The organism is Flavobacterium sp., assembly GCF_965284515.1.
In the GTDB taxonomy this organism is placed as follows: Bacteria; Bacteroidota; Bacteroidia; order Flavobacteriales; family Flavobacteriaceae; genus Flavobacterium.
This window is the reverse complement of sequence record NZ_OZ260089.1, coordinates 57,672-173,014: the sequence shown is the minus strand read 5'-3', so window position 1 is coordinate 173,014 and position 115,343 is coordinate 57,672. Positions and strand designations below refer to the sequence as shown.

The following is a 115,343-nucleotide window of genomic DNA, read 5'->3' as shown; positions in this document are numbered from 1 at the left end:
GACAGAAGGTTTAAAGAAAATTGGAAAAACGCAAAGCAAAGAAATTTAATTTGTGGTGCTTATCATTATTATCGTCCTAACGAAAATTCAATTGAACAAGCCAATAATTTCATTCAAACAGTACAACTTAAAAAAGGCGACTTGCCACCGGTTTTAGATATTGAAAAATTACCTAAAACACAATCCATTGCTAATTTAAAACTGGGTTTAAAAAGATGGTTAGATGTTGTTGAAAAGCATTATAAAGTAAAACCAATTATTTATTCTGGTGAAAGTTATTATAACGATTTTTTAAAAGATGAGTTCTCTGATTACCCTTTTTGGATTGCAAATTATAATTTTTGGATAAAAGAGATCAAAGACGAATGGGACTTTTGGCAATTTACCGAAAATGGTGAAGTTGATGGAATAAAAGGAAGATTGGACTTAAATGTATATAATGGTTCGGTTTTATCGCTTCAAAACAAGTGTATAAAATAAAAGCTTTACATTTCTGCAAAGCTTTTTATATCATTTAAAATTCTATTTTCTTTTTTCGTAATTCAAAATTCTGACCTAAGTACACTCTTCTTACCATTTCATCTTCTACTAATTCTTCGGGTTTACCCGCTTTTAAAATTCCACCTTCAAACATTAAATAGGTTTTGTCAGTAATAGCAAGTGTTTCCTGAACGTTATGATCGGTAATTAAAATCCCTATATTTTTATTTTTTAATTGTGCTACAATTCGTTGAATGTCTTCTACAGCAACAGGGTCGACTCCAGCGAAAGGTTCGTCTAATAAAATGAATTTAGGATCGGTTGCTAAACAACGTGCAATTTCTGTTCTTCTTCTTTCTCCTCCGGAAAGTAAATCTCCTCTATTGGTTCTAATGTGTTCCAAAGAAAATTCAGAAATTAATTCTTCCATTTTAGCTTCTTGTTCTTGCTTTGTTTTGTTTGTTAATTGAAGTACGCTTAATATATTATCCTCAATACTTAGTTTTCTAAAAACAGAAGCTTCTTGAGCTAAATAACCAATACCGTTTTGTGCTCTTTTGAACATTGGGAAATTAGTGATGTTTAAATCATCTAAATATATGTTTCCGCTATTTGGCTTAACTAGCCCTACAATCATATAAAATGAAGTTGTTTTCCCTGCTCCATTAGGTCCTAATAGACCTACAATTTCTCCTTGATTAACTTCAACAGAAATGCCTTTAACGACACTCCTTTTTTTATACGTTTTGACTAAATTTTCTGCTCTTAGTTTCATATTATGGTTATGAGTTTAAAAGTTTATGGGTTTAAAAGGGAACATTTAGCCACAAATAAACGAATAAACAATTTAACAGTTAAGCGATTTAACAATAATTTATCCTGTTACTGAACACTTTCTTCCAATGCCTCCCAAAACTCATAAGCCCTTCTTAAATGAGGGATTACAATTGTTCCTCCTACTAAAGTAGCTATTCCCATTGCTTCCATCATTTCTTCTTTGGTAATTCCGTTTTTAAATGCAGTTTCTAAATGGTATTTAATGCAATCGTCACATCTTAAAACTGAAGAAGCAACTAGCCCTAAAAGCTCTTTTGTTTTAACATCTAAAGCACCTTCTGCGTATGCATTCGTGTCTAAATTAAAAATTCTTTTTACTATTTTATTGTTGTCAGCCAAAAGTTTATCATTCATTTTAGAACGATAATCATTAAATTCTTGTACTAAATTTGACATAATTATTGGGGTTTTTCTTGTTTTTTATAAACGATAACACTTATTAAAATACTCAACTCATATAAAATCATGATTGGAATTGCTACTATGATTTGGCTAATTACATCTGGAGGCGTAATAATAGCTGAAAGAATTAATACAATTACAAGTGTGTATTTACGATAAGTTCTAAGCGAACTTGGAGTTACTATTCCTAATTTAGTTAAAAAGTAAATCACTATTGGCAATTCAAATAATAGCCCGCAAGCAACTGTTGATGATCTCAATAAACTGATGTAAGAGCTTAAATCAATATCATTAAAAATTTCTTTACTTACATTGTAATTTGCTAAAAAGTTAACAGATAAAGGAGCAATTACAAAATAACCAAATAATACACCAGTGAAAAATAAAACAGAAGCAGTAATGATAAATAATACTGCATATTTTTTTTCATTATCATATAGAGCAGGTCTTATGAATTTCCAAAATTCCCAAATAATAAATGGGAACCCTAAAATGAATCCAGCTGTTATGGAAGTCCACATGTGAGCTGAAAATTGTCCGCCCATTTCCCTACTTTGAATTCGCATAGGGATTTCGGTAACACAAAGACTTTTATCTAATCCAAATTCTTGAGATAAGTCACAAAAAAAACGATATGTAATAAAGTCTACATTTTTAGGGCCAAATAAAATTTCGTCAAATATAAAGTCGCTAAAAAAGAATGCAATTGTTGCACAAGCAAGAATGGCAATTGTGCTTCTTATTAAAAGCCATCTTAATTCTTCAAGATGATCTAAAAAAGACATTTCACTCAAATTCTTCTTTGCCATTATACAATTCCTTCTTTTAAAATATCGTGTAAATGTAAAACACCTAAATATTTATTGTCTTCTAAAACAACTAATTGTGTTATAGAATTATTTTCAAGAATATCTAAAGCCTCTGAAACTAATATTGAAGAACTAATGTTTTTAGGGTTTTTAGTCATAATATCTTGCGCTTCTAAATCTGCAAAAGTATCACGTGTGTTAAGCATTCTTCTAATATCACCATCAGTAATAATTCCTATAACGGTATTGTTTTCAACAACAGCTGTAACACCAAGTCTTTTTTCGGATATTTCCATAATCACCTTCTTAATACTGTCATTAGGTGAAACTTGTGGTTTATGTGTTGTGTCCAGCATATCTTTAACTTTCAACAACAATTTTTTTCCTAATGCTCCACCAGGATGATATATAGCAAAGTCTTCATTTTTAAAATTTCTAACTTCCATTAAAGCTACAGCTAAAGCATCACCTAAAACCAATTGAGCAGTAGTGCTGTTTGTTGGAGCTAAATTATTAGGACAGGCTTCATTGTCTACATGAGCATGTAGAATGAAATGAGATTCTTTTCCTAAAAAAGAATTTAAATCAGATGTCATTCCTATTAGTGTATTGCCAAATCTTTTTAAAAGAGGCACTAAAACTTTAATTTCAGGGCTGTTTCCGCTTTTTGAAATACATATAATTACATCTTCAGGAAGAACCATTCCTAAATCGCCATGAACTGCTTCAGACGCATGTAGGAAAATAGAAGGTGTTCCGGTTGAATTTAAAGTTGCAACTATTTTTTGAGCAATAATTGCACTTTTTCCAATACCTGTAATAACAAGTCTTCCTTTAGATTTGAAGATTATCTCTACACTTTTTGCGAAATCATCCGTTAAATAATTAACCAAATTTGCAACACTTTCGCTTTCGGCTAAAATTGTTTTTTTGGCAGATTCTAAAATTGTAGTTGTAGTATTCAAAGTAGTTGTTTTTATTGTTTTGTGTTTTTAAAGATTATTGTATCTTTATAAATGCAAATTTAGGTAAAATCATATTAATAGAGAATGAAACTAAACGAAATTGATTTACACAAAGAGTTAAAAAAATATTTTGGGTTTAACCAATTCAAAGGACTTCAAGAACAAGTAGTTAATAGTATAATATATGGTAATAACACATTTGTTATCATGCCAACAGGTGGTGGTAAGTCATTATGTTATCAATTACCTGCTTTAGTTTTAGAAGGAACAGCAATTGTTGTTTCTCCTCTAATTGCTCTTATGAAGAATCAAGTTGATGCTATTAGAAGTTTAAGTTCTGAGTTTGGAATTGCTCATGTTTTGAACTCTTCATTAACAAAAACTGAAATAAATCAAGTAAAAGCCGATATTACTTCAGGAGTTACTAAATTGTTATATGTTGCTCCAGAATCGCTTACAAAAGCTGAATATATTGAATTTTTACAAGGTGTTAAATTATCATTTGTAGCTATTGATGAGGCGCATTGTATTTCTGAATGGGGGCATGATTTTAGACCTGAATATAGAAACTTAAGAAATATCATCAAACAATTAGGCGATATTCCTATTATTGGACTTACTGCAACTGCAACTCCAAAAGTACAAGAAGACATTTTAAAGAATCTTGATATCCCAGGTGCTAATACTTTTAAAGCTTCTTTTAATAGAGCTAATTTGTATTATGAAGTAAGGCCAAAAACTAAAAATATAGAATCTGATATTATTCGATTTATCAAACAAAACAAAGGGAAATCTGGAGTTATTTATTGTTTGAGTAGAAAAAAAGTGGAAGAAATAGCACAATTGTTACAAGTAAATGGTATAAGTGCAGTTCCCTATCATGCAGGCTTAGATGCTAAGACTCGTGCCAAGCATCAAGATAATTTCTTAATGGAAGATGTAGATGTTGTTGTGGCAACCATTGCATTTGGAATGGGAATTGATAAACCCGATGTTCGTTTTGTAATTCATCATGATATTCCTAAATCATTAGAAAGTTATTATCAAGAAACTGGTCGTGCTGGTCGTGATGGAGGTGAAGGCCATTGTTTGGCTTACTACGCATACAAGGATATTGAAAAACTAGAGAAATTCATGTCTGGTAAACCAGTTGCTGAACAAGAAGTTGGTTTTGCCTTGTTGCAAGAAGTAGTTGCATATGCGGAGACTTCAATTTCTAGAAGAAAATATTTGTTGCATTATTTTGGGGAAGAATTTGATTCCGAAACAGGCGAAGGTGCTGATATGGATGACAATATGCGTAATCCAAAACAAAAAGAAGAAGCAAAAGATCAAGTTAAATTATTGCTTGAAGTAATTAGAGATACGAAACAACAATTTAAAGCAAAAGAGATAATTTTAGCGTTAGTAGGTAAAGTTAATGCGGTTATAAAAGCGCATAAAATTGATCAACAACCTTTTTTTGGTAAAGGAAATAAATTTGACGATAAGTATTGGATGGCATTAATACGTCAAGTGTTAGTAACCGGATTTATTGAAAAAGATATTGAAAGTTATGGAGTAATACGTCTTTCAAATAAAGCGCATGATTTTATTAAATCGCCTGAATCTTTTATGATGTCTTTAGATCATGAATACAGTGAATCTGACGATGATAGTATTGTAACTTCATCTAAGTCTTCTGGAGTAGCTGACGAAGTTTTAATGTCAATGCTAAAAGATTTAAGAAAGAAAGTGGCTAAAAAGTTGGGTGTTCCTCCTTTTGTTGTTTTTCAAGATCCATCTTTAGAAGATATGGCACTTAAATACCCTATCACAACTGATGAACTTGGGAATGTTCATGGAGTAAGTGAAGGAAAAGCTAAAAAATACGGAAAAGATTTTCTAGATTTAATTAACCGATATGTAGAGGATAATGATATTATTCGCCCAGATGACTTAGTTGTTAAATCTACAGGAGCAAACTCTGGACTAAAACTTTACATTATTCAGAATGTTGATAGGAAACTTGACCTAAATGATATCGCTTCTGCAAAAGGATTGTCTATGGACGATTTATTAAAGGAAATGGAACAAATTGTTTATTCTGGAACCAAATTAAATATAAGATATTGGGTTGATGATATTTTAGATGAAGATCAACAAGAAGAAATTCATGATTATTTCATGGAATCTCAATCAGATAATATTAAAGCTGCACTTGCTGAATTTGATGGCGATTACGATACCGAAGAATTACGCTTAATGCGAATTAAGTTTATTAGTGAGGTGGCGAATTAAAGTTTTTTAAATTTTTTGAACATTCATAAATCCTTAACTTGTGTTGAGGATTTTAAATATATAGTTATGAAGTACTTTTTTTTACTATTATTTATTACGATTTTTAGTTGTAAGTCAACTCAAGAAAAAATACAAGTTGATAATGTGTTTTTAGAAGCAGATAAAGTTGAAATCTGGTCTTATGCAAATAGGGAAATTTGGCATATAGAGAATGTAGAAGATAGTGATAGTAAGAGAATGGCGAATTTAGAGATTGAAAATGGAAAGCTAAATATAGACTTAATCAATGTAAAAGAGAAAATAAAATTAACTAAAAAAGAAGTTGCTGAAATTTATAAAATATTGTTTAGTAGTAAAATATGTAAGTATGAATCAGTTGCAGCTTGTTATCAGCCAAGACATTTAATAGTTTTTTTTGATTCTGAAGAAAAAGTTATTAATGCTTTGGAAATCTGTTTAAGTTGTATACAGATTCAATCAATTAATAATTTTAATTACCCTGATTTGTGTGAGCAGAAAATGGATAAATTAGAAAAATTATTTAAATCATTTGGAATAAACTATTATGATGAAAAATAATAAATTTCAATAATTGCAATCTACTCATAAACCTCACCACGATGAGGTTTCAGTGCATCTCTAAACGTAATCATGTCTTTTTCTTTCACCACTAAAAAAGCAATAGCGTACATTTCGTTTACAACTTCAAAACCAGTAATTTTTAGTGGATATTTTTCTATTTCTAAGAATTCTTTCAAATGAATTTCATGATGCTCAGCTGTTTTTGCAGCCGCTTGACCTCTAAAATCCCAAATCAGTTTAATTTTTCTCATAATTTTTCGTTTCAAAGAGGCAAAGTTACAAAGTCAGTTGTCAAATTACTACTTTTGTACTCAATTAAACAGTCTAGTTATCTAAAAGTCTAGAAATCTAAATATCTATTTTAATGCCTCGCGAATTTCAATTTCAAGTTTCACCAGAAGTAGCTGCTAATGAAGTATTGCTTAATCAGTTTGTTGCAAAACTTTTTAATGTTTCTCCAAAAGAGATTCGAAAAACAGTTGTTGTAAAGCGTTCTATTGATGCAAGACAAAAAGCAATAAAAGTCAATATAAAAGCCAATGTTTTTCTAGTAGGCGAAGAGTTTGTTGAATCAAAAATTGAGTTACCAAATTATCATAATGTAGCTAATGAAAAAGAAGTAATTGTTGTAGGGGCTGGTCCTGCTGGATTATTTGCAGCACTTCAATTAATTGAGTTAGGCTTAAAACCCATTGTTTTAGAAAGAGGGAAAGATGTAAGAGGAAGAAGACGTGATTTAAAAGCAATTAACGTAGATCATATTGTAAACGAAGATTCTAATTATTGTTTTGGTGAAGGTGGAGCAGGAACCTATTCTGATGGAAAGCTATATACACGTTCCAAAAAACGTGGCGATGTAGATAGAATTTTGGAACTTTTAGTTGGTTTTGGAGCTTCAACGGAAATACTAGTAGAAGCACATCCGCATATTGGAACCAATAAATTACCACAAATTATTCAAGATATTCGAGAAAAAATCATTGAATGTGGCGGAGAAGTTTTATTTGAAAAAAGAGTAACTGATATTATAATAAAGAACAATGAAGTTGATGGAGTTATGCTTCAAGACGGTGCAACAATACATGCGAACAAACTAATTTTAGCGACAGGTCATTCGGCTCGTGATATTTTTGAATTATTAGATGAAAAGCAAGTTTATATTGAAGCAAAACCATTTGCTTTAGGTGTTCGTGCCGAACATCCACAAAATTTAATTGATAGCATTCAATATTCGTGTGATTTTAGAGGCGAATATTTGCCGCCAGCTCCCTATTCAATAGTAAAACAAGTTGGAGGTAGAGGAATGTATTCTTTTTGCATGTGTCCGGGAGGAGTTATCGCGCCTTGTGCAACAGCTCCCGGTGAAGTGGTTACCAACGGTTGGTCGCCTTCAAAAAGAGATCAAGCTACTGCCAATTCAGGAATTGTTGTAGAATTGAGATTAGAAGATTTTAAACCTTTTGAAAAGTTTGGCGCTTTAGCAGGAATGGAATTTCAAAAAGAAATAGAACAAAAAGCTTGGCAAGTTGCGGGGAAGACACAAAAAGTTCCTGCACAAAGAATGATTGATTTTACACAGAAAAAAATATCTGATTCAATTCCTAAAACGTCATATGTCCCAGGTACAACTTCGATAGAATTAGGAGATGTTTTTCCAAGTTTTTTAACACAGACAATGCGAGAAGGTTTTGTGCAGTTTGGTAAATCAATGAAAGGATATTTTACCAATGAAGCTATATTACATGCTCCAGAAAGCAGGACTTCTTCGCCTGTGCGTATTCCAAGAGATAATCAAACATTAGAACACGTTCAAATAAAAGGATTATATCCATGTGGTGAAGGCGCGGGTTATGCTGGTGGAATTATTTCTGCTGCTATAGATGGAGAAAAATGTGCATTAAAAATTAAAGAAAGTTTATAAATAAAAAAAAGCCGCTATTGTAGCGGCTTTTTATATATAAAAAAGGGTGATTATATTTTTTTTACTCTTACAGCATTCATTCCTTTAGGACCTTTTTCAAGTTCATAAGTAACTAAGTTGCCTTCTTTTACTTCATCTATTAAACTACTAACGTGGAAGAAGAATTTATCGTTTGAATCTACTTCTTTAATAAATCCAAAACCTTTTGAAGTATCAAAATAATCAACAGTTCCTTTTCTATCTGTTGGAACTTCTTCAATATCTTCTTTCTTAGGTATTCCTATTTCAATGTCTTCTGCCTCAATAACAATTTTCTTTGATGGATCTGGAGGAGTACTTGTTAAATGTCCATTTTCATCAACATACACAAACATGTCGTCAGTTTTTCCACTAGCTTTACGAGCATCTTTCTTAAGTTGCTTCTCTTGCTTTTTCTTTAATTTAAGTTTTTCTTTTTCTTTTTTGTTAAAAGTTTCTTGAGGTCTAGCCATTAAATAATAAAATAATTTAGGTTAAAAATAATAAGGTGATAAAATGTTGAGTAAAAACAAGAACAATTAAGGAAAAGAATAATTGAAAAAATAGTTAATTCTGTAGCATTTTGACAAAGATACAATAAAATTGAATAGTAATTAAATAATTGTAAGGTATTGAAAGTGAATTAATTTGTTTTTATGTTGTCTCTTTTTTAAAAACCATATAGTGGTATAGGTTTTTCTTATAAAAAGCGAATAGTTTTAAATCTTCTTTTTTTGTACTTTTGAAGTGAATAAAAAATATGGAAGAAGAAAAAGTAATTTTAGTTGATGTTAATGATGAGCCAATTGGTTTAATGAATAAAATGGAAGCTCATGAAAAAGCATTGCTTCACAGGGCTTTTTCTGTTTTTGTTTTAAATAGCAATAATGAAATAATGTTGCAACAAAGAGCTTCTCATAAATATCATTCACCTTTGTTATGGACAAATACTTGTTGCAGTCATCAACGAGCTGGAGAAACTAATCTTCAAGCTGGTACTAGACGATTAGAAGAAGAAATGGGTTTTGTTGTTCCTCTAAAAGAACTGTTTTCTTTTATATACAAAGCGCCTTTTGATAATGGTTTAACAGAGCATGAGTTAGATCATGTTATGATAGGTTATTCTAACGAAGAACCAGTTATTAATCCTGATGAAGTTGAAAGTTGGAAATGGATGAAGATTGAAGATGTGAAAAATGATATTGAAAATCAGCCAGAAGTTTATACGGTTTGGTTTAAAATTATTTTTGACAAGTTTTATCATTATTTAGAAGACCATAAAGTTTAAAAAAAATCAATAAAATGAAAGTAACTGTTTCTAGGAAAGCACATTTTAATTCAGCTCACAGATTGTATCGTAAAGATTGGACCGATGAAAAAAACGATTTGATTTTTGGTAAATGTAACAATCCAAATTTTCATGGTCATAATTATGATTTAATAGTTAGTGTAACGGGTGAGATAGATAAAGAGACAGGATTTGTTATTGATGTTAAAATTTTATCTGATTTAATAAAACTGCATATTGAAGATGCGTTTGACCACAAAAATTTAAATTTAGATGTTCCTGATTTTGAAAAGTTGAATCCTACTGCAGAGAATATAGCTGTTGTAATTTGGAACAAACTAAGGAATCATATTTCAAGTGAAAATGAATTGGAAATTACTTTATACGAAACACCTCGAAATTTTGTTACTTATAAAGGAGAGTAGTCTTACTTCTATATTTCTAAACTTTTCACATCTTTACAGTAGTTAATATACATATGAAATTATATCCATTAACATTTAAGCCTATTATTAAAGAAAGAATTTGGGGAGGTTCCAAACTAAATACTTTTTTAAATAAAGAGTTAACAATAAAAAATGCTGGCGAAAGTTGGGAATTGTCTTCGGTTCCTAATGATGTTAGTGTTGTTGATAATGGAGGCTTAAAAGGTAGAAGTTTAAATGAAATTATTGCTTTAGATCCAGAAGCTCTTTTAGGTAAAGAAGTTGTTGAAAAATTTGGATATGAACTACCATTGCTTTTTAAGTTTTTGGATGCTAATAAAGATTTGTCGATACAATTACATCCTAATGATGAATTAGCTAAGCTAAGACATAATTCATTTGGCAAAACAGAAATGTGGTATGTGATTCAGGCCGATGAAGGGGCAAGAATAATTGTAGGCTTTAAAGAGAATTCAAGTCAAGAGGAATATTTAGCTCATTTGGAAAACAAATCGATTGTGTCTTTGTTAAATGAAATTCCTGTAAAAGAAGGAGATGTTTTTTTATTAGAAACCGGTACAATTCATGCAATAGGAAGTGGTGTTGTAATTGCCGAAATTCAGCAAACTAGCGATGTTACATATAGAGTTTACGATTGGGATAGAGTAGATGCTGATGGAAAAGGTAGAGAGTTACACACAGAATTAGCTTTAGAGGCAATAAATTATAATGTAGTTAATTCTAAAATTAATTATACATTGAAAAGTAATGAAAGAAATGCATGTGTAAAGAATTTTTATTTTACTACAAATATTCTTTTAATATCTTCTCATTTTAAATGGGAAAAGAGAAAGGAAGCTTTTACAGTATTGATGTGTACAGAAGGTAATTTTTCAATTCATTTTAACAATGAGGTGTTTCATCATAAAAAAGGTGAAACGGTTTTAATTCCTGCCGAAATTAGTGCTTTCAATCTAGAAGGGAGTGCTACTATATTAGAAATTTCTATCTAAAACAATTGTACTACGAAAATATTATGTAATTTTGCAAAGAATTTTAAAATAAGATCAAAATGGCAAGCGTTAAAAACTTGAAAAAAGAAATCAACTACGTTTTAGGAGATTTAGTAAACATTGTTTACATCTGGGAAATGACAAATGGAGGAAAACCAACTGAAGCTACTGATGTATTGGTTGATGAAATCTATGATAACTACGATAATTTTGTTTCTAGAATTAGAGATAGAAAAGTTGAGAACAAAAAAGCTCACTATAAACAAATTCGTTCTGAATATGAAGCTGCTGCTAATCAAATAGTTGCAAAAATCAACGAATTAAAATAAAAAAATCAATAAAAAAAGTGCAAAAAATATTTGGAAATTAAAAATTCACCCTTATATTTGCACTCGAAATTTGAGTTGCCAGCGTAGCTCAGCTGGCTAGAGCAGCTGATTTGTAATCAGCAGGTCGTGGGTTCGAGTCCCTCCGCCGGCTCAAATTAAAACCATCACTTAACAGTGATGGTTTTTTCGTTTTATAAAGTAATAAAAATAAAAAAAGCGGTTAATTTACTAACCGCTTTTTTATTCTGTTACGCTTTTTTATTCAGAAGCCTTTCTTGTTTTTATGTGCTCATCTAACATTTTCCCGTATTTTGATTTTGCAACATTAGGAGTTAAATGTTTTTGAATAGTATCTAAATAAGCAATATTAATATCGGCGATTTCAGAAACAGCTAAATAAGGTGCAATTTCATATTCGCCATGTGTTGAGGCAAAGTTTGCAGTATATCTATATTTTCTAATTTTTAATTTATCAAATGCAGTATTAATACTATCAGCATTTGATACATTTTTTGTCATTTGATTTTTAATTCTTTTTTCAGTCAAAACTAGATTTTCATCGTTAAATTTTGAATTAAACGAATTGAACTCTTCAAATAATTCTTGATTTTTTGAACCAGTTATTTTTGCAGCAGTATAAAACGTTTTCAATTTAGAAGTGATATTCATTTTTCCTTTTTCAGCGAAAAACTGTAAACTATTGTCAATTGAATTGCTCTGACCTCTATCTAAGGTTAAAAACAACATTTCAGGCTCTTCAAGCGGTATTATTACTTCAAAGTTTGAATCTCCTTTTATTTCAATACTATCTAATACTATAAATGAATTATCTTGTATTTTTTGAATGTAAATTTTACCTTGACTTAAACCTTCAATGTTTCCAGTAAGATGTAAATCATTTCCTTCTTCATTTTTATTACAAGCAATTAATGTAATTAAGCTTATTCCTACAATTAATATTTTTTTCATTATTTCTTTTAATATATTTATTTTGGTGCTACAGTTTCCATTAAATAGGTACATAAAATTGCTCCATATGTACCGGCTACATAACCAAATATAGCCAATAAAACACCGACACTAGCTAATGATGAGTGAAATGCAGAAGCTACTACAGGTGCAGAAGCTGCCCCGCCAACATTTGCTTGGCTTCCTACGGCTACAAAAAAGTAAGGAGCTTTTATTAATTTTGCAACGCCAAAAATAACGATAAAATGAATAAGCATCCAAATTATTCCTACAGCAATTAAGCCTGGATTTTCTAATACTGATCCTAAATCCATTTTCATTCCAATTGAGGCAACTAAAATGTATATAAAAACACTTCCTATTTTACTTGCTCCAGCACCTTCGTATTTTTTTAATGGTGAAAAAGACAATGTAATTCCTAAGAATGTTGCAATAGTTACCATCCAAAAGAAAGTTCCGCCAAATGTGGAAGCAAAGCTTTTAGGGTCGTTTACAACTTCAAATGTATTAGAGAAAAATGATGCGCATAATTGTGAACCCCAGTGAGATAATCCAACTGAACCAAACGCAATGGCTGTAATGATTATATAATCGTTTAATGATGGTGTTCTTTTTACGCTTTCTTGATAATCTGAAACTTTATCTTGTAATTCTTGTATTGATGAATTATCTGCTTTCAGCCATTTATTGATGGCTTCTTTTTTTCCAATTCCGAATAATAAAAAGGCCATCCCTATGTTTGCAACAACAATATCTACTAATACCATTGCTCCATATTTTTCTTGATTGTATTTAAAAATCTCTAACATTGCTGCCTGATTTGCTCCTCCGCCAATCCAACTTCCGGCAAGTGTTGAAAGTCCTCTCCAAACCGCATCAAATCCATTTCCACCCACGGTTTCAGGAGAAAAGATAGATACAATTAAGATAGCTATTGGTCCGCCTAAAATAATCCCTACTGTTCCTGCTAGAAATACAATTAAGGCTTTTGGTCCTAAATTGAACAATGCCTTAAGATCTATACTTATAGTCATTAATACTAAAGCGGCAGGTAATAAGTATCTGCTGGCTATAAAGTAAACAGATGATTCTTTTGTTATCTCTTCACCATTAGAACCTATTTCAACCCATTCAGGGGAAATGATGTTCAAAGAACTAAGAATTGCGGGTAATAAATAACACATTAATAAGGCAGGAACAACTCCATAGAATTTTTTCCAAAAGCCTTCTTCTTTTGAAGATGTATGAAATACAAAACCTAATAATATCATTAAAAGACCAAATACAATAGTATCGTCTGTAAAAAAAGGTGCATTGCTCATGTTTTTTTATTTGGATGCAAAATAATGAAAAAAATCCTCAAAACTACTATGAGTTTTGAGGATTTAATATTATTAATTATTAATTATTAACCTTTTAACCAAGCTTCTTTAATTGCTTTTTTAGCTTCGTTTGTAGACTGGTAGCCTTCACGAATTTCTTTTGGCATTTTTACTTTACCTTTTAATTCTTGTTCTTTACCATCACGTTTAATTTTAACGGTCATGTCTTCACCATCTTTCCAATTCATAGAACCTAATACTAAGTCATAAATATTGTCTAAGTTATAATTGGTTCCATTAACTGCAAGAATTTTATCTCCGTTTTTCAATCCCATTGAAGTCATAAATTCATTAAGTTCAATGCTTGGTAAAATCATGATTTCTTTTGTAGTAGGATCAACAGTAATATATGGAGTTTGACCTTTTAAGAATGGGTTACCTGCAACTTCAATTTTAGCTTCAGTAACACCCATTTTTGCAAAATAATCTGCATAAGGAATTGGAGTTTCTCCAGCAACATAAGTCTTTAAGAACTCCCCAACTGATGGGTATGTTAATTCAGTAATCTTAGCAAATAACTCTTCATCTTTAAATGCTTTTTTACTTCCATATTCATTAGATAAATCTTGCATTAAAGTTAAGATTCCTTTTTGTCCTTTACTTTCCTCTCTAATGATAATATCCATACACATTGCAATTAATGCACCTTTTTGGTAAACATTGATGTACTGCTCTTTATATGGAGCGTTTAAAACGTTTTTACTCATTTTAGTAAAACTCATTTTATCATTCATTTGGCTTGCTTGAGAAATTTTTTGAGCCATTCTTTCAAAGAACTCTGTTTCATCAATTAAACCTTGATTTACTTGAAATAAGTTTGCAAAGTATTCGGTTACACCTTCATACATCCATAAATGTTCAGACATTTGAGGATTGTTAAAGTCAAAATATTGTATCTCGTTTGAGTGAACTGTTAAAGGAGTTACAATATGGAAAAATTCATGAGAAACAACATCTTTTAGTTGTTCTTGTAACATTTCTAACCCCATCATTTCTGGCATAACTACCGTAGTTGAAGTTGGGTGCTCTAAAGCTCCAAATCCTTTAGCGTCTTTAGCTTGCATATCAGAAAGATATAACAAAATTGCATATTTTTTAGTTGAATCGAAAGCTCCCAAGAACTTCTTTTGAGCTCTCATCATAGTTTCCATATTAGGAGTAATATCTTTGGCAGTATATTTTCCTGTTGGAGAATAAACACTAATGATAATTTCCATATCATCAACCATGAAAGAAGTGAAATCTGGCTTTGAATACATTAATGGCATTTCAACTAAAGTTGCATATTTCGAACTGTTAAAAACATCTATAGTATCAGAATTATCTAAATCAACCATTGCAGATACACCTAATAAGTTTGCAGGGTGAGTAACTGTCATTTTATATGGAGTTTCAGTTTTTCCAGCAAAATAACCTACAAATCCATGTGTGTTTAGCATAAAGTTTTCGCCGGCTTTAATATTTGTTCCTGCAGGAGAAAATACATCTTCACTATTGCCAAATCCACCTCCGCCTTCAGTATCGAAAGTATCGTTTACTAAATAAGTAACTTTTGATAATTTAGAAGCGTCTGAAATAGTGTATGAGTTTTCATCAATTTTAGTAACACGTAAACCATTTCCCTTAGCGTCAAATGCTTTGAAATTCTCTATGAAACGACCGTAATCATCTTCAGAGTATGTTCCTGGAACTGTTTTTGGAATGTGAAAAGTAGTTGTTTCAGATGTAAAAATAGGTGTTGCTATAGACACCATTACTTTGTCATCCTTTACATTTACTAAATCGATCGATACATCTACTACGTCCATTTTTGGAGTAGTTTTTGCTGTTTTACAACTCCAGAAGAATGTTGCAACAGCAAGACTTAAAATTATTTTTTTCATTTTTTAACTATTGATTAATGATAAGTAGAATAATTTGGAAATTTGTTACATGATAAATAAAAAAATGCTCTTGAAAATCAAGAGCATTTTTTTAATCAAATTTATTTTTAAAATAATATTTACTGTCTAAATCATCATCTTCAATAGGATTGAATTTTAAAGGTTTTGGTTTTGGTTTATTTGCAGCAACCTTTTTTTTCCAAAGTTCAAAATTATCTTTGTTCAATCTCATTCTCATTAATTCGGTTACTTCTTTTTCAGAAATGCCAAACTCTTTTTTAATCACTTCAAAAGGTTTTTTTTCCTCTTGGGCCAAAGTAACAATCTTCTCTAATGATTTGTTATCTAATTCTGCTTTTATTTTCTTTTCCATCAGATGAAAAAATTATTTGTTTTTAGTTGATGGTTCAATATTATAAAAAAAAACAAAAAAATAAAAATGTATAAATATATTTTTTACAAAATACGCCTAAAGGTTAAGTTTATTCTTTCTTTTTTTGTCTTTGTTGCCTTTGGAATTTGATGCTTATAATGAATTTGACTTCCTTCTTTCATCAATAATAAACTTCCATGTTTTAAAGTTAGAGATAATTTAGCATCTTTGTTTGTGTTGTGTTTTAATTGAAATATACGTTCTTCACCAAAACTAACAGAAGCAATAATTGGGTTTCTTCCTAATTCTTTTTCATTATCAGCATGCCATCCGTTTGAGTCTTTTTCATTTCTGTAACGATTAATTAAAACGGTTGTAAATGAATGATTACAAGTTTCTTCTATTTTTTCTTTAATAAAAGTAAGTAATGAATTCCATTGATGTGGATGCATTACGATATTTGAATAGGAGTAAGGTTTATCTTCGTTTCCATATAATGCAGTTAGTCGTGGCTGTAAATGGGTTTTTCCAAAAATAGAAATATTGTCTTGTTGCCAATGAGTTTCTTCTATTAGTTTTTTGAATAATTCATCTGCTTTTTCTGTATTGAAGAAATTAGGATAATACACAAAAACAGCATCTGGAAGATTTAAAACTATTTTTTCGTTTGGAAATAAATTTAACATAGTATAAAAATAAAAAAAGCGATGATAATTTCATCGCTTTTTTACAATAAAGTATTATAATTATTTGTTGTCTTGAAGTAAATTTTTATAAATAAGTCCGCCAACAATAGCGCCTAATATTGGAGCTACCCAAAACAACCAAACTTGTGTTAATGGAGTTCCTCCAACAAATATAGCTTGTGAAAGTGAACGAGCTGGATTTACAGATGTATTGGTTATTGGAATACTAATTAAGTGAATTAATGTTAAGGCAAGACCAATTGCTATACCTGCAAATTTTCCGTTTGCTAATTTATCAGTAGCTCCTAGGATTATAATTAAGAAGAACATTGTTAAAATGAATTCGGTTATAAAAGCAGACATCATTGAAAAACCTTGCGGTGAAAAAGAATCAAATCCATTAGAAGCAAAAGCTCCAGCCTGAGTAGCGTCGATTGCGAATCCTTCTTTTCCTGATAAAATTAAATATAAAGTACCAGCAGCTGCTATTGCTCCAACGCATTGTGAAATAATATAAGGCGCCAATTCTTTAGAAGAGAATCTCCCGCTTACCCATAATCCAAAAGAAACAGCAGGATTAAAATGTCCTCCGGAAATGTGTCCAACAGCATATGCCATTGTTAAAACAGTTAAGCCAAATGCAAGGGCAACTCCCATGAATCCAATTCCTAATTCAGGGATTCCAGCAGCAAATAATGCACTACCACAACCTCCAAAAACAAGCCAGTACGTTCCAAAAAATTCTGCAAATAATTTTTTCATAGTTTATAAAGTATTAGTTAGTATTCTTTTTAAGTATATAGAAAAGCCCAATAAATTAATAAAAGTTGTAAAGGGAGTCTAAATAATCGTACCCATTTTGGCAAACCTAATGCAGCTTTGTCATTTTGGTACATGTATAAGTTAGCTGGAAAAACAGCTATTAATAATGTAATAATTCCCCAAGAAGCAATATTAGATGTAAATGAAAAGCAAACTAAAATGCCTAATAGTATTTCTGCTAAGCCACTTAATTTGTTTAATAAATTTGGATTTGGTAAGCACTGTGGAATAATTTTAAGATACAATCTAGGTTGTCTAAAATGATTTATACCTGCTAAAACATAAATTACCCCCATTAAATATTGATGCCATGGTAAATTCATACAAAATATTTGTAACGAATTTATCTAAAAAATATATAAAAAACTATTTTTTCTTGAAATTAATGTTCATTATTACAATTGCCATGATGATTAAAAGAATTCCGATCCATTGAGAAAAGACAACCGTTTCGTTTAATAAAAAATAAGCCATTAGTACAGAAACAGGCAATTCTAAAGAAGATACAATACTTCCAAGTCCAATTCCTGTTTTAGGAAATCCAATATTTAACAACATAGGAGGAATAATAGTTCCAAATAGAGCTAAAAAGATTCCGTAGTTACCAAAAATTGCAAAATTGAAGGGTCTATTTTGAGTATAAAGACTAAATATTAAAACAATAATCGCACCACCTAAAAGCATGAATAAACTACGTTGTGCAGAAGAAATACCTAAAGCAACTTTATTTGCAGTAAACATAGTTGTTGTAAATGAGGCTGCAGCTAACATTCCCCAAAAAACGCCAAGTACGTTTAATTCAACATCGTTAAATAAAATATTTGTTGCTAATAATGTACCAGTTAAAACAATTATCACAGCAATTGTTTTTTGTTTTGAAGGCGCTTTTTTGTCAAGAATCCATTCTAGTAAAACTCCCATCCAAACTGTTTGCATTAATAGAACAATTGCAATAGAAACGTCAATATATTTTACACATAAATAGTAGAAAACACTTGTTGCTCCCAACGATGTTCCTGCTAACATTAAATTAAAAATATTTTTTGGAGTTGCTTTTACAGTTTCTGATTTATTCTTAAATTTTTGAAATAGATTTATCAGAAGAATTCCTAAAATACCATATACAAATTGAGATGTGGTAACTTCAGCAGTTGTGAACTTTTCAGCATCTAAGTAAGCTAATTTTACAAATGTAGCTAACATTCCATAACTGGTTGCACCTAAAGCTACTAAAAACACACCTTTTACTATTTCATTTTTCGACATTACTCATTTTTTTAAGGGGCGCAAATATAAAAGAAAGGATTTATTTTTAGATACTTTTCTTTAAATAATGCCGATTTAATTTAAAAACTAATATTTTTCATACCATTTAAATTTATTCTCTATTATTTGAATTTTCTTTTCTTTAATAAAATCTAAGTATGCTTTAGCTACAGGCGATAAAGATTTTTGTTTGTGCCAAATTAAGTTCCAATTGGTTTTTAAGGGTAAGCCTTTTAAAGGAATAATTTGAAGATCGTTATTGAGTAATTCGTTTTTTAAACCAATTAGCGGCATGATAGAAACACCAAGTCCTGCTAATACTGCTTGTTTAACTGCTTCATTAGATGTTAGCTCTAATTTTTTGTTGATTTTTAAATTATGAGTTTCAAAAAAACGCTCAATTTTCCATCTTGTTCCCGAACCATTTTCTCTATAAATAATATTCAGTTCATTTAAAAATTCAGGATTGTATAATTTTTTTGTGATTTTAAAATCTTTATTTGCAATTAAAAAAAGTTTATTATCCATTAATTCTTCATTATAAATTGAAAAATTTTCTGGCAAAATTGAAACTAAAGAAAAGTCAACTTCATTTTTTTCTAAACTTTTTAAAACTTTTACTTTGTTGGTTACATCTAGAGATAATTCAACTCCAGGGTTTGATTTTAAAAAATCAGATAAAAAATAGGGAATAATGTATTTCCCTGTTGAAACAACAGAAAGAGTAAGCCTACCCGTTAACTCTCCTTTGAATGCTAAAGTCTTATTTTGAATTTCTTGAACTTCATTTATGATTCGTTGCGCAATAATTGAAATTTCTTTACCAAAATCGGTTACATATAATTGCCTTCCCACTACTTCAGTTAATGGGATTTCAAATTGGTCTTGAAAATTTTTTAATTGTATTGAAACAGCAGGCTGGGTAAGATGCAATTCTTCAGCAGCTTTTGTGATGCTGTTTGTTTCAGTTATTTTCAGGAATATCTGTAATTGATGCAATGTATAATTCATAAATATATTTTATGCAAATCATTACAAATATAAATAAAAATTTATAGAATAAAAAAACAAACTTTGCAGAGTTAATAAATAAAACTAAATACAATGAAAAAAATCACAATTGCAAAAGGAGATGGAATAGGTCCAGAAATTATGGACGCTGTCTTGGAGATTTTTAAATCTGCAAAAGTTCCTTTAGAGTATGATGAAATTCAAATTGGTGAAAAAGTTTATCTATCAGGAAACACTTCAGGGATAGCATCCTCTTCTTGGGATAGTATTAGAAGTAACAAGATTTTTCTTAAAGCACCAATTACTACTCCTCAAGGTGGTGGTTATAAAAGTTTAAATGTAACAACAAGAAAAGCTTTAGGCTTATTTGCAAATATCAGACCTTGTGTTTCTTACGCGCCTTATGTGGCAACAAAATTTCCGAAAATGAATGTTGTTATTGTAAGAGAGAATGAAGAAGATTTATATGCTGGAATTGAACATCAACAAACAGATGAAGTTGTACAATGTTTGAAGTTAATCAGTAGACCTGGTTGTGAAAAAATCATAAGATATGCATTTGAATATGCTAAAAATTATGGTAGAAAAAAAGTAACCTGCTTTTCTAAAGACAATATTATGAAGCAAACAGATGGACTGTTTCATGATGTGTTTAAAGAAATCGCTAAAGAATATCCTGAAATTGAGTCTAATCATATGATTATTGATATCGGTACTGCCTTTTTAGCAGATAACCCTGAACAATTTGATGTAATAGTAACTTCTAACTTATATGGAGATATAATTTCAGATGTAGCTGCCCAAATAGCGGGCTCAGTTGGTCTAGCGGGTTCTGTTAATATAGGATTAGAATGTTCAATGTTTGAGGCAATACATGGTTCTGCTCCAGATATTGCTGGTCAAAATAAAGCAAACCCTTCCGGGTTGTTACAAGCTGCAGTTTCAATGCTATATCATATGGGAATTAACGATAAAGCAACTCAAATTCAAAATGCTTGGTTGAAAACTATTGAAGACGGTTATCATACTGCAGATGTTTACTCAAAAGAGTATAGTAAAGCATTATTGGGAACAAAAGAGTTTGCGCAAAAAGTCATTGAAAACTTAGGTCAAATTCCAGGACAGTTACAAGCTGTTTTGCCTCCAAAAAATGCATTAATTACATTGCCAGTTTACAATAGAAAGCCACGAAAAGAGAAAAAACTTTTAGGGGTAGATGTTTTTGTTCACTGGGACGGATTTGATGCTAACGAGATAGGTAATAAGTTAAAAAGTATTGAAACGGATGAATTGCAACTTTCAATGATAACAAATAGAGGAATTAAGGTTTGGCCTAATGGATTTGATGAAACTTTTTGTACAGATCATTGGAGATGTAGATTCACAAACAATCAAAATGGGAATATACAGCCATCTGAAATTATAGGTCTATTAAACAATGCTATTTTAAATGAGGTCGAAGTTATTAAAACAGAAAACCTGTATGAATTTGAAGGAGTAAAAGCTTTTTCAATGGGTCAAGGACAATAAAAAATAACATATGAAACATAATTTAATTATTATAGGTTTATTAAGTATTATTCTAAAGTTATTATTGATTGGCAAACCTTCTATCTTTATAGAACACTCAGTAATAGGGTTACTTATTTTATTATTAATAACATTTATTTCTAAAAAATCAAATACACAACAAAAATGGAAAATGTAACAGAAATTAAGTTAGTAAAAGGAGAGTTTACACCAGATGAAGCAAAAGAAGTTTTATTTTCATTAGTAATGAGTAAAATTCGTTTCCATCAACTTGAAGTTTTCAGTAACGGTGAGCGAAACATTGGCGATATTGATTACTCTGAAAAGAGAATTACTGAATTAGAAAATTCAAAAATTGTGATAGATTCAAAAATTAACGAAGCTATTTCAAAGATGAAAAGAATTAGAATAAACGGAACTATTAAAATTGAAGTTTTAGAATAATTAAAATGTTTTTAAACAGAAAAATCTTAATTGCAACTCAGCATGGTAAAGAACAAGTCATGCAGCCTTTATTAGAGGAGGAATTGGGTTTTAAATGTTTTGTAAATCAATCTTTTGATACGGATACATTAGGTACTTTTTCAGGAGAAATAGAAAGAGAAGATGATGCGCTTCAAACACTTCGAAAGAAATGTACAATTGCTATGAAAGAGAACAATTTTAAAGTTGTAATTGCTAGCGAAGGTTCATTTGGAGCACATCCATCTCTTTTTTTTGCTCCAGCAAATGACGAATTAGTGATGTTTTTGGATAAAGAGAATGACCTTGAAGTTATAGCTCGTACTTTAAGTATTGATACAAATTATAATTCAGAAGAAATTCAATTAGAATCAGAATTATTGGATTTTGCAAGAACCTCAAAATTTCCGAGTCATGCATTGATTTTACAATCTTCATTAAAAAATGCAGAATTTTTGTATAAAGGAATTACAAGTGAAAAAGACTTGGTTGAATTTTTTAATAAAATAAAAGAAAAATATTCAACTGTTTTTGTAAGTACCGATATGCGCGCTATGTTCAATCCAACACGAATGAAAATTATAAAAGAAACTACAGAAAAGGTAATTCTTAAATTAAAATCTTTGTGTCCAAGTTGTGATTTTCCTGGTTTTGATGTGGTTGAGGTTGTATCTGGGTTGAGATGTTCGCAATGTAATCTTCCCACTAAAAGTACATTATCACATTTGTTAGTTTGTAAAAAATGCGCATATACTAAAACTAAAATGTATCCTCATTCTAAAGAGTATGAAGACCCAACTTTTTGTAATTATTGTAATCCCTAATTTATGGAATTGAGTTCATCAGTTATACGAGCAAAAAAATGGTTAGATAAAAATGAAGTAATTGCTATTCCTACTGAAACAGTTTATGGTTTAGCGGCTTCAATTTATTCTAAAAAAGCAATTGACTCTATTTATTCGATTAAAAATAGACCGACAACAAATCCATTAATTGTACATATTAAATCTGAAAAAGAATTGTATAAATATGTCCAAAATATACCTGTTAAAGCAAAACTATTAGCAAAAACATTTTGGCCAGGACCTTTAACTTTAGTTCTTCCCAGGACAGATTTAATTCCGGATTATATAACTGCAAATAGCGAATCAGTAGCTATTAGGGTCCCTAATCATCCATTAACTTTAGAGTTGTTATCTAGTTTAGATTATCCCTTAGCTGCTCCAAGTGCTAATCCATCTAATCATGTGAGTTCTACTACTGCTCAACACGTTGAAAATTATTTTAATACTATTTTGCCTTATGTTTTAGATGGTGGCGATTGTAGTAAGGGGTTAGAATCTACAATAATAGGTTTTGATAAGAATGGAGAGCCAATTGTATTTAGGCTAGGAGCTCTAACCATTGAACAAATTGAATTAGTTATAGGTGAAGTGCAAGTTAGAAAGAATTTAAAAGAAGCGGAGACTCCTATTGCGCCAGGTATGTTTAGTAAGCATTATGCTCCTAAAACACCTTTTTTTGTAGTAGATAATATAGATAGTTTTTTAGAAAGTGTAACGACTGATTCAATTGTTTATATTGGGCATCAATCAAGGATTAGTAATTCGAAAATTAAGCATCAACTACTCCTTTCTGAAACCGGAAATATTGAAGAAATGGCGTCCAATTTATATAAAAAGTTATTGGAGGCTGATAGTGTTGGATGCGATATAATTGTTACAACGTGGTTTGAAAATAAAAATTTAGGAATGAGTATTAACGATAGACTGAAGCGTGCTTCAGTAAAATAATGAAATAATGAATATAAATTTATTACTAGAAAATTTAACGAATCCAGCTTTATTGTTTTTCTTATTAGGAATACTAGCAGTTCGATTAAAAAGTGACTTGGCTATTCCAGAAAATTCTTCAAAATTTATCTCTTTGTATCTACTGTTTTCAATTGGATTCAAGGGAGGTCAAGAATTAGCGCATAGTAGTTTTTCAATGGAAATTATTTGGAGTGTTGTTTTTGGGATTATTGCGGCAGTAATCATACCTATTTATGTGTTTTTTATCTTAAAGAAAAAATTGTCAATATCTAATTCTGGAGCAATTGCAGCTGCATATGGTTCGGTTAGTGCAGTAACATTTGTAACTGCCATTTCTTTTTTAGAATTACAAAACATTAGTTTTAATGGTCATATGGTAGCAGTAATGGCATTGATGGAAGCTCCAGCAATTGTAGTTGGTGTTATTTTAATTCGAATTTATGGTAAAAAGAGCGCTATAAATGAAAACCAATCTTTAGGAGCAATAGTAAAGCATTCTTTTACAAATGGAAGTGTGTTGCTTATTTTAGGGAGTTTAATAATAGGGTTTTTAGCAAGTGATGAACAAGCCATGGGAATTAAGCCTTTTACTACCGATTTATTTAAAGGGTTTTTAGCAATTTTTTTATTAGACATGGGAATTGTATGCGGAAAAAAATTAAAGGATTTTTTAAAAAATGGTGCTTTTACAACTTTGTTTGCTATAGTTGTGCCATTAATTAATGGAGTAATTTTCGCTTATTTAAGTTCTTATGTGACTGACTCAATTGGAGATCGTTTTATACTTTCTATTTTGGCAGCAAGTGCTTCTTATATAGCTGTTCCTGCGGCTATGAAGATGGCGGTGCCAAAAGCAAATCCTGGAATTTTTATTCCAATGGCATTAGCAGTTACCTTTCCAGTAAATATTACAATAGGAATGCCTTTGTATATGATGGTGATAGTAAATAGTTAAATTAAAAGCCGTTGTAATTTACAACGGCTTTTTTTATCTTCTCCTTATTTTTGATCTTCGTTTAGTCACGTTCGTTTTATTATTCGACTTTCTAACAACTACTTTTCTTCTAGGGCTGTATATTTTTTTTGCAACTATTACACGATGTTTTGTAGTTCTATGAAAATGTGTGTTATATCTTACACAGCGTCCTTTAAAAATCATATAAGTTGTTCTTTTCCAAGGCTTCCAATATGAAGGATATTTTTTCCATCGATAAGGAGATTTCCATACCACGTATCCTGGGCGATACATGAATTTTACACATGGCCAAAACCATACATTAACAACTACTCTATATGGATTAACAATTGGTTCATTAGGTCCATAATCACTTGTTTCAATTTTGTTTTCTACTGAATAGGGTTCTACATATGTGTTTGCAGCATATAAGTTTTCATCACCTTCAATTTGAAGGACTGCTTCTTCCTTTCCTGTTTTTTCAATTCCAATAGTAGCAATATCTTGTATGTCTTTTTCATTTAGATAAGTAGAAAGAATTACAACATGAGTATCTCCATCTTTAATTGATTCAACATTAATATAATCTATTTCACCGTCTTCATTTAAATCTAAATTATTTACATTACTATCTTCGAGATTAATTAATTTTTCAAATTCTTCTAATGATTTTGATTTTTTAAACATTTCTAAAGCGCCTTCTAAACTGAAGTTATCTCCCAATTGTTCATTGTTTTCTTGCGCGTAATTTGTTGATATCCCAAATACAACTAACATTACTGTGATTAGCTTTTTCATATTAATTTATTTTTATATGAATAATGACTTTCTTTAGTAATAAGACATGTAAATTTTTAAAAGGTTTAATTGAAGGGCATAAAAAAAGCCTCTTTTCTTATAAAGAGGCTTTTCAATATTTTGTTAAGATTTATAAATTTACATTATAAACCGTACCGTCAGAGTGTGTGTAAGTAGCTTGGTTGTCACAAGTATTGTCTCCATAGTCTAAAATTCCATCTAAGAAAGATCCTTGCAAATCTAATTGACCTTGTGAAATATAATTACAAGAATACTTTTTAATTAATGTTTCAACAACCGTAACAGTTAAAGTACTACCACTTGGCTTAGTTACAGTGTGATTTCCTGATAAAATTTCATAAGTATTATCACCTAGAGTTAACGTTCCTACACCTTCCGTTTGCTGTACAGTTCTAGTTCCAAAGAAAGTATAGATTGCTCCTGTTAATGTAGTTAGTTTTCCATTGGATACCGTTCTGTTCCATTTAGGAATTGAAGTATTTGTAGTGATGTTTTCATAAACCACTGTTCCTTCAAGTTTTCTATTATTCACGTAATAATTATTTGAACGAGTAATTGTCATAGTGCTGCCATACTCGATAAAATAATTTGAAAATGTAACAGTAATAATTCCAGAACGAAGAATACCATTATGCAAACATCCTGTACCGAAATCTATTGTAAAAGTTTTAGGGAAAACACCAGGAGTGCTGTTGTCTACAGTAACTGTTGCACAAGTAGCAGAAAGAGATTCAAATGCATTAGTTGTTCTACTAGAATAACTTCCATTTTCGTTTGCTACATCAACTCCTGCATTAAAATCTAATTCATTTCCAAAATCAATTTGGGCATTAGCAGCAAGTAGTTCAGTATCTACTGCAATATCTTCATCTTTGTTACACGAGGTTAATAGTAAACTTAAAGCTAAGAAGCTTCCAAAGGCATAATTTTTTAAATTTTTCATAGTCAATAGTTTTAGTGTTATGTTTATTAGATGCAAAAAAGTTAAAAAGGTTTAAATAAAAGTTAATTTTTTAACATTTTGTTGTTTAGTGCAATAAAGATGCCATTATTTTTTTAATTCGTAAAGCCAATTTGTTTTTGGAGAAGTATCATCAGGTAATTCGCCAATTTTTATTGCCCCAAGTTTTTCAACTGCTTTTTGAGAACGATAATTTGTATCTCCCACATGAAAATGAATTCTATTTACAAATTGAAAGGCATAATCAATCATTAATTTTTTTAATGAATTATTATAATTTGTGCCCCAATATTCTCTTGAAATAAATGTATAGCCAATTATAATACTACTTTCATTTTTATTGAATTCATAAAATCGAGAGGAACCAATAATTTTATGAGTCAAATTATCAATAATCGCAAAAGCACCTTTTGATTGAATCGCATTGTCAAAAAACACTTTAAATTTTTCTTCTTTATATCGATCTTTGTTTGGATGTTGTTCCCAAAGTAATTTATCGGAAGCTACTTCAAACAAAGCATTAAAATCATCTTCTTGAAGAGGTTTTAGAGTAATTAATTCATTAGATAAAGTAGGTTGTAAGTTCATTTTATTTAAATTTCGTTGTAACAAATTTATAAGAATTAGTCTAATAACAATATTAATGTTTTGATGAGTAAGTATATAGTATTGGTTCTTGTTTTTTTTGGTACTGTTTTTAATAGTTCTGCTCAAGAAGAGACTAAAGTAGAAAAAGAAGTTGAACTTAAGGAAGTTATTGTCGTCCAAAAAAAGAAAGCCATTGAACAGAAAGCGGATAGAACTATTTTTGATTTTTCTGAACAGCCACAATTAAATTCAGGTTCTGTTTTAGAAGGTTTAAAAAAACTTCCTGGTTTAATTATTTCTGATGTTGCCGGAATGATGTATCAAGGAAAGCAGTTGGAAGTATATTTAGATGGAAGGCCTTTGAATATTTATTCAAATGAATTGAATTCTTTTCTTGAAGGAATGCCTGCAAATAGTATTGAAAAAGTAGAAGTTATTACACAGCCAGGTGCCGAATTTCCGGCAACTTCAGGCGGAGCAATTATAAATATTATAACTAGCCGAACAGCTAAAAATTATTTGAGCGCAACTTATTCTTCGGGTGTAAATTTTACCGATTATGATAAAACAAGAGCCCGATTTAATAATAGTCTATTATTAAATGCGAAAAATAAATATTTTGGTTGGCAATTAAATATCGGACAAAATTATAGAGAAAGTGCACAATTGTCTACAATAACAAATAAACCAATTTCTAGTCCAAGTGTGATTTTGTCTGATACTGATGCTGATAGAGTAGGAAGAAGTACCTATGTAAGATCTGCCTTGAAGTTTGACTTAAAAAGAGACAGGTTGTTATTGAATTATGATGTGAATTTTAATAATAACGATGCTTATACTTTAGCAAACGGATTTGGTTTTAATTCAGACGATTTTAGCAAAACAAAAAGCAATCGTCAAGATGTTTTAGCAACTTATCAAAAATATTTTGACGATGTAACAAAAAAATTAGAGTTCAGGTTTAATTTTAATAGAAATGCTTCCAATTTTAATTTAGATTCACGTCTTTCAAATGTTTCAATATTAGATAACTCAAGTTTGCAAGACTATTTTAATTTTAGAATCGATTATTCTCAAGAAGTTAATTTTTTAGACCAAACTAAAATTAGTGTTGGAACTTTGGTAGACGAGCTTTCTTTTGAAGCTGAAAACAATAATATTCAAAATTTATATTATACCAGAAGAACGGCAGCTGCTTATGCAGAATTTCAGACGGATTATAAAAATTTTAAATTTATTTTAGGAAGCAGAGCTGAAGATTACTTGATCAAAGGAAATACTGATACGGCAGACTTGACACCGTTTAAACAATTTAAATTTTTTCCAAATGCAAGTGCACAATATAATTTTGATCCACAAATTTTTGTGAGTTTAAATTATAATAAAAAAATAAGTTTGCCAAGTACATCTGCTTTAAATCCTAATAATACCAATTATCAAAATCCTAACGTTGATTATTCGGGAAACCCACAATTGCAGCCTACAATTTTCGATAATTTAGAAATGAAAATTAGTGCGTTTGATTATGCCTTTGTTGGTTATTCTGTAAGCTCAGCAAAAAACCAAGTAGTGAACAGAGTTTCTGAAACAAGTAATACTATCTTAAATACAAGTATAAATGTTCCCGAATTAAGAATTCATAACTTCAATATTGGTTTGCCAATTCCTTATATGTTGTTTACAAAAGGTTTAGCCGAAACCTTGAAATTTGACTTTAATCCTGATAAAATTAATTTCTTATATGCTTATGCTAGTTATCAAATGCATGAAATTCCTAATTTAAATACAAAAGGTTTTTGGATTTTTAATTTTATGTCACAAATTCTATTACCAAAAGATATTAGTTTTATTGCCAATTATAACTATAGTACACCAAATGGAAACTATTATTATTTTATTGCGAGAGAATCATTTAGTCATAGTTTAGATTTTACTTTTTCTAAAAAATTCTTAAATGATAATTTATCGGTCGCTATTAATTTTGATGATATTTTAAATACTAATCAGCAAGGTTTTGGCTCAGCAGGAACCGATGTTTTATTGCAATCAAAAAACGATACAAGACGATTTGGGTTTACATTGAATTATAAAATTCCAACAAAAAATAAATTAGCAAAAGTTGATCCTAGCTTGTTGAACAATGACAAGAAAGAAGAAGGCGGCTTAATTGGAAATTAATACTATAAAAATGAATTTAAAAGGAAAGAATCTAGAAGAATTTTTAAATGTTATTTCGCACGCAGCCGGAATTGTATTAGGTATTTTTGGACTTGTTTTTTTGTTGTTAAAAAATAGAGACTTAACCATTTTTAGTACGTTAAGTATTTTAATTTATAGTTTTTGTTTAATTGCTCTTTACACAGCTTCGACTGTTTATCATGCTATTTCACACGAGAAGAAAAAGCAAAAAGCACAAATTTTTGACCACATTGGTATTTTCTTATTAATAGCAGGAACGTACACGCCCATTTGCTTAATCACTTTAGAAAAAACGACAGGTTGGACACTATTTTTAGTAATTTGGTGCATTGCTGCTTTAGGACTGGTAATGAAGTTGTTTTTAACTGGGAAATTAGATAAGCTGTCTTTGTTTATTTATTTAATTATGGGTTGGTTAGCTATAGTTGAATATAAACAATTAATAAATTTATTATCTGATGATGCTTTATTTTACTTAGCACTTGGCGGAGTTTTATACACTTTAGGAACTGTTTTTTATGCAATTAAAAAAATTCCGTACGGACATTTTATTTGGCATTTGTTCGTTTTAGGCGGAAGTATTTCGCACTATTTTATGATTTATAATATTGTTTAAAATTTATAAAAAAACCTGCAAATTTTCATTTACAGGTTTAGTTTTTAGTTTTTTTTTCTTACTTCAATGTTTCAAAACTACGTTTTACAAAAGAAGTTAATTCTTCTCCTTTTAATAAACCTTGAGAAAGCTTCGCTAAGTCTAACGCTTGTTTTACTAATGTTGCTTTTGCATCATCTGCATCAGTACTTAAAATAGAAGTTGCTAATTCAGAATTTGTATTTACAACTAAATTATACATTTCTGGCATATTTCCCATTCCAAACATTCCGCCTCCGCCAGACTGACTCATTTCTTTCATTCTTCGCATGAATTCTGGTTGAGTTATCATAAATGGTGCCGAATTACTATCCATAGCTTCCATTTGTACAGAATACTTCTCTTTTGGAATAAGTGCTTCTAAAACATTTTTTAAATTTTCTGTTTCTTCTTCCGATAATTTAGAAATTTGATTTTCTTCTTTCTGAATCAACTTGTCAATATGATCAGCATCTACACGTGCAAAAGTCAAGTTTTCATTGTCGGCTTCTAATTTTTGAATTAAATGCGAAACAATTGGCGAATCTAATAATATTACTTTGTATCCTTTCTCTTTTGCAATTTCAATATAACTGTGTTGAGCATCTTTGTTTGACGCATATAGAACAACTAATTTTCCATCTTTGTCAGTTTGAGAATCTTTAGTAGCTTCTTTTAATTCTTCTAAAGTAAAGTATTTATCGTCTGTAGTTGGATACAAAGTAAATGCACCAGCTTTTTCATAGAATTTTGGTTCCGAAAGCATTCCGTATTCTAATACAATTTTAATATCGTTCCATTTTTTTTCAAAATCTTCACGATTTTCAGTAAATAAAGCTTTCAATTTATCGGCAACTTTACGAGTAATGTAGTTTGAAATTTTCTTTACATTACTATCTGATTGTAAACCAGAACGTGAAACATTTAATGGAATATCTGGAGAGTCAATAACCCCTTTTAGCATTGTTAAAAATTCAGGTACAATTCCTTCTACGTTGTCAGTAACGTAAACTTGGTTTTGGTACAACTGAATTTTATCTTTCTGCATTTGAATATCTGCAGATAATTTAGGGAAATATAAAATTCCCGTTAAATTAAATGGATAGTCAACATTTAAATGAATATTAAATAACGGTTCTTCAAACTGCATAGGATACATTTCACGATAAAATGATTTGTAATCTTCGTCAGATAAATCCGCTGGTTGTTTTGTCCAGGCAGGATTAGGATTGTTAATAATGTTGTCTACTTCAACTTCAGTAAAAATTTCGTCTTTATTCTCGCTGTCTACAAATTCACCTTTTTTCTGCTCAATTTTTTCTTTTCGCGTTCCAAATTTAATAGGAATAGGCATGAATTTATTGTACTTGGTAAGTAGTTCTCGAATTTTACTTTCTTCTAGAAATTCTAAAGAATCTTCAGCAACGTGTAAAATAATTTCTGTCCCTCTGTTCTTTTTGTCATGTGGTTCTAGTGTAAACTCTGGGCTTCCATCACAAGTCCAATGTGCCGCTGGTTCATCCTTGTAGGATTTAGTTATTAATTCTACTTTGGATGCAACCATAAAAGCAGAATAAAAACCTAATCCGAAATGGCCTATTACACCAGAATCTTTGGCAGTATCTTTATATTTTTCTAAAAATTCTTCTGCACCTGAAAAGGCAACTTGATTGATGTATTTTTCAACTTCATCAGATGTCATTCCTAATCCTTGGTCGATAATGTGTATTTTTTTACCTTCTTTATCAATTTTAACCTCAATTTTTGGGTTACCATATTCTACAGTAGCTTCGCCAATACTAGTTAAATGTTTTAATTTTAAAGTAGCATCTGTTCCATTTGAAATTAGTTCGCGTAAGAAAATTTCATGGTCGCTGTATAAGAATTTCTTTATTAATGGAAATATGTTTTCTACTGAAACATTAATTTTTCCTGAAGACATAATTTATAAATTTTTAGTTAAACATTTCCAATTCTATTTCAAAAGGAGTACCAAAAAGTATATACTGACAAATTGACGTAAATATAAAAGCCCAATTCAACGAATTGGGCTTTTATTTTATTTTTTAAAGTTTAGTAATTTCCGAATTTATATAAAACAGTAGCCGATAAATTGTACATTAATCCAGTAATCGAATTAGCCGCACCAGTATAGGTAGGTGTTCCGTCAAAATTATAATGTTGAGAAATATTTGCAATCAAAGAGGCATCGATTCCTAGGAATAATCCATCAGTTACTTTGTATTTTGGATTCAACCCTACAATTATATTTAAAATATGATCAGTACCAGTATTTTCGGCTATATCAGATTTCAAAATTGACAATCCTGCACCACCATGTGCACTAATTATAAAGTCATTATAATTGGACCCTCTATTCATTAATTCCGACAAATTTATAACACCTTGTAAAGATATACGAGTATTTTTTGTACCTGTTTTGTTTCCTAATTCGTTTTCAATTGAAAATTTATCGGATGCAAAATCAATTTTAGCGGCAAAAGTTTCGTTTAAATCGTAGCTTAACCCACCTCCAAAATGTGTAAATCCAGAATAACTAGGTTGATAAGAACCATTCATACCATAATTTAATTCTACAGCAAATTGCGCGTTAGAAAGAATAGGTATTAATAAAAAGGCAAGAATAAATTTTAGGTTAAGTATAAGTTTTTTCATTTTTTTGGGGTTTATTGTTTTCAATAGTTCAATATATAATTAAAATTTTTATAAAAAATTTTTTTTTAATTCAATCTTGTTAATTCTAAATTAGCTATTTTATTTTTACTTTTGATTTAAATAAAAAAAAATGCTCTCCTTAACTAATGTAGTTTTTTCATATCAAAAGTCTAAAGTCATTAATAAAGTTTCGTTTTCATTAGAAAATGGTCAACATCTTTCAATTTTGGGTGAAAGTGGAAGTGGAAAAAGTACATTATTAAAAGCTATATACGGACTTCTAGATTTAAATGAAGGTGAAATTTTCTGGAATGAAACAGAAGTTTTAGGACCTAAGTTTAATTTGGTTCCAGGAATGCCTTTTATGAAGTATTTAGCTCAAGATTTTGATTTAATGCCTTATATTACTGTTTCTGAAAATATTGGTAAGTATTTGTCTAATTTTTATCCAGAAAAAAAGCAAGAGCGTATTTCGGATTTACTTCGCTTAGTTGAAATGACTGATTTTTCAGATGTTAAGGTTAAGAATTTAAGTGGCGGTCAAATGCAAAGAGTCGCAATTGCTAGAGTTTTGGCTTTGGAACCAGAAATATTATTGTTTGATGAGCCATTTAGCCATATTGATAATTCAAGAAAGAATAATTTAAGAAGAAGCGTCTTTAATTATGCAAAAGTGAAAGGAATTACTTGTATTGTTGCAACTCACGACATGGATGATGCTTTGTCGTTTTCTGATAAGATTATAGTTCTTAAAAACGGAGGAATAATTGCAGAAGGAACGCCTATAGAGTTGTTTAATTCGAAAGATAGTGTTGATGTTGGTAAATTGTTTGGCGATGTAAATCAGATTGATGCTCTTTTTTTGGGAGGTTTAAATGATGAAAAACAATTGGTTTATCCTTTTGAACTTGAAATTACAGATTGGTCTAATTTAAAAATAGAAGTATTAAAGTCTTATTTTAAGGGTAAAAATTATCTCATTGAAGCTCATTATGATAATGGAGTTTTGTTTTTTGAACACGGAACTTTGCTGGCTAATAATAGCCAATTCTATTTAAAATTAAAAGATAACGTTTCGATATGATTTTAATAGTACTTTTAATTTCATAAATTTGTAATTCAACTTTTTTAGTAAATTTTAAACTATGTACCATTCAAAAATATCAGGATTAGGGTTTTATGTACCAGAAAATAAAGTAACCAATGATGATTTGTCTAAGTTAATGGATACCAATGATGCTTGGATTCAAGAGCGAACTGGGATTCAAGAAAGAAGGCATATCATTAGAGGGGAAGATACTACCACATCAATGGGGGTTAAAGCTGCTGAGATTGCTATTGAGCGTTCAGGTGTTGCTAAAGAAGATATTGACTTTGTTGTTTTTGCTACTTTAAGTCCAGATTATTATTTTCCAGGTCCAGGAGTTTTAGTGCAGCGCGATTTAGGACTTAGAACGGTTGGAGCTCTTGATGTTCGTAATCAATGTTCGGGGTTTGTTTATGCTATTTCGGTAGCTGATCAGTATATTAAAACTGGAATGTATAAGAATATTTTAGTTATAGGTTCAGAAGTACATTCAACAGGATTGGATATGACCGATAGAGGTCGTGGAGTTTCAGTAATTTTTGGAGATGGGGCAGGAGCAGCTGTTCTTTCTAGAGAAGAGGATTTATCTAAAGGTATTTTGTCAACTCACTTACATTCTGAAGGTCAACATGCAGAAGAATTAGCTTTAATTGCACCAGGAATGGGTAAGCGCTGGGTAACTGATATTATCGCGGATAATGATCCAAATGATGATAGTTATTATCCTTACATGAACGGACAATTTGTTTTTAAAAATGCTGTTGTACGTTTTAGCGAAGTAATTAACGAAGGTTTACAAGCAAATGACTTAGAAGTTTCGGATATTAATATGTTAGTCCCTCATCAAGCTAATCTTAGAATTTCTCAGTTTATTCAATCAAAATTTAAATTATCTGATGATCAAGTGTATAATAATATTCAAAAATACGGAAATACAACTGCAGCATCTATTCCTATTGCTTTAACAGAAGCATGGGAAAAAGGTAAAATTAAAAAAGGCGATTTAGTTGTTTTGGCTGCTTTTGGTAGTGGATTTACTTGGGGGAGTGTTATTATTCGTTGGTAATTTCTTTAAAAAAAGTTGAAAGAATTTAGGAATAAAAGGATAGAATAAATAATTAAAAATGCGTTTCAATTGATTCGCATTTTTTGTTTTAAAAACTTCTGACTTCTGACTTTTAACTTCTAACTTCTTATTATATTTGCACCTTTAAAAACAATAGAAAAATGACATTACAAGAAACATTAACCATTCACATTCAAAAAGCAGTTCATAGTTTATTTGATTTATCATTAGATAAAGTAGAATTTCAAGCAACTAGGAAAGATTTTGAAGGAGATGTAACTATGGTTGTTTTTCCATTAGTAAAACAATTAAAAGGAAATCCGGTTGAAATAGGAACTAAAATTGGAACACACTTAGCAGAAAATGTAGCTGAAGTTGCTCGATTTAATGTAGTAGGTGGTTTTTTAAATATTGTAATCAACAATGCTTTTTATATTGATTTCTTTAATGAAATTAAAAATGAAGAAAAATATGGTTTTGTAACCCCAAAAGAAGGAGAAAAAGCTATTATGGTTGAATATTCTTCACCAAATACCAACAAACCTTTGCATTTAGGTCATGTTAGAAATATTCTTTTAGGATATTCTGTTGCCGAAATTATTAAAGCTTCTGGTAAAAAAGCGTATAAAACTCAAATAATCAACGACCGTGGAATTCACATTTGTAAGTCAATGTTGGCTTGGCAAAAATACGGTAACGGACAAACACCACAGTCTACAGGTTTAAAAGGAGATAAATTAGTTGGTAATTTCTATGTAGAATTTGATAAACACTATAAAAAAGAAATTACCGAATTAATGGCGGAAGGAAAAACGGAAGAAGAAGCTAAAAAATTAGCGCCATCAATTCTTGAGGCCCAAGAAATGTTACGTAAATGGGAAGCTGGTGATGCTGAGGTTGTAGCACTTTGGAAAACTATGAACCAATGGGTTTATGATGGTTTTGAACAAACGTACAAAAGTGTAGGTGTTGATTTTGATTCCTATTATTACGAAAGCAATACCTATTTATTAGGGAAAGAAGTAGTTCAATTTGGATTAGAAAAAGGAATTTTTGAAAAAGATCCAGACGGTTCTGTTTGGATTGATCTAACTGAAGATGGATTAGATCGTAAAATTGTACTTCGTTCAGACGGAACTGCCGTTTATATGACACAAGATATTGGAACTGCTATTCAGCGTGTAAAAGACAATCCAGATGTTGGTGGAATGGTTTATACTGTTGGTAACGAGCAAGATTATCATTTCAAAGTGTTATTCTTAATTTTAAAGAAATTAGGATTTGATTGGGCTGATAGTTTATACCATTTAAGTTATGGAATGGTAGAATTACCTTCAGGAAAAATGAAATCGCGTGAAGGAACTGTTGTTGATGCAGATGATTTAATGTTAGAAATGACTACAACAGCGCAATCTATTTCAGAAGAATTAGGTAAACTTGAAGGTTATTCAGAAGAAGAAAAAGCAGCATTATATAAAACTATTGGATTAGGTGCTTTAAAATATTACATGTTAAAGGTTGATCCAAAAAAACAAATGATGTTTAACCCAGAAGAATCGGTTGATTTTGCTGGAAATACAGGTCCGTTTATTCAGTATACTTATGCTCGTATTCAGTCTATTTTAAGAAAAGCAACTTTCGAATATAAAAACGTTATTTCTGCAAATACTATTGAATTACACGAAAAAGAAAAAGAGTTGATTAAACAAATTCAACTTTTTCCAGAAACTATTCAAAATGCAGCACATAATCATAGTCCGGCATTAATTGCTAATTATACTTATGATTTAGTTAAAGAATTCAATTCATTTTACCAAAACGTGTCTATTTTAGGAGAAAGTGATAATGCATTAAAGGTTTTCAGAGTACAATTGGCTAATAAAGTTGCTGAAGTTATTCAATCATCTTTTCAATTATTAGGAATTGATGTTCCTGAGAGAATGTAATTTTCTATACCGGAGTGAATAATTCAAAAACGTATTTTTTTAAATCTTTTTTTGCAATGCTTTTGGCAACTGCATCGTTTTTGGTATTCAAAGCTTTTTTGCCAAAGAGAATTTTTGAGGAAGGAAGTTCATTAACAGAAAACGTTGTAATTGACAGTTTGCTCATAGAAGCTGTTGCGGAAGCCGAAGAGGAGGCTGTAATAGATACTTTAGCAAATGAGCAAATAGATTTTAAACCGGTTAAAGGCGTTAAATTTCCATCTGAAACTTTTAAAGTATATAAAGGCGATCAGTTTTTAGTTTCTTTTTTCGAGAAGCTTTTTCAATTAGAACAAAATCCCACAAAGAAAGTGAGAATAGCCTATTTTGGAGATTCAATGACTGATGGTGATATGATTGTAAAAGACTTTAGGACTTATTTTCAACAAAAATTTGGTGGGGAAGGTGTTGGGTTTGTTAACATAACTTCTGAATCGGCTTCTTCGCGTAATTCAATTACCCACGAATTTTCAACCAATTGGAAAACCTATTCCTATTTAAAAATAAAACATCCAGTTAGCCCATTTGGAGTAAACGGACATTTGTTTTTTGCTAATGACACTTTACATGATGCTTGGGTTAAATTCCGTGCAACAAGAACACGTTTTGCTTCAGAATTAGGAAATCCAACCTTGTTTTATGGTAAGTCTAGAAATACAGAAGGTAAAGTATATCAAGTAATTGGAGTAGATACTGTTTATAAAAAATTAAAACCAAACAACAAGTTAAATACTTTAGCTTTTTCGTCAAATGGACAAAAAACTATGAAAATTAATTTCACTAAAGCAGATAGTATACCGCTTTATGGCTTTAATTTTGATAATGGTATTGGAGTGCATGTAGATAATTTTTCGAGCAGAGGAAATTCAGGTTTGCCTTTATCTACTTTTGATGTTGATTTAATGAGCCAGTTTCAAGAACAATTGCATTATGATTTAATTGTTCTCCATTATGGAACAAATGTTTTAAATTACGGTTCATATAATTATTCTTGGTATGAAAAACGAATGAATAAAGTAGTTGCTCATTTGAAAAAATGTTTCCCAGGTGTTGCTATTTTAGTTGTTTCAACAGCAGATAAGTCAACCAAGTATGATATGGAAATGAAAACAGATTCAGCAGTTGTTCCCTTAATGTTGGCTCAAAAGAAATATGCAATACAATCAGAATCAGCATTCGTTAATTTATATACTTTAATGGGTGGCGATGGTTCAATGGTTCAATGGGTTGATGAAGAACCTGCTAGGGCAAATAAAGATTACACGCATTTTAATTTTAGAGGTGCAAAAGATATAGCTAAAATGATTTTCAATCAGATCTATGAAGGATATGAAAAGTATAAAAAAATAAGACCAAAAGACAAGCCAATAAAGAAACCATTTAAAAAAGATAGTACTAAAGTAGTTAAAGATAGTGTCGTTTATGAAGAATAGTATTTTATTTTTTTCTTTGATTTTTGTACAATTTATTTTGTCTCAAACCATTTCCGACACAACAGAAGTTGAGATAGATTATGTAAGTATTGATACGGTTTCAGTAATTGAATTTAAAAACGAAATTCACAATGCAAAAGCTATTGCAAAGTTTTTACAAAAGTTAGATTCTGTTGAAACAACAAAACAAAAAAAAGTTAGAATTGTTCATATTGGCGATTCACACATTCAAGCCGATTTGTTTTCAGGTAAAATGCGTTCGCTTTTGCAAGATAAATTTGGAAACGGAGGTTTAGGATTTACTTTTCCATATAATTTAGCAGGTACAAATGGAAATCATTATATAAAATACACGAGTAATATTCCTTTTTTAAGTCAAAGAAACACAAAGCCTAATGATGGAAAACCTATTGGTCTTAGTGGGATAGCTTTATATACAGATAATAACGATTTTGTCATTGAACTGAATGTAAGGGACAAATCTTATACTTTCAACACTATTAAAGTCGTTACTCCCATAAAAGGCAATTTTAATTTAGCAAAAACTTCAAAAAATATTGTTATAGTATCTTCAAAACCAAAAGTAATTTACCATAAAATTATAAGTGGTGAAGTGCTTTCCATTATTGCAGATAAATACAATTGCTCGGTTTCTGAAATTAAGAAAGCAAATAAATTACGTTCAAATGCAATTCAGGCTGGGAAGACTCTACGAATTCCTACAGATGAAAAAGAACCAGTAAAAATTACTAAGTCAGAGTTTATTCCGTTGACTATTTTTGAAGATACGAATTCATACAATTATTTTTCAGAAGAAAGTTTAGATAAGGTTTACATTACTTCAAATGATATTACTACTAATTTTTCTTTAAACGGAATACTATTAGAAAACAATAACTCAGGAATTGTATATAGTGCAATTGGCGTTAATGGAGCAAAAGCTTCAGATTATTTAAAATACCCTTTGTTTTTTGAGCAATTAAAAGTTATAGAAGCGGATTTAGTTGTTATTTCTTTAGGAACAAATGAAAGTTTTGATAAAAGAGAAACGGCAGTTTATTATACAGAATTAGAAGAAATGCTTCTTTCTATAAAAAAGCACAATCCTGAAGTTGAAATTTTACTTACGACTCCGCCTCCGTCATTATTTCAGAGAAAATACCCAAATACTTTTGCAGCAAGTTATGCCAAAGCGATTATTGAATTTGCAGAGAAAAATAATTATGCGGTTTGGGATATGTATAAAAATATGGGCGGACTTTATAGTGTGAATTCGAATGCTCAAAAGGGCTTAATGTCTAGAGATAAAGTACATTATTCAAAACAAGGATATGAATTACAAGGAGAATTATTTTTCAAAGCATTAATGGAAATATACACTAATTTTAAATCGGTAAAATAGTTTGTTAGCCTTATTCCACATACAGGATGTCTTCCAAAATGTTTTTGGAGATTTATCGATTGATATCATTAAAAATTGGTTTATTTATAATCCAAAGCAGCCTTTATTATTCAATAGTGCGTTGTTTTTAGGGTTTTTTATAATTTTCTATTTCATTTATATTTTATCAAGAAAAACACATTATTTCAGGATTGCTTATGTAGTTCTTTTTTCTTTGTTTTTCTATTATAAATGCAGCGGAATTTACTTTTGGTTGCTTATTTTTTCGTCTGTTTTAGATTATTCTTTGTCTAAACTAATTTTCGAAGAAACAAAACAAGGATTTAGGAAATTTTATTTGATATTGAGTTTGTTGGTCAATTTAGGACTTTTGGTTTATTTTAAATACACCAACTTTTTTATTGATAACTTTAATACGCTTTTTAGTGGAAATGTTGCTTTTGAAGATATAATTCTTCCAGTTGGAATTTCGTTTTATACATTTCAAACATTAAGTTATACGATTGATGTGTATAGAAAAGATTTAGAACCTACAAAAAGCTTTATGGACTTTCTGTTTTTTGTTTCTTTCTTTCCGCAGTTAGTAGCTGGTCCAATTGTTAGAGCGAGCGATTTTATTCCTCAAATTTATGAGAAATTAAAAATTACCAAAGAAGATTTTAATAAGGCTTTGTTCTTAATTATTGGTGGTTTGCTTAAAAAAGCGGTAATCTCTGATTATATTTCTTCTAATTTTGTTGACCGAGTTTTTGATGCTCCAAATAGTTATTCTGCTTTTGAAAACTTATTAGCTTCTTATGGTTACACACTTCAAATTTATTGCGATTTTTCAGGTTATTCTGATATTGCAATTGGTTTAGCTTTATTAATGGGTTTCACTTTGCCACCTAACTTTAGAACGCCTTATAAATCTGCTTCTGTCACTGAATTTTGGAGAAGATGGCATATATCGTTATCATCTTGGTTAAGAGATTATTTATACATTTCATTAGGTGGAAACAGGAAAGGTAATTTTCGTACTTATTTTAATCTTTTCATGACCATGCTTCTTGGTGGTTTATGGCATGGAGCCAATTGGAAATTTATTTTTTGGGGAGTTTTACACGGTTTGGCCCTTGGAGTTGAGCGTTTCTTTGGACAATTTATTAAATTACCAAAAAACTATTTTGTAAAAATAATTCAAATTCTTTTAACCTTACACTTTGTGATTTTTTGTTGGTTGTTTTTTAGAGCCAAGGATTTTCAAACTGCTTTTCAAATTGTAGATAATATTTCTTCATTAACTTTTAATCTAAGTCAATGGCAAACTATTTTGTTAGGTTATAAGAATGTGATTTTCTTAATGGTATTTGGATTTGTTTGGCACTTTATTCCTGATAATGTGATTAATAAATTAGAAAAAGGCTTTAATAAAGTTCCTATTTACATTAAAGCCATTCTTCTTGGATTTGTTTTTTGGATTGTTTATGCTACAGCTTCATCTGGACCGCAACCTTTTATTTATTTTCAGTTTTAATCTAAAGCTTAATATCATTTGTTTTACTTGTAACATTCGTTACAGAATAGTTTATTGATTTAGATTAATTTTGTTAAAAATACAATTTCTATGAAAAATCTATTTTTACTATCTCTATCAGTTTTACTTTTTTCTTGCAACAAAAAGAAAGAAACATTTCAAGATGTTGATAACGAACAAATTTTTGTGTATGACGCACATGAGGCTAAAGAATTAATGGAAAAACATTGTTATTTATGTCATAATCCAATTGCTGATGAAGTTACAGGAAGAATTGCACCTCCAATGGTTGCAATTAAAGCAAGGTATATTGATAAAGAAGGGTATAATAAGACAGAATTTATTAAAGCTGTCTCAGAATTTGTAAATCATCCAACTGATGATAAATCATTAATGTATGGTGCTGTTAAAAAGTTTGGAGTAATGCCTAAACAAGTTTTTCCTGATAGTGCAGTTGTTAAAATAGCATCTTTCATGTATGATTACAAAATTGATTCCCCAGAATGGTTTGCTTCACATTGGCAAGGACATGGAAATAAGAATTGGGAACAATCTGGAAAAGAGTACGTTCCTCAAGTAAAAGAAAAAACATTTGCTGATATTGGTTTAGAATATGCTCTCTCTACTAAAAAACTACTTGGAAAAAATTTAATGGGAACTATTCAAGAAAAAGGAACTATGGAAGCTTTAGCCTTTTGTAATATTCAAGCAATGCCTTTAACCGATAGCATGTCTGTAAAATATAATGCAACAATTAAACGAGTTTCCGATAAAAATCGAAACCCAAATAATAAGGCCAATGCAGAAGAGTTGGTTTACATAGAACAATTTAAAAATGAGATGGCTGCAAATAAAGAATCTAAACCTGTAATAGTGGATAAAGGTGATAAAGTACAATTTTATTATCCAATTCCAACTAACACAATGTGTCTGCAATGCCATGGAAAACCTGAAAATATCAAACCAGAAGTTAGAGCAAAAACCTTAAAATTATACCCACAAGATTTAGCTGTTGGTTATGGAGAAAATGAAGTTAGAGGAATTTGGAGTATTACTTTTGATAAGAAAAAATAATGGAAACTATAAAAATAAAAGAAGTTTGCCCAACAAGCACTTTAGAATTAATAAAACGTAATTATCTTTTGTTAGATGTACGTGAAGAAAATGAATTCCATCAATTTTCATTTGATGTACCTCGTGTTCTTCATATTCCACTTAGCCAATTAGAAGAGCGAATCAATGAGATTCCTAAAGATGAAAAAGTTATTTTAGCTTGTTTAACTGGCGAACGAAGTTTAAGAGCAGTCCAATTTTTAAATGAATACGGGTTTACCAATTTATTGAACATGAAAAAAGGTCTTTCAAAATGGGCTCAAAAAGGGTTTCCTATAAAAGGTGAAGCAATTATTGAAGAAAAATCATGTTGTGGCGAACATTCACATTGTAAATAAAATGACAAAAAAACAATATATTATTACAGGAATTGGAGTAGTGGTAGGTTTACTTGCAGGTTATGTATATTATTTGCAAGTTGGATGTGCTTCAGGAACATGTGCGATAACATCAAAACCTGTAAACAGTACTTTGTATGGCGGTTTAATGGGTGGTTTGTTATTTAATATGTTTGTAACTTCTCCTAAAAAGAAAGATAAATAATGAATGACTTTTGGAATAAACGATATGCTGAAAAGGAATATGCTTATGGAATTCATCCTAATCAGTTTTTAGCCGATTCGATTTTGAAACTACCAAAGCACGGAAAAATTTTATTTCCTGCTGAAGGTGAAGGTAGAAATGCTGTTTTTGCTGCTAAAAACGGATTTGAAGTTGCTGCTTTTGATTTAAGTAGTGAAGGAAAAAAGAAAGCGGATGAATTAGCAAGTGATAATGATGTAAAAATTGATTATCGAGTTGGAATGTTAGAAGATTTGAATTTTGAACCAAATTCTTTTGATGGAGTTGTATTGATTTATGCTCATTTTCCAAAAGCCATTCGAAAAGCCATGCACCAACAAATTTTGCGATTAGTAAAACCAAATGGAGTTATAATATTTGAAGCTTTTAGTAAAGAACAATTAGACTATCCTTCTGGTGGACCAAAAGATGTAGCGATGCTTTTTTCGGAAGAAGAAGTAAAAGAGGAATTTGAAAATGTTGATTTTGATTTTCTAAAAACAGAAATTATCGAATTAAATGAAGGAGCATTCCATCAAGGAAAAGGATCAATCGTTCGATTTATAGGAAAGAAAAGATGATAAAATCTTGGAAAGATTATCTATTTGTAAGCATACAATTTCTATTATTTGGATTGTATGCTTTTGATTTTTTACCAGCTATTAAAATTCCACAATTAGTTAAATATATTGGCTTTATTTTTTCAATTTTAGGTTTTTTGATTGCTGTACTTTCGGTTTTGCAACTCAATAAAAACCTGACTGTTTTTCCAACACCAAAAACAGATTCTGAATTAATCACCTTTGGAATGTACAAATTCAGTAGGCATCCAATTTACACCGGACTTATTTTATTTACTTTTGGATATGCCATTTTTAAAGCATCACTTTTTAAAGTTTTAATAGCTTTGGTTCTTTTGTTGTTGTTTTATTTTAAAACCAATTACGAAGAGCAGAAATTACTTCAAAAGTTTCTAAATTATAAGGATTACAAGAAAAAAGTAAACCGATTTTTTCCAAAAATAAAAAAGCCTCAAGTATAATAACTTGAGGCTTTTTTGAGGATTAAAATTTATAATTTACAAACAAAGTAAAGTTTCTACCTGGTTCTGTAATTGGAACTCTACCATAACCTGCCACATTGTTGAAAGCAAAAGTTAAGTGATTGTTATAATATTGGTCAAATACATTTAAAAGTCCCATTCCTATAGATAATGATTCAATAGGTTTGTACCCAATATTTAAGTCCATAACTTCATAACCAGCTGTTGCAATTTCATCATAACTGGTTGCAATTTTATTTTGTTTAGCTGTTAACGTATAAAGCGCTTTAGCCCAAAACTTTTTGTAATCATAACCTAATTTCAATCTAGTTACTAAAGGTGGCGTTAAAGGTAAACTTTCGTTGAAATCTTTATTTTCGGTATACGTGTAAGATACTTCTGTACCAAAATTAAAATTGTTATAAATCTGTACATTTCCATAAACTTCAAATCCTGTTTTTAAAGCATTGTCAATGTTTCTAAATACTTTTGGATGAATAGGTGGTGTTGTTGAATTGTATTTTCTAATTAAAGTTTCATCAACAACTCCTAAAATATAGTTTTCATAAATAGAATAGAATACCGAAGTTCCAAACTGTACATCGTTAAAGAATCCATTTAATTTTGATTTTCCATCAAAACTCAATTCAAATTGATTGTTTACTTCTGGTTTCAAATTTGGATTTCCTACATATTCATAAGCATCTCTTCCAATGTTGAAAAAGGCAATGTAACGCTCTTCTATGTTGGCAGCTCTTGTTCCTCTACCAAAAGAAGCTTCCATTTTATAGTTTGAATTGAACAAATATTGATAAGAAACTGTTCCACTATAAATTGTTTCGTTTCTTTTTTCTAAGTTTGGATATAAAGCCGCAAAAGTGGCATCTAAGTCATTTGCATCAGAAGTAACAAAATCCAAACGAGAACCAACAGTTAACCATGATTTATTAGATGCTTTAATTTTTGTTTCTGCAAAATAACCAAAATCATTAGAGTAACTGTCTTGCCAAACTTTATCATAAAAAGCTATTGGAGTTGGTAATGGATTTCCCATCATGTTGACTTTTACTAATCGATCTCTACCACCATCTCTTGATAAATTTACCATATCAACTCCAGTAAACAAGTTAATTTTAGAACCCAATCGCCATTCTGTTTCTATTTTTCCACCATAAGTTAAGGCTTCTACTTTAGAAACTGCTTCTGAATTTGCAAATGATGCTCTTCTTGTATTGCTCATAATATGATCTACAAAAGAATAATAGGCTTTAGCTGTTAATCCTTTAAAATAGGTTCCTGTGTTTTCCCATTTATAATCTAAATTAGCGAGTGTACTGTTGTCTTCGTCCGTATCCATTGGTAATCCTGCATGCAATACATCTCTACCAAAATTTTGACGGAAAGTTGCTTGTAAACGTTGATTATCTGCAATTTGATAACCTGTTTTTAATCCGTAACTAATACTTCTGAAAGAAGAAGGTATTTCATTTTGATTACCATCTTCATAATTACCATAATCTCTGTAACTGAAATTTCCAGAAAAATCAAACTTTTTAATTTTACTTTCTAAAGAAAATAGGTTCACAATTGAATTTCCGTTGCTTTCATATCCAGAAGAAAAACTTCCTCCAATAATTTTTTTGTTATTTGCTGGAGATTTAGAAACGAGATTGATAAGTCCAGCAAAAGTATTTCCATAACGTACAGAAAAAGGTCCTTTTATGATTTCAATTTTAGTAATTTCTTCTGGATTAATTAGAGTGGTAACTGGATCCATTCGGTTTGGACACGCATGAAAAGCTTTTGTTCCACCATCTATTTGTACGTTTAATTGTTCGTATTGAGAAGCTCTAAAAGCTGGGTCAACTGCATAATTTCCTCTTTTGATAAGGTGAAAACCATTGATGTCTTCAAATAATTCACCTGAGTTTTTAGGTTGGACTACTTTTTCTGTAAAATCTTGTTTTACAATAATTTGAGCAGGATTTTTTGTTAATGATTTAGTAACTATAACTTCATTTAAAAGTGTAACTTTTACTGAGTCTACTTCTTTAACTGGTTCTTGTGCATACAAGAGAGTTGTGCCTAGTACAATTAAGGCCAATATTGTTTTTTTCATTTTTATAAATTTGATTTAATACATAAGCTATTAAGCTGCTGAGTAATTAAATCAAACTTTGTGGTGGATGTTCTAAAGGGTGTTTTTTAATTGATTTTATTAAAAAATCATTAAAAAGTTTTCTTTTTTTCTCAATAAAAGCATATCTTTCAAAGTCATAGCACCAAGCTGAATTGAAAAATGTAATCTCTATGTCAAAAAATGTTTTTTTAGAATTGTTTTGAGTTTCTTTTTCAGAACTTATTTTCTTTAAATGACACTTACCATTACATTTTAATTCAGGTTTTTTAATATTTGAACAATATTTTTCTGTAAAATGTTCATTGTCAAAAATAAATTCATATTGCAAAATAGCTGTTTTAAAATTAAAACATAATACACTAAATGTGATTATTAGAATTAAACTATTTTGAATTGAAATTTTCATGCAATTTAATATATTCTACAAAATTCCTAGTATTTTTTTATTTGTTAAGTAATATTTGTTACAAATTGAAATTTTAAAATTGATTATATTAGCTTTAATTAATTATAGTGTTTTTTATAACTTTAAAAATATGTCAAATAAATTTCCTCAAATAATAAAATCAGAAGGTTCAATTTTAGTTGAATTTATTAATTCTAATTGCGAACCTTGTGCAATGATTGAGCCTACATTGTTACAAATTAAAAAATCTATTGGCAATCGTATTGAAATTTTGGTTGTAGAAGTTGATGAAGTGCCAGAAGTTGTAAACCTTTACAATATACATTCTGTTCCTACAACTGCTTTATTTCAAAATGGAGAGTTGATTTGGAAAACTGCCGAAGTTTTATCAAAACAAAAACTTCTAGAAAAAATACTAGATATTTTTTAAAATCATATATTTGCGTAATGAAATTTAAAGTTTACATATTATTTATCTACTTAGTTGTTTTAACAGCTCTGCCATCGGTGCGTGCAGTAAAACTTCAATTTTGTAATAATAGTGAACAAACTTGTAATAATTTAGAGCAAAATAATTGCGATGCTGGCAAGTTTGTAAAGAGCTTAAATTTCAGTCCATTGCAAATTATGAAGAGTTATAATTATAATTTAAATTTTGAGCTTTTTGATTTCGAGTTAAAAAAAGAAATTTCTTTTTATGATTCTTTTTTCGTTTCAAATTTTCAAAATAATATTTGGCACCCTCCAAAAGTATAGTTATTTGTTTTTTAGAACGATTAACCATATTATTTCTTAATACTATGGAATAACTATATATGTCAATATTTATGAAAAAAATTATATTAATGGTATTGTTTGTTTCTCTAATTGCTTTTGGGAAAGAAACAATTACCAAAACGATTATTGCAAGTAACTATAATAATATAGCACTTGTTTCAAAACCAGTTTTACATACTAATTTGCTCTCAACGAATAAGGTTAGTTGCGCTCAATGTCATGATTGTAAAAGCAATAACCACTTTTCTTTGGAGGATAATTCATTAGAATTGTTACAAATTAATAATGCTGAACGAGATACAATAAGCAATAAAAAAAATGAAGTAGAACTTAAACAAAATAAATCATGAAAATTTTTTTAAAAATTATAGCGATGATTTTTGTTTTTCAATCATCGTTTGCACAAAGTGACTTTCCTTATGATGTTGTGCTAACACCTGTTACAGTTGCTGGATTGCCAGGTTTGCATTCATATGCTTTTGGTCAACATAATGGAAAATGGTTAATTATTGGAGGTAGAAAGGATGGTTTACATGCTCGTCAACCTTTTAATGCTTTTCCAGGAGCACAAAATAATAGTGATATTTATGTCGTAGATATTGCTACTCAACAATCATGGACTGCTTCTGTTAACTCATTACCTGCAGGTTTAAAGGAACAATTGCAGTCTACTAATATGAATTTCTATCAAGATGGAGATGTTTTATATATTATTGGTGGGTATGCTTATTCTACAACTGCTGCCGATCATAAAACTTTTGACGGTTTAATATCTGTTGATGTGCCAAATGTAATTAACGCAATTGTAAATAATACCTCAATTACTTCATCTTTTAAGCAAATTACAAATGCAAGTTTTGCTATTACAGGTGGTCAATTAGGTAAGATAGGAAACGAATTTTATTTAATTGGAGGCCATCGATTTGATGGTAGATATAATCCAATGAACGGACCTTCATTTACTCAAACCTATTCTAATTCTATACGAAAATTTGAGATTGATAACTCAGGAACTCAGTTGTCATTTATAAATTATGCTGAAATTACGGATGCAGTACATTTACACAGGAGAGACTACAATTTATTACCTCAAGTTTTTCCAAATGGTGAGTTAGGTTATACAATATCCTCGGGAGTTTTTCAAATTAGTGCAGATTTACCTTTTTTATATCCTGTTGATATTAAGTCAGGTGGTTATTTTCCTCAAACAAGTTTTAACCAGTATTTAAGCAATTATCACTCAGGTAAAGCATGTTTGTATGATGCTGTAAATAATAATATGCATAATTTGTTTTTTGGAGGAATGAGTCAGTATTATTATAATGGATCAACATTGGTTCAAGATGATACAGTTCCTTTTGTTAAAACAATCAGCCGAACAAAAAGAGCAGCTGATGGTTCTTTAACCGAATATAAGTTACCTGTTGAAATGCCAAATTTAAAAGGTTCTGGAGCAGAATTTATTCCTAATGAAAATCTTCCTCGTTTTTCAAATGAAGTAATTAAACTTTCAGATATAACAGATTCTGAGTTTGTTATTGGACATATTTTTGGAGGAATACAAAGCTCATCTATATCTGCATTTACAGATAATCAAACAGACCTAACCAGTGCTGACCCTACTGTATATGAAGTGAAGTTAGTTTATAATCCTACTTTAAGTCACGATTTAATAGATGGTTCAAATCCATTTACTTTTTCAGTTTATCCAAATCCTGCGGTTAATGATACAATTAATATTCAATTTTCAATTCCGTATCAAGCAGAATTGGAATATATTATGTCAAGTGTTGAAGGAAAGATATTATCTGAGGGAATTATTGAAGGATTAAACACTGGGAAAAGTGAAATGATTTTTAATTTAGAAGATGCTAAAACGAATGTTGTAATCTTAACTTTTGTTTTCGATCATAAGTTTTATTCTTCTAAAAAAATAATAAAAAAACAATAAAGTTAAATTTGTAATTCAAATATTTGTATATATTTGTCGTACAAGTTTTTATAATAACAATTTAAAATTATATAATTATGAAAAAAGTAATCACAATATTAGCAATTGCTGCATTTATGTTTTCAGTAGATGCTACTGCTCAAACACAGAAAAAGAAAGAAGCTGCTAAAACTGAAAAAGCATGTTGTTCAGCTGATAAAAAAGAGGTTGCATCAATGCAAAAGTCTTCAGAAGGAGATAAAAAATCTTGCGGAACTGAAGCAAAAGCATCTTGTTGTTCTTCTAAAAAAGTAGAAGCTAAAAAAGAAGATTAATTAATAATTAAAAGCATTTCTTTGTTGAGATGCTTTTTTTTGTATCTTTGTTAACCAAATGGTTGAACCGATTAGTTGAAATGAAAAAAATAGAATCCAATACAGAAGAAATAATATTGAAAAGTGCTATAACCATTTTTCATAAAAAAGGAATGGCTGGTGCAAGAATGCAAGAAATTGCCGACGAAGCTGGAATTAACAAAGCGATGTTGCATTATTATTTTAGAAGTAAGCAATTGCTTTTTGAAGCCGTTTTTAAAAAAGCATTTATGCAGTTAGCACCGCAAATTCATCAAGTGTTAAACTCTCAAGATTCGTTGTTTGATAAAATTGAAAATTTTGTTGGTAAGTATATATCATTTGTTATGGAAAATAGGTTTTTGCCTACATTCATTATTCAAGAGTTAAACAATAATCCTGAATTTACAAATCAATTTTTTAGTCAAGCTGAATTTCCTAAACCAACGCATTTTCTATTGCAAATTGAAGAAGAAATTCAAAAGGGAACCATAAGAAATGTAAATCCAAAACAAGTATTAATTGATTTGTTTTCGTTATCTGTTTTTCCATTTGTTGGAGCGCCTTTGCTTCAAAAAATAACAAATTCGAATGAAGAAGAATATAACAACTTGTTAATAGAACGTAAAACACACATAGCTTCAATGCTAATAAATAGTATTAAAAAATGAGAAATTTAATTATAATTTTATTCCTGTTTTTTGGATCTTTCCTTCAAGCTCAACAAAAAATTACGTTGAATGAATGTTATGATTTGGCAGAAAAAAATTATCCATTAGCTAAACAGACTAATTTACTGCAACAAAAATCTGCTTTAGAAATTGATGCATTAAACAAAGCAAAATTGCCAAAAATTGATATTAATGCTCAAGCAACCTATCAATCTGCCGTAACACAATTGCCTATTAGTTTGCCAAACGTAACAATTACACCTTTAAATAAAGATCAATATAGAGCTACTCTAGATGTTAATCAGTTAATTTATAATGGCGGAATGATTGAGGCTAATTCTAAATTAAAAGAAGTTCAAACGCAAACGTTTCAACAACAAGTTGCGGTTAATTTGTATCAATTAAAATCGAGAATAAATTATTCTTATATGATGATTTTATTGTGGCAAGAACAAAATCGATTGTTGATTTCAAAGAAGAATTCAATTTTAGAAAAAATTAGCGAAGTTAAATCTGGAGTTAGAAATGGAGCGATTTTACCAGCATCAGAGCAAGTTTTAGAAGCTGAATTACTAAAGTTAGAACAGGCTTTAACCGAAAATTCATTCCAAAGAATAAAAGAACTTCAAAACTTGGCTAGTTTAACAACTACTTCATTTGCTGAAAACACTATTTTAGAGCAACCAATTTTAAATTTAGAAACTAACGGAACTAGACCGGAAATACATTTTTTCGAATTGCAACAAACTCAAATTGAAGCTTCTAAAGATGTAATTTCAAAATCAAATTTACCAAAACTAAATGCTTTTGGTCAAGCTGGTTATGGAAATCCTGGTTTAAATATGTTGAATAATTCGTTTGAGAGTTTTTATATAGTTGGTTTAAAATTAAATTGGAATGTATTCGATTGGAATAAATCAAAAACAGATAAAGAAGCTTTAGATGTTGCAAAAGAAATTATTTCAACTGAAAAAGAAACTTTTGAAATCAATAATCAAATGCAATTAAATGAGTTAAAATCAGAAATTTTAAAAATGGAAACCATCATTAAAACGGATGTGCAAATCATTCAATTGCGTGAAAAAGTGTTACAATCGTATGATTCTCAATTGCGAAATGGTGTAATAACTTCATCAGATTATGTAACAGAGTTAAACAACCTTTTTGACGCGAAGACCAATCAAAAAGTACATGAAACACAACTTCAATTAGCTAAAATAAATTATCAAACGATTAAAGGACAAAATTAAAATGAAAAATTTACTAACAATATTAATCGCATTAACTTTATTTTCTTGCAACAAGAATGATAATGAAGCAGATGCTTACGGAAATTTTGAAGCAACCGAAGTTACAATTTCAGCCGAAAGCAATGGGAAAATAGAATTTTTAAATCTTGACGAAGGAATGCAACTTGAGAAAGATGCAGTAGTTGGACAAATAGATACAGTTCAATTGTACTTAAACAAGCAACAATTAATAGCTTCAAAAAGCACAATTTATTCTAAATCAGCTAATGTTTTGTCGCAACGAAATGTGTTGAATGAGCAATTAAAAACCACTTTAATAGAGCAAAAACGTATTAAAAATATGTTTGATGAAAATGCAGCAACTAAACGTCAAGTTGATGAAATTACGGGAAAAGTAAAAGTGTTGCAACAACAAATAAATAGTGTAGAAACGCAAAATGCTCCAATTGTAAATGAAGTAAAATCAATTGAAGTTCAAATTGAAAAAATTAACGATCAACTTAAAAAATCAAAAATTATTAATCCTATAAAAGGTACAGTTTTAGCACAATATGCAGAACCAAATGAAATAACTGCTTTTGGAAAACCAATATATAAAATTGCTGATTTATCTGAAATGACTTTACGAGTTTATTTTAGTGAAACTCAATTATCATCAATAAAAGTTGGGCAAGAAGTAAATGTTTTAATTGATGAAAATGAAGGAACAAAACCATATAAAGGAAAAATTTCTTGGATTTCATCATCAGCTGAATTTACGCCAAAAATTATCCAAACCAAAGAAGAAAGAGTCAATTTGGTTTACGCAGTAAAAGTAATCGTTAAGAATGATGGCAGTTTGAAAATTGGAATGCCAGCAGAAGTTAAATTATAATTCAATAGCAATAGCAAAAATCAAAAACTATAAATTATGAACAAATTAAAAATTACAACTATTGCAATTTCTACATTTTTTCTTTTTTCGTGCAACGACAAAGCAAAAAATGAAATTACTGAAGTAAATCAAACAATTGAAACTGAAGTTCACAATCATTCAGCTGATGAAGCTATTCAATTAGATGGCGACAAAAAATGGAAAGTGGATGTTGAAATGATGAACCATATTCGCAACATGGAAAAAGATGTAGCTTCTTTTGACAAAGGAACACCTGAAAATTATCAATTATTAGCAGATAATTTAAAGAAAAATCTAGATTTATTAACGTCAAATTGCACCATGAAAGGTCAAGCACATGACGAATTACATAAATGGTTATTGCCATATCTTGATTTAGTTGATGATTTTTCAAAAGATAAATCTGACGAACAATTTACTGAAATTCAAAACTCATTTACAACATTTAATCAATACTTCGAATAATGAATTTACAAGACTTACATACAGAAGGAAAAGCAGTTCAAACGAATGTTTTATTTGAACCATCTCAAAATGTTATTTCCATACAAATTGCAAAAGGAGAACAATTAAAAGAGCATATTACAAAAATTCCAGCTTTACTAGTTTGTGTTTCTGGAGAAGCAATTTTTAGCGATGAAAATGCACAAAAAATCAGTTTAAAATCAGGTGATTATGTAAAAATCGAACCAAACGTAAAACATAGAGTTGATGCAATTGAAATGAGTAATTTCCTTTTAATTAAATAATTCATAACTCACAATTCATAATTAAATAATGAGTATTTCAGTCCAAAATATTTCCAAATCTTACAACAAAATCAAAGCTATTGATTCAATTTCTTTTGAAGTAAATTCTGGAGAATTATTTGGATTAATTGGTCCAGATGGTGCAGGTAAAACGACTATTTTTAGAATTTTAACTACACTTTTAATTGCTGATGAAGGAAAAGCAACGGTAGCAAATTTTGATGTTGTTGAGGATTATAAATCCATAAGAAATTCGGTTGGATATATGCCGGGCAAGTTTTCGTTGTACCAAGATTTAACGGTTGAAGAAAACCTAACATTTTTTGCGACTATTTTTGGAACAACTATTGAAGAAAACTACGATTTAATCGAAGATATTTACGTTCAAATTGAACCGTTTAAAAAACGTAGAGCAGGAGCATTATCTGGTGGAATGAAACAAAAATTAGCGTTGTGTTGTGCTTTAATTCATGCTCCAAAAGTCTTGTTTTTAGACGAGCCTACAACAGGAGTTGACCCAGTTTCTCGTAAAGAATTTTGGCAAATGTTAAAACGATTACAACAAAAAGGAATCACCATTTTAGTTTCCACACCTTATATGGATGAAGCTGCCTTATGTGATAGAATTGCTTTAGTTCAAAAAGCTAAAATTTTAAAAATCGATTCGCCACAAACCATAACAGTCAATTATGAAAAAGTAATTTATGATATTCAATCTAAAAATACACACGGTTTAATTCACGATTTAAAAAACTATCCAAGTCATTATAGTGTTTATGCTTTTGGTGAATTCATTCATTATATCGATACAAATGCAGATTTCAATCCAAATGATTTAAAGGAATATTTAGAGCATAAGAATCATTTAGAAATTATAATAAAAAAAGCAATCACAACCATTGAAGATGTATTTATGGATTTGTAATTATGGATAAAGAAAAAATCATACAAGTAGAAAACTTAACCAAACAATTTGGCGATTTTACAGCAGTGAAAGGAATCACTTTTGATGTCTACAAAGGAGAGATTTTTGGTTTTTTAGGAGCAAACGGAGCAGGAAAAACAACTGCAATGAAAATGCTCATCGGAATTTCAAATCCAACTTTGGGTAAAGCAAATGTAGCAGGTTTTGATGTATTGACTCAAGCAGAAATGGTTAAGAAAAGCATTGGTTATATGAGTCAGAAGTTTTCTTTGTATGACGATTTAACCATTAAAGAAAACATTACTTTTTTTGGAGGAATTTATGGTTTATCGCGAAAGCTGATTAAAGAAAAAACAATCCAATTAGTTCAAGAATTAGAAATGCAAGACGTTGCTCATAATTTGGTTGGTTCATTACCATTAGGTTGGAAACAAAAATTATCATTTTCAGTTGCTTTATTACACGAACCAAAAATTGTGTTTTTAGATGAACCAACTGGTGGTGTTGACCCAATAACCAGAAGACAATTTTGGGAAATGATTTACACACAAGCTTACAAAGGAACAACCATTTTCGTAACCACACATTATATGGACGAAGCTGAATATTGCGACCGAGTTTCCATAATGGTTGACGGAGTTATTGAAGCACTAGACACACCAAAAAAATTAAAAGAACAGTTCAAAGTAGATTCTATGAATGAAGTTTTTTTAAAATTAGCACGTAACATAGAATAAGCTAATTACTATTCACTAGTTACTAATTACTATTAAAATGAAAAGATTCATCGGTTTTGTAAAAAAAGAATTTTATCACATTTTTCGTGATAAACGTTCTATGTTCATACTTTTCGGAATGCCAATTGCCCAAATTATGCTGTTTGGTTTCGCCATCACAAACGAAATTAACAACGTAAAAATTGCTATTCTTGATAAATCAAAAGATACCGAAACTCAAAAAATAATTCAAAAATTAAGTAATTCCTCTTATTTTGATATCGAACAAGAAATCACAACCGAAGCACAAATAGAATCCGTTTTCAAAAAAGGAAATGTCAAAGCCGTTTTAGTTTTTGAGAAAGATTTTATCAAGCAATTGCAATCTCAAAAAAATGGAAAAGTTCAGGTAATTACAGATGCAACCGATCCTAATATGGCTAATACTATATCTAATTATATTACGTCGATTTTACAAAATTTCATTCAAGAAAAAAACAAAAATAATAAGCCAATATATCAAATTCAAACGCAAACCCAATTGTTTTATAATCCAGAAATGAAAAGTGTTTTCACTTTCGTTCCCGGAGTAATGACGGTAATTTTAATGTTGGTTTCTGCAATGATGACCTCAATTTCTATCACGCGTGAAAAAGAACTAGGTACTATGGAAATCTTACTGGTTTCGCCTATAAAACCATTCCAAGTTATTATTGGAAAAGTGTTTCCTTATATTTTTTTATCAGTAATCAATGCAACAGTTATTCTGCTTTTAGGTTTTTTTGTATTCAAAATGCCTATTGAAGGAAGTCTATTTTTATTAGCCATTGAAAGTGTTTTGTTTATAGTTTGCGCATTAGCATTAGGAATTTTAATTTCCACTTTGTCTAATTCACAACAAACCGCCATGATGATTTCGTTATTCGGATTAATGTTACCCGTAATTTTACTTTCAGGATTTATTTTTCCCATTTCAAGCATGCCATTACCACTACAAGTTATCAGTAATATCATTCCAGCCAAATGGTTCATCATCATCATCAAAGCCATCATGTTAAAAGGATCAGGAATTGCTCTAATTTGGAAAGAAACTTTAATTATTATTGCAATGACAATAGTTTATATAGTAATCAGCATCAGAAAATATAAAATAAGATTAGAATGATTTTTTATTAGAAGCTATTTCCTGCTTTCCACTATATCTTTTCCTTTTTAAAGAAAAAAGCAAAAGGATGCCGTTTTAATCAGGGCTAGACTATTAGTAATCAACAGTTACAAATTTACAAATCTGTGACAATCTGTTAAAATCCGCGTCATTCGCGCCACAATATGAAAACAATATTATTCATTATACAAAAAGAGTTCAAGCAAATTTTTAGAAATAAAAGTATGTTGCCTATTATTTTTATATTGCCCTTAATGCAATTGGTGATACTATCTAATGCGGCTAGTTTTGAAGTCAAAAACATTAAGTTTTCTTATATAGATAATGATCATTCTTCTGCTTCACGCGAATTGATAAGCAAATTTCAAGCATCCAATTATTTTAATATAATATCTCAATTTCCTTCAAAAAAAGAAGCCAATCTACAAATGCAAAAAGGAAATGTAGATATAATTCTCGAAATACCAATTCATTTTGAACGTAATTTAATCAAGCAACAAAACACAAATCTTTCGGTAAGTATCAACGCTATAGATGGAGCAGCTGCTGGGGTTTCAAATGTTTATATTACGCAAATTATTTCGGGTTATAATCAATCTATACAAACACAGTTGCAAACCTACAATCAAGGAAGCTTTGTTCAGCCTGAAAGTATTATGACAATTCCGTCATTTTGGTACAACAAAACCTTAAATTATAAAACTTTTATGGTTCCAGGAATTTTAGTTTTATTAGTAACAATGCTTTCCTTATTCTTATCGTCCATGAATATTGTTCGTGAAAAAGAAGTCGGAACTTTAGAACAAATTAATGTAACACCCATTAAAAAGCACCAATTTATAATTGGAAAATTATTTCCGTTTTGGGTAATTGGTTTAATGGTCTTAACTGTCGGATTGACTATTGCAAAGCTAGTTTTCAACGTACCCATTTTAGGGAATATTTTCTTGATTTATGGATTCACTTCTATTTATTTAATTTTAATTCTCGGAATTGGACTATTTATTTCCAATCATACCGAAACCCAACAACAAGCTATGTTTATTGCTTGGTTTTTTACTGTAATATTCATTTTAATGAGCGGACTTTTCACTCCAATTGAAAGTATGCCAAATTGGGCTCAAAAAGTCACTTTATTGAATCCAATACGTTATTTTGTAGAGGTCATAAGAATGGTTATGCTTAAAGGCGCAGGTTTTAGTGATATAAAAAATCAAATTGCAATAATTACTATTTATGCTTTTGCAATTAATGGCTTTGCGGTTTGGAGTTATAAAAAAACAAATTAAATTTATTTGAACATTAGTTAAAGTTTTAGCTATGTAACGCTTGTTACTTTATAGTGTTTGAAGTTTAGTAAATTTGTTTAAATTAATAATATCATTACATCATGGACGTTGAAATATTAGCTCGGATACAGTTTGCCTTCACCATTGCCTTTCACTATATTTATCCACCTTTAAGTATTGGAATAGGATTAATTATGGTCATTATGGAAGGTTTGTACTTAAAAACTGGAAATAAAGAATATGAAGTCTTAACTCGTTTTTGGTTGAAGATTTTTGCCATAACTTTCGGAATAGGTGTTGCAACAGGAATAATCATGGAATTTGAATTTGGAACCAATTGGGCTGTATATTCTCGATATGTAGGTGATATTTTCGGAAGTGCTCTAGCCGCAGAAGGTTTATTTGCTTTCGGATTAGAAAGTACTTTTTTAGGGATTTTAATTTTTGGGTGGAATAGAGTTTCTCCTAGAGTCCATTTTATTTCTACCATAGGAGTGTTTTTTGGTTCAATGTTTTCTGCAGTTTGGATTGTTGTAGCGAATAGTTGGCAACAAACACCTGCAGGTTATCACATAGTTGGTGAAGGTTTTAATGCTCGTGCAGAAGTAACTGATTTTTGGGCAATGGTTTTTAATCCATCAAGTGTGGATAGAATTATACATACTTGGCAAGGAGCTTTTTTAGCAGGAGCTTTCTTGGTTTTAAGTGTTCATGCTTATTATATTAGAAAAGGCAGATATGTTGAGTTGTCTAAAAGAGCCTTTAAAATTGCATTAGTAGTTGCTACAGTAGTATCTTTTTCTCAATTGCTTTCTGGTCACAGTTCTGCAGATGGAGTTGCTAAAAATCAACCTGCAAAATTAGCTGCTATGGAAGGACATTACGAAAAATCGGCTCCAGCAGATTTATATCTTTTAGGTTGGGTAGATAATGAAAATCAAGAAGTAACGGGTTTAGGTTTGCCTGGAGGATTGTCTTTTTTAGTACACCAAGATTTTGATGCTCCAATAACAGGTTTAAATGCTTTTCCTGAAGAAGATCGTCCAGGTCAAGTTAATGCCGTTTTTCAATTTTATCATATCATGATTGCCATTGGAATGTTTTTAATAGGTCTTACATTTTATGCTAGCTTCTTATGGTGGAGAGGCAAATTATTTGAAACCAAATGGATCATGTGGATTTTCTCTTTTTCAGTAATTTTACCACAAATCGCTAATCAAGTGGGTTGGTTTGCTGCGGAAATGGGAAGACAACCTTGGATTGTGTATGGCCATTTACGAACAAGCGAAGGTTTTTCGCAAGAAGTTTCAGCTAATCAAATAGTGTTCTCTTTAGTCATGTTTACAGTAATTTACACGCTATTATTGATTTTGTTTTTATATTCTTTAAATAAAAAAATAAAACATGGACCTTATGATGAAGCCAAAAATGCATTAGAAATTATTTAAATTAAGAAACATGGAAACATTTTTAGGTATCGATTATCCAACACTTTGGTATTTAGTAGTAGGATTATTATTTTCAGGATATGCCATTTTAGAAGGATTTGATTATGGTGCCGGAGCTTGGCATTTATTTTTAAAAAAAGACATAAGTAGAAGAATTGCTATCAATGCAATTGGCCCTATTTGGGATGCTAATCAGGTATGGTTAATTATTGGTGGTGGCGCTTTATTTGCTGGTTTTCCAGTAATGTATGCAACCATGTTGTCGGCTATGTATATTCCATTTATGTTGTTTTTAATGTTGTTAGTTCTTCGTTCATCTGCCATAAAATTTAGAAGTGCCGAAGAAATGCTTTGGTGGAGAAAAACTTGGGATATAATTTATTTTGTATCTAATACTTTAATAGCCTTTTTGCTGGGTGTAGTTTTAGGAAATGTATTACAGGGATTTGAAATTGGCGAAAACTTTAGTTATCAAGGTGGCATTTTCTTTTCGTTTTTGAGTCCTTATGCTTTAATGACCGGATTTACTACTTTGTCAATATTCATGACGCAAGGAGCTATTTTCTTATTACTAAAAACGGAAGGACGTTTGCATGCTAGACTAACATTCTTATTAAAAAAAGGAATGATTTTTTTTATCGTTAGTTTTTCTATCACATCTCTTTATACATTAATCTATATTCCTGGTGTGACTGATAATTTTAAAAATAATCCACTATTCTTTATTTTACCTATTTTATCTTTTTTAGCAGTTGCTAATATTCCACGATTAGTGTCTAAAAAGAAATATTTTCATGCCCTAATTTTTTCTTCTTTAACAATGGCCTTTTTATTAATGTTAGTTGCTTTTCAGCTGTATCCTGTGCTATTACCTTCAACCATACATCCGGATCATAGCGTAACAATTTATAATGCGGCTTCATCTCAAAAATCATTAGGCATAATGCTAACTATAGTACTTATAGGAACCCCATTATTAGCTGGTTATTTTATTTTTCTATACAAAACGTTTTATGGAAAAGTTAAGCTAGATGATACAAGTTATTAATTTTCAAAAGTGTCTTTTTAAGGCACTTTTTTTATGTAACAAATGTTGCTGTCGTAAATATTTTAATAGTCTAATTTTGAATCACTAAACTAATCAAGATGTCAAAAATAGTAATATTAGGTGCAGGAATATCTGGTCATACAGCAGCTGCACATTTAAGAAGAAAATTAGGGAAAGAGCATGAAGTGCTTGTTGTTTCTCCTAATCGAAATTACCAATGGGTTCCTTCCAATATTTGGGTTGGAATTGGTAGAATGAAAGCCGAGCAATTAATTTTTCCATTAGAACCATTATACAAAAGAAAAGGAATTGGTTACAAACAAGCCAAAGTGGTTTCTTTTCATCCCGAAGGAAATAAAAATGAAGATAAACCATTCGTTTCTGTTGAATATGTGTTTGGAGAAAATAAAGGAACTCAAGAAAATGTTACCTATGATTATTTAATCAATGCAACAGGGCCAAAACTAGCTTTCGATTTAACAGAAGGTTTAAATCCAGGAACAAATAAAGCTTTTTCGGTTTGTACTTATGATCATGCTGAACACGCTTGGCACGGTTTAAAAGAACTTATTGATGAATTAAAAAAATCAGATAAAAAAGCTAAGATTTTAATTGGAACCGGACATGCTAAAGCAACTTGCCAAGGTGCAGCCTTTGAATATATTTTAAATGTAGAAAAAGAATTAGTTAGACACGGTGTTAGAGATAAAGTAGAAATAACATGGATTTCGAATGAAAATGACTTAGGTGATTTCGGAATGGATGGTATGTTAATGGATTACAACGGTTTCAATATGAAATCCAAAGACATGATTGAAATGATTTTTGAAGATAGAGGTATCAAGTGGATTTTAGGTGCTGGTGTCAATAAAATAGAAGATGGAATTGCTCATTATGAAAATTTAGAAGGAGAATATAAATCTGAAACCTATGATTTTGCGATGTTAATTCCTGCTTTTTCAGGTCACGGATTTAAAGCGTATGATAAAAATGATGCAGATATTACTGATAAATTATTTAAAGGATTTATGATAGTAGATGCCGATTATACTCCAAGACCTTACGAAGAATGGACAGTTCAAGATTGGCCAGAAACCTATCAAAATCCATCATATAAAAATATTTTTGCTCCTGGAATTGCTTTTGCTCCGCCTCATTCTATATCTAAACCAAGAAAGAGTAAAAATGGTACAGATATTTTTCCTTCACCACCAAGAACAGGTATGCCTTCTGGAATTACAGCAAGATTAGTAGCAGATAATATTATTGATAGTATTAAAGCTGGTAAAGAATCATTACATCATAAAGGTTCTTTAGGGAATATGGGAGCAGCTTGTATTGCTTCAGCTGGTTATGGTATGACAAAAGGAAGTGGGGTAAGTATTACTACCTATCCAATTGTTCCCGATTATAAAAAATATGGTGAAACAGGAGGAAGAGATATAAATAAAACATTTGGAGATATTGGTTTAGCAGGACATTGGGTTAAATTAGCTTTACATTATGCTTTCATATATAAAGCAAAAATGAAACCTTTTTGGTGGTTAATTCCTGAATAATCAATAGGAATTTATTAAAAAGTTATAATTCCTTATATCTAAATCCTAAAAAAATAAATAAAATGGCACAAAGAATATCAAACGCACAGCGTTCTAAAATGCAAAATCCGTTTTTACAATTTTTTAAATTTTTCTATTTAAACATTAGAATTATGAAAATTGTTGCTGGTGGGCATGGTGGAACAAGAAAGTAATAATCATTTTGAAGATGATGATTGTTTTTAGTTTTTATTGGTTAGTAAAAGAGCATTTGTAAAAATGCTCTTTTCTTTTTGTATCATAAGTTACTTTTCAGTGTAACACTTGTTACTGAATGTAGATTTTGGCTATCGTACTTTTGTTACTGTAAAATGATAAACCAATGAAAAAAATTAAAGTTTTAATAATCAGTACAATTGCAATGACTTCTTATATGGCTAATAGTCAAGATACATTGTCAATTTCTAAAAGTGAAGTACTTGAGAAGGTATTAGAAAACAATCTTCAAATTAAAGTAGCTGAAAAATCTTTTGAATCAGCACGTGGAGATTATCGTCAGTCCAATGCACTTTTCTTACCTAATATTAATGCTTCTTACACAGGAATTTCAACAACAAATCCTTTAATGGCATTTGGTTCAAAATTAAATCAGGAAATCTTAACGGCTTCTGATTTTAATCCAGCATTATTAAATGATCCCGATCAAATTCAAAACTTTGCAACTGTTATAGAAGTAAAACAACCTTTAATTAATATTGATGGGTTGTTAGGAAGACAAGCAGCAAAAGCAAAAATGAATGCTTTTCAGTTGCAAACAGAAAGAACAAAAGAATATTTAGAATTGGAAGTTTCTAAATCATATATGCAATTGCAATTGGCTTATAAAGCAGTAATCGTATTAGAAAAAGCAAACGCTACAGCAAAAGGTAATCTTAAAATGGTAGAAAACTATTTTAAAAACGGAATGCTTCAAAAAACAGATTTGCTAAATGTTCAAGTTAGAGTAAATGAAATAGCAAACCAATTGCAGTATGCTAAAAGTAACGTACAAAATGCATCAGATTATTTAGCGTTTCTTTTAAACGAAGATACAAATGGAAAAACATATAAACCTTCTGAAGAATTAGAAAGCACAATTGCAATTGAAAACATAAACACATCATTGTCAGATTCTAGAAAAGATATTCAAGCAATGGAAATGTCTTCTGAAGCATATCGTAAAATGTACCAATCTTCAAAATATGGTTTTTTACCAAGATTAAACGCTTTTGGAAATTATCAATTATATGACAGTAAATTTTTAAGTACAAATGCCAAAGGTTATTTGGTTGGTGCTCAATTATCTTGGGATGTTTTTGACGGATTTAAAAACATTGGAAAAACTCAAAAAGCGAAAGCCGACTTTCAAAAAGCCGAATTAGAAACAGAACAATATAAAAAACAAAGTCAGTTAGAATTAAACAAAAGTAATCGCCAGCTTTTAGATGCAGAAAACAAAGTAAATCTTTCAAAATTGGCTTATGAACAATCGCAAGAAGCTTTTAGAATTCTTCAAAATAGATTTACACAAGGTTTAGAAAAAACAACCGATTTGTTAATGTCTGAAACACAAATGGCTCAAAAAGAGTTAGAGTATTTACAAGCTGTTTTTGAATATAATTTTACCAAACAATATTTACAATTTTTAACGAAATAAAACCATGAAACCTAAAATTCACGAAAATCTAACTATAAAAACACTAAACATGAGAAAAAAAGCAATTGCAATATTAATAGTAGCTTCAACAGTATTTATTTCTTGTGGAGGTGATAAAAAAGAACAAGTAGCAAGTTTACCTGCTATTCCTGTAAAAGTTGCTGGAATTTCAGATAATAATACAAGTCCATATGTTTCTGCAAGTGGAAAAATTGAAGCAGAAAATAGTGCTAATTTAAGTACTAGAATGATGGGTTATGTAACTAAAGTAAATGTTAAAGTAGGACAAAAAGTTTCTCAAGGACAACTTTTAGTAAGTGTAAATAATACCGACTTACAGGCTAAAAAAGCACAAGTTAATGCATCTATAACACAAGCTCAAGCAGGTTATAATAATGCTAAAAAAGATTATGATCGTTTTGTAAATTTATTTGCACAACAAAGTGCTTCTCAAAAAGAGTTAGATGATATGACAGCTCGTTATGAAATGGCAAAAGCAGGTTTAGAGGCTGCAAAACAAATGCGTAACGAAATTAACGCACAATTTGCATATTCAAATATATCTGCTCCTTTTAGTGGTGTTGTAACTAATACATTTGTAAAAGAAGGAGATATGGCAAACCCAGGAATGCCTTTAGTAAGTATTGAAGGAGCAAAAAAATTACAAGTTACTGCAATGGTATCAGAAAGTGATATTGCTTTAATTACACAAGGAATGAAAGTAAATGTTTTAGTAAAATCTATCAACCAAGAAGTTGAAGGAAAGGTTTCTGAAATTAGTTTGTCAGCTAAAAATACAGGCGGGCAATATTTGGTTAAAATTGATTTAAACAAATCAGAAGCTAAAATTTTATCAGGAATGTTTGTTAATGTTCAGTTCCCTGTAGAAAAGAAAGAAAATGTAAAAGTTTCTGATAAAGTTTTAATTCCTGTGACTGCTTTGGTAAAAGAAGGACAGTTAACAGGAGTTTACACAATAGGTAGCGGAAATGTTGCTATTTTAAGATGGTTAAGAATTGGAAAAACTTTTGGAGACCAAGTAGAAGTATTGTCTGGTTTATCAGCTAATGAGCAATATATTGTTTCAGCTGATGGAAAGTTATTCAACGGTGCTAAAGTTAGTATTCAGTAATTGAAACTTAAAAAAAAAGAAAATGCAAGAAGGTATATCAGGTAAAATAGCCAATTTTTTCATGAACTCAAAGTTAACCATTTTGTTAATGGTGGCTTTAATGATAATTGGTTCATATAGTTCGCTCTTAATTCCTAGAGAAGAAGAGCCACAAATTAATGTTCCTATGGCCGACGTTATGGTTGGTTATCCTGGAGCAAGCCCAAGTGAAGTAGAAAGTAGAGTAATAAAACCACTTGAAAAAGTTATTGCTAACATAAAAGGAGTAGAGCATTTGCATAGTATGGCAATGAACGGTCAGGCTATGATAATTGTACAGTTTTATGTAGGTGAAAATAGTGAAGAATCTTATGTTAAGTTGTATGACGAATTGATGAAACATCAAGATATGTTTCCGCAAGGAGTTATGCAGCCTATGGTAAAAACACGTTCTATAGACGATGTTCCTATGCTAGGTTTAACGCTTTGGAGTGAAAAATATAATGATTTTCAATTACGCCAAATAGCGGAAGAAGTTACAAATGAAATTGAAAAAGTAAAAGATGTTGCCATTACAAAAGAAATTGGTGGTAGAACTCGTGAATTAAAGGTTGTTTTAGATAAAGATAAAATGGCTGAAAATGGTGTAGATGCGTTAAGCATTATGCAAATGATTCAAGCTAATAATGGAAGTTCACAATCGGGAAGTTTTGTTCAAAATGATACGGAATATTTAGTTACTACAGGAAAATTTTTAGCTTCTACTGAAGATGTTGAAAATCTAGTAATTGGAGTAAATAAAAACATGCCTGTTTATTTAAAGCAAGTTGCTGCTATTCAAGACGGACCTCAATCTCCTAAAAATTACGTTTCTTTTGGATATGGAAAAGCAAATGAAAAATTCTCTAATTATAAATCAGAATATCCAGCTGTAACTATTTCGGTAGCGAAAGTTAAAGGTGCCGATGCAATGAAAATTGCTGAAAAAATAGTAGCAAAAGTTGATGGTTTAAAGAAAAACATAATTCCTACAGATGTTCATGTAGAAGTCTCTCGTAATTATGGAGAAACGGCTTCGCATAAAGTGGGTGAATTGTTATTGCATTTAGGTGTTGCAATTATAGCGGTTACTATTCTTGTAATGTTAGCTATGGGCTGGAGAGGTGGATTAGTTGTATTCTTTTCTGTTCCTTTAACCTTCGCATTAACATTGTTTAGTTATTATTTATTAGGTTATACATTAAATAGAATTACTCTTTTTGCCCTAGTATTCGTTGTAGGTATTGTAGTTGATGATAGTATTATTATCGCCGAAAATATGCACAGGCACTTTAAAATGAAGCGACTTCCTTTTAAACAAGCTGCTATTTATGCGATTAATGAAGTAGGAAACCCAACGATATTAGCAACATTTACTGTAATAGCTGCTATTTTACCAATGGCATTTGTGTCTGGTATGATGGGGCCATATATGAGTCCTATGCCAATTGGTGCATCTATTGCCATGATATTATCGTTATTTGTAGCCTTAACAGTTACTCCTTATTTGGGTTACCATTTGTTACAAGAAAAAGATGACCAAGAACACAAAGAAGAAGAAGGTTTAGAAACGAGTAGAATTTATAAAATCTATAAAAAAATAGAGCAACCACTTTTAGATAATTCTAAAAAACGTAACCTTATGTTTTTAGTTACGATAGTTTTATTATTAGGCTCAGTAGCTATGTTTTTTACTAAATCAGTTACGGTAAAAATGTTGCCATTTGATAATAAAAACGAATTTCAAGTGGTTATTGATATGCCAGAAGGAACAACTTTAGAAAGAACTGCTGCGGTAACAAAAGAAGTTGCGCAATATCTTTCTACGGTTCCTGAAGTGGTAGATTATCAAAATTATGTTGGAGCTTCAGCACCTATTACGTTCAACGGATTAGTACGTCATTATGATTTACGTGGCGGAAGTAATATGGCTGATATTCAAGTGAATTTATTGCATAAAGCGGACAGAGACTTACAGAGTCACGATATTGCAAAAATAGTTCGTCCAGAAGTACAAAAAATTGGAAAAAAATATGGCGCTAATATTAAAATAGTTGAGGTTCCACCAGGACCGCCAGTATTATCAACATTAGTTGCTGAAATTTACGGTCCTAATTATGAAGACCAAATTAAAGTTGCAAATCAAGTAAAAACAATTTTAGAAACTACAGATGATGTGGTTGATACAGATTGGATGGTTGAAGCACAACAAGTAGAATATAGACTGGAAGTGGATAAAGAAAAAGCCATGTTAAATGGAATTGCACCACAACAAGTTGTAGGTAATCTAACTTATTTACTTCGCGAAATGCCAGTTTCTAATTTATATGATGAAAATTCTGTTGACCCGGTTGGAATTGTTCTAGCATTAGATGATTCAGACAAATCTTCTCTTCAAGAACTTCAAAACCTTAAAATTAAAGGAGGTCAAGGTAATGTTGTTTCGGTAAGTGATTTGGTAAAAGTTAAAATAGACACACTACAAAATACTATTTATCGTAAAGATCAAAAACGTGTAGTTTATGTATTGGCTGACATGGCTGGCGGATTAGAAAGTCCAGTATATGCTATTTTAGGGATGAATGAGAAGTTACAAAAAATGAAATTGCCAAAAGGATATACGGTTAATGAATTGTACACAGATCAACCTTCAGATGAAAGTAATTTTAGTGTTAAATGGGATGGTGAATGGCAAATTACATTAGAAGTATTCCGCGATTTAGGAGCTGCTTTCTTAGTTGTTATTATTGTAATTTACATGTTAATTGTTGGTTGGTTCCAAAATTTTAAAACACCAATGGTAATGATGGTTGCAATTCCACTATCGTTAGTTGGAATTGTATTAGGTCACTGGGTTCTAGGCGCCTTCTTTACAGCTACTTCTTTTATTGGAATGATTGCATTGGCTGGAGTTATGGTTCGAAACTCCGTCTTATTGATCGATTTTATAGAAATTCGATTAAATGAAGGTATACCTATAAAACAAGCTATTATTGAAGCCGGAGCGGTAAGAACTACACCTATTTTATTAACAACAGGAGCAGTAGTTATTGGAGCGTCAATTATTTTATTTGACCCTATTTTCCAAGGATTAGCAATTTCATTAGTTGCAGGAGCAATTGTTTCTACTATATTAACGCTATTAGTTGTACCATTAATATACTACATTACAGAAAGAAAAAAATGGGAGAATAAAGAAGTAGTAGAAGAAAATCAAAACTAAAATTTAAGAATCATGAAACTACTAATATTAACAGCGATCAAAGAGTTTGAAAAAGAAATCAAACAACAATTAAAAAAAGCAGAAGTAACTACGTTTTCATATAAAGACGTTATTGGTTTTCGAGATAGTACAGAAGATTCCCTAGAATCCAATTGGTTTTCATCTGAAATGAATCAATCGCAATCTATTTTGTTTTATGCTTTTGTAAAAAAAGAAAAAGTAGATAGATTATTTGAATCCATAAACAATTTTAATACAAAACAAGAAACGCTTTCACATATTCATGTGGTTGTTTTAAACATAGAAAAGTCAAATTAAAAATTAAAAAAAATGGTTAATAAACTAATTACAAGAATCGCAGGAATATTTATAATTATAAGTGTTCTATTAGGAATGTATGTAAATCCAAATTTTTATTGGTTTACTTTATTTGTAGGTGCAAATTTATTGCAATCATCATATACAAACTGGTGCTTAATGGGAGATATTCTTCGAAAAGTATTTAAAGTAAAAGACTAAATTAAAATCCCGACTTGTTCGGGATTTTTTTATGCTTCTTTGATATTTTAGATCTTTGTAACTTTGTAACTTTATACTATCTTTGCACCTTATAAAAAAGACTAAGAATTATGTTTGATAATTTAACTGATAAATTAGATAAAGCTTTTCATATTTTAAAAGGGCATGGTAAAATTACCGATGTCAATGTTGCAGACACTTTGAAAGAAGTTCGTCGTGCATTATTAGATGCCGATGTTAACTTTAAAATTGCTAAAGATTTTACAACAAGAGTAAAAGAGAAAGCAATTGGTCAAAATGTATTAACAACATTACAGCCAGGTCAATTATTGGTAAAAATTGTTAAAGATGAATTAACAGAATTAATGGGTGGAGATGTAGAAGGTGTAAATCTTTCTGGAAATCCATCTGTAATTTTAATGTCTGGTTTACAAGGTTCAGGTAAAACTACTTTCTCAGGTAAGTTAGCCAACTTTCTTAAAACCAAGAAAAACAAAAAACCTTTATTAGTTGCATGTGATATTTATCGTCCAGCGGCAATTAATCAGTTGCATGTTGTAGGAGATCAAATTGGTGTTGAGGTTTATTCAGAGCCAGAAAATAAAAATCCAGTTGAAATTGCTCAAAATGCAATTAAACATGCAAAAGCAAATGGGTTTAATGTAGTAATTGTCGATACAGCTGGTCGTTTAGCTATAGATGAGCAAATGATGAATGAAATAGCTGAAGTGCATAAAGCTATTCAACCACAAGAAACATTATTTGTTGTTGATGCAATGACGGGGCAAGATGCCGTGAATACTGCAAAAGCATTTAATGACAAGCTAAATTTTGACGGAGTTGTTTTAACGAAGTTAGATGGTGATACTCGTGGTGGAGCTGCAATTTCGATTAAATCGGTAGTTGACAAGCCTATTAAGTTTGTTGGTACAGGTGAGAAAATGGATGCAATAGATGTGTTTTATCCTAATCGTATGGCAGAACGTATCCTTGGAATGGGAGATGTTGTTTCTTTGGTTGAAAGAGCTCAAGAACAGTATGATGAAGAGGAAGCAAGAAAATTACAGAAGAAAATTGCAAAAAATGAATTTGGTTTTGATGATTTCTTAACTCAAATTCAACAGATTAAAAAAATGGGTAACATGAAAGACCTTGTTGGAATGATACCTGGGGCTGGAAAAGCACTAAAAGATGTTGAAATAGAAGATGATGCTTTCAAGCATATAGAAGCTATAATTCACTCTATGACTCCTTTAGAAAGAACTAAACCTTCTGTAATTGATGTTAAACGTAAAGCTAGAATTGCAAAAGGTTCTGGTACAAGTATTGAACAAATAAATCAATTAATGAAGCAGTTTGACCAAATGGGCAAAATGATGAAAATGATGCAAGGCGGAGGTGGAAAGAACATGATGCGAATGATGCAAGGCATGAAAGGAATGAGATAATGTATAAGACGCAATTTTTTGCGTCTTATTTTTTTATAAACAACACACAACTATACAACAATGATTTTATTAGACGGGAAAAAAGTTTCGGAAGATATTAAAAACGAAATTACAGCTGAGGTTAATATTATGAAAGCTAAAGGGGAAAAGGTTCCTCATTTGGCAGCAATAATAGTCGGAAACGATGGTGCAAGTTTAACTTATGTAGGTAGCAAAGTAAAAGCTTGTGAAAGAGTAGGTTTTGAGTCTACTTTAATTAAAATGCCTAGTACAACTTCTGAAACAGAATTGCTTAAAAAAATTAAGGAATTAAATGAAAATGATGACATAGATGGATTCATTGTTCAATTGCCTTTACCTAAACAAATTGATACTCAAAAAGTTTTAATGGCTGTAGATCCAAGTAAAGATGTTGATGGTTTTCATCCTGAAAATTTTGGAAAAATGGCCTTAGACATGAGTACATTTATTCCAGCAACTCCATTTGGAATTTTAGAACTTTTAGAGCGCTATAATGTTGAAACTAAAGGAAAACAAACAGTTGTAATAGGTAGAAGTCATATTGTAGGTAGACCAATGAGTATTTTAATGGGAAGAAAAGGTTTTCCTGGAAATTCAACAGTAACATTAACGCATAGTCACACAAAGAACATTAATCAAATTACAAGTCAGGCAGATATTATCATTACAGCATTAGGTGTTCCTAATTACTTAAAAGCGGAAATGATTAAGGATGATGCAGTTATTATTGATGTTGGAATTACTAGAGTTCCAGATGAAACAACCGAAAAAGGGTATAAAATTACTGGTGATGTTGATTTTGAAAATGTTTCTAAGAAGGCATCATATATTACTCCAGTACCTGGTGGAGTAGGTCCAATGACAATTGCAATGTTGTTAAAGAACACTTTACTAGCAAGGGAAAGAAGAATGAACGAATAGTTTGAATTATTATTAATAAAAAAAGCACACTTTAAAGTGTGCTTTTTTTTATTTTGTTGCAAATTGTTTTCTATTCTTAAAATAATAAAACATAAATGCTATACCTATAATTGTTAACCAAATTAATTTGGTATTAATTGGAACTGGTGGTGGGTCATCATCTGCTGGTGGATCAATAGGCTGAGCTACACTAAGAAAGCTGATAAAAGCCATCATAACAGTAGCTAAGAATTTAAAATTAGTAAATTTCATTAGTATTTTTTTTTTAGGTTAATGGGGCATTTAATTTTTCATAACACAAGTATATTAAAAAATTATGAATTATGAAAATCTGAAGTAAAAAATAATTTTACACTTGGATATTTTTGTTTAGTCATTTGTATAGAAAACTCGCTGTCAGCTAAAAACACTAATTGACCGTATTTGTCAATACCAAGAAATTTTTGCTTTATTCTCTTAAACTCTCTAAATTCTTCATTTTTTGGATCTTCTGGTTTTACCCAACAAGCTTTGTATGCAGGGAAATTTTCATAACTACATTTTGCTCCATATTCATGTTCTAATCTGTATTGAATTACTTCATATTGAAGCGCTCCAACGGTGCCAATAATTTTTCGTCCATTCATTTCTAATGTAAACAATTGGGCTACTCCTTCATCCATAAGTTGGTCAATTCCTTTTTCAAGCTGTTTAGATTTTAACGGATCTGAGTTATTTATATATCTAAAGTGTTCAGGAGAAAAACTAGGTATTCCTTTGTAGTTCATTTTTTCTCCTTCAGTTAAAGTATCTCCAATTTTAAAATTACCTGTATCATGAAGTCCAACAATATCTCCTGGGTAAGATATGTCAACAATTTCTTTCTTCTCAGCAAAAAATGCATTTGGGCTAGAGAACTTCATATTTTTCCCATTTCTTACATGCAAATAGGGTTTGTTTCTTTCAAAAGTACCTGAAACAATTTTAATAAATGCTAACCTATCTCTGTGTTTAGGATCCATGTTGGCATGGATTTTAAATACAAACCCAGTAAATTTTTCTTCATCAGGTTTAACAAGTCTTGTGTCTGATTCTTTTGGTCTTGGTGTAGGGGCAATTTCTATAAAACAATCTAACAATTCTCTAACTCCAAAATTATTCAATGCAGATCCAAAAAAAACAGGCTGAAGTTGTCCAGCTAAATATTCATCTCTATCAAATGGTGGGTAAACTTCATCAATTAATTCTAATTCTTCTCTTAATCTTTTAGCGGGCTTTTCGCCTACAATATTATCAAGTTCTGGATTGTTTATGTCAGAAAAAGCAATTGTTTCTTCAATATCCTTTCTGCTGTCGCCTGAAAACAGGTTGATGTTTTTCTCCCAAATATTATAAATACCTTTAAAGTCGTATCCCATCCCAATAGGAAAACTTAATGGAGTAACTGTAAGGCCAAGTTTTTGCTCTACTTCATCTAATAAGTCAAATGCATCTTTTCCTTCTCGGTCTAATTTATTAATAAAAACAATAATAGGTATTTTTCTCATTCTACAAACTTCAACAAGTTTTTCAGTTTGTTCTTCGACACCTTTCGCAACGTCAATTACTACAATTACACTGTCAACAGCTGTAAGGGTTCTAAATGTATCTTCTGCAAAATCTTTATGTCCAGGAGTATCAAGAATGTTTATTTTTTTGTCTTTATAGATAAAAGCTAATACCGAAGTTGCTACTGAGATTCCTCTTTGTCTTTCAATTTCCATGAAATCAGAAGTAGCGCCTTTTTTGATTTTATTGCTTTTTACTGCACCAGCCTCCTGAATAGCTCCACCAAACAACAATAACTTTTCTGTTAAAGTTGTTTTTCCTGCATCTGGATGTGATATAATTCCAAAGGTTCTTCTTTTAGCAATTTCTTCTTTAAATCCCATTTTGTTTTATTTAAGAGAGTGCAAAATTAATGTATTAATTTAAATATCTAAAACAGAATGCTGCTAATGTGTTTTTGTGAGAAAATAAAATTTTGTTAATAGTAAATAGAAACTTGCTATATACATAGGAATTGCTATTTTTGTTGATTGCAAATTAAAATTTATATTATGAAATATTTATTTAAACTTATATTACTTATTGCTTTTGTTCAAAATGGGTTTTCACAAGAAAAACAAGCCTTATTTACAATAGATAATGCTAAATATTATTCTGATGAATTTATTAGAGTTTATAATAAAAATTTAGATTTAGTTAAAGATGATTCTCAAAAAGACTTAGATAAATATCTAGAACTTTTTGTTGGGTATAAATTAAAAGTTCAAAAAGCATACAGATTAGGGTTGCATTTTAATACAAAGTATCAAAACGAATTAATGTCTTATAGAGGTCAATTGGCTAAAAATTATATGAATGATTCTAAAGTTACTAATGAGCTGGTTGAACAAGCATATGAAAGAATTAATAAAGAAGTAAAAGCATCACATATTTTAATATTAGTTGATGAAAATGCATCACCTGAAGACACATTAAAAGCTTATAATAAAATTAAAAATGTTTATCAATTATTAAAGGAAGGGAAAAAATTTGAGGAAATTGCGCAGCAATATTCAGAGGATCCATCAGTTAAAGATAATAAAGGTAATTTAGGCTATTTCTCTGCATTTAGAATGGTTTATCAGTTTGAAAATGCTGCATTTAACACTACTGTAGGTCAATTTTCAGCTCCTTTTAGAACAAAATTCGGTTATCATATAGTAAAAGTAACTGATTCTCGAAAAAATAGAGGGGAAGTAACTGTAGCTCACATCATGATTTTAAAGCCATCAGTGCCTGATGCTGCTTTACATGAAAAAGCAAAACAAACTATTGAAGATATTTATAAAAAAATTCAGCAAGGTGAAAATTTCGAAAGTTTAGCAAATCAGTTTTCGGAAGATAAGTCAACCTCTGGAAAAGGAGGGGTATTGCAGCGTTTTGGATCAGGACAATTGGCTTCTGAAAAATTTGAGGAAGTTGCTTTTAGCCTGAATGATAAAAATGAGATTTCTAAACCTTTTGAGTCTCAGTTTGGTTGGCATATTGTTAAGTTAATTGATAAATATCCTGTACAATCTATTCAAGAAATGAGAACTGAACTTGAAAGTAAAGTAAGAAAGGATGAAAGATCTTTAATCATTACAAATTCATTAGCAACTAAGTTAAGAAAAAAGTATTTGTTCACTAAAAATGAAAAATTAATTCAAAAAATAAAAAAGGTTGTAAATGATGAGTTTTATTCTCAAACATGGGAAATGCCCGAGAATAAAAAAGAATTAAGTGGTGAGATTGTAGTTTTAAATAAGGATAAGAAGTTATATTCTCCTTCATTTATTAATTATATTTTTAGTCAGCAAAAATCAAATATTAAAATCAAACCTGTTAATGCTTTGGTTGATTATCTTTTTGAAAAATGGATGGATGAGCAGTTGATTAAATATTATGATGAAAACTTGGAGAATGAGTTTGTAGATTTTAAAAATATTGTTGAAGAATATAGAGATGGATTGTTGTTGTTTGACTTAATGGAGAAAGAAATTTGGGATCGTGCTAAAACAGATACTGTTGGTTTAAATTCGTATTTTAAGAATAATGCTAAAAACTATATGTGGTCAAATAGATATGACATAGATGTTTATTCTTCAACTAGTCAAAAAGTGATTGAGAAGACAAAATCGTATTTAAAAAAGAATAAATCTACAGATTATATTAAATCAAAAATTAATAAAAAAGGAGTTGTTGATGTAATGGTTAAATCTGGTTTGTTTGAAGAAAATCAAGATGTTCTATCTGAATTTAAAACGCCACAAAAAGGGGTTTCTGAAATCGTAAAGAAAGGTAATTATTATTTTGTTTTGAAGATAAAAGAAGTCAAACCCTCACAAGAAAAAACTTTAGATGAGTGTAGGGGAAAAGTAATAAGTGATTATCAGCAATTTCTTGAAAATAATTGGGTTGATGAGTTAAAGAAAGAATTTAAAGTAGAAATAAACCAAGACGTATTTGCAAAAGTTAAAAGCCAAATTTTAAAATAATGCATAAATTTCTTCAATATTTTCTTTTACTCTTTTTAGTTTCTTCTTGTACTTATTTTAAAAAGCCACAAGAACCTGAGGCTATAGCTAGAGTTGGTGAAGTCTATTTGTACAAAAATGATATTAAAGATTTGGTTCCAAAAGGAACGTCAAAAAGCGATAGTATTGCAATTGTAAAATCTTACATCGATAGATGGGCTACTCAAAAAATATTGTATAATGCAGCTGAGTATAACCTTTCAAATAATCAAATGGAGAGTTTTACTGACTTGATTAATCAGTATAAAATTGATTTGTATACAAAAGCATATTTAGAAGAATTAGTAAAGCAACAAATAGATACAGTAGTTACAGAGGCTCAAATTAATTCATATTATGATTTAAATAAACAATATTTTAAGAATTCTTCCGAATTAATTAAGTTGAGATATATTAATTTAGTTAAAGAAAATCAAAAGTTAGATAAAATTAAATCAAAGTTTAGTTCCTTTACAAAAAATGAAAGGAAAGATCTTCAAGAGCAAGCAATTCAGTTTAAGAGTTATGCTTTTAATGATTCAATGTGGGTAGATATAAATCAGGTTTATGAAAAATTACCTTTTATAAATGTAAATAATAAAGACCAATATATGGTTCCCGGGTTGAATTTTCAATATCCAGATTCAACATCGGTTTGGTTAGTAAAAGTTAATAATGTGTTGTCTAAAAATGAAGCAACACCATTACAGTTCCTAAGACCAACAATTAAACAGGTTATTATAAATAATAGAAAATTAGAATTAGTTAAAACAATAGAAAAGGAAATAACAAATGATGCGATTAAAAATAACAAATATGAAATTTATAAATAAAAGCATAATTGCTCTTACTTTATTATTAAGTTCGTCAATACTATTTGCCCAAAACAAAAAACAGAAAGTTGACGGTGTAGTTGCTGTTATTGGTGATTATGTGGTGTTAGATTCAGATATTGATTTAGAATTCATTCAACTTAAAGCGCAAGGTGTAGATATCAAAAATATTACACGTTGTGAATTGTTTGGTAAACAACTAGAAGATAAGTTATATGCGCATCATGCCATTCAGGATAGTATCGTAGTAACTGATGAAGAAGTATACAGCTACATGAATCAACAATTAGACGCAATGGTTGAGCAAGTAGGTTCTTTAGATAAAGTTGTAAAATTTTATAGAAAGAAAAACGAAGAAGAGTTTAAAAACTATTTTTTCGATATTATAAAGCAAAACAAATTGACTACTCAAATGCAAAATAAAATTGTAGATGAGGTTACTATTACTCCCGAAGAAGTTAGAAATTTTTTTAAAGAAATTCCAAAAGATGAGATTCCAGTTTTTGGAGCTGAAGTAGAAGTTGCTCAAATTGTTGTAAAGCCTGTTGTAACTCAAGAAGAAAAGCAAGCTACTATAGATAAATTAAATGCTATCCGTAAAGATGTTATAGAAAACGGATCAAGTTTTTATAGTAAAGCCGTATTGTATACCGAGGATGAAGGTTCTTCATCAAGTGGAGGTTTTTATAAGATAAACCGTAAAACTGGTTTTGTAAAAGAGTTTAAAGAAGTAGCGTTTAGTTTAGGAGAAGGAGAAATTTCAGAGCCTTTCGAAACGGAATTTGGATATCATATTATTATGGTTGAAAAAATTAAAGGTCAAGAGGTTGAATTAAGACACATTTTAATGAGTCCTAAGGTTTCAAGTGATGCATTAGCAGATGCTAAAGAAAAAATAGAACAAATAAGAGCTAAGATTGTAAACGGAGAAATTAGTTTTGCTGATGCAGCAAAATCTTCATCTGACCAAAAAGAGACAAGAAATAATGGTGGAGTTCTTTTAAACCCTAGAACTATGGAATCGCGTTTCGATTTAACTAAAATGGATCCAACATTATACAGTCAAATTTCTAACTTTAAAGTAGGTCAAGTTTCAATGCCCATTTTAGATGAAGAAAGAGGAGTTGGTAAGTTTTACAAAATCATTACTGTTAATAACAAAACAGAAGAACATCCGGCAGATTTTGCTAATGATTATTTAAAAATTAAAGACTTAGCTTTAACGGATAAAAAAATTAAAGCAATTGCTAAATGGACAGAAGAGAAAATCAATGAAACATATATCAGTATTAATGCTGATTATAAAAATTGTGACTTTACAAATAATTGGCAAAAAAAGTAATTCAATATAAAATTTAAAACCCTTCAACATGAAGGGTTTTTTTATGCTTTTTTTTCTTATTTTAGTGGTTCCAATATAATAAATTCCAATATATATGTCTGACGTTGCAACTATTCAACAATTAGTACAAAAACAAAAAGAATTAAAGCAAGAAATTGCAAAAGTCATTGTGGGGCAAGATGAAGTGGTAAACCAAATTATACTAAGCGTATTTGCTGGCGGACATGCTTTGTTAATTGGAGTCCCAGGTTTGGCTAAAACACTTATGGTAAATACAGTATCACAAGTTTTAGGATTAAACTTTAAGCGTATTCAGTTTACTCCCGATTTAATGCCTTCAGATATATTAGGAAGTGAAATATTAGACGAGAACCGACAATTTAAATTCATCAAAGGGCCTATCTTCTCAAATATCATCTTAGCAGACGAAATCAATCGTACGCCTCCTAAAACACAAGCAGCTTTATTAGAAGCTATGCAAGAACGAGCGGTAACGGTTGCAGGTCATCATTATCAATTAGATTTACCTTATTTTGTTTTGGCAACACAAAACCCTATTGAGCAAGAAGGAACGTATCCTTTGCCAGAAGCACAGTTAGATCGTTTTATGTTTGCTATAAAATTAGAATATCCAACATTTGATGAAGAAGTAAATGTTGTAAAAGCAACAACTTCAAATCATAAGCCACAAGTAAAAGCATTATTTACAGCTCAAGAAATTATCGATTTTCAAAATGTAATTCGTAAAATTCCAGTGGCCGATAATGTTATTGAATATGCGGTAACTTTAGTAAGTAAAACTCGTCCGGATAATGCTTTAGCAACCGATTTTGTAAAAACGTATATCGATTGGGGAGCTGGACCAAGAGCTTCTCAAAATCTTATTTTAGCTGCAAAAACACAAGCGGCTTTAAACGGTAAATTTTCTCCAGATATCGAAGATGTTCAAGCAGTGGCAACAGGAATCCTTCGCCACAGAATTATCAAAAACTACAAAGCAGATGCTGAAGGAATTACAGAAGAAGATATTGTTAAGAAGTTATTTTAAAGATGAACTATTATGAAAAAGAACTTTTTAATTTTATTATTTGTAGCTTCTTTTGTAAATGGTCAAAATAGTAAAAAGTTAACTTTTGATAATTTGAAACCATTTTTAATAGACTTCCTGTATGAAAAGAATCAGTTGACTTCAGAAAGGGTTGATGAATTAAAAAAAGGTGAATATGATTTTTATTTAAGAGGATTGTTTAATGATAAACATGATGGAGAATTAGTTAATGGTGTTTATGCTTTTTCTAATTTTAGCTCACATTCTAAAGCTTTTTTTGTTTTAGTAGAAAATAATGAATTTACAATTTTAGATTTGGATAACAGAGAAGGTTTAGATGTTTCAATTAAAAATATTTTAGACTTTTCTGAAAGAAGTAAATATTGTGTTTTAATTACTTCAGAAATATTGACAAGGTTATTAAATGTTTTCTATAATAAAAACGTTAATCCGTTAATTGGCCAAGATATTAATTGTATTAGAGGTGTTGTTAATTTTAAAGACTTGCCTTAATTTTATTTTCTAATCTTTTCCTCCAATTCCTTATCATAAAAAAACAGAAACATACTTCCCATCATGTCTTGGTCAATTGCAGAAGTGTTGTTTACTTCTAAAACCAACTCGTATTCATGGTTTTCATACAACCAAATTCCATCTACTGAAGAAAAAGGTTCTACTTCTATCAATCCAATTTTATTGGCATAGTTTGAAACATTACTTTTAAATATATTTTGCTTCGTTGTTTTGTCGTATAAAGCAATTGATGTAGTAAATGGATGTACATGTATGGCAGAAAAATGCAATCTCAAACTGTCTTTTAGTTGTAATTGCGAATTTATAGCGCTTCTATAACTGTTTATTCCTTTTGGAATAACCCAATGTCCAGAAAGCATGTTTCCATTTCCATCATCATAACTATGGTTTTTGGTTTCCACAGGAATACATTGGTTACTCGCTGGATCTAGCGGCATTTTAAATGGATCTTGTTTGTTATAAGGCAACTGAATAAAAACGGTTTTACTCATTAAAGGCTTTTGTGTTCCATTGTATTTTTCATTTTTAACGGTAACCAAATGCTTTATTTTTTTATAAACAGGTTTCTGATTATGGTTTAAAGCTTGAGTGGTTATGAATAAATGTTCGTTTCCTTTAATAGGAACACCATAACCTTTAGGAAAATCAAAACTCACAAATCCGTTTGATAAAGAAGTTAGTCTGGGATATTGTTTACCAATTCTATCGTTTAAATTCCAATTTCCATAATAACTAATGTCATTTAAATCAACATTCATGTGACAAATGAAATCATTGCTAATTACTTCATTTGTTTTGGCATCTAACGCTTTTACATCAAAACCTGTAATCCAAAGTGTTTCATTGCTTTGATTCAATTGAATGTATCGCGAAGATTTCGGGCCTTCCATCGATTTATAAATAGCATCAATTATAAAAGTAGGTGAAAGCATTTTGTATTCTTTTGAATCGGTTTCAACCAACCAATTATTGTCAACTAATCCTAATTTATGGACTAATGTTGTTTTAATGATGGCTTTATGTCTGTTGGAAAGTAAATTATAGGTAATAATTCCAAAAAGACTAGAAAGAATAAAAGTGAAGCCTAAATATTTATATATCTTTGAATTTCTCAAAATTAATAGTTTGATATTCACAAAAGTAGGTAAAATGAATACAGATATACAAAATAATCAACGAATTTTTGGACTAGATGTTGTTAGAGCAACTGCAATTGCAATGGTTGTTTTTTCGCATGTGTATTACTTAATTGACAGTTCAAATCCTTTATTGATATCGGTAAGCGGATTGTTTGGTTTTTTTGGTGTTGAGTTGTTTTTTGTTTTAAGTGGTTTTTTGATTGGAACGATATTATTAAAAAAATACATTAATGAAACGTTCTCGGTTAAAGAAATTTTTATTTTTTTAAAAAGAAGATGGTTTAGAACTTTACCAACGTATTATTTGGTTTTGGTGCTCAATATAATTGTTGCATTAATTTTTGGTTATTCAATTGATGGTTGGGCTGCTTATTTTGTGTTCTTTCAAAATTTTATCGATTATAAAATTAATTTTTTTACCGAATCGTGGAGCTTGTCTGTAGAAGAATGGACGTATTTATTAATTCCGTTTGTATTGTTTTTTAGCTGGACTGTTTTTAAAAAGAATAAAAAAATCAGTTTTATTGTGACTGTTATATTGTTGATTCTGTTTTTTCATATTTTACGTTATTTCGTTTATGTAGAAAATTCATTTTCAGATATGACTTCTTGGAATTCCAATTTGAAATCATTAACTATTTACCGTATTGATAGTATTTTGTTTGGTTTTGTAACCGCTTGGTTGCATATGTTTTATAAAGATTTCTTACAGAAATATAAAGGTTATATGTTTATTGTTTCATTGCATTTGTTTTTGTTTCAATTTGTTGTGATGAATGTCTTAGGTTTTGATATTGTGGCAACACCTTTATATTATAAAGTGTTCTATTTTACACTTACTTCCTTTACGATATTTTTAGCTTTGCCACTGTTTGTTTATTGGAATACTTCTCAAACTATTCTAGGAAAACCGATTCAATTGATAAGTAAAATTTCATATAGTATGTATTTGTTGCACTATAGTATTATTACAGTGCTTATGAAATATGTTATTAGTAATTTGAATATTCAACTTTCAAATGTTGTCATAATCACGACTTCCATGTTTATTACCATTTTAAGTTCCTATTTATTGTATCGTTTTTATGAAAAACCTTTGATGAATTTAAGAGATAAATATTAGGCTTAAATTTCTTTATATTACTAAAATGATAGGTTTTAGATGTAATTTTTGAGATATTAATAATATTAATTATCGAAATTACGAATTATTCAATAAAGATTGTTTTTTTGAGTTTTTATTGAAGGATATTCATCGAAATAGAATGTTTATAAATAATTATTCTTAGAATCTTTACTTTTATTAAAAATTTTTAAATCTCATTAAGATTTATTAAATTTGTGCGGCTTTGGCGAATAGTAAACGCAAAAAACCTAGATATTACGGCTTTTAATTTTGAAATGATCGAGGATATCGCCTTTAACATTGAAAAGACATCTATTATGAACACTTACAACGATTATCTTAACGAAATCGAAAAACGAAAAGGTCTAGGACTTCACCCTAAACCTATTGATGGCGCTGAATTATTAAGCGAAATCATTGCGCAAATAAAAGATTTAAATAATGTAAATAGAAAAGATTCTCTTAACTTTTTTATTTATAATGTTGTACCGGGCACAACAAGCGCAGCTGATGTAAAAGCTAAATTTTTAAAAGAGATTATTCTTGGTAATGAAACAGTTGCAGAAATATCGAAAGACTTTGCTTTTGAGTTATTGTCTCATATGAAAGGTGGAGCTTCAATTACCATGCTTTTAGACTTGGCTTTAGGTAATGATGCAGCTACTGCAAAACAAGCAGCAGAAGTATTAAAAACACAAGTGTATTTATACGAAGCAGATACAGCTCGTTTAAAAGATGCATATAATGCAGGTAACGCTATTGCGAAAGAGTTGTTAGAAAGCTATGCTCAAGCAGAGTTTTTTACTAAACTTCCTGAAATAGAAGAGAAGATAGATATCGTAACATTTATCGCTGGAACAGGTGATATTTCTACGGATTTATTATCTCCTGGTGCAGATGCACACTCTCGTTCAGATAGAGAATTACACGGTCAGTGTATTTTTGAACACAACAAAGAGATGCAGAAAGAATTAACTGCATTGAAAGCACAGCATCCAGATAAGCGTGTTATGTTAATTGCTGAAAAAGGAACAATGGGTGTAGGTTCTTCGAGAATGTCAGGGGTTAATAACGTAGCATTATGGACAGGTATTCAGGCTAGTCCTTATGTGCCGTTCATTAATATCGCTCCAATTATTGCAGGAACAAACGGAATTTCTCCAATATTCTTAACTACGGTAGGTGTAACTGGTGGTATAGGTATTGATCTTAAAAACTGGGTAAATAAAACAGATGCTGAAGGAAATATTGTGAGAGATGAAAACGGAGATGCTGTTTTAGAACAAAAATATTCGGTTGAAACTGGAACGGTTTTAACAATCAATACAAAAGCAAAAAAATTATACCACGGCGATATCGAACTTAAAGATATTTCTACAGCTTTAACGCCACAAAAAATGGAGTTTATTAAAGCAGGTGGTTCTTATGCTGTTGTTTTTGGTAAAAAATTACAAACTATAGCTTGTGGAATTTTAGGAATAAGTATTCCAACTGTCTATGCGCCTTCTAGAGAAATATCTGTTGAAGGTCAGGGTCTAACTGCAGTTGAAAAAATATTCAACAAAAACGCAGTTGGAACTACACCAGGTAAAATTTTACATGCAGGTTCTGATGTTCGTGTAGAAGTAAATATTGTAGGTTCTCAAGATACTACAGGTTTAATGACTTCTCAAGAATTAGAAGCAATGGCTGCAACGATTATTTCTCCAATTGTTGATGGAGCTTACCAATCAGGATGTCATACGGCTTCTGTTTGGGATGATAAGTCGAAAGCAAATATTCCTAAGCTGATGAAGTTTATGAATGATTTTGGATTAATCACTGCTCGTGATCCTAAAGGACAATATCCTGCAATGACGGATGTAATCCACAAAGTATTAAATGACCTTACGGTTAGTGATTGGGACATCATAATTGGTGGAGATTCACATACTCGTATGTCTAAAGGTGTTGCTTTTGGAGCCGATTCAGGTACTGTTGCATTAGCTTTAGCGACAGGTGAGGCAACGATGCCAATTCCGGAATCTGTTAAAGTTACTTTTAAAGGAGAAATGAGAAGCTTCATGGATTTCCGTGATGTAGTCCACGCTACGCAACAACAAATGTTGAAGCAATTTGGCGGTGAAAATGTTTTCCAAGGAAGAATTATTGAAGTGCATATTGGAACTTTAACTTCTGATCAAGCCTTTACATTTACAGATTGGACTGCAGAAATGAAAGCAAAAGCTTCTATTTGTATTTCAGAAGATGAAACATTAATTGAGTCATTAGAAATTGCAAAAGGTCGTATCCAAATCATGATTGATAAAGGAATGGACAATCATATCAATGTTCTACAAGGTTTAGTTGATAAAGCGAACACTCGAATCCAGGAATTGAAAACGGGTACTAAACCGTCTTTACGCCCAGATGCTAATGCGAAGTATTATGCAGATGTAGTTATTGATTTAGATCAAATTGCTGAACCAATGATTGCTGATCCAGATGTAAATAATGATGATGTATCTAAACGTTATACACACGACACAATTCGTCCACTTTCTTTCTATGGAGGAACTAAAAAAGTAGATTTAGGTTTTATCGGTTCTTGTATGGTTCACAAAGGAGACATGCAAATCTTAGCTCAGATGTTAAAGAATATAGAAGCGCAACATGGTAAAGTAGAATTTAAAGCACCTTTAGTAGTAGCTCCACCAACTTATAATATCGTTGATGAATTGAAAGCAGAAGGCGATTGGGAAGTATTACAAAAGTACTCTGGTTTCGAATTCGATGATAATGCACCAAAAGGGGCTGCTCGTACTAAATATGAAAATATGTTGTACCTAGAGCGTCCGGGTTGTAACTTATGTATGGGTAACCAAGAGAAAGCAGAACCAGGAGATACTGTAATGGCTACTTCTACACGTTTATTCCAAGGAAGAGTTGTGAAAGACTCTAGTGAGAAAAAAGGGGAGTCTTTATTATCTTCAACTCCTGTTGTAGTTTTGTCAACTATTTTAGGAAGAACCCCTACTATGGAAGAGTACGAAGCAGCAGTAGACGGAATTGTATTAACGAAGTTTAAGCCGTCTCAAAAACAATTAGTTGGATAGTTTAAGTTAACTATTATATATTTATAAAAAAGCCTGAGTTATTAACTCAGGCTTTTTTTATGACATCTATTTTTTTTGTACCTTGTGATACCAGAAAATATTACAAACAAATAAAATAAATTGATATGGCTTTTGATATTGAAATGATTGAAAAAGTGTATGCTAATATGGCTGAGAGAGTTGACAAAGCTCGTAAGCTAGTTGGCCGTCCACTTACATTATCTGAAAAGATTTTATACTCTCATCTTTGGGAAGGAACTCCTTCTCAATCTTTCAAAAGAGGTGTGGATTATGTAGATTTTGCTCCAGATAGAGTTGCTTGTCAAGATGCAACGGCTCAAATGGCATTATTGCAATTTATGCATGCAAATAAAAAAACAGTAGCAGTGCCAACAACGGTTCACTGTGATCATTTAATTTTAGCAAAAAACGGTGCCAAATCTGATTTAGCTTTAGCAAATAGTCAATCAAAAGAAGTTTTTGACTTTCTGTCTTCAGTTTCAGATAAATATGGAATTGGTTTTTGGAAACCAGGTTCTGGAATCATTCATCAAATCGTTTTAGAAAATTATGCTTTCCCAGGCGGATTGATGATTGGAACCGATTCTCATACTGTTAACGCAGGTGGATTAGGTATGCTAGCAATTGGTGTTGGTGGCGCAGATGCGGTAGATGTTATGTCAGGAATGTCTTGGGAATTAAAATTCCCAAAATTAATCGGAGTTAAATTAACAGGAAAATTGTCTGGTTGGACAGCGCCAAAAGACGTTATTCTTAAAGTTGCTGATATTCTTACGGTAAAAGGTGGTACTGGTGCAATTGTGGAATATTTTGGAGAAGGCGCTACTTCAATGTCGTGTACAGGTAAAGGTACCATTTGTAATATGGGGGCTGAAATTGGAGCAACAACTTCAACGTTTGGTTACGATGATTCCATGAGAAGATATTTAACTGCTACGGGTCGTCAAGATGTTGTAAATGCTGCTGATAAAGTAGCGGATTATTTAACAGCTGATAATGAAGTTTATGCTAGTCCAGAAACTTATTTTGACCAAGTTATTGAAATTAATTTATCGGAATTAGAACCACATATCAACGGACCTTTTACGCCCGATAGAGGAACACCAGTTTCTAAAATGAAAGAGGAAGCTGCTGCTAATGGATGGCCAGTAAAAGTAGAATGGGGATTAATTGGTTCGTGTACAAACTCTTCTTACGAAGATATGTCAAGAGCTGCTTCTATTGTAAGACAAGCTGTAGAACATGGAATTACTCCAAAAGCTGAATTTGGAATTAACCCAGGTTCTGAACAAATCAGATTCACAATCGAAAGAGACGGAATTATTGCTGACTTCGAAAAAATGGGTACAAAAGTATTCACAAATGCTTGCGGACCATGTATAGGTCAATGGGATAGAGAAGGCGCAGATAAACAAGAAAAAAATACTATCGTTCACTCTTTTAATAGAAACTTCTCTAAAAGAGCTGATGGTAACCCAAATACGCATGCGTTTGTAACTTCTCCAGAAATGGTTGCTGCTTTAGCAATTGCAGGAAGATTAGATTTTAATCCTTTAACAGATCCTTTAATTAATGATAAAGGAGAAGAAGTAATGTTGAAAACGCCATATGGTGATGAGTTACCAAAAAGAGGTTTTGATGTTGAGGATGCAGGTTTTCAAGCTCCAGCTGAAGATGGAAGCAGTGTACAAGTTGTTGTTTCTCCAACTTCAGACAGATTGCAATTATTAGCGCCATTTAAACCTTGGGATGGAAAAAATATTTCGGGTGCTAAATTGTTAATAAAGGCATTTGGAAAATGTACTACCGACCATATTTCTATGGCTGGTCCATGGTTACGTTTCCGTGGGCATTTAGATAATATTTCAAATAACATGTTGATAGGTGCAGTTAATGCATTTGGTCAAGCTACTAATAAAGTTAAAAATCAATTAACAAATAGTTTCGATACAGTTCCTGCTACTGCAAGAGCGTATAAGGCAGCTGGTGTTCCTTCAATTGTTGTAGGAGATCATAATTATGGTGAAGGTTCTTCTCGCGAGCATGCAGCTATGGAACCAAGATTTTTAGGAGTTAAAGCTGTTTTAGTAAAATCGTTTGCGCGTATTCACGAAACAAACCTTAAAAAACAAGGTATGTTAGGTTTAACGTTTGCTAATGAAGCAGATTATGATAAAATCCAAGAAGATGATACGATCAATTTCTTAGATTTAACTGAATTTGCTCCAGGAAAACCATTAAGTATAGAATTCGTTCATGCAGATGGTTCAAAAGATATAATTATGGCGAATCATACTTATAACGAAGGACAAATAGAATGGTTCAAAGCAGGTTCTGCGTTAAACTTAATTGCTGCAGGGAAAGCATAATTTAGTTAAGATTTTTATAAAAAACGCTCAATATTAGTTGAGCGTTTTTTTTATATACAAGTTTCATTAACTTTGAGTATATAAATACTAATTATGAATTCACTTTGGTTTTTTGAAGATGTAAATTTGTTTAATATTCTTTGTCCTCATAAATTTAAAGGCTATGAAGGTGGTCATGTTTTTAATGAGTATAAAAAAAACGATTATATCTATTTTGAAGAAGATGCTGCGGATAAGGTTTTTTTAGTGAATTCTGGAAAGGTAAAGATTGGTTATGTTACAGAAGAAGGCGAGGAAATAATCACTTCAATTTTATCTAAAGGAGAAATTTTTGGAGAGAAAGCTATACTTGGAGAAGAAAGCAGAAATGAGTTCGCACAGGCAGTTGAAAAAGAAACGTCTGTTTGTCCTATTACAACTCCAGAAATGATTGACTTACTAAGAGAAAATAAAGAATTTAGTCTTAAAATTTATAAATTCATTGGTTTTCGTTTTAAAAAATTAGAGAGAAGGCTTCAGCTACTTTTGTTTAAGGATACTAAAACACGATTGAAGGAATATTTAAAAGAATTGGCAGAAGATTTTGGATATACCAATCAAATTTCAGGAGACGTGATTATTCGACATCCTTATACTCAAAAGGAAATTGCTACTTTGATTGGTACTTCACGTCCAACGCTTAATATTTTACTCAATGAGTTACAAAGTGAAAAATATTTGTCTTTTGAAAGAAAAGAAATAATTTTAAAGAAGCAATGATAAAATGTGTGTTTAATATTATAGATTTTTGTAATTTTAAAAAAAAATAAATGAAAAACAAGATTCTAATATTGTTGGGTTTGTGCTCTTTATTAATAATTACTTTTTTATACTTTAGTAAAACAAGTAAATTAAGTTTATTGAATGAACCTCAATTAATTTCTTTTGAAGAACAACAAGTTTTAAAAGATTATAATTGGAAATTAATTGGACTTACTGGTAAAAGCTTTAATCTTCTAGTTAAAACAAATAATGTTATTGTAGTGAAATATTTTTCAATTTCTGATGAACTATGTAATGCAGAAATGGAGACATTTAATACTATTTATGAAGAATTTAAAACCAAAATAGATTTTATTGTTGTTACAAATGAAGATCAATTGAAAGTTAAGCAATACCTTGAAAAAGAAGGGTATTTATTTCCTGTGTTTTATAGTTTAAGCGAACCTCCATTTAAAATTGAACCTCAAAACAATATTTATAAATCAATTGTGGTTTCAAGGAAAGGAAGAATTATTGTTGATAATAGCGAAGCTGTTAATTGGGATTGTGATGAGATACGAGAAATATTAGACGGATTAACAAAATAAAAAAAGCGCTTCAATTGAAGCGCTTTTTTTAATTATGAATTTCTACCTTGTTAATAATAAGTATATCTTCTTACTTTAGAAATGTATTTTGCTAAACGAATAACTTGATGGCTGTAGCCATATTCGTTATCGTACCATATATACATTACAATATTGTTACCGTCAGCAGAAACTATTGTAGCATTACTGTCAAAAATTGAAGGCGCAGAAGTTCCAACAATATCTGATGATACTAATTCATTATTTAATGAATATTTAATTTGTTCAACTAAATCTCCTTCAAGAGCATATTTTCTCATGATGTCGTTTAGCTCTTCAACAGTTGTTTTCTTAGTTACTTCTAAATTTAATACTACTAATGAACCATTTGGAACAGGAACACGAATTGCATTAGAAGTTAATTTACCTGCTAAGCTAGGTAATGCTTTTGCAACAGCACTTCCAGCACCAGTTTCGGTAATTACCATATTTAATCCTGCAGCTCTACCACGACGGTATTTTTTATGCATGTTGTCAACTAAATTTTGGTCATTTGTATAAGCATGAATAGTTTCTAGATGTCCTTTAACAACTCCTAGAGTGTCTTCAACTGCTTTTAAAACAGGTGTAATTGCATTTGTTGTACATGAAGCAGCAGAATAAATTGAAACTTCATCAGGGTTGTATTCTGTATGGTTAACTCCATATACAATATTTGGAACCCCTTTTCCTGGAGCGGTTAATAAAACTTTGTCTACTCCCTTAGATGTTAAGTGGCGTTGTAAAGCTTCTTCTGTTGTGAAAGCTCCAGTATTGTCAATTACTAATGCGTCTTCAATCCCATAAGTAGTATAGTCAATTTCTTCTGGAGAATTTGCAGTAATGATATGAACAGTTGTACCGTTTATAATTAAAGCATTGTTTTCTGGATCAGCAATTACTGAACCTTGAAAATCTCCATGAACTGAATCGTAACGTAATAATGAAGCTCTTTTTTCTAATAAAACTGCGTCATTTTTATCTCTGGTTACAATTGCTCTTAAACGCATTTGTTGTCCTTTACCCATTTTACTCATCATTTCACGAGCTAATAAACGACCTATTCTTCCAAATCCATATAGAACAACATCTTTTGGTTTAATGTCAGTATAATTTTTAGCGTTTTTCAATTTGTCAATTACAAATGCGGTAGCATCATTATACTTGTCGTCTTCTAAATGATACTCATAAGTTAATTTACCTATGTCTAGTCTTGAAGGAGGTAAATCTAAAGCATTTATCGCCTGAGCAATTTCAACTGAGTCAAAAATATTGATTGGCTTCTGAACAAATTCACCTGCATATTCATGCAAATTAATAATATCACTTACATTTCTGTCAATTAGTTGATTTCTAAATAAAATTAATTCAATTGATTTATCGTACCATAAATCATTAATAATTTTAATAAACTCAACGCATGCCTTACGCCTATCAGCTTGAAAAGCAAGTTCTTTTTCGTATAAATTGTTGTTACTCATGAAGTGTTTATAATGTGTTGTTTATAATTGTGCAAAAATATAGATTTCTAATCTTATGGGGAAATATTTTTGCATATTATATAAAAAAAACCACGTATTTAACGTGGTTTAAAATAGTAATCACTTATGGCTACATTATAATTCGAACCAATTGTTTATTTTTAGTAATAATTTTATACTGTGCTTTTGAACCTTTTTTGCGATTTAAATAACTTGAGACTTTATCTATACTTTCTGCCTTCATTCCGTCTATACTCATAATAATGCTTCCTTCAAGTTCGTCTGCATAATCTATGTAATTTTCATTTGTTATAGATTTAATTTTTAAGCCATAATCAATCTTGAATTCTTTTTTATCTCTCGAATCAATATCTTCTAATTCTATTCCATTATATTCAAATGCCAATAATTCTTTTTTGGTTAATATAACAGGAATAATTTTTTGTTTTCCGTCTCTAAGTATACTTACGTTAACAACTTCATCTGGTCTTTTGGTATTTATGAAAGCCGTTAAATCTGAGAATCCACTTACTTTTTTATTATCAAGTGCTGTAATAATATCCCCTTTTTTAATTCCTGCTTTTTCTGCACCTGAGTTTTTGGTCACTTTGTTAATATAAAAACCTTGTGTTTGATCAATTCCAATTTCTTTAGCTACGTTACTATTTAATTCTCCACCTTCTACACCTAACGCACCTCTTTGTACATTTCCAAATTGCATTAAATCTTCAATAATTTTACGAGTAATGTTAGAAGGGACTGCAAATGAATATCCTGCGTAGCTTCCTGTTGGAGAAGAAATCATTGTGTTAATGCCGACTAATTCGCCTCTTGTGTTTACTAAAGCACCTCCACTATTCCCTGGGTTTACGGCAGCATCAGTTTGTATAAAAGATTGTAAACCTTCATTACTTAAGTCTCTAGCTTTGGCAGAAACAATTCCTGCTGTGACAGTTGAATTTAAGTTATACGGATTTCCTACAGCTAAAACCCATTCGCCCACTTTAATTTCATCTGAATCTCCAAAAACAATATATGGTAATTTTTCGTCAGCTTCAATTTTTAAAAGCGCAATATCCATTTTGGTATCAGTACCTATAAGTTTAGCTTTATATGATTTATTATTATTGAGCGTTATTTCTAGTTCAGTTGCATTTTGTATTACATGGTTGTTGGTTACAATAAATCCGTCTTCTGATATAATAACTCCAGATCCTGTACCTATTTGTGTTTGTTGTTGGTTACCTCTATAGCCATAAAAATATTCCATAATTGGATTTCTCGGAACATTAGATACTGTTACGTTTTTTACATGTACTACATTGTGCAATGTGCTTTCTGCAGCAGAAGTAAAATCAATAGTTTCAGCTGCCAGATTTACATTTTTCGCATAATTTGGGGCTAATGTTATAGCCGATGAGGTGCTTTGGTTCTCAAATAGAATTTTATAAGAACCCAATGTTATTGCACCACTCAATAAAGAAACAAATAATAGTCCTGTATATTTTTTCATAGTTCAATAATTTAATTTTGTAAGGTAAATTTAAATACATTTTTTTTTGTTAAAAAGATTTTAACGCTCGATTAACAATGTTTAACATCTTATTAATATTTGTATTTTTGTAAAAGAAATTAACAATATGCAACTTAAATTTTACAAATATCAAGGTACCGGAAACGATTTCGTAATGATTGATAACCGTACTTCTGTATTTCCTAAAAACAATACCAAACTAGTTAAAGAGCTCTGTGATAGGAGGTTTGGTATTGGTGCTGATGGTCTTATTTTACTTGAAAATCATGATAAATATGATTTTACTATGGTGTATTATAATTCGGATGGAAATGAAAGCAGCATGTGCGGAAATGGCGGAAGATGTTTGGTTGCTTTTGCAAAACAAATGGGTGTAATTTCTAATATAGCCGAATTTGAAGCGGTAGACGGTTATCATTTTGCAACCATCAACGATAATAATATAGTTTCTCTTCAAATGAAGGATGTCGACGTTGTTGATGTTAAAGAGAATTATATTTTTTTAAATACAGGTTCTCCTCATCATGTTGCAATCGTTGAAGATTTATCACATTTTAATATTAAGGAAGAAGGAGCGAAAATTCGTTATTCCAATTTGTATGGTAAGTCAGGAAGCAATGTAAATTTTGTTGCTCAATTAAACGATGATACTTTCGCAGTAAGAACCTACGAAAGAGGAGTGGAAGATGAAACTTTGTCATGTGGAACAGGAGTAACAGCTGTTGCAATAGCTATGTTTGTAACTAAAAAAACTACTTCAAATCATGTTAAATTAAATGTTGAAGGAGGCAAGTTAGCAGTATATTTTGATGAACATAATGGTGTTTTTACAAATGTTAATCTAATCGGCCCTGCAACATATGTTTTTGAAGGAACTATAATTTGCGATTAATGACTTTAAAAGGACAAAATATATATTTACGAGCGCTGGAGCCAGAAGATTTAGATTTTATATACGAAATTGAAAATAACGAGGCCATTTGGCATGTAAGTAATACCCAAACACCTTATAGTAAGTTTTTAATTCGTCAATATCTTGAAAATGCTCATCAAGATATATATGAAGCCAAACAATTACGATTGGCAATTTGTTTGAATAATTCAAATGATGCTGTTGGATTAATTGATTTATTTGAGTTTGACCCCATGCATCAACGAGCAGGAATTGGTATTGTAATTATGAATGATTCCAATAGAAATGCCGGAATTGGAACCGAAGCTTTATCGTTATTAATAAATTATGCATTTAATCAATTACAATTACATCAATTATTTGCAAATATTGGTTCTAAAAATGAAATTAGTATCGCTCTTTTTTCTAAATTTGGATTCGAAAAAATTGGAATAAAAAAAGATTGGAATAAAATCAACGGAAGTTTTGAAGATGAAATTTTATATCAACTTATTAATCATTAAAAAAGACTCACTTGAAAATTAAAAAAATACTTACAATTGTAGCTGTTGCAGGATTATTTATTGCAGGAGGAGTTACGGCATATGTTTATAACAAGGCTTTTACACCAAATACAACCTTTAACCAAAAGGAAGTTTTTGTTTACATTCCTACTAATGCAACGTATGAAATGGTGCAACAAGAATTAGCTCCTTTTGTAAAAGATATGAGTAAGTTTGACTTTGTAGCGAGTAAAAGAAGTTATGATGTTAATATAAAGTCAGGTAAATTTTTGTTGACTCAAAACATGACTAGTTTTGATATGATTCGTGCTATGCGAAGAAATGTTCCTGTTAAAGTAGCGTTTAATAACCAAGAAAGTTTGGGTAAATTAGCGGAACGAATGGCTTCTCAATTAGAACCAGACAGTGTAGCGCTTTATGTTTCTTTTACAAATGAACCTTTTTTAAAGGAAAACGGATTTACAGAAGAGAATATTTTGGCTATGTTTATTCCTAATACGTATGAATTTTATTGGGATGTAAATTCAAATAAACTTGCCGATAAAATGGCAAAAGAATATAAGAAATTCTGGAATCACGAACGACTAGAAAAGGCTGCTGCTAAAAACTTAACACCTATTGAAGTTTCTGTTTTAGCTTCAATTGTACATAAAGAAACGGCAAAAACAGACGAAAGACCAACAGTGGCAGGAGTTTATTTAAACAGACTTAAAACAGGAATGCCTTTACAGGCAGATCCAACTATTATTTTTGCTATTAAAAAAGAATCGGGAGATTTTGATCAAATTATTAAACGTGTTTATCATAACGATTTAAAAATAAAGTCACCTTATAATACTTACGTTAATCCTGGTTTGCCTCCAGGACCAATTGCAATGCCCGATATTTCTGCAATAGATGCAGTTTTAAATGCAGAAAATCACGATTATATTTACTTCTGCGCAAGTCCAGATAAACCCGGGTATCATGCTTTTGCATCTAATTATGCAGAACATCAAGTAAATGCTCGTAAATATGCAGCTTGGGTAAATAAATTAGGTATTAACCGTTAATCATTTGAAGCGAAACGTTCTTTTATATCAGTTGTCCCTTTTCCTGTTTTCCGCTATACAAGGTAGCGCTGCAACCAGGGCTAGATTGATGCTGTTTGGCTTATTTATAAGTTTTTCGTCCTATTCACAATCAAAAACAAACACCTTTTTAACACCTTCAGATACGTTAAATACATCTAGAAAAACATCTGTTTATATTGGAGAAGCTTCGGTTTTGGGCTTAACTTTAATTGGGTTAAACCAGCTTTGGTATAAAGATTATCCGCAAACTAACTTCCATTTTATCAATGATAATAAGGAATGGAATCAAATGGATAAGGCTGGACATTTTTTTTCTACTTATCACGTAGGTAGATTTGGTAGTGAAATGTTACAATGGAGTGGGGCTTCAAAAAAAGAACAATTACTTTACGGCTCTACATTGGGTTTTGGTTTTTTAACCGTTGTAGAAGTTTTTGATGGTTTTTCTCAAGAATGGGGTGCTTCATGGGGAGATGTTGTTGCAAATGGTTCAGGTACACTTTTATATGTTTCTCAGGAGTTGCTTTGGGAAGAGCAAAGAATTACTCCTAAGTTCTCCTTTCATCAAACCAGCAAAGCTAAATATCGTCCAGAAACTTTAGGTGTATCTTTTCAAGAACAAATTTTAAAAGATTATAACGGACAAACGTATTGGTTGTCTTTTAACTTATATTCTTTTACGAAATCAAGTTTTATTCCAAAATGGTTAAATTTAGCTGTTGGATATGGTGCTGAAAATATGTTATACGGAACAGATTCTGAAGCGCAATTAAATGGTTATAATCAAAACTCATATCGTCAATTTTACTTAAGTTTTGATGTTGACTTGACGAAAATTGAAACAAAATCACATTTTTTAAGGTCACTTTTTTCTGTTTTTAACACAATAAAGATTCCTGCTCCAACGCTCCAATACAATGATTTTAACGGACTTAGAGGGCATATTATCTACTTTTAGTAAACTTTAACATACTGTAAATCAATATTATAATTTTTTTTATATCTTTGCCCTTGGAAATTTCAGATGTGTGACAGACGCTGAGAAATAAAAATTTATGGTAAGAAAAAGCTCGTATTTTTTAGGATTAATTGTCTTAGTAGTTTTAGTGTCTTCAGGTTTTAGTTCTTTCAAGATTGAAAGAGTTCCTGGGTTTCATATTAATGAAAATGAAGAGATCATCTACAATGTGCCCAATGAGGACGAATTAGACAATGTTGATGAAAAAGTTAGTAGTGTAGAAATTCCTTATGTTGGAAAAACTTTTGTAGGTTTTAGACAAGCTATAGCTTACAAAGAATCAAGAGGGATTTTAAATATGGTTAATCCATATGGTTATATGGGAAAATACCAATTTGGTAGAAGTACTTTAAGAACAGTAGGAGTTTATGATTTTCAAGAATTCTTAAGAAATGCTTCTTGGCAAGATAAAGCTTTTAAAGCTTTAATTGCTAGAAATAAGTGGGAGTTAAGAAAAGAAATTAAAAAGTATAAAGGCCGTGTAATCAACGGAATAAAAATCACTGAATCAGGTTTAATTGCTGCAGCCCATTTAGGTGGAGCAGGTTCTGTGAAAAAATATCTTAGAAGTAACGGAAGAAACGGTTTTAAAGACGGTTTTGGAACTTCATTAAAAAGCTATATGAAAAAATTTGGCGGATATGATGTTAGTCATATTGACGCAGATAGAAACGCAACTGTAAAACTATAGTTTGAAGTTACATTTTATGAATAATAAAAATACAAGGTCGGTTATGTAAATCGACCTTTTGTTTTTTCCATTCATTAATGGTTTTTGTTTTTATAAATTCAGTTGGTAAAGTAATATCGCAAGCAATACATAATTGGGTGTTTCCATGTAAATTTGCTAATAAGTCTTCAATTAGTTTATTGTTTCTGTAAGGTGTTTCTATAAATAATTGTGATTGATTTTTTTCTTGAGAAAGTCTTTCAAAATCTTTCAAAGCTTTTTTCTTTTCTCCTTTTTCAATTGGTAAATATCCGTTAAAAGCAAAACTTTGTCCGTTCATTCCACTTGCCATCATTGCAAGTAAAATTGAACTTGGTCCAACCAATGGTACTACCTGAATTCCTTTTTCATGAGCAATTTTAACAATTGCTGCTCCAGGGTCTGCAACACCAGGGCATCCGGCTTCACTCATTAAGCCAATATTGTAACCGTCAAAAATGGGTTTTATAAATTCATTAAATTCACTTTCTTCAGTTCGTTTATTTAATAAAGATATTTTTAAAGTAGGTTGTTTTTTTTCTGGATTTACACTCTTGATGAATTTTCTTGCTGTTTTTTCATTTTCAACAATATAATGATCAATAAAGTCGATACTTCTTTTAATGGTTTGAGGTAATACATCGTCAGGAATCATTTCTCCTAAAGTTGTGGGGATTAAGTATAATTTACCGTGTAAAGAAATAGGTTTCATATCATCATTTTTTTAGCAATAACATCACAACATTCATCAAGCATATTGTATACTTTTTCAAAGCCGTCATTTAATCCGTAATAAGGGTCTGGGACATCTTTGTTTTCGTTTGGATGAATTTCATTTAAAATTAAATGCACTTTTTTTTTAGCGTTTTCGTTTGGTGCTAATTGAAGTATATCTTTTAAATTAGAATTGTCCATTGCATAAATTAAATCAAATTCTGAAAAATCTTTAGTAGTAAATTTTCTAGCTCTTTGACTGGTAATGTCTAATCCTTTTTTTTTGGCAATTTCAATAGATCGTTTGTCTGGAAGTTCTCCGGCATGCCATCCACCAGTTCCGGCTGAGTCAACAATAAATTTATCAGATAATTTAGAGCGTAGAATTCCTTCTGCCAATGGCGATCGGCAAATATTTCCTAGGCAAACCATTAAAATTTTTGTCATTTATAAAGTTAACTTTTTGTTGATATCGTCAACAAACTTTCTAAATTGTTTATCAGTAGAAACTAAATTGTCTACGGTTTTACAAGCGTGTAAAACAGTGGCGTGATCTCTATCTCCAATTTGAGAACCAATATTAGCTAAAGATGATTTTGTAAACTTCTTAGCAAAAAACATAGCTAATTGCCTTGCTTGAACAACGTGTCTTTTTCTTGTTTTAGATTGTAAAATTTCTAAATCTAATTGGAAATAATCTGAAACTACTTTTTGAATGTAGTCAATCGATATTTCACGTTTAACATTCTTAACAAATTTTTCAACAACTTGTTTCGCTAATTCAATTGTTACTTCTTTTTTATTGAAAGAAGATTGGGCAATTAATGAAATAATAGCTCCTTCAAGTTCTCTAACATTGCTTTTTATATTTTTTGCAACATATTCAATAATATCTTCAGGAATTTCTACTCCATCTCTGTAAAGAATATTCTTTAAAATTGAGATGCGAGTTTCAAAATCTGGCTGATGAAGTTCAGCTGAAAGTCCCCATTTGAAACGCGACAACAAACGTTGTTCAATGTCTTGCATGTCAACTGGCGCCTTGTCAGATGTTAAAATTACTTGCTTTCCGTTTTGGTGTAAGTAATTAAATATGTGGAAAAATACGTCTTGTGTACCTGTTTTTCCTGATAAAAATTGAACATCATCAATAATTAAAACATCAATTAATTGATAAAAATGAATGAAATCATTTCTAGTATTCTTTTTTACAGAATCTATATATTGTTGAGTAAATATTTCAGCAGAAATATATAATACTGTTTTTTCTGGATGTTTGTCCTTGATTTCAACCCCAATTGCGTGTGCTAAATGTGTTTTACCTAATCCAACACCTCCAAAAATTAAAAGCGGATTAAAAGACGTCCCACCAGGCTTATTTGCTACTGCATATCCTGCGCTTCTTGCTAATCTATTTGAGTCGCCTTCTAAAAAGTTATCAAAACTATAATTTGCATTTAGCTGAGATTCGATTTTAAGGTTTCTTATTCCAGGAATTACAAAAGGATTTTTTAATTCAGGATTTTTATTTGCAATAGGTACATCTACCTCTTGAGTTTTTACAGCTTGTCTATTTGTACTTGGAATTTGTTCAGTAAATGGAAGTTTATTTCCATAAGTGTTTTCCATCTTGATTTTATACAATAACTTTGCATTTGAACCAAGTTCTTTTGTAAGAGCAACTTTTAATAATTTTACGTAGTGTTCTTCTAACCATTCATAGAAAAATTTACTAGGTACTTGAATATATAATGCGTTGTCTGTTAGTTCAACCGATTGAATAGGTTCAAACCATGTTTTATAGGCTTGTTCCTGGATATTGTCTTTTATAAAAGACAGACAGTTGTTCCATACAGATTGTGCAGTTTTGCTCATATATTCTGTTCTTTTTAACAGTTGTTTATTAAGGTTAATACTAGTTATCTTACAAAGAATTAAGACAATTCAATGTTTTTATTTGGGAGAACAAATATGTGAACAATTTTTTTTAAAAAAAAATATAATGCCTATTGATTTTTAAAAAATAAAATTGTAAACATGAATTATAATTTAAAATAGTAAATGAATATAAGTTTTTATGAAAGAATTTCAATTTAACGTTAGAGTTAGATACGCAGAAACAGATCAAATGGGAGTTGTGTATCATGGTAATTATGCCCAGTATTTTGAGATGGGCAGGGTTGAATGGTTAAGGAATATGGGGGTTTCTTATAAATGGATGGAAGATAATGGAGTAATGTTACCTGTAGTTTCTTTGTCGATGGATTATAAAAAACCTGCTCGATATGATGACATGTTAACCGTTAAAACAATTTTTAAAAGTCAAACATCTGTTAAGATAGAATTTGACTATGAAATCTATAATGAAAAAGAGGAGTTATTAACAATTGGTTATTCAATGTTGGTGTTTGTAAATATGAAAACGGGACGACCAATTTTACCTCCAGATTATGTTTTAGATCGTTTAAAAAATATATAGTTATTCTTTTTCAGAAATATCGATTTCATAAATGGACTGAAATGCTTCATAAACATTTTGAGCGTTATTTTTGCGAATGGCAATTTCAATTTCACAAGACATTTCCATTTTTTGTTTTATGATATCGATGTTTTTTTCTTTAATTACGCGCATTACTTTATTCATGTTGATGTAATCAAATTTTATGATATAATGTATGTTAATTGTTTTTTCTATAATTTGAGCAGTTTCTAAAGCCATTTGAGCTGCCGTTTTATAAGCTGAGATAAGCCCGCCAACTCCGAGTTTAACCCCTCCAAAATAGCGTACAACTACAATCAGAATATTCGTAACATCAAATGATTGAATTTGACCATAAATAGGCATTCCTGCACTGTTATTTGGTTCGCCATCGTCATTTGCTCTGTAGTTTAATTCTTCTGTTCCTATTTGATAAGCGTAGCACCAGTGTCTTGCTGAATGATGTTCTTTTTTTAATTCTTCAATATATGTTTTCACTTGCTCTTCATTAGTAACCGGAAAAGCATATCCAAAGAACTTGCTGTTTTTCTCTTTAAATAAACTGGGTTCAGTAGAAAATAGTATGGTTTTATAGGTGTCTTGTTTTAAATTGCTCATTTTATTGGGTAACTAAGAAAACTGCAACTATTGCAAGTAAAATTCCAATGAAATTTTGCTTTCTAATTTTCTCATTAAAAATGATTAAACTAAAAATAGTTGTGAGCAAAATTACACCTATATTTATTAATGTGAAAATAGTTGCGCTTTCTAAATTTTTATTTTGTAATGCTTTTATTAAATAATACATTGAAAAATAGTTGGGTACGCCTAAAACTATTCCTGCAAGTAAATTTTTGCCTTTTATCTTATTTCCAACTTTTATACTGTTTATCAAAAAAAATAATATTCCAAATGTAAAAGCAAAGATGAAAGTACATGAAGCAAAAATGCTTGTTTCGTCTTCTTTTATATAATAATGTTGTATGTAATTCATGCTTGTGTCTATTATACCAGCACCCAAAAATAAAAGTAAGGGTAATATATAATTAGATGTTTGGAGTTCGCCTTTTTCTTTTTTTGATGTAAAATAAACGGCCAATAATGCAATTATTATTCCTGTTAATTTATTAATTCCTAAATTTTCATTAAAAACAATTATTCCAAATAGAATAGGAATTATCATGGCCATTTTACTAGATACTGATGCAACAGAAATTCCGTTTACCTGTGTTGTTTTTCCTAAAATATTAAAAACACAAATAAACATAAATCCTAAAAAAACAGAACCAAGTAACCAAGGAGCAGAAAGTATTTTTGATAGTTCAAAATTTATAGGGCTTATAAAATATCCAACAAAAAAAGCAATAACATAATTAAATATAATTGCTTGTAAAGTATTGATGTTGAATTTAACGAATGATTTAAATATTAAATATAAAAAACTCGAAAAAACAATAGCGAGTAATAAATTAAGCATAAGCCTCTTTTAGTTTCTCAAGTAATTGGGTTACATCTTCATTCTTGGGATTAAGATGCCAGGTTTGTAATCCAATATTTTTAGCACTTTCGATATTTGTGTCTGTATCGTCAATAAAAAGCGTTTTTTTTGGTGAAAGGTTATGGTTGTTTATGATTAATTGAAAAGCTTTAATGTCGGGTTTTCTGAATCCAAATTCAAATGAAAAATACACTTTTTCAAAACAACTGTAAAAATCTCTTGCAAATGAAACACCAAATTTGTGTTCAAATCTATCAATATGTGTTTTGTCTGCATTGCTTAGTAAAAGCACTCTATATTGATTGGAAATTAACTGTAAAAATTCTAATCTTTTTAAAGGAAAATCGCCAACTTGAATATTCCATGCATTTCTTATTGTAAGTATATCTACGGTAGGAATATGTTTTTGAATAACAGACATAAACTCAAGTTCATCTATCTTTCCTAACTCATAGAGTTGGTTGGAAAGTTCTAAGTCTTCCGTCCATTCTTTAATGCCTAGTTTAATGAAAGCTTTTTCAGTAGCTTTTTGGTCTATGTCTATAAAAATATTCCCAAAATCAAAAATAATAGTATCAATCATAATTTCTAAATATTTTAAGTTGATCGTTCTTTATTTGAAAATCAGTAAAGTTTTTACAATTGAGTTTTGGGGCTTCAATTCCATTTTTAAATTTTATTGTATTCGAAAAAACTCTTGCTTCATCCCATAAACCTTCGTCTATAAAACCTTGAATTGTTTTCTTTCCTCCTTCTATTATTACAGACTGAATATTTAAAAAATGTAAATAATTAAGAATATTTTCAGTAAAAATGGAATCAAATATAATATTTTTATACAAAATATCATCATTTTTTGTTAAAATTTCTCTATTATTAATAATTATTGTTTTTGTTTTTTTGTTTTTTATTTGAAAAGTTTCGTCAATTTTATTGTTTTTATCAATAACAATTCTAATGGGATTATATCCAAAATAATCTCGCGCATCTAAACTTGGATTGTCTTCTAAAACTGTATTTGTTCCTACTAAAATTCCTTGTTCTTCTGTACGCCATTTATGAACTAATTGTCTAGAGTACTGGTTGGTTATCCAAACTGGTTTTTTTTCGTCTTTTTCTAACGGAGCAATAAATCCATCTTCGGTTTCTGCCCATTTTAAAATGATGTACGGTCGTTTTTTTTCATGAAACGTAAAAAATCGCTTGTTTAGTTCTTTGCATTCTTTTTCTAAAATTCCTAAAGTAATTTTAGCTCCAGACTCCATTAGTTTCTTAATTCCGTTTCCGGCTACTTTAGCAAATGAATCAATTGCACCAATAACTACATTTGGGATTTTATGATAACTAATTAAGTCTGCACAAGGAGGAGTTTTTCCAAAATGACTACAAGGTTCTAGACTAACATATATTGTAGATTTAGAAAGTAATGCTTTGTCTTTTACAGAGTTTATTGCATTCACTTCGGCATGAGCTTCTCCTGCTTTTTGATGCCAACCTTCTCCAATTATTTTACCGTTGTAAACAATAACACTTCCCACTAAAGGATTTGGATAAGTTGTTCCTAATCCGTTTTTTGCCAATTGAATGCAACGAGCCATGTATTTTTCATGCGTAGTCATTTTACAAAAGTAGTATTTTTATGATAGCTTTAATATATCATGTTTTCAATTTGTTTACTTTTACACTTCAATTTACGAAATATGTTGATTAGAGAAATCCAGCAAAATGATAATAAACAAATTGCAAAAGTAATTCGTGAAATTTTTCATGAATTAGACGCGCCAAAAGTAGGTACAGCCTATGCCGATCCTATTTTGGATACTTTATTTGAAGTTTATCAAGAAAAAAGGACTAAATACTATGTGGTTGAAAAAGAAGGAAAAGTAGTTGGAGGTTGTGGAATTGCTCCTTTGGAAAATGAAGTAGAAACAATTTGTGAATTGCAAAAAATGTACTTTTCTCCTGAAATTAGAGGAACTGGCTTTGCTGAAAAAATAATTCAAAACTGTTTAGAATTTGCAAAAGAAGCAGGTTTTGAAATGTGCTATTTAGAAACCTTGTCTTTTATGACTGCTGCACAAAAGTTGTATAAGAGAATTGGTTTTGAGAATATTGATGGACCATTGGGAAACACAGGGCATAATAGTTGCCAGGTTTGGATGACTAAAAAATTATAGATGATAATAAAAGAATTAAAAACATATTTTTTTAATGAATTAATCGAAATTCATGGTATAGATGAAGTAGAAAGTTTCTATTTTATTTTAACCGAATATTTACATGGATTAAAACGAATTGATTTGGCTTTGAATCCAAATTTTGAAATTTCGGAAGAAGAGGTTCGAAAATGGGAAGCTATAATTTCAGAATTAAAAACCGAAAAACCCATTCAATATATTATTGGTGAAACGTGGTTTTATGATTCAAAATTCTATGTTAATGAACATACATTAATTCCTCGTCCGGAAACAGAAGAATTAGTCGATTGGATTGTTAGCAAATTTCCTAAAACCCAAAACCCAAAAGCTATTACCGTTTTGGATATTGGAACAGGAACAGGTTGTATTCCTATTTCAATTAAAAAAAATATTCCACAAGCGGAAGTTTTTGCCATTGAAATTTCAGAAGAAGCTTTAAAAGTAGCAAAGCGAAACGCTGTTGAAAATAAAGTAGAAGTACATTTCATTCTTCAGAACATTTTAGAAGTTGAAAATTTAAGTTTGTCACTTCGAGCGGAGTCGAGAAGTCTTAATTCAGGTAAGTTTGACGTAATCGTTTCCAATCCGCCATACGTTCGTAATCTCGAAAAGCAAGAAATCAAAAAGAATGTATTGGAATATGAACCGCACTTGGCATTATTTGTAGAAGATAATGATGCGTTGCTTTTTTATCGAAAAATTGTACAATTGGCAAAAGAAAGCCTAACTGAAAGCGGACAATTATTTTTTGAAATCAACCAGTATTTAGGTGAAGAAACGGTTGAGTTATTGGAGCAATTAGGTTTTAAAAACATTGAATTGAAAAAAGATATTTACGGAAACGACAGAATGATAAGATGTAATTTATAGTTAATTATGAATTATGAATTATGAATTATGAATTATGAATTATGAATTATGAATTATGAATTATGAATTATAATTTCACTAATCACTAATCACTAATCACTAATCACTAATCACTAATTTATTCATGTCTCAGCGCCTCAACAGGATCTAATTTAGAAGCCTTAATTGCAGGATACAAACCAGAGAATATAGTAACAACAAAAGTGGTAATAAATGCAGCAATCATTGCCATCCAAGGAATGGTAAACGTAAATCCAATTGCAACTGCAATTGCAAATCCAATAGAGATTCCAAGAATAATTCCAACAATACCACCTAACTGACCAATTACTAATGTTTCAGTAAAAAATTGCCAAGCTATTGTAGTTCTTTTTGCACCTAATGATTTTCTAATGCCTATTTCACGTGTTCTTTCGGTAACCGAAACCAACATAATATTCATCAATGCAATTGACGAACCAAAAACTGTAATGATACCAATAACCCAAGCAGTAAGACTTAAAACTTCTGTGTTTGATAGTAATGTTTGAATTAAATCATCACTTCGTTCAATTCCAAAGTTGTTTTTTTCAACCGGATTTAGTTTTCTTACTTGGCGCATCGTAATAATGGCATTGTCTACCGCTTCGTCTAATAAAGCTTCATTATTTGCCATAATATTCAATTCATAATTGATATTTGGTGCCGAAAAAATGGAACGAGCCAATTGATTTGGAATTAAAACACGTAAATCTTGACTGTTTCCAAATGTTGACCCTTTTTCTTTTAAAACACCAATTACTTTAAATTTTGCGCCTCTTATAGAAATGATTTTATCTAAAGGATTTTTGTCTTTAAACAAGCCTTTTTCAAAATCCGAACCTAATACACAAACAAAGTTGTTATTGTCTACATCAAATGAATTGAAATTTCTTCCTTTAGTAACTTCTAATCCCTTATTTGGGCAAAAGTTTTCATCTACACCAAGAATGGTAATTTCTGGATCTGTTTTTTCGCCTTGGTACTTTACTTCAACGCCAGATGCTGCTGTAAAAGATAATGAAGTTGATGTGAAAGGGAAATTGTATTTGTCTTGAAATTCTTTTGCTTCTGGATAACTTATGATAGGGTTAACTTTTTGCTCAACATCATTCTGATTAATTTCTGCTGAAAAATCATATCGACTCATAGAAAAAGTATTTGCTCCCATAGAAGCAAAATCATTCATAATAGTATTTTGTAAAGCCGAAACAACCGTAAGAATTCCAACTAATGCAGTAATTCCTAATGCAATAATAAAAACAGTTAACGATGTTCGTAATGCCTGACTCTTAATTGAGTCAATTGCAATTTTTGTATTTTCTTTAAATAATCCTACCATGGTGTATTAGACTATAGAGTTTGTAATTTGTTACACAAATAAAGTTAGAATTTAGAAATTTGAATTCAGAAAATACGATTTGTAATTTAGAAAGTAATAATTGTTTTTTATAATGCACAATATGTTCGATATTTGCAAAAAGTATTCAATGAAAGAATTTGACTTAAAAAAGCGAACGAAAACATTTACTATTTCAATTTTGAATTTGGTTGATAGTCTACCTTCGAAAAGTTCAACTCGAATAATTGTAAATCAATTAGGTAGATCTGGAAGTTCTGTTGGAGCAAATTATAGAGCATCGTTAAGAGCAAGAAGCGACAATGAATTTTTATCAAAAATGAATATTGTTTTAGAAGAAGCTGATGAATCTTTATTTTGGTTAGAAGTTCTTCAAGATCTAAATTTTGTCGATAATAACACATTGAAAGAACTTTTAAATGAAGCAAATGAATTAACAGCAATTTTCGTTACAACTTTAAAGAATACCAAAACCCGAATCAATACTAAATAAAATATGTTTTAGATTAGAATTCCCAATTTTAGGAAATTCTAAATTCTAAATTCTAAATTCTAAATTTTAACATGGCTCAAAAACCAAGTATACCAAAAGGAACACGTGATTTTTCTCCAGCAGAAGTAGCAAAGCGTAACTATATATTTTCAATCATTAAATCTAATTTTGAAAAATTCGGATTTCAACCTATTGAAACTCCTTCTTTTGAGAATTCAGAAACGTTAATGGGAAAATACGGTGAAGAAGGCGATAGACTTATTTTTAAAATTTTGAATTCTGGAGATTATTTAAGTAAAGCAGATACTACGCATTTAGAGAATAAAGATAGTTTGAAATTAACTTCTCAAATTTCAGAAAAAGCCTTGCGTTACGATTTAACGGTTCCGTTTGCAAGATATGTGGTACAACACCAAAACGAAATTGAATTTCCGTTTAAACGTTACCAAATTCAACCCGTTTGGAGAGCAGATAGACCACAAAAAGGTCGTTTTAGAGAATTTTTTCAGTGTGATGCCGATGTAGTAGGTTCTAATTCGCTTTGGCAAGAAGTGGAATTGGTGCAATTATACGATTCGGTTTTTTCTCAATTAGGATTAAACGGCGTTACCATTAAAATAAACAATAGAAAAATTTTGTCGGGAATTGCTGAGGTTATTGGTGCTTCTGATAAATTAATCGATTTTACCGTTGCTTTAGATAAGTTAGATAAAATTGGCGAAGACGGTGTAAAGAAAGAAATGCTTGAAAAAGGTATTTCAGAAGAAGCGATTGTAAAAGTACAACCGTTATTCAATTTTACAGGTTCGATAAATCAGAAAATCGAAAAATTAGCTGCATTACTTTCAACTTCTGAAGAAGGAATGAAAGGAGTAGAGGAGTTGACTTTTATTTGCGAAAATGTTACCGAATTAGGTTTACAAACTGCCAACTTAGATTTAGATGTTACTTTAGCAAGAGGTTTAAATTATTACACAGGTGCTATTTTTGAAGTAGGTGCGCCAAAAGGTGTTGCTATGGGTTCAATAGGTGGCGGTGGTCGTTACGACGATTTAACTGGAATCTTCGGATTGAAAAACATGAGTGGCGTAGGAATTTCTTTTGGTTTAGACCGAATTGCATTAGTAATCGAAGAATTGAAATTATTTCCTGAAACCGTTACTGCAACATCAAAAGCATTGTTTTTAAACTTTGGTGATGCGGAAGCAAAATATGCAATGAAAGCCATTTCACAATTGCGTAAAAATGGTTTAAAAGTAGAAATGTATCCAGATAATGCTAAAATTGGAAAACAATTTCAACATGCCGATAAACGCGGAATTCCATTTGCAGTTGTAGTAGGGGAAGATGAAATGAAAAACAATTTATTCTCATTGAAAAATTTAGCTACTGGGGAACAACAAAAAGTTGATTTTGCAACTTTAGTCACTTTGATGAAGTAAGAACTTATAATTGAATTTTGACATTGTAATTGATATGAATGTAGACGACGAAGCAAAAAAAGTAATTTGGTCACTTCAAAACAATAAGCGTTCTGAAGAAGAACGAAATGTATTTCAACCAACAGGGAAAAAACCAATTCATAAAGAAATTAAGTATTTTGTAGTTTCGTTTTTTGTTTTGCTTTTACTTTCTTTTTTGCTAACACAATTTTCTACTGAAAACGAAGAAATTTGTATTACGGAAGATTTTTGCTTTTTCACAAAAGACAATGCTGTTTATTATACTTTGTATGTTTTTGGGAACTTACTCATTATAATTATTGGACTTTTTATAGCATATAAAATAGGTAAGAAAATAGGTAATAAACTTCAAGTTTAAATAACAAATATATTATAATCATTCATATGAAAAATAAACTTGCCTTATTCTTAATCACTTTGATGTTTATAAGTTGTAAGGATGAAATCTCGAAAGAGTTACCTGATTATTTAAAAGGTAAGCCTCATTCTTTTGATTATTCAGATAAAAATGGAAACATCATAAAAAAAGAGTATTATACAAGTAAAGGTGTGTTATATACTGTTGTAAATTATAAAGATAATTTTATTAGTAATATTAAAGAATTTAATAATGGGGAATTATTGGCTGAAAGTGAAGTCGATGAAGATCTAAATGCAATTAAAAACATATATAAAAATGGAATTATTGATAGAGTTTCTTATGGGAAAATTACTACTAAAGGCGACTATTCTGGTTGGTGGGAAGTATATGATACACAAAATAAAATTTTAGAAAAAATAGAATTTATAAACTATAAGGGTGTTCCTTATTATAATCAAAATTATTTTTACAAAAATGATGGAACAATCGATTCGTTAAAGAGTACTTTTTTCAATTTAAGTTTTCTTAAAAAGAAAGATAAAGAATATGATTGTAAAGTTGATTTTTTTACAAAAAACAATTTTCCTTACATAGCTTTTTGTTACAGTGAAGAAATTGATTCTGATTTTAGTAATGTAAATGATGTACATTTAGATACATTGTTTGTGAAAAAGAAAAAGGAAGGTAATCAGTTTTCCGTCAAATTTAATGAATATGGTTTAAAAACAATAAGAGGTTATATCATTGCATATTCTAAAAAGAATTTTCTAGATTCAACTTCAACTGATGGTGTTCAAATTATAAAATATTTCGAAAAAGAAATTTTAGTTGAATAGTAACATTTTTTATCTAACTTCTTTAAAAATATCTTCCACCGCAGCAACATAATTTTTAGTATTTCCTGCTTTTTTAATTTTCTTAAACGTCTTTTGAGGATTTGGAAACGACTCCGCAAAATATTCCCAAAAACCAAGCATTTTCATGCGTATTGGCGTTGGTCCAGACAAATAAGCATCGTATTGTTCAAAAATAGTATCGTGAAATTCTTTAAAAATTTCATATCTGTTTTCAGGATATTCAGCTGTATTATCTCTAATCATACTTGGTAAAAAAGGATCAGCAATTAAACCTCTTCCTATCATCCAATGGTCAATAGTTGGAAAACGTTCTTGTAGCTCTCTGTATTTTTCTACAGATGTAATATCTCCATTATAGTATAGTTTTTGTTTAGAAGCATCTAAACAACGCTGAAACGAATCTAAATCCACTCCGCCTTTGTATAATTGCTTACCAATTCGAGCATGAATGGCAACATTCTTAATTGGGTATTTATCTAAAATAGGGAAAACATCTAAAATTTCAGTTGGTTCTTCATAACCCATTCTCATTTTCATCGAAACAATAATATCGGTTTCAGAATGTGCTCTTTCTAAAATGTGTTCTATTTGTGAAGTATTACTAATTAATCCAGAACCCATTCCACACTTTGCAACCATAGGGTAAGGGCAACCTAAATTCCAATTCAATTCTTTATAGCCTAACGATTGTACATATTTGGCAACAAAAACAAATTCATCAGCATCATTTGTAATAATTTGCGGAATTACTTCCAAAGATGTATTGTTTTCAGGTAAAATATCACGTTCATAGGAACCTTTAATTACTAATTTTCCGTTTAAACGAATGTATGGTGAATAGAAAGTATCTATTCCTCCAAAATATTTTTGAAATGCGTTACGAAAGCGAAAATCGGTAAAACCTTGTAAAGGCGAAGATAAAAGTGTGTTGTTCATTATAATTGTTAAGTAAACAAAGATAGTTTTAAAATAATGAATTTAATTGTTTGAAATATTTTTCATTATAAAATAGTGTAATACTTTATCTGAAACTAATTCGTTTTTATTGTTCTTATTTTCAATCTTTTTCAATAGTTTTCCAAACTCATTTTTAGTATTTGTTGAAAGTGGGTTTTGTGAAATTTTTAATATTGTATTTAGTAGGTTTTTTTCAATAAAACTTAACTTATATATTTTTTTGTATTTTTTGTTAAAGTTCTCAAAACAGTATAAAACAAGTTTATGATTTTTAAGTTTAAAATGGATTACAATGTTTAAAATTTCTGATTTGATGTATGTATTAGGTCTTTCGTTTAATTTGAATTCATTTAAAGCTTTGTTAATGAATTTTAAACTTTGAGAATATTCAGTTTGCAGTAAGTTAATTGCAGAAAATTGATAATAAATAGCAATGTAATGATAAGGTTCAATGTTGAATTTATTATGATTTAGTTTTTTAATTAAATCATTCATCTTGATTTTGGCATTTTCAATATCATTGTTGAAAATTAAAAAGTCTAGTTCTGCTTGATTTGTGTGGATAAAAATTCGTTCAATTGATACTTCTTTTTGAAAATCTAAAATGTTTTCAAAGTTTCTTAACTCATTTACTTTGTCGTAAAATGTATTATTGTTGCTTTTTTTATAGATATCAATTATTCTGATAAAAATCGAAATATAATCCAGTGGATTTTCTTTTTTGTAGTAATCATTATTATTTGAAATTTCACTCGCCTGTTCTAAAAATAAAAGCTCTTTTTTAGAGTCTTCGATTACATGGTAATAATTTGCAAAAATTAGTTTGTAAAATATTTGAGTTTGAATTGAGTTGTTTTCAATATTGAAATTTTTAATAGTTTCGTTATCAATAATTTCAATTATTTGAGTATTGATTTTTTTGTTTGAAGTTTTACCAATTGAATTTTTTATTAAATAACTTTTGTAATACAAATCAGTAATTAATCTGTTTTCAACTAATTTGTCAATATATACATCAACTTTTTCATTTACTTCTTTAGCGGCTTGAAGTCCAAATGAATAACCTGAACATTTTTTTTCCCAACTTAATAGCTCAAGTGTCAAAGAAAGATTTTCGTTCTTAGCACATATTTTTTTTGCTTTGTTAATTAGCTTTAAGCATTCGTCATATAAGCCTTTGTAAAATAGAATTTCTATAGACTTTAAATTTTCTTTTACTTTTAAACTAATTGTTTTTTCAGAATGAAAATCGTTTAAAGCTCTTAAAATAAGTTTGTTTAAATAATTTATATCATATGATATGTTTTTTATAGAATATTCGTAATCATTTAGGTGGTCTTTGATTAATTTTTCATCAATTTTTCCATATTTGTTAATTAAATCAAAAATAATAAGGTATTTATTCTGACTTCCAAAATTTATCTTCTGAAAAAAGATTTTAAAATGTCTTTTTTCATTCATTGTCATTGATAATATAAGGTTTAGAGTGTTTTTTTGAATTTCCATAAACTAAAATCTGATTTACAAAAATAGTTTTTTTTTTACATATTTAAAGATACTTAATTAATTACTTTTGATTCGTTGATTGATAAATAGTTAACTAATTATTATGAAATTTATGAAAAGAAAATTACTTTTTTTAAAAACATGCTTATTAATATCATTTCTATTTATAGGAGGTGATTTATTTGCAGTAAATATTTATGTTAATAATGCTCTTACAACCGATGACGTTTATACCACAGCAGCTGGTAATGCTGGTAATAATGGACTTACTCCCGCAACCCCAAAAGCAACTCTTGCACAAGCACTAGCTATTGCAGTTAATGGAGATATTATTTATGTGGATCATGGTAATTATAATGATGTAGGTTTATCAATTAATAAAGAAGTTCAAATAATTGGAGCGGGAGAAGAAATGACTGTTTTTAAAAGGACTTCTGGAGTAAACCGTTGGGGAGTTATATCTGTAAGTAATGTGAAAGTTTCTAAATTAACCATTACAGAATATAATTTAGCAAGTGATGGTATTGCGGTCTCAATAACGTCAGGAACTGGTATTGAATTTAATAGAGTAACAATATATGCAAATGTAGGTAGTGCGGGTCAAGGTGCTGTTTTGGTAACTGGAGCTGCTACAAGTGCTACATTTAGAAACTCAGGTGGTCCCTGTAATAGAGTAGGTGCTGCAAATTATGGCGGTGCTTTTAAAGTTGTAAACGCTACTTTGGTTTTAGATAATTGTAGTATTAATAATAATGTTATTTCTGCATTAAATGGAGGTGGACTATTGGTAACAGGAAGTACTGCTAATGTAACAGTAAATAATTGTACTTTTGATGATAATGAGGCGTCTAGAGGTGGAGCAATATGTGTTGAAGGAGGAACTGTAAATATAACAGGTTCTTGTTTTAATAATAATTTTGTTAGAGGAAGTGTCGGCCCAGAAGGAGGGGGTGCTATTTGTATTTATCCAACGGTAAGTTCTACAATTAATATAGATAATTGTAGTTTTACAGGTAACGATTCAAATGCAAATACAGGATCATCAGATGGAGGAGCTATTTCATTTAGAAATCAAAATGGCGGTATAACAATTACTTCATTAATTTCATCGTGTTCTTTTACTAATAACAGTGCTGTTGATGATGGCGAAGATATTTATTTTGAAAATTCTTTTACTCCTACTTTTAATATAACCTTTAAAAATAATACTTTTTTTAATGTTTATTCTGGTACCCAAGTTAATTTATATAATAGAGATTTACCTACAGGCGAAATTAAATTTGAAGATTTAGGAGGAGCAATTGGAGGTAATGGGGATATTGTAGCAAATGGTGCTGGTGTTTCTATAGATAAACCTGAAATGTTTGGAAATTATACTGAAACTTCTTCAGCCTTACCTAGTACTTTGCCGGTAACACGTTGTATTGACCGTTTTGATGGTGTTTGTGGAACGGCTTCTGCAACAATTACTTGTGTAACAGAAAATAAGTGGGACGGTTCTTCTTGGTCTAAGGGTTCAGCTCCTACAATTTTTCAACACGTTATTTTAAATGCTAATTATAATACTCTTACACATGGCAATATAAACGCTTGTCAAATGACTGTTAAGTCAGGAGTAACATTAGATATTGTAGATGGTGCTAACGGTACATATGTGTATGTAGTAAACTCAATATTTAATAATGGAACCATAAATGTATCTTCTAAAGCAAATTTAGTTCAGGTTAATCATCCTTTGGATTTAAATAACGATCCTATTGCAACACCTAATATAAATTTTACTAAAAACACTGGTAATAAAATTAGATGGGATTATGTATATTGGGGAAAACCAGTAAGTAATTCAGTATTGTCTAATTACAATTCAGCTTTTGATTTAAAATATTATTGGGACCCAGATTTTTGTGTATTTGGGGTTGATAGAAGTTATCTAGGTTGGCAAGCATTAGCATCTGAACCAGCTGTAGGAACTGGTTTTATAACTAGAGTAAAAACATCAGCTGGTTTAACCCCAACAAATATTACACTAAGTTATTCAGGAACATCTAATAATGGTAGTTATACTGCAGGTATTAAATATTATGATGGGAATGATAATGCGTTTAGAAATTTTACATTATTAGGAAACCCATACCCTGGAGCAATAAAATTTGAAGATTTTTACAATGATAATACAGATAAAATTTATGGAACTGTTTATTTGTGGTCAGCGAATACGCCTTATCCTGGTAGTGGAGAGTATCAGCAGGCTGATTATGCTTCGTTTAACTTAACAGGAGGTGTAGGAGTTCCAGGAGCTTCAACGCAAACTCCAAATGGTATTTTACCAAATGGATATATTGCTTCTGCACAAGGTTTTATGATTAGGCCTAAAGTTAATGGAACCGTTACTTTTAATAATAAGCATAGGACAAAAGACATTCCAAGTAACAATCAGTTTTATAGAAGCGTTAATAATATAGAGATTGATAGATATTGGCTGCGTTTATCTGATGAAAATGGAAGGTATAATGAACAGTTAATTGGTTATTTGCCAAATGCAACTAATGGTTTTGATGAGGCTTATGATGGCCCAATCAATTCTTTGTCTACAGTTAAGTTTTACTCTTTATTGGGTAATGAGAAATTGATTATTCAAGGAAAAGCACCTTTTTCAGTTGATGATAAAATTGATATTGATTACAGTCTAATAAACTTATCCAATTCTTTAATTATAAGTCTTTCAAAAAAAGAAGGTTTATTTGAAAACCAAGATATTTATATTCATGATAAAATGCTTGGGTTTTATCAAAACCTTAAAGATGGGGATTACCATTTTACTCATGCTGTTTATCCTAATCGATTTGAAATTATTTATAAGACTAGAAATGTAAATCAAGATATTGAAGATATTGAAACTTCTGTAGTAGCTTCTTTTATTAACAATCAATTGCAAGTTAATACTAGAGAATTCATAAATGAAATTGAATTGTATGATTTAAATGGGAAATTGTTATTTCATGTTACTAAAGATTCTTCATCTATAAAATCATATTTAAAACAAATTACTTTACCGACTAGTGTTTATATCCTAAATGTTAAATGTGTAAATGGCTATACAAAATCTATCAAACTAATAAATAATTAAAAATGAAATTAAAACAATTACTGTTTATTTTTGTGGTTTTCATAAGTTTAACAAAACTTAATGCTCAAATTACAATCGATAATACAACTTATACACCTGCTCAATTGGTTGATGGAGTATTAGTTCCTGCTACTAGTGGAACAACTATCTCAAATGTAGTTTTTGGTGGGGTTTATGGTGTTTCAAGTCGTTATCAAGTAGGATATTTTTCGACGGCGACAACTACTTTAGCTCAAATGGGATTTTCAAATGGAGTAGTTTTGTCTACTGGTAATACGTCGGATATTCCTTTAACACTTGGAGTTGATCCAAGATCTGTTGGTCAAATGTCAAGGAATTATACTTCGTGTACTGCTGGAGAAATTCGTCAAGGAGGTACATGTCCTGCAGGAATTAATGATGTAGATGTTTTGGCAGGTGCTCAAAATTATTTTAATGCATCTATTTTGGAATTTGACTTTGTTCCGGTTGAAAATTCTGTTGTATTCAGGTATATTTTTGGTTCTGAAGAATATAGTGATGACTCTGGAATTATAAATTATCAATGTTCTACCTACAACGATAAATTTGGATTTTTAATCAGCGGCCCTGGTATTTCTGGTGGTTCTGGTTATACTAACGACGCTAGAAATATTGCACGTTTAACAAATGGTTCTGAAGTTTCAATCAACTCTGTAAATTCAGGTGTTGTTGGTTCAAGTGGAGGAGCTCCAAATGCAGCTAATTGTACTGCGGCCAATGGTGCTTGGGTACAAAATACTCCAACGCCAGAATATTTAGGAACTATTGATGGAACTCAATTAAACGGAAATACAAGAATTTTAACAGCTACACAAACCGGATTAACTCCTGGTCAAACATATCATATTAAATTAATTGTAACTGATGTCAATGACGGTGCTTATGATAGTGTCGTTTATTTAGAAGCGGGAAGTTTTACTACCGAATTTACTTGTAATGCAGGTCCAAGTCAACAATTATGTGACGCTACTTCAACAACATTAGCGGCCACTTCACCTGCAACAGGTACGTGGAGTGTTGTTTCCGGTACAGGTACTTTCGTTTCTAATACTGATCCAAATACAGTTGTAAATGGTCTTTCTGCAGGCGCAAATGTATTTAGATGGACTGCATCTGATTTGTCTTGTAACGCCGATGTTACAATTACTGTAAATTCTACACCACCAGTTCCAACAATAACAACTTCGGCAGCTACTTGTTCAGCAGCAGGAAGTTCAACCATCACGAATTACAATGCAGCTAACACATATGTATTTACCCCTGCAGGCCCTACAGTTGGTGCAACAGGATTAATATCAGGTATGACGGTCGGTACGAGTTATACAGTAATCTCAGGAAATGGAAGTTGTAGCTCAGTTGCATCAGCAAGTTTTAGTAATGCTGCTCAATTGACTACACCAGCAGTTCCAACAATTACAACTTCGGCAGCTACTTGTTCAGCAGCAGGAAGTTCAACCATCACGAATTACAATGCGGCTAACACATATGTATTTACTCCTGCAGGCCCTACAGTTGGTGCAACAGGATTAATATCAGGTATGACTGTTGGTACAAGTTATACAGTAACCTCAGGAAATGGAAGTTGCACCTCAGTTGCATCAACAAGTTTTAGTAACGCTGCTCAATTGACTACACCACCAGTTCCAACAATTACAACTTCGGCAGCTACCTGTTCAGCAGCAGGAAGTTCAACCATCACGAATTACAATGCAGCTAACACATATGTATTTACCCCTGCAGGCCCTACAGTTGGTGCAACAGGATTAATCTCAGGTATGACTGTTGGTACAAGTTATACAGTAATCTCAGGAAATGGAAGTTGTACCTCAGTTGCATCAACAAGTTTTAGTAATGCTGCTCAATTGACTACACCACCAGTTCCAACAATAACAACTTCGGCAGCTACTTGTTCAGCAGCAGGAAGTTCAACCATCACGAATTACAATGCTGCTAACACATATGTATTTACTCCTGCAGGCCCTACAGTTGGCGCAACAGGATCAATCTCAGGTATGACTGTTGGTACAAGTTATACAGTAACCTCAGGAAATGGAAGTTGCACCTCAGTTGCATCAGCAAGTTTTAGTAATGCTGCTCAATTGACTACACCACCAGTTCCAACAATTACAACTTCGGCAGCTACCTGTTCAGCAGCAGGAAGTTCAACCATCACGAATTACAATGCAACTAACACATATGTATTTACTCCTGCAGGCCCTACAGTTGGTGCAACAGGATTAATCTCAGGTATGACTGTTGGTACAAGTTATACAGTAACCTCAGGAAATGGAAGTTGTACCTCAGTTGCATCAACAAGTTTTAGTAATGCTGCTCAATTGACAACACCACCAGTTCCAACAATTACAACTTCGGCAGCTACTTGTTCAGCAGCAGGAAGTTCAACCATCACGAATTACAATGCGGCTAACACATATGTATTTACCCCTGCAGGCCCTACAGTTGGTGCAACAGGATTAATCTCAGGTATGACTGTTGGTACAAGTTATACAGTAACCTCAGGAAATGGAAGTTGTACCTCAGTTGCATCAGCAAGTTTTAGTAATGCTGCTCAATTGACAACACCACCAGTTCCAACAATAACAACTTCGGCAGCTACCTGTTCAGCAGCAGGAAGTTCAACCATCACGAATTACAATGCAGCTAACACATATGTATTTACCCCTGCAGGCCCTACAGTTGGTGCAACAGGATTAATCTCAGGTATGACTGTTGGTACAAGTTATACAGTAACCTCAGGAAATGGAAGTTGTACCTCAGTTGCATCAACAAGTTTTAGTAACGCTGCTCAATTGACTACACCACCAGTTCCAACAATTACAACTTCGGCAGCTACCTGTTCAGCAGCAGGAAGTTCAACCATCACGAATTACAATGCGGCTAACACATATGTATTTACTCCTGCAGGCCCTACAGTTGGTGCAACAGGATTAATATCAGGTATGACTGTTGGTACGAGTTATACAGTAACCTCAGGAAATGGAAGTTGTACCTCAGTTGCATCAACAAGTTTTAGTAATGCTGCTCAATTGACAACACCACCAGTTCCAACAATTACAACTTCGGCAGCTACTTGTTCAGCAGCAGGAAGTTCAACCATCACGAATTACAATGCGGCTAACACATATGTATTTACCCCTGCAGGCCCTACAGTTGGTGCAACAGGATTAATCTCAGGTATGACTGTTGGTACAAGTTATACAGTAACCTCAGGAAATGGAAGTTGTACCTCAGTTGCATCAACAAGTTTTAGTAATGCTGCTCAATTGACAACACCACCAGTTCCAACAATTACAACTTCGGCAGCTACTTGTTCAGCAGCAGGAAGTTCAAGCATCACGAATTACAATGCGGCTAACACATATGTATTTACCC

At 30.5% G+C, this 115,343-nt stretch carries 112 protein-coding genes and 1 tRNA gene (2 of these 113 cut by a window edge); 76 read left to right on the top strand and 37 right to left on the bottom strand.

Going from position 1 to position 115,343, the window contains the following annotated elements:
* Positions 1-480: the 3' portion of a glycoside hydrolase family 25 protein gene (locus ACQ65T_RS00780; RefSeq protein WP_430399215.1), read on the top strand. The gene continues 369 nt to the left of window position 1, outside the view; 480 of the gene's 849 nt are visible here — the last part of the coding sequence; the start codon falls outside the window, past its left edge; it ends in the stop codon at positions 478-480.
* 34 nt (positions 481-514) lie between these two features.
* Here ACQ65T_RS00780 and lptB read toward each other — a convergent pair whose 3' ends face one another.
* The 4 genes from lptB to ACQ65T_RS00760 all read right to left on the bottom strand — a co-directional run bounded on the left by lptB (position 515) and on the right by ACQ65T_RS00760 (position 3,493).
* A complete protein-coding gene (gene lptB, locus ACQ65T_RS00775; protein WP_430399214.1) occupies positions 515-1,255 on the bottom strand; it encodes an LPS export ABC transporter ATP-binding protein in 741 nt (246 codons plus the stop codon).
* 107 nt (positions 1,256-1,362) lie between these two features.
* Complete coding sequence (locus ACQ65T_RS00770; protein WP_430399213.1) at positions 1,363-1,713, bottom strand: carboxymuconolactone decarboxylase family protein; 351 nt, start codon at positions 1,711-1,713, stop codon at positions 1,363-1,365.
* Positions 1,714-1,715: 2 nt separating this feature from the next.
* Positions 1,716-2,528: a twin-arginine translocase subunit TatC gene (gene tatC / locus ACQ65T_RS00765; protein ID WP_430399212.1), complete on the bottom strand. Its 813-nt coding sequence runs from the start codon at positions 2,526-2,528 to the stop codon at positions 1,716-1,718.
* Positions 2,528-3,493, bottom strand: coding sequence for a KpsF/GutQ family sugar-phosphate isomerase (locus ACQ65T_RS00760; RefSeq protein ID WP_430399211.1), 966 nt, complete (start codon positions 3,491-3,493; stop codon positions 2,528-2,530). Before ACQ65T_RS00760 ends, tatC begins: the two co-directional genes overlap by 1 nt.
* 84 nt (positions 3,494-3,577) lie before the next feature.
* On the opposite strand from ACQ65T_RS00760, the gene recQ reads away from it, so the two are divergent.
* Together recQ and ACQ65T_RS00750 are read left to right on the top strand one after the other, a co-directional pair.
* On the top strand, positions 3,578-5,773 hold the full coding sequence (gene recQ, locus ACQ65T_RS00755; protein WP_430399210.1) for a DNA helicase RecQ: 2,196 nt from the start codon (positions 3,578-3,580) through the stop codon (positions 5,771-5,773).
* Between the two features lie 66 nt (positions 5,774-5,839).
* Positions 5,840-6,352: a hypothetical protein gene (locus ACQ65T_RS00750; protein WP_430399209.1), complete on the top strand. Its 513-nt coding sequence runs from the start codon at positions 5,840-5,842 to the stop codon at positions 6,350-6,352.
* Positions 6,353-6,372: 20 nt separating this feature from the next.
* Here the strand turns inward: ACQ65T_RS00750 and ACQ65T_RS00745 are convergent, their stop codons facing one another.
* Positions 6,373-6,609 (bottom strand): hypothetical protein, encoded by a 237-nt coding sequence (locus tag ACQ65T_RS00745; RefSeq protein ID WP_430401288.1) that lies wholly within the window; start codon positions 6,607-6,609, stop codon positions 6,373-6,375.
* A 110-nt stretch (positions 6,610-6,719) separates the two neighbouring features.
* Between ACQ65T_RS00745 and ACQ65T_RS00740 the strand changes: the two genes are divergently transcribed.
* Complete coding sequence (locus tag ACQ65T_RS00740; protein ID WP_430399208.1) at positions 6,720-8,276, top strand: NAD(P)/FAD-dependent oxidoreductase; 1,557 nt, start codon at positions 6,720-6,722, stop codon at positions 8,274-8,276.
* Positions 8,277-8,326: 50 nt separating this feature from the next.
* Here ACQ65T_RS00740 and ACQ65T_RS00735 read toward each other — a convergent pair whose 3' ends face one another.
* Positions 8,327-8,767 (bottom strand): cold-shock protein, encoded by a 441-nt coding sequence (locus ACQ65T_RS00735; protein ID WP_264559499.1) that lies wholly within the window; start codon positions 8,765-8,767, stop codon positions 8,327-8,329.
* 287 nt (positions 8,768-9,054) lie between these two features.
* Here ACQ65T_RS00735 and idi point away from each other — a divergent pair, with 287 nt between their 5' ends.
* The 5 genes from idi to ACQ65T_RS00710 all read left to right on the top strand — a co-directional run bounded on the left by idi (position 9,055) and on the right by ACQ65T_RS00710 (position 11,500).
* Positions 9,055-9,582: an isopentenyl-diphosphate Delta-isomerase gene (idi, locus tag ACQ65T_RS00730; RefSeq protein ID WP_430399207.1), complete on the top strand. Its 528-nt coding sequence runs from the start codon at positions 9,055-9,057 to the stop codon at positions 9,580-9,582.
* A 14-nt stretch (positions 9,583-9,596) separates the two neighbouring features.
* Positions 9,597-10,007, top strand: a complete 411-nt coding sequence (locus tag ACQ65T_RS00725) for a 6-pyruvoyl trahydropterin synthase family protein (protein ID WP_430399206.1) — start codon at positions 9,597-9,599, stop codon at positions 10,005-10,007.
* Between the two features lie 53 nt (positions 10,008-10,060).
* On the top strand, positions 10,061-11,020 hold the full coding sequence (locus ACQ65T_RS00720; RefSeq protein ID WP_430399205.1) for a type I phosphomannose isomerase catalytic subunit: 960 nt from the start codon (positions 10,061-10,063) through the stop codon (positions 11,018-11,020).
* 59 nt (positions 11,021-11,079) lie between these two features.
* Entirely contained in the window at positions 11,080-11,349 is a 270-nt protein-coding gene (locus ACQ65T_RS00715; protein WP_430399204.1) for a hypothetical protein, read from the top strand.
* A gap of 77 nt (positions 11,350-11,426) precedes the next feature.
* Positions 11,427-11,500: transfer RNA gene (locus ACQ65T_RS00710), tRNA-Thr, on the top strand.
* Between the two features lie 107 nt (positions 11,501-11,607).
* On the opposite strand, the gene ACQ65T_RS00705 is transcribed toward ACQ65T_RS00710, so the two are convergent.
* From ACQ65T_RS00705 to ACQ65T_RS00665, 9 genes are all read right to left on the bottom strand, one after another.
* Positions 11,608-12,318 carry a DUF4369 domain-containing protein gene (locus tag ACQ65T_RS00705; RefSeq protein WP_430399203.1) on the bottom strand — a complete coding sequence of 237 codons (711 nt, stop codon included), beginning with the start codon at positions 12,316-12,318 and terminating at the stop codon, positions 11,608-11,610.
* Positions 12,319-12,335: 17 nt separating this feature from the next.
* On the bottom strand, positions 12,336-13,640 hold the full coding sequence (locus ACQ65T_RS00700) for a DUF819 domain-containing protein (protein WP_430399202.1): 1,305 nt from the start codon (positions 13,638-13,640) through the stop codon (positions 12,336-12,338).
* An 86-nt stretch (positions 13,641-13,726) separates the two neighbouring features.
* On the bottom strand, positions 13,727-15,583 hold the full coding sequence (locus tag ACQ65T_RS00695; protein WP_430399201.1) for a peptidase M61: 1,857 nt from the start codon (positions 15,581-15,583) through the stop codon (positions 13,727-13,729).
* A 91-nt stretch (positions 15,584-15,674) separates the two neighbouring features.
* Entirely contained in the window at positions 15,675-15,956 is a 282-nt protein-coding gene (locus tag ACQ65T_RS00690) for a DUF2805 domain-containing protein (protein ID WP_430399200.1), read from the bottom strand.
* 83 nt (positions 15,957-16,039) lie between these two features.
* On the bottom strand, positions 16,040-16,642 hold the full coding sequence (locus ACQ65T_RS00685; protein ID WP_430399199.1) for an alpha-ketoglutarate-dependent dioxygenase AlkB family protein: 603 nt from the start codon (positions 16,640-16,642) through the stop codon (positions 16,040-16,042).
* Between the two features lie 60 nt (positions 16,643-16,702).
* A complete protein-coding gene (gene aqpZ / locus ACQ65T_RS00680; protein WP_430399198.1) occupies positions 16,703-17,404 on the bottom strand; it encodes an aquaporin Z in 702 nt (233 codons plus the stop codon).
* 29 nt (positions 17,405-17,433) lie between these two features.
* Complete coding sequence (locus ACQ65T_RS00675; protein WP_430399197.1) at positions 17,434-17,787, bottom strand: DoxX family protein; 354 nt, start codon at positions 17,785-17,787, stop codon at positions 17,434-17,436.
* Between the two features lie 43 nt (positions 17,788-17,830).
* Positions 17,831-18,730 carry an EamA family transporter gene (locus tag ACQ65T_RS00670; protein WP_430399196.1) on the bottom strand — a complete coding sequence of 300 codons (900 nt, stop codon included), beginning with the start codon at positions 18,728-18,730 and terminating at the stop codon, positions 17,831-17,833.
* An 87-nt stretch (positions 18,731-18,817) separates the two neighbouring features.
* Positions 18,818-19,741, bottom strand: coding sequence for a LysR family transcriptional regulator (locus tag ACQ65T_RS00665; protein WP_430399195.1), 924 nt, complete (start codon positions 19,739-19,741; stop codon positions 18,818-18,820).
* A gap of 93 nt (positions 19,742-19,834) precedes the next feature.
* On the opposite strand from ACQ65T_RS00665, the gene ACQ65T_RS00660 reads away from it, so the two are divergent.
* From ACQ65T_RS00660 to ACQ65T_RS00635, 6 genes are read left to right on the top strand one after another with little or no spacing between them, the layout of a single operon-like run.
* Positions 19,835-21,271: an NADP-dependent isocitrate dehydrogenase gene (locus ACQ65T_RS00660; protein ID WP_430399194.1), complete on the top strand. Its 1,437-nt coding sequence runs from the start codon at positions 19,835-19,837 to the stop codon at positions 21,269-21,271.
* A 10-nt stretch (positions 21,272-21,281) separates the two neighbouring features.
* Positions 21,282-21,449 (top strand): hypothetical protein, encoded by a 168-nt coding sequence (locus ACQ65T_RS00655; protein ID WP_430399193.1) that lies wholly within the window; start codon positions 21,282-21,284, stop codon positions 21,447-21,449.
* Complete coding sequence (locus ACQ65T_RS00650) at positions 21,437-21,715, top strand: hypothetical protein (protein ID WP_430399192.1); 279 nt, start codon at positions 21,437-21,439, stop codon at positions 21,713-21,715. Before ACQ65T_RS00655 ends, ACQ65T_RS00650 begins: the two co-directional genes overlap by 13 nt.
* 5 nt (positions 21,716-21,720) lie before the next feature.
* Positions 21,721-22,557, top strand: a complete 837-nt coding sequence (locus tag ACQ65T_RS00645) for a DUF6671 family protein (protein ID WP_430399191.1) — start codon at positions 21,721-21,723, stop codon at positions 22,555-22,557.
* Between the two features lie 3 nt (positions 22,558-22,560).
* Positions 22,561-23,526, top strand: a complete 966-nt coding sequence (locus ACQ65T_RS00640) for an L-threonylcarbamoyladenylate synthase (protein ID WP_430399190.1) — start codon at positions 22,561-22,563, stop codon at positions 23,524-23,526.
* A 7-nt stretch (positions 23,527-23,533) separates the two neighbouring features.
* Positions 23,534-24,502, top strand: a complete 969-nt coding sequence (locus tag ACQ65T_RS00635) for a sodium-dependent bicarbonate transport family permease (RefSeq protein ID WP_430399189.1) — start codon at positions 23,534-23,536, stop codon at positions 24,500-24,502.
* A 33-nt stretch (positions 24,503-24,535) separates the two neighbouring features.
* On the opposite strand, the gene ACQ65T_RS00630 is transcribed toward ACQ65T_RS00635, so the two are convergent.
* The 3 genes from ACQ65T_RS00630 to ACQ65T_RS00620 form a co-directional block, all read right to left on the bottom strand.
* Complete coding sequence (locus ACQ65T_RS00630) at positions 24,536-25,300, bottom strand: hypothetical protein (RefSeq protein WP_430399188.1); 765 nt, start codon at positions 25,298-25,300, stop codon at positions 24,536-24,538.
* A 130-nt stretch (positions 25,301-25,430) separates the two neighbouring features.
* Positions 25,431-26,264 carry a hypothetical protein gene (locus tag ACQ65T_RS00625; protein WP_430399187.1) on the bottom strand — a complete coding sequence of 278 codons (834 nt, stop codon included), beginning with the start codon at positions 26,262-26,264 and terminating at the stop codon, positions 25,431-25,433.
* Positions 26,265-26,369: 105 nt separating this feature from the next.
* Positions 26,370-26,870 carry a GNAT family N-acetyltransferase gene (locus ACQ65T_RS00620; RefSeq protein WP_430399186.1) on the bottom strand — a complete coding sequence of 167 codons (501 nt, stop codon included), beginning with the start codon at positions 26,868-26,870 and terminating at the stop codon, positions 26,370-26,372.
* Between the two features lie 63 nt (positions 26,871-26,933).
* Between ACQ65T_RS00620 and ACQ65T_RS00615 the strand changes: the two genes are divergently transcribed.
* Together ACQ65T_RS00615 and trhA are read left to right on the top strand one after the other, a co-directional pair.
* Positions 26,934-29,048, top strand: coding sequence for a TonB-dependent receptor domain-containing protein (locus ACQ65T_RS00615; protein WP_430399185.1), 2,115 nt, complete (start codon positions 26,934-26,936; stop codon positions 29,046-29,048).
* 10 nt (positions 29,049-29,058) lie between these two features.
* Positions 29,059-29,685: a PAQR family membrane homeostasis protein TrhA gene (gene trhA, locus ACQ65T_RS00610; RefSeq protein ID WP_430399184.1), complete on the top strand. Its 627-nt coding sequence runs from the start codon at positions 29,059-29,061 to the stop codon at positions 29,683-29,685.
* 58 nt (positions 29,686-29,743) lie between these two features.
* Here the strand turns inward: trhA and htpG are convergent, their stop codons facing one another.
* Positions 29,744-31,645, bottom strand: a complete 1,902-nt coding sequence (gene htpG, locus ACQ65T_RS00605; RefSeq protein WP_430399183.1) for a molecular chaperone HtpG — start codon at positions 31,643-31,645, stop codon at positions 29,744-29,746.
* A gap of 131 nt (positions 31,646-31,776) precedes the next feature.
* Entirely contained in the window at positions 31,777-32,379 is a 603-nt protein-coding gene (locus tag ACQ65T_RS00600) for a hypothetical protein (protein WP_430399182.1), read from the bottom strand.
* Between the two features lie 130 nt (positions 32,380-32,509).
* Between ACQ65T_RS00600 and ACQ65T_RS00595 the strand changes: the two genes are divergently transcribed.
* The 11 genes from ACQ65T_RS00595 to ACQ65T_RS00545 all read left to right on the top strand — a co-directional run bounded on the left by ACQ65T_RS00595 (position 32,510) and on the right by ACQ65T_RS00545 (position 43,584).
* Entirely contained in the window at positions 32,510-33,463 is a 954-nt protein-coding gene (locus ACQ65T_RS00595; protein ID WP_430399181.1) for an ABC transporter ATP-binding protein, read from the top strand.
* Positions 33,464-33,524: 61 nt separating this feature from the next.
* Positions 33,525-34,532, top strand: coding sequence for a 3-oxoacyl-ACP synthase III family protein (locus ACQ65T_RS00590; RefSeq protein ID WP_430399180.1), 1,008 nt, complete (start codon positions 33,525-33,527; stop codon positions 34,530-34,532).
* 161 nt (positions 34,533-34,693) lie between these two features.
* Complete coding sequence (argS, locus tag ACQ65T_RS00585) at positions 34,694-36,478, top strand: arginine--tRNA ligase (RefSeq protein ID WP_430399179.1); 1,785 nt, start codon at positions 34,694-34,696, stop codon at positions 36,476-36,478.
* Between the two features lie 56 nt (positions 36,479-36,534).
* Entirely contained in the window at positions 36,535-37,950 is a 1,416-nt protein-coding gene (locus ACQ65T_RS00580; RefSeq protein WP_430399178.1) for a hypothetical protein, read from the top strand.
* On the top strand, positions 37,940-39,352 hold the full coding sequence (locus ACQ65T_RS00575) for a GDSL-type esterase/lipase family protein (protein ID WP_430399177.1): 1,413 nt from the start codon (positions 37,940-37,942) through the stop codon (positions 39,350-39,352). Before ACQ65T_RS00580 ends, ACQ65T_RS00575 begins: the two co-directional genes overlap by 11 nt.
* 1 nt (position 39,353) lies before the next feature.
* Positions 39,354-40,868, top strand: coding sequence for an MBOAT family O-acyltransferase (locus ACQ65T_RS00570; protein ID WP_430399176.1), 1,515 nt, complete (start codon positions 39,354-39,356; stop codon positions 40,866-40,868).
* Positions 40,869-40,958: 90 nt separating this feature from the next.
* A complete protein-coding gene (locus ACQ65T_RS00565; RefSeq protein ID WP_430399175.1) occupies positions 40,959-41,942 on the top strand; it encodes a Tll0287-like domain-containing protein in 984 nt (327 codons plus the stop codon).
* Complete coding sequence (locus tag ACQ65T_RS00560) at positions 41,942-42,319, top strand: rhodanese-like domain-containing protein (protein ID WP_430399174.1); 378 nt, start codon at positions 41,942-41,944, stop codon at positions 42,317-42,319. Before ACQ65T_RS00565 ends, ACQ65T_RS00560 begins: the two co-directional genes overlap by 1 nt.
* A 1-nt stretch (position 42,320) precedes the next feature.
* Positions 42,321-42,524, top strand: a complete 204-nt coding sequence (locus ACQ65T_RS00555) for a DUF6132 family protein (RefSeq protein ID WP_430399173.1) — start codon at positions 42,321-42,323, stop codon at positions 42,522-42,524.
* Entirely contained in the window at positions 42,524-43,123 is a 600-nt protein-coding gene (locus tag ACQ65T_RS00550; protein WP_430399172.1) for a class I SAM-dependent methyltransferase, read from the top strand. Before ACQ65T_RS00555 ends, ACQ65T_RS00550 begins: the two co-directional genes overlap by 1 nt.
* Entirely contained in the window at positions 43,120-43,584 is a 465-nt protein-coding gene (locus tag ACQ65T_RS00545; protein WP_430399171.1) for a methyltransferase family protein, read from the top strand. Before ACQ65T_RS00550 ends, ACQ65T_RS00545 begins: the two co-directional genes overlap by 4 nt.
* Positions 43,585-43,606: 22 nt before the next feature.
* On the opposite strand, the gene ACQ65T_RS00540 is transcribed toward ACQ65T_RS00545, so the two are convergent.
* Positions 43,607-45,703, bottom strand: coding sequence for a TonB-dependent receptor domain-containing protein (locus tag ACQ65T_RS00540; protein WP_430399170.1), 2,097 nt, complete (start codon positions 45,701-45,703; stop codon positions 43,607-43,609).
* A gap of 46 nt (positions 45,704-45,749) precedes the next feature.
* Positions 45,750-46,130 carry a hypothetical protein gene (locus tag ACQ65T_RS00535; RefSeq protein ID WP_430399169.1) on the bottom strand — a complete coding sequence of 127 codons (381 nt, stop codon included), beginning with the start codon at positions 46,128-46,130 and terminating at the stop codon, positions 45,750-45,752.
* A 130-nt stretch (positions 46,131-46,260) separates the two neighbouring features.
* On the opposite strand from ACQ65T_RS00535, the gene ACQ65T_RS00530 reads away from it, so the two are divergent.
* From ACQ65T_RS00530 to ACQ65T_RS00415, 24 genes are all read left to right on the top strand, one after another.
* Positions 46,261-46,560, top strand: coding sequence for a thioredoxin family protein (locus ACQ65T_RS00530; RefSeq protein WP_430399168.1), 300 nt, complete (start codon positions 46,261-46,263; stop codon positions 46,558-46,560).
* A 397-nt stretch (positions 46,561-46,957) separates the two neighbouring features.
* Entirely contained in the window at positions 46,958-47,257 is a 300-nt protein-coding gene (locus ACQ65T_RS00525; protein ID WP_430399167.1) for a hypothetical protein, read from the top strand.
* Entirely contained in the window at positions 47,254-48,858 is a 1,605-nt protein-coding gene (locus tag ACQ65T_RS00520) for a hypothetical protein (RefSeq protein ID WP_430399166.1), read from the top strand. Before ACQ65T_RS00525 ends, ACQ65T_RS00520 begins: the two co-directional genes overlap by 4 nt.
* A 77-nt stretch (positions 48,859-48,935) precedes the next feature.
* Positions 48,936-49,172 carry a hypothetical protein gene (locus ACQ65T_RS00515; RefSeq protein ID WP_430399165.1) on the top strand — a complete coding sequence of 79 codons (237 nt, stop codon included), beginning with the start codon at positions 48,936-48,938 and terminating at the stop codon, positions 49,170-49,172.
* Between the two features lie 80 nt (positions 49,173-49,252).
* On the top strand, positions 49,253-49,861 hold the full coding sequence (locus tag ACQ65T_RS00510) for a TetR/AcrR family transcriptional regulator (RefSeq protein ID WP_430399164.1): 609 nt from the start codon (positions 49,253-49,255) through the stop codon (positions 49,859-49,861).
* Complete coding sequence (locus ACQ65T_RS00505) at positions 49,858-51,111, top strand: TolC family protein (protein WP_430399163.1); 1,254 nt, start codon at positions 49,858-49,860, stop codon at positions 51,109-51,111. The genes ACQ65T_RS00510 and ACQ65T_RS00505 overlap by 4 nt, the downstream gene beginning before the upstream one ends.
* A gap of 1 nt (position 51,112) precedes the next feature.
* Positions 51,113-51,985: an HlyD family secretion protein gene (locus ACQ65T_RS00500; RefSeq protein WP_430399162.1), complete on the top strand. Its 873-nt coding sequence runs from the start codon at positions 51,113-51,115 to the stop codon at positions 51,983-51,985.
* Between the two features lie 36 nt (positions 51,986-52,021).
* On the top strand, positions 52,022-52,471 hold the full coding sequence (locus tag ACQ65T_RS00495) for a hypothetical protein (protein WP_338377871.1): 450 nt from the start codon (positions 52,022-52,024) through the stop codon (positions 52,469-52,471).
* Positions 52,471-52,755: a hypothetical protein gene (locus ACQ65T_RS00490; protein ID WP_338377870.1), complete on the top strand. Its 285-nt coding sequence runs from the start codon at positions 52,471-52,473 to the stop codon at positions 52,753-52,755. The genes ACQ65T_RS00495 and ACQ65T_RS00490 overlap by 1 nt, the downstream gene beginning before the upstream one ends.
* Positions 52,756-52,783: 28 nt before the next feature.
* Positions 52,784-53,680, top strand: coding sequence for an ABC transporter ATP-binding protein (locus ACQ65T_RS00485; RefSeq protein ID WP_430399161.1), 897 nt, complete (start codon positions 52,784-52,786; stop codon positions 53,678-53,680).
* A 2-nt stretch (positions 53,681-53,682) separates the two neighbouring features.
* Positions 53,683-54,417, top strand: coding sequence for an ABC transporter ATP-binding protein (locus tag ACQ65T_RS00480; protein WP_430399160.1), 735 nt, complete (start codon positions 53,683-53,685; stop codon positions 54,415-54,417).
* A 37-nt stretch (positions 54,418-54,454) separates the two neighbouring features.
* Positions 54,455-55,561 carry an ABC transporter permease gene (locus ACQ65T_RS00475; RefSeq protein WP_430399159.1) on the top strand — a complete coding sequence of 369 codons (1,107 nt, stop codon included), beginning with the start codon at positions 54,455-54,457 and terminating at the stop codon, positions 55,559-55,561.
* A 164-nt stretch (positions 55,562-55,725) separates the two neighbouring features.
* Positions 55,726-56,850 (top strand): ABC transporter permease, encoded by a 1,125-nt coding sequence (locus tag ACQ65T_RS00470; protein WP_430399158.1) that lies wholly within the window; start codon positions 55,726-55,728, stop codon positions 56,848-56,850.
* A 101-nt stretch (positions 56,851-56,951) separates the two neighbouring features.
* Complete coding sequence (locus ACQ65T_RS00465; protein ID WP_430399157.1) at positions 56,952-58,298, top strand: cytochrome ubiquinol oxidase subunit I; 1,347 nt, start codon at positions 56,952-56,954, stop codon at positions 58,296-58,298.
* 10 nt (positions 58,299-58,308) lie between these two features.
* A complete protein-coding gene (gene cydB, locus ACQ65T_RS00460) occupies positions 58,309-59,346 on the top strand; it encodes a cytochrome d ubiquinol oxidase subunit II (protein WP_430399156.1) in 1,038 nt (345 codons plus the stop codon).
* Positions 59,347-59,444: 98 nt separating this feature from the next.
* Positions 59,445-60,905 carry an NAD(P)/FAD-dependent oxidoreductase gene (locus ACQ65T_RS00455; protein WP_430399155.1) on the top strand — a complete coding sequence of 487 codons (1,461 nt, stop codon included), beginning with the start codon at positions 59,445-59,447 and terminating at the stop codon, positions 60,903-60,905.
* 62 nt (positions 60,906-60,967) lie between these two features.
* The gene (locus tag ACQ65T_RS00450) at positions 60,968-61,099 is read left to right on the top strand and encodes a hypothetical protein (protein ID WP_264559400.1); all 132 of its coding nucleotides are present in this window, start codon (positions 60,968-60,970) and stop codon (positions 61,097-61,099) included.
* 167 nt (positions 61,100-61,266) lie between these two features.
* The gene (locus ACQ65T_RS00445) at positions 61,267-62,580 is read left to right on the top strand and encodes a TolC family protein (protein WP_430399154.1); all 1,314 of its coding nucleotides are present in this window, start codon (positions 61,267-61,269) and stop codon (positions 62,578-62,580) included.
* 49 nt (positions 62,581-62,629) lie between these two features.
* On the top strand, positions 62,630-63,712 hold the full coding sequence (locus ACQ65T_RS00440; protein WP_430399153.1) for an efflux RND transporter periplasmic adaptor subunit: 1,083 nt from the start codon (positions 62,630-62,632) through the stop codon (positions 63,710-63,712).
* A gap of 22 nt (positions 63,713-63,734) precedes the next feature.
* Positions 63,735-66,953 (top strand): efflux RND transporter permease subunit, encoded by a 3,219-nt coding sequence (locus ACQ65T_RS00435; protein ID WP_430399152.1) that lies wholly within the window; start codon positions 63,735-63,737, stop codon positions 66,951-66,953.
* A 12-nt stretch (positions 66,954-66,965) separates the two neighbouring features.
* Complete coding sequence (locus ACQ65T_RS00430; protein WP_430399151.1) at positions 66,966-67,271, top strand: hypothetical protein; 306 nt, start codon at positions 66,966-66,968, stop codon at positions 67,269-67,271.
* Between the two features lie 12 nt (positions 67,272-67,283).
* A complete protein-coding gene (locus ACQ65T_RS00425) occupies positions 67,284-67,472 on the top strand; it encodes a YgaP family membrane protein (RefSeq protein WP_430399150.1) in 189 nt (62 codons plus the stop codon).
* Positions 67,473-67,582: 110 nt separating this feature from the next.
* Positions 67,583-68,920: a signal recognition particle protein gene (gene ffh, locus ACQ65T_RS00420; protein ID WP_430399149.1), complete on the top strand. Its 1,338-nt coding sequence runs from the start codon at positions 67,583-67,585 to the stop codon at positions 68,918-68,920.
* Positions 68,921-68,980: 60 nt separating this feature from the next.
* Positions 68,981-69,862: a bifunctional 5,10-methylenetetrahydrofolate dehydrogenase/5,10-methenyltetrahydrofolate cyclohydrolase gene (locus ACQ65T_RS00415; RefSeq protein ID WP_430399148.1), complete on the top strand. Its 882-nt coding sequence runs from the start codon at positions 68,981-68,983 to the stop codon at positions 69,860-69,862.
* Positions 69,863-69,910: 48 nt separating this feature from the next.
* Here the strand turns inward: ACQ65T_RS00415 and ACQ65T_RS00410 are convergent, their stop codons facing one another.
* Together ACQ65T_RS00410 and ACQ65T_RS00405 are read right to left on the bottom strand one after the other, a co-directional pair.
* On the bottom strand, positions 69,911-70,114 hold the full coding sequence (locus ACQ65T_RS00410) for a hypothetical protein (RefSeq protein WP_430399147.1): 204 nt from the start codon (positions 70,112-70,114) through the stop codon (positions 69,911-69,913).
* A 62-nt stretch (positions 70,115-70,176) separates the two neighbouring features.
* Positions 70,177-71,772, bottom strand: coding sequence for a peptide chain release factor 3 (locus ACQ65T_RS00405; RefSeq protein ID WP_430399146.1), 1,596 nt, complete (start codon positions 71,770-71,772; stop codon positions 70,177-70,179).
* A gap of 168 nt (positions 71,773-71,940) precedes the next feature.
* Between ACQ65T_RS00405 and ACQ65T_RS00400 the strand changes: the two genes are divergently transcribed.
* The 5 genes from ACQ65T_RS00400 to ACQ65T_RS00380 all read left to right on the top strand — a co-directional run bounded on the left by ACQ65T_RS00400 (position 71,941) and on the right by ACQ65T_RS00380 (position 77,659).
* On the top strand, positions 71,941-73,905 hold the full coding sequence (locus tag ACQ65T_RS00400) for a peptidylprolyl isomerase (protein ID WP_430399145.1): 1,965 nt from the start codon (positions 71,941-71,943) through the stop codon (positions 73,903-73,905).
* Positions 73,905-74,756, top strand: a complete 852-nt coding sequence (locus tag ACQ65T_RS00395; protein WP_430399144.1) for a hypothetical protein — start codon at positions 73,905-73,907, stop codon at positions 74,754-74,756. The genes ACQ65T_RS00400 and ACQ65T_RS00395 overlap by 1 nt, the downstream gene beginning before the upstream one ends.
* Positions 74,740-76,098 (top strand): peptidylprolyl isomerase, encoded by a 1,359-nt coding sequence (locus ACQ65T_RS00390; RefSeq protein ID WP_430399143.1) that lies wholly within the window; start codon positions 74,740-74,742, stop codon positions 76,096-76,098. Before ACQ65T_RS00395 ends, ACQ65T_RS00390 begins: the two co-directional genes overlap by 17 nt.
* 94 nt (positions 76,099-76,192) lie before the next feature.
* Positions 76,193-77,146, top strand: coding sequence for an AAA family ATPase (locus ACQ65T_RS00385; RefSeq protein WP_430399142.1), 954 nt, complete (start codon positions 76,193-76,195; stop codon positions 77,144-77,146).
* Between the two features lie 12 nt (positions 77,147-77,158).
* Complete coding sequence (locus ACQ65T_RS00380; protein ID WP_430399141.1) at positions 77,159-77,659, top strand: hypothetical protein; 501 nt, start codon at positions 77,159-77,161, stop codon at positions 77,657-77,659.
* A gap of 2 nt (positions 77,660-77,661) precedes the next feature.
* On the opposite strand, the gene ACQ65T_RS00375 is transcribed toward ACQ65T_RS00380, so the two are convergent.
* The gene (locus tag ACQ65T_RS00375; protein WP_430399140.1) at positions 77,662-78,795 is read right to left on the bottom strand and encodes a hypothetical protein; all 1,134 of its coding nucleotides are present in this window, start codon (positions 78,793-78,795) and stop codon (positions 77,662-77,664) included.
* Positions 78,796-78,829: 34 nt separating this feature from the next.
* On the opposite strand from ACQ65T_RS00375, the gene ACQ65T_RS00370 reads away from it, so the two are divergent.
* From ACQ65T_RS00370 to ACQ65T_RS00350, 5 genes are all read left to right on the top strand, one after another.
* Positions 78,830-79,942, top strand: coding sequence for an acyltransferase family protein (locus ACQ65T_RS00370; protein WP_430399139.1), 1,113 nt, complete (start codon positions 78,830-78,832; stop codon positions 79,940-79,942).
* A gap of 320 nt (positions 79,943-80,262) precedes the next feature.
* Positions 80,263-83,040 carry a bifunctional aconitate hydratase 2/2-methylisocitrate dehydratase gene (locus ACQ65T_RS00365; RefSeq protein WP_430399138.1) on the top strand — a complete coding sequence of 926 codons (2,778 nt, stop codon included), beginning with the start codon at positions 80,263-80,265 and terminating at the stop codon, positions 83,038-83,040.
* 125 nt (positions 83,041-83,165) lie between these two features.
* A complete protein-coding gene (locus tag ACQ65T_RS00360; RefSeq protein ID WP_430399137.1) occupies positions 83,166-85,430 on the top strand; it encodes an aconitate hydratase in 2,265 nt (754 codons plus the stop codon).
* Positions 85,431-85,523: 93 nt separating this feature from the next.
* Positions 85,524-86,189, top strand: a complete 666-nt coding sequence (locus tag ACQ65T_RS00355; RefSeq protein ID WP_430399136.1) for a Crp/Fnr family transcriptional regulator — start codon at positions 85,524-85,526, stop codon at positions 86,187-86,189.
* Positions 86,190-86,239: 50 nt separating this feature from the next.
* The gene (locus ACQ65T_RS00350; RefSeq protein ID WP_430399135.1) at positions 86,240-86,779 is read left to right on the top strand and encodes a peroxiredoxin family protein; all 540 of its coding nucleotides are present in this window, start codon (positions 86,240-86,242) and stop codon (positions 86,777-86,779) included.
* Positions 86,780-86,829: 50 nt separating this feature from the next.
* On the opposite strand, the gene ACQ65T_RS00345 is transcribed toward ACQ65T_RS00350, so the two are convergent.
* Both ACQ65T_RS00345 and ACQ65T_RS00340 read right to left on the bottom strand, forming a co-directional pair.
* Complete coding sequence (locus ACQ65T_RS00345) at positions 86,830-88,278, bottom strand: glyceraldehyde-3-phosphate dehydrogenase (RefSeq protein WP_430399134.1); 1,449 nt, start codon at positions 88,276-88,278, stop codon at positions 86,830-86,832.
* A 130-nt stretch (positions 88,279-88,408) separates the two neighbouring features.
* Positions 88,409-89,791 carry a S1C family serine protease gene (locus tag ACQ65T_RS00340; RefSeq protein ID WP_430399133.1) on the bottom strand — a complete coding sequence of 461 codons (1,383 nt, stop codon included), beginning with the start codon at positions 89,789-89,791 and terminating at the stop codon, positions 88,409-88,411.
* Positions 89,792-89,918: 127 nt separating this feature from the next.
* On the opposite strand from ACQ65T_RS00340, the gene dapF reads away from it, so the two are divergent.
* The 5 genes from dapF to ACQ65T_RS00315 all read left to right on the top strand — a co-directional run bounded on the left by dapF (position 89,919) and on the right by ACQ65T_RS00315 (position 94,010).
* A complete protein-coding gene (dapF, locus tag ACQ65T_RS00335) occupies positions 89,919-90,704 on the top strand; it encodes a diaminopimelate epimerase (RefSeq protein WP_430399132.1) in 786 nt (261 codons plus the stop codon).
* The gene (locus tag ACQ65T_RS00330) at positions 90,704-91,228 is read left to right on the top strand and encodes a GNAT family N-acetyltransferase (RefSeq protein ID WP_430399131.1); all 525 of its coding nucleotides are present in this window, start codon (positions 90,704-90,706) and stop codon (positions 91,226-91,228) included. Before dapF ends, ACQ65T_RS00330 begins: the two co-directional genes overlap by 1 nt.
* An 11-nt stretch (positions 91,229-91,239) precedes the next feature.
* Positions 91,240-92,280, top strand: a complete 1,041-nt coding sequence (mltG, locus tag ACQ65T_RS00325) for an endolytic transglycosylase MltG (RefSeq protein WP_430399130.1) — start codon at positions 91,240-91,242, stop codon at positions 92,278-92,280.
* Between the two features lie 88 nt (positions 92,281-92,368).
* A complete protein-coding gene (locus ACQ65T_RS00320) occupies positions 92,369-93,259 on the top strand; it encodes a DUF2279 domain-containing protein (protein WP_430399129.1) in 891 nt (296 codons plus the stop codon).
* Between the two features lie 97 nt (positions 93,260-93,356).
* A complete protein-coding gene (locus tag ACQ65T_RS00315; protein WP_430399128.1) occupies positions 93,357-94,010 on the top strand; it encodes a peptidoglycan-binding protein LysM in 654 nt (217 codons plus the stop codon).
* 7 nt (positions 94,011-94,017) lie between these two features.
* On the opposite strand, the gene ACQ65T_RS00310 is transcribed toward ACQ65T_RS00315, so the two are convergent.
* The 3 genes from ACQ65T_RS00310 to dnaA are packed head-to-tail and all read right to left on the bottom strand — an operon-like array spanning position 94,018 to position 96,617.
* Entirely contained in the window at positions 94,018-94,740 is a 723-nt protein-coding gene (locus ACQ65T_RS00310) for an SAM-dependent methyltransferase (protein ID WP_430399127.1), read from the bottom strand.
* Positions 94,737-95,189: a low molecular weight protein-tyrosine-phosphatase gene (locus tag ACQ65T_RS00305; protein WP_430399126.1), complete on the bottom strand. Its 453-nt coding sequence runs from the start codon at positions 95,187-95,189 to the stop codon at positions 94,737-94,739. Before ACQ65T_RS00305 ends, ACQ65T_RS00310 begins: the two co-directional genes overlap by 4 nt.
* Entirely contained in the window at positions 95,190-96,617 is a 1,428-nt protein-coding gene (gene dnaA, locus ACQ65T_RS00300) for a chromosomal replication initiator protein DnaA (RefSeq protein WP_430399125.1), read from the bottom strand.
* 202 nt (positions 96,618-96,819) lie between these two features.
* Between dnaA and ACQ65T_RS00295 the strand changes: the two genes are divergently transcribed.
* On the top strand, positions 96,820-97,221 hold the full coding sequence (locus tag ACQ65T_RS00295) for an acyl-CoA thioesterase (protein ID WP_430399124.1): 402 nt from the start codon (positions 96,820-96,822) through the stop codon (positions 97,219-97,221).
* Here ACQ65T_RS00295 and ACQ65T_RS00290 read toward each other — a convergent pair whose 3' ends face one another.
* From ACQ65T_RS00290 to ribD, 4 genes are read right to left on the bottom strand one after another with little or no spacing between them, the layout of a single operon-like run.
* Positions 97,222-97,839: an IMPACT family protein gene (locus tag ACQ65T_RS00290; RefSeq protein WP_430399123.1), complete on the bottom strand. Its 618-nt coding sequence runs from the start codon at positions 97,837-97,839 to the stop codon at positions 97,222-97,224. It lies immediately after the preceding gene.
* A 1-nt stretch (position 97,840) separates the two neighbouring features.
* A complete protein-coding gene (locus ACQ65T_RS00285; protein WP_430399122.1) occupies positions 97,841-98,698 on the bottom strand; it encodes an EamA family transporter in 858 nt (285 codons plus the stop codon).
* Positions 98,691-99,302 carry an HAD-IA family hydrolase gene (locus ACQ65T_RS00280; protein ID WP_430399121.1) on the bottom strand — a complete coding sequence of 204 codons (612 nt, stop codon included), beginning with the start codon at positions 99,300-99,302 and terminating at the stop codon, positions 98,691-98,693. Before ACQ65T_RS00280 ends, ACQ65T_RS00285 begins: the two co-directional genes overlap by 8 nt.
* A complete protein-coding gene (ribD, locus tag ACQ65T_RS00275; protein ID WP_430399120.1) occupies positions 99,295-100,338 on the bottom strand; it encodes a bifunctional diaminohydroxyphosphoribosylaminopyrimidine deaminase/5-amino-6-(5-phosphoribosylamino)uracil reductase RibD in 1,044 nt (347 codons plus the stop codon). The genes ACQ65T_RS00280 and ribD overlap by 8 nt, the downstream gene beginning before the upstream one ends.
* Before the next feature lie 81 nt (positions 100,339-100,419).
* Here ribD and ACQ65T_RS00270 point away from each other — a divergent pair, with 81 nt between their 5' ends.
* Both ACQ65T_RS00270 and prmC read left to right on the top strand, forming a co-directional pair.
* A complete protein-coding gene (locus ACQ65T_RS00270) occupies positions 100,420-100,896 on the top strand; it encodes a GNAT family N-acetyltransferase (protein ID WP_430399119.1) in 477 nt (158 codons plus the stop codon).
* Positions 100,897-101,787: a peptide chain release factor N(5)-glutamine methyltransferase gene (prmC, locus tag ACQ65T_RS00265; protein ID WP_430399118.1), complete on the top strand. Its 891-nt coding sequence runs from the start codon at positions 100,897-100,899 to the stop codon at positions 101,785-101,787. It begins immediately after the preceding gene.
* A gap of 118 nt (positions 101,788-101,905) precedes the next feature.
* On the opposite strand, the gene ACQ65T_RS00260 is transcribed toward prmC, so the two are convergent.
* Positions 101,906-103,147, bottom strand: coding sequence for an ABC transporter permease (locus tag ACQ65T_RS00260; RefSeq protein ID WP_430399117.1), 1,242 nt, complete (start codon positions 103,145-103,147; stop codon positions 101,906-101,908).
* 148 nt (positions 103,148-103,295) lie between these two features.
* On the opposite strand from ACQ65T_RS00260, the gene ACQ65T_RS00255 reads away from it, so the two are divergent.
* The 4 genes from ACQ65T_RS00255 to ACQ65T_RS00240 all read left to right on the top strand — a co-directional run bounded on the left by ACQ65T_RS00255 (position 103,296) and on the right by ACQ65T_RS00240 (position 106,318).
* Positions 103,296-103,658, top strand: a complete 363-nt coding sequence (locus ACQ65T_RS00255) for a four helix bundle protein (RefSeq protein WP_430399116.1) — start codon at positions 103,296-103,298, stop codon at positions 103,656-103,658.
* Positions 103,659-103,729: 71 nt separating this feature from the next.
* Entirely contained in the window at positions 103,730-105,100 is a 1,371-nt protein-coding gene (hisS, locus tag ACQ65T_RS00250; RefSeq protein ID WP_430399115.1) for a histidine--tRNA ligase, read from the top strand.
* A 10-nt stretch (positions 105,101-105,110) separates the two neighbouring features.
* Complete coding sequence (locus tag ACQ65T_RS00245) at positions 105,111-105,479, top strand: hypothetical protein (protein ID WP_430399114.1); 369 nt, start codon at positions 105,111-105,113, stop codon at positions 105,477-105,479.
* Positions 105,480-105,505: 26 nt separating this feature from the next.
* Positions 105,506-106,318: a hypothetical protein gene (locus ACQ65T_RS00240; RefSeq protein WP_430399113.1), complete on the top strand. Its 813-nt coding sequence runs from the start codon at positions 105,506-105,508 to the stop codon at positions 106,316-106,318.
* A gap of 9 nt (positions 106,319-106,327) precedes the next feature.
* Here the strand turns inward: ACQ65T_RS00240 and ACQ65T_RS00235 are convergent, their stop codons facing one another.
* Positions 106,328-107,275: a tRNA dihydrouridine synthase gene (locus ACQ65T_RS00235; protein ID WP_430399112.1), complete on the bottom strand. Its 948-nt coding sequence runs from the start codon at positions 107,273-107,275 to the stop codon at positions 106,328-106,330.
* A gap of 42 nt (positions 107,276-107,317) precedes the next feature.
* A complete protein-coding gene (locus tag ACQ65T_RS00230) occupies positions 107,318-108,802 on the bottom strand; it encodes a hypothetical protein (protein ID WP_430399111.1) in 1,485 nt (494 codons plus the stop codon).
* A gap of 112 nt (positions 108,803-108,914) precedes the next feature.
* Between ACQ65T_RS00230 and ACQ65T_RS00225 the strand changes: the two genes are divergently transcribed.
* Complete coding sequence (locus tag ACQ65T_RS00225; protein WP_430399110.1) at positions 108,915-111,929, top strand: hypothetical protein; 3,015 nt, start codon at positions 108,915-108,917, stop codon at positions 111,927-111,929.
* Between the two features lie 2 nt (positions 111,930-111,931).
* Positions 111,932-115,343: the 5' portion of a choice-of-anchor L domain-containing protein gene (locus ACQ65T_RS00220; RefSeq protein WP_430399109.1), read on the top strand. It continues 608 nt past the right edge of the window; the window shows 3,412 of its 4,020 coding nt (coding positions 1-3,412); it begins with the start codon at positions 111,932-111,934; its stop codon lies off the right edge, out of view.

Bases quoted from the DNA above. Each gene is read 5' to 3' on its own strand.
- lptB (WP_430399214.1), bottom strand. From the start codon at position 1,255: ATGAAACTAAGAGCAGAAAATTTAGTCAAAACGTATAAAAAAAGGAGT.
- ACQ65T_RS00770 (WP_430399213.1), bottom strand. From the start codon at position 1,713: ATGTCAAATTTAGTACAAGAATTTAATGATTATCGTTCTAAAATGAAT.
- tatC (WP_430399212.1), bottom strand. From the start codon at position 2,528: ATGGCAAAGAAGAATTTGAGTGAAATGTCTTTTTTAGATCATCTTGAA.
- recQ (WP_430399210.1), top strand. From the start codon at position 3,578: ATGAAACTAAACGAAATTGATTTACACAAAGAGTTAAAAAAATATTTT.
- ACQ65T_RS00750 (WP_430399209.1), top strand. From the start codon at position 5,840: ATGAAGTACTTTTTTTTACTATTATTTATTACGATTTTTAGTTGTAAG.
- ACQ65T_RS00740 (WP_430399208.1), top strand. From the start codon at position 6,720: ATGCCTCGCGAATTTCAATTTCAAGTTTCACCAGAAGTAGCTGCTAAT.
- ACQ65T_RS00735 (WP_264559499.1), bottom strand. From the start codon at position 8,767: ATGGCTAGACCTCAAGAAACTTTTAACAAAAAAGAAAAAGAAAAACTT.
- idi (WP_430399207.1), top strand. From the start codon at position 9,055: ATGGAAGAAGAAAAAGTAATTTTAGTTGATGTTAATGATGAGCCAATT.
- ACQ65T_RS00725 (WP_430399206.1), top strand. From the start codon at position 9,597: ATGAAAGTAACTGTTTCTAGGAAAGCACATTTTAATTCAGCTCACAGA.
- ACQ65T_RS00720 (WP_430399205.1), top strand. From the start codon at position 10,061: ATGAAATTATATCCATTAACATTTAAGCCTATTATTAAAGAAAGAATT.
- ACQ65T_RS00715 (WP_430399204.1), top strand. From the start codon at position 11,080: ATGGCAAGCGTTAAAAACTTGAAAAAAGAAATCAACTACGTTTTAGGA.
- ACQ65T_RS00705 (WP_430399203.1), bottom strand. From the start codon at position 12,318: ATGAAAAAAATATTAATTGTAGGAATAAGCTTAATTACATTAATTGCT.
- ACQ65T_RS00700 (WP_430399202.1), bottom strand. From the start codon at position 13,640: ATGAGCAATGCACCTTTTTTTACAGACGATACTATTGTATTTGGTCTT.
- ACQ65T_RS00695 (WP_430399201.1), bottom strand. From the start codon at position 15,583: ATGAAAAAAATAATTTTAAGTCTTGCTGTTGCAACATTCTTCTGGAGT.
- ACQ65T_RS00690 (WP_430399200.1), bottom strand. From the start codon at position 15,956: ATGGAAAAGAAAATAAAAGCAGAATTAGATAACAAATCATTAGAGAAG.
- ACQ65T_RS00685 (WP_430399199.1), bottom strand. From the start codon at position 16,642: ATGTTAAATTTATTTCCAAACGAAAAAATAGTTTTAAATCTTCCAGAT.
- aqpZ (WP_430399198.1), bottom strand. From the start codon at position 17,404: ATGAAAAAATTATTTGCAGAATTTTTTGGAACGTACTGGCTTGTTTTT.
- ACQ65T_RS00675 (WP_430399197.1), bottom strand. From the start codon at position 17,787: ATGAATTTACCATGGCATCAATATTTAATGGGGGTAATTTATGTTTTA.
- ACQ65T_RS00670 (WP_430399196.1), bottom strand. From the start codon at position 18,730: ATGTCGAAAAATGAAATAGTAAAAGGTGTGTTTTTAGTAGCTTTAGGT.
- ACQ65T_RS00665 (WP_430399195.1), bottom strand. From the start codon at position 19,741: ATGAATTATACATTGCATCAATTACAGATATTCCTGAAAATAACTGAA.
- ACQ65T_RS00660 (WP_430399194.1), top strand. From the start codon at position 19,835: ATGAAAAAAATCACAATTGCAAAAGGAGATGGAATAGGTCCAGAAATT.
- ACQ65T_RS00655 (WP_430399193.1), top strand. From the start codon at position 21,282: ATGAAACATAATTTAATTATTATAGGTTTATTAAGTATTATTCTAAAG.
- ACQ65T_RS00650 (WP_430399192.1), top strand. From the start codon at position 21,437: ATGGAAAATGTAACAGAAATTAAGTTAGTAAAAGGAGAGTTTACACCA.
- ACQ65T_RS00645 (WP_430399191.1), top strand. From the start codon at position 21,721: ATGTTTTTAAACAGAAAAATCTTAATTGCAACTCAGCATGGTAAAGAA.
- ACQ65T_RS00640 (WP_430399190.1), top strand. From the start codon at position 22,561: ATGGAATTGAGTTCATCAGTTATACGAGCAAAAAAATGGTTAGATAAA.
- ACQ65T_RS00635 (WP_430399189.1), top strand. From the start codon at position 23,534: ATGAATATAAATTTATTACTAGAAAATTTAACGAATCCAGCTTTATTG.
- ACQ65T_RS00630 (WP_430399188.1), bottom strand. From the start codon at position 25,300: ATGAAAAAGCTAATCACAGTAATGTTAGTTGTATTTGGGATATCAACA.
- ACQ65T_RS00625 (WP_430399187.1), bottom strand. From the start codon at position 26,264: ATGAAAAATTTAAAAAATTATGCCTTTGGAAGCTTCTTAGCTTTAAGT.
- ACQ65T_RS00620 (WP_430399186.1), bottom strand. From the start codon at position 26,870: ATGAACTTACAACCTACTTTATCTAATGAATTAATTACTCTAAAACCT.
- ACQ65T_RS00615 (WP_430399185.1), top strand. From the start codon at position 26,934: ATGAGTAAGTATATAGTATTGGTTCTTGTTTTTTTTGGTACTGTTTTT.
- trhA (WP_430399184.1), top strand. From the start codon at position 29,059: ATGAATTTAAAAGGAAAGAATCTAGAAGAATTTTTAAATGTTATTTCG.
- htpG (WP_430399183.1), bottom strand. From the start codon at position 31,645: ATGTCTTCAGGAAAAATTAATGTTTCAGTAGAAAACATATTTCCATTA.
- ACQ65T_RS00600 (WP_430399182.1), bottom strand. From the start codon at position 32,379: ATGAAAAAACTTATACTTAACCTAAAATTTATTCTTGCCTTTTTATTA.
- ACQ65T_RS00595 (WP_430399181.1), top strand. From the start codon at position 32,510: ATGCTCTCCTTAACTAATGTAGTTTTTTCATATCAAAAGTCTAAAGTC.
- ACQ65T_RS00590 (WP_430399180.1), top strand. From the start codon at position 33,525: ATGTACCATTCAAAAATATCAGGATTAGGGTTTTATGTACCAGAAAAT.
- argS (WP_430399179.1), top strand. From the start codon at position 34,694: ATGACATTACAAGAAACATTAACCATTCACATTCAAAAAGCAGTTCAT.
- ACQ65T_RS00580 (WP_430399178.1), top strand. From the start codon at position 36,535: ATGCTTTTGGCAACTGCATCGTTTTTGGTATTCAAAGCTTTTTTGCCA.
- ACQ65T_RS00575 (WP_430399177.1), top strand. From the start codon at position 37,940: ATGAAGAATAGTATTTTATTTTTTTCTTTGATTTTTGTACAATTTATT.
- ACQ65T_RS00565 (WP_430399175.1), top strand. From the start codon at position 40,959: ATGAAAAATCTATTTTTACTATCTCTATCAGTTTTACTTTTTTCTTGC.
- ACQ65T_RS00560 (WP_430399174.1), top strand. From the start codon at position 41,942: ATGGAAACTATAAAAATAAAAGAAGTTTGCCCAACAAGCACTTTAGAA.
- ACQ65T_RS00555 (WP_430399173.1), top strand. From the start codon at position 42,321: ATGACAAAAAAACAATATATTATTACAGGAATTGGAGTAGTGGTAGGT.
- ACQ65T_RS00550 (WP_430399172.1), top strand. From the start codon at position 42,524: ATGAATGACTTTTGGAATAAACGATATGCTGAAAAGGAATATGCTTAT.
- ACQ65T_RS00545 (WP_430399171.1), top strand. From the start codon at position 43,120: ATGATAAAATCTTGGAAAGATTATCTATTTGTAAGCATACAATTTCTA.
- ACQ65T_RS00540 (WP_430399170.1), bottom strand. From the start codon at position 45,703: ATGAAAAAAACAATATTGGCCTTAATTGTACTAGGCACAACTCTCTTG.
- ACQ65T_RS00535 (WP_430399169.1), bottom strand. From the start codon at position 46,130: ATGAAAATTTCAATTCAAAATAGTTTAATTCTAATAATCACATTTAGT.
- ACQ65T_RS00530 (WP_430399168.1), top strand. From the start codon at position 46,261: ATGTCAAATAAATTTCCTCAAATAATAAAATCAGAAGGTTCAATTTTA.
- ACQ65T_RS00525 (WP_430399167.1), top strand. From the start codon at position 46,958: ATGAAAAAAATTATATTAATGGTATTGTTTGTTTCTCTAATTGCTTTT.
- ACQ65T_RS00520 (WP_430399166.1), top strand. From the start codon at position 47,254: ATGAAAATTTTTTTAAAAATTATAGCGATGATTTTTGTTTTTCAATCA.
- ACQ65T_RS00515 (WP_430399165.1), top strand. From the start codon at position 48,936: ATGAAAAAAGTAATCACAATATTAGCAATTGCTGCATTTATGTTTTCA.
- ACQ65T_RS00510 (WP_430399164.1), top strand. From the start codon at position 49,253: ATGAAAAAAATAGAATCCAATACAGAAGAAATAATATTGAAAAGTGCT.
- ACQ65T_RS00505 (WP_430399163.1), top strand. From the start codon at position 49,858: ATGAGAAATTTAATTATAATTTTATTCCTGTTTTTTGGATCTTTCCTT.
- ACQ65T_RS00500 (WP_430399162.1), top strand. From the start codon at position 51,113: ATGAAAAATTTACTAACAATATTAATCGCATTAACTTTATTTTCTTGC.
- ACQ65T_RS00495 (WP_338377871.1), top strand. From the start codon at position 52,022: ATGAACAAATTAAAAATTACAACTATTGCAATTTCTACATTTTTTCTT.
- ACQ65T_RS00490 (WP_338377870.1), top strand. From the start codon at position 52,471: ATGAATTTACAAGACTTACATACAGAAGGAAAAGCAGTTCAAACGAAT.
- ACQ65T_RS00485 (WP_430399161.1), top strand. From the start codon at position 52,784: ATGAGTATTTCAGTCCAAAATATTTCCAAATCTTACAACAAAATCAAA.
- ACQ65T_RS00480 (WP_430399160.1), top strand. From the start codon at position 53,683: ATGGATAAAGAAAAAATCATACAAGTAGAAAACTTAACCAAACAATTT.
- ACQ65T_RS00475 (WP_430399159.1), top strand. From the start codon at position 54,455: ATGAAAAGATTCATCGGTTTTGTAAAAAAAGAATTTTATCACATTTTT.
- ACQ65T_RS00470 (WP_430399158.1), top strand. From the start codon at position 55,726: ATGAAAACAATATTATTCATTATACAAAAAGAGTTCAAGCAAATTTTT.
- ACQ65T_RS00465 (WP_430399157.1), top strand. From the start codon at position 56,952: ATGGACGTTGAAATATTAGCTCGGATACAGTTTGCCTTCACCATTGCC.
- cydB (WP_430399156.1), top strand. From the start codon at position 58,309: ATGGAAACATTTTTAGGTATCGATTATCCAACACTTTGGTATTTAGTA.
- ACQ65T_RS00455 (WP_430399155.1), top strand. From the start codon at position 59,445: ATGTCAAAAATAGTAATATTAGGTGCAGGAATATCTGGTCATACAGCA.
- ACQ65T_RS00450 (WP_264559400.1), top strand. From the start codon at position 60,968: ATGGCACAAAGAATATCAAACGCACAGCGTTCTAAAATGCAAAATCCG.
- ACQ65T_RS00445 (WP_430399154.1), top strand. From the start codon at position 61,267: ATGAAAAAAATTAAAGTTTTAATAATCAGTACAATTGCAATGACTTCT.
- ACQ65T_RS00440 (WP_430399153.1), top strand. From the start codon at position 62,630: ATGAGAAAAAAAGCAATTGCAATATTAATAGTAGCTTCAACAGTATTT.
- ACQ65T_RS00435 (WP_430399152.1), top strand. From the start codon at position 63,735: ATGCAAGAAGGTATATCAGGTAAAATAGCCAATTTTTTCATGAACTCA.
- ACQ65T_RS00430 (WP_430399151.1), top strand. From the start codon at position 66,966: ATGAAACTACTAATATTAACAGCGATCAAAGAGTTTGAAAAAGAAATC.
- ACQ65T_RS00425 (WP_430399150.1), top strand. From the start codon at position 67,284: ATGGTTAATAAACTAATTACAAGAATCGCAGGAATATTTATAATTATA.
- ffh (WP_430399149.1), top strand. From the start codon at position 67,583: ATGTTTGATAATTTAACTGATAAATTAGATAAAGCTTTTCATATTTTA.
- ACQ65T_RS00415 (WP_430399148.1), top strand. From the start codon at position 68,981: ATGATTTTATTAGACGGGAAAAAAGTTTCGGAAGATATTAAAAACGAA.
- ACQ65T_RS00410 (WP_430399147.1), bottom strand. From the start codon at position 70,114: ATGAAATTTACTAATTTTAAATTCTTAGCTACTGTTATGATGGCTTTT.
- ACQ65T_RS00405 (WP_430399146.1), bottom strand. From the start codon at position 71,772: ATGGGATTTAAAGAAGAAATTGCTAAAAGAAGAACCTTTGGAATTATA.
- ACQ65T_RS00400 (WP_430399145.1), top strand. From the start codon at position 71,941: ATGAAATATTTATTTAAACTTATATTACTTATTGCTTTTGTTCAAAAT.
- ACQ65T_RS00395 (WP_430399144.1), top strand. From the start codon at position 73,905: ATGCATAAATTTCTTCAATATTTTCTTTTACTCTTTTTAGTTTCTTCT.
- ACQ65T_RS00390 (WP_430399143.1), top strand. From the start codon at position 74,740: ATGAAATTTATAAATAAAAGCATAATTGCTCTTACTTTATTATTAAGT.
- ACQ65T_RS00385 (WP_430399142.1), top strand. From the start codon at position 76,193: ATGTCTGACGTTGCAACTATTCAACAATTAGTACAAAAACAAAAAGAA.
- ACQ65T_RS00380 (WP_430399141.1), top strand. From the start codon at position 77,159: ATGAAAAAGAACTTTTTAATTTTATTATTTGTAGCTTCTTTTGTAAAT.
- ACQ65T_RS00370 (WP_430399139.1), top strand. From the start codon at position 78,830: ATGAATACAGATATACAAAATAATCAACGAATTTTTGGACTAGATGTT.
- ACQ65T_RS00365 (WP_430399138.1), top strand. From the start codon at position 80,263: ATGAACACTTACAACGATTATCTTAACGAAATCGAAAAACGAAAAGGT.
- ACQ65T_RS00360 (WP_430399137.1), top strand. From the start codon at position 83,166: ATGGCTTTTGATATTGAAATGATTGAAAAAGTGTATGCTAATATGGCT.
- ACQ65T_RS00355 (WP_430399136.1), top strand. From the start codon at position 85,524: ATGAATTCACTTTGGTTTTTTGAAGATGTAAATTTGTTTAATATTCTT.
- ACQ65T_RS00350 (WP_430399135.1), top strand. From the start codon at position 86,240: ATGAAAAACAAGATTCTAATATTGTTGGGTTTGTGCTCTTTATTAATA.
- ACQ65T_RS00345 (WP_430399134.1), bottom strand. From the start codon at position 88,278: ATGAGTAACAACAATTTATACGAAAAAGAACTTGCTTTTCAAGCTGAT.
- ACQ65T_RS00340 (WP_430399133.1), bottom strand. From the start codon at position 89,791: ATGAAAAAATATACAGGACTATTATTTGTTTCTTTATTGAGTGGTGCA.
- dapF (WP_430399132.1), top strand. From the start codon at position 89,919: ATGCAACTTAAATTTTACAAATATCAAGGTACCGGAAACGATTTCGTA.
- ACQ65T_RS00330 (WP_430399131.1), top strand. From the start codon at position 90,704: ATGACTTTAAAAGGACAAAATATATATTTACGAGCGCTGGAGCCAGAA.
- ACQ65T_RS00320 (WP_430399129.1), top strand. From the start codon at position 92,369: ATGCTGTTTGGCTTATTTATAAGTTTTTCGTCCTATTCACAATCAAAA.
- ACQ65T_RS00315 (WP_430399128.1), top strand. From the start codon at position 93,357: ATGGTAAGAAAAAGCTCGTATTTTTTAGGATTAATTGTCTTAGTAGTT.
- ACQ65T_RS00310 (WP_430399127.1), bottom strand. From the start codon at position 94,740: ATGAAACCTATTTCTTTACACGGTAAATTATACTTAATCCCCACAACT.
- ACQ65T_RS00305 (WP_430399126.1), bottom strand. From the start codon at position 95,189: ATGACAAAAATTTTAATGGTTTGCCTAGGAAATATTTGCCGATCGCCA.
- dnaA (WP_430399125.1), bottom strand. From the start codon at position 96,617: ATGAGCAAAACTGCACAATCTGTATGGAACAACTGTCTGTCTTTTATA.
- ACQ65T_RS00295 (WP_430399124.1), top strand. From the start codon at position 96,820: ATGAAAGAATTTCAATTTAACGTTAGAGTTAGATACGCAGAAACAGAT.
- ACQ65T_RS00290 (WP_430399123.1), bottom strand. From the start codon at position 97,839: ATGAGCAATTTAAAACAAGACACCTATAAAACCATACTATTTTCTACT.
- ACQ65T_RS00285 (WP_430399122.1), bottom strand. From the start codon at position 98,698: ATGCTTAATTTATTACTCGCTATTGTTTTTTCGAGTTTTTTATATTTA.
- ACQ65T_RS00280 (WP_430399121.1), bottom strand. From the start codon at position 99,302: ATGATTGATACTATTATTTTTGATTTTGGGAATATTTTTATAGACATA.
- ribD (WP_430399120.1), bottom strand. From the start codon at position 100,338: ATGACTACGCATGAAAAATACATGGCTCGTTGCATTCAATTGGCAAAA.
- ACQ65T_RS00270 (WP_430399119.1), top strand. From the start codon at position 100,420: ATGTTGATTAGAGAAATCCAGCAAAATGATAATAAACAAATTGCAAAA.
- prmC (WP_430399118.1), top strand. From the start codon at position 100,897: ATGATAATAAAAGAATTAAAAACATATTTTTTTAATGAATTAATCGAA.
- ACQ65T_RS00260 (WP_430399117.1), bottom strand. From the start codon at position 103,147: ATGGTAGGATTATTTAAAGAAAATACAAAAATTGCAATTGACTCAATT.
- ACQ65T_RS00255 (WP_430399116.1), top strand. From the start codon at position 103,296: ATGAAAGAATTTGACTTAAAAAAGCGAACGAAAACATTTACTATTTCA.
- hisS (WP_430399115.1), top strand. From the start codon at position 103,730: ATGGCTCAAAAACCAAGTATACCAAAAGGAACACGTGATTTTTCTCCA.
- ACQ65T_RS00240 (WP_430399113.1), top strand. From the start codon at position 105,506: ATGAAAAATAAACTTGCCTTATTCTTAATCACTTTGATGTTTATAAGT.
- ACQ65T_RS00235 (WP_430399112.1), bottom strand. From the start codon at position 107,275: ATGAACAACACACTTTTATCTTCGCCTTTACAAGGTTTTACCGATTTT.
- ACQ65T_RS00230 (WP_430399111.1), bottom strand. From the start codon at position 108,802: ATGGAAATTCAAAAAAACACTCTAAACCTTATATTATCAATGACAATG.
- ACQ65T_RS00225 (WP_430399110.1), top strand. From the start codon at position 108,915: ATGAAAAGAAAATTACTTTTTTTAAAAACATGCTTATTAATATCATTT.